This window comes from Streptomyces niveiscabiei (assembly GCF_033794345.1).
Classification (GTDB): domain Bacteria; phylum Actinomycetota; class Actinomycetes; order Streptomycetales; family Streptomycetaceae; genus Streptomyces; species Streptomyces niveiscabiei.
In genome coordinates this window covers 1-115,343 of the sequence record NZ_JARAYJ010000029.1, presented here as the reverse complement: position 1 = coordinate 115,343, position 115,343 = coordinate 1, and the positions used below count along the sequence as shown (strand labels likewise).

The following is a 115,343-nucleotide window of genomic DNA, read 5'->3' as shown; positions in this document are numbered from 1 at the left end:
CACCAGATGCTCATGTTCCAGCCTCCTGGTCGCGGCTCTGGTCGCGGCTCGACATACCGATACCTATTGCCCCCGGACGGCTGATGTAAGCGCGATTCGCGCGTGATCCCGCCCATGTGGCGGATGCGCGCGGGGCCGCGGCGGGTGTATGCGCACCTCAGCCGCCACTCGCGGACCTGCCGTCCGCCGCCGATGGAGCCAGTGCGATGATGAGCCCGCCATGACTGTCCCCCTCCGGCTGATACGGGCCGCGGTGTTCGCCGCGGTCTGCGTCGTGCTGGCCGCCGTCGGGCACGCGCTCGCGTCCTGCGCGACGATCCCGGTGTGGACGCTGGGGGCGGGGTTCCTGGTGATGTGCGCGCTGGTCGCCCCGCTGTGCGGGCGGGAACGCTCGCTGCCGGGGATCGTGGCGCTCCTCGCGGCCGGACAGACCGCGCTGCACATGGTGTTCGGGCTCGGCCAGCACACGTCCGGCGGCGCATCGACGGCAGGCACGGCGGGCACGGCGGGTATGCCGGCCATGCCGGGCATGGGCTCCACCGCCGACGCCCACCTCGTCGCCCAGGCCGCGCGCCTGCTGTGCGGTACGACGGTCGCCGCGATCAGCCCGGAACACGCGTACCGCGTCCTCACCGAGGCGCGGGTGTACGACGCCGCCGCGCACCCCGTGACCACCGGCGGACCCGGACTGCTGCCGTCCCTGCCGATGCTGCTCGGCCATGTCCTCGCGGCCGTCGCCGCCGGCTATCTCCTGCGGCGCGGGGACAGCGCGCTGCTGCGGCTGATCGACCTGTCCGTGCGCGGCGTCGCCGAGGGGGCGCTCGTCCGGTCCCTGCGCGGGGCGCTCACGCTGGTGCGCGCGCTGCTCGCGGGGCTGCCCGGCGTACCCGGCGTGCACGCCCCCCGCGCGGACCAGCTCACGCCGCCCCGGCTGAGGCATACGGAGCTTCAGCACACGGTCGTACGGCGAGGCCCGCCGGCGCGCGCCCGCCTCGCTCTCGCCGCCTGACACGACGGACCGCCTCCCAGGGGAGTGGCCGGCGTCGTGCGGCATACGCACGCTCGCGTGCGCCCTCACCCGACCTCACTCACCGTGGAGTGCCATGAACACCCGTCGTCTCCTCGCCGCTTCCGCCGTCGCCGGGACCGCCGTCCTCGCGCTGTCCTCCCCCGCCTTCGCGCACGTCACCGTCGTCCCGGAGGGCACCGCCGCCAAGGGCGGGTACGCGGTCGTCGACTTCCGTGTCCCCAACGAGCGCGACAACGCCTCGACGGTGAAGCTGGAGGTCGCCTTCCCGGCCGACCACCCGCTCGCGTCCGTGATGCCGCAGCCGGTGGAGGGCTGGAACGTCGCCGTCACCAAGGGCAAGCTCGCCAAGCCGCTGACCGTGCACGGCAAGCAGATCACCGAGGCCGTCACCAAGGTCACCTGGACGGCGTCCGGCAAGGGCATCGAGCCCGGCTTCATCCAGCAGTTCCCGGTGTCGGTGGGCGCGCTGCCCGAGGACGCCGACTCGCTGGTCTTCAAGGCGCTCCAGACGTACTCCAACAAGGAGGTCGTGCGCTGGATCGAGGTCCAGGCGGCCGGCGCCGAGGAGCCCGAGTTCCCGGCCCCGACCCTGGCCCTGGCCGCCGCGTCCGGCGACGGGCACCACGGCGGCGGCGCCACCGAGGCCGCCGCCGCGAACACGACGACCGCCGCCGCGTCGTCCTCCGACAAGGACAGCACCGACACGACGGCCCGCGTCCTCGGTGTCGTCGGCATCGTCGTCGGGATCGCCGGAGTGGCGTACGGCGTGCTCGCGGGACGTCGTCGTACCGCCGCGCCCGAAGCCTGATCCGCGCGGGCGCGCGCCGGTCCGGACCGGCGCGCGCCCTGCCTCCTTCTGAACATCTGGGACATTTCTCTATGCGCAAGAAGACGTACGCCACGGCCGCCCTGCTCGCCGCCGCCGTGCTCACCCTCTCCGCCTGCGGGAGCGGCGACGGCGACTCCGCCTCGGTCGCCTCGGTCGTCGACGAGGGCGGCAACACCAGCGAGCAGGCCGCGATCGTGCTGGACCAGCCCTTCGCCAAGCCGAACCTGGTGCTGACGGACGCGGCCGGCAAGAAGTACGACCTGCGGGCCGCGACCAAGGGCAAGCCGACGCTGCTGTACTTCGGGTACACGCACTGCCCCGACGTGTGCCCGCTGACCATGAACAACATCGCCGTCGCCAAGTCGAAGCTGCCGAAGGCGCAGCAGGACGAGCTGCGGGTCGTGTTCGTGACGACCGACCCCGAGCGGGACACCCCGGCCGCGCTCGCCTCCTGGCTCAAGGGCATCGACCCGCAGGTCATCGGCCTCACCGGCGATTTCACGACGATCCAGGCCGCCGCCCGCACGGTCGGCATCACCATCGAGCCGCCGCACAAGGACAAGAACGGCAAGATGGTCTCCACGCACGGCACGCAGGTCGTCGCGTTCTCGCCGAAGACCGACGGAGGGTACGTCCTCTACACGGAGTCGGCGACCGTCGACGACTACATCAAGGACCTGCCCAAGCTCATGCGGGGAGCCAAGCCGTGAGGCTCGCCGCCCTGGGGATCGGGGCGGTGCTGCTGCTCGCCGGGTGCGGATCCTCCGACGACAGCGCTCCCGCCCTGTCCGTCGGCGCCGCCTACATCCCGCAGCCCGTCTCCGAGATGGCCGCCGGGTTCCTGACCATCAGCAACAAGGGCGGTACGAAGGACGAGCTGACGTCCGTGACCAGCGACGCCGGGCCCGTCACCCTGCACGAGACCAGCGGCGGGTCGATGTCCGAGGTCACCTCCCTCGATGTGCCCGCACACGGTCAACTCGTGTTCAAGAGCGGCGGCAACCATCTGATGTTCGAGAAGCTGGGGCGACTGCCGAAGCAGGGCGAGAAAGTGACCGTGACCCTGCACTTCGCCGAGTCCAAGGCCATGAAGGTCGAGATTCCGGTGGAGTCGGCGACGTACGTCCCGAAGACCGGGAACTGAGGGAGGGAAACACATGCCGTCGGCCACCGCCTCGCGCGTGCGCACCTGGGTGCTGCTGTTCCTGGCCGTCACCGGAGCGCTCCTCGCCGGTGCCGCGCCCGCGTCCGCGCATGCCGCGCTCACCGGCAGCGATCCCACGCAGGGGTCGGTGGTCGCGCAGGCCCCCACGCAGGTGACGCTCACGTTCTCCGAGAAGATCGCCACCAACAAGGACTCCGTGCGCGTCCTGGACCCCAAGGGGAACCGGGTCGACGCGGGGGCCGCGAACAACACGGGCGGCACGACCTACGCCGTGCCGCTGCGCAGCGGGCTGCCCGACGGGACGTACACGGTCACGTACCAGATCGTCTCCGAGGACAGCCATCCCGTCGCCGGGGCGTACACGTTCTCCATCGGGGCGCCCTCCAAGACCAGCGTCTCGGCGTCCGTGCAGGCCGCCGGGGGCGGGGTCGTGGGGGCGCTCTACGACACCGGGCGGTACTTCTCGTACGCCGGGTTCATCGTCCTCGTCGGCGGCGCGGCCTTCGTGCTGGCCTGCTGGTCGCGGGGGAGTTCCGTACGGGCCGTGCAGCGGCTCGTCGTCGGGGGGTGGCTGACGCTCACCGCCTCGACGCTGTTCCTGCTGCTCGTGCGCGGGGCGTACACCGGGTCCGGGAAGGTCGGGGACATCTTCGACCTCTCGCTGCTGGGGGACGTCCTCCAGACGAAGGCGGGGGCCGCGCTGGTGTCGCGGCTGCTGCTGCTCGCCGCTGCCGCGCTGTTCATCGCCGTGCTGTTCGGGGCCTATGACAAGCGCGACGACGAGGAGAAGCGGGACCTGCGGTTCGGGCTGGCGGTCGGCGGGACGGTCGTCGCCGCCGGGCTGGCCGCCAGTTGGGCGCTCGCCGAGCACGCGTCCACCGGGTTGCAGGCCGGGATCGCGATGCCGGTCGACATCGTGCACCTGCTCGCGGTGGCGCTGTGGCTGGGCGGGCTCGTGACGCTGCTGGTCGCGCTGTACCGGGGGCCCGCCGAGCAGCCCGTGGACGCGGTCGCCGTACGGCGGTTCTCGCAGATCGCGTTCGGGAGCGTGCTGGCGCTGGTCGCCACCGGGATCTACCAGTCCTGGCGGCAGCTCGGTTCGTGGTCGGCGTTCACGGAGACGTCGTACGGGCAACTGCTGCTGGTGAAGATCGGGCTGGTGGTCGTGCTGGTGGGGATCGCGTCGGTCTCCCGGCGGTGGACGGGGCGGCTGGCGACCCCGGCTTCGACGAGTTCTGAGGAGACGACCACCACCGAAGCCGAGGAAGACGACGAGGCAGAGGTCAAAGAGACCGTCACCACGGCAAGCGCCTCGGCCGGAGACAGCAAGCGCGCCGCCCAACTCGCCCGGCAGCAGGCCGCCGTGGACACCGCCCGGCAGAAGAAGCTGCGGGACGGTGACGCCAACCGGTCCGGGCTCAGGCGTTCCGTCCTCGCCGAGGCCGGGGTCGCCGTCGTCCTCCTCGCCGTGACGACGATCCTCACCTCCACCGAGCCCGGACGTACCGAACTGGACGCCAAGGCCGCGAACTCCGTGTCGTCGAGCACCGCCTCGGACGGCACCGGGGGCGCGCTGACGCTGGACATGAGCTTCGACACCGGCGGGGCCAAGGGCAAGGGTGTCGTCAGCGTGGACATGGACCCCGCCGGGACCGGGGCCAACGAGCTGCACATCTACCTCACCGACGCGAACGGGCAGCCCTTCGACGTCCCCGAGCTGAAGGTCGCCTTCACGCTCGAATCCCAGAAGATCGGGCCCCTGCCCGTCACCCCCGACCACATCACCACCGGTCACTGGGCGGCGAACGGAGTACAGATCCCGGTGGCCGGCGAGTGGAAGATCGCCGTCACCGTCCGGACCTCCGACATCGACCAGACGACCGTCTCCAAGAACGCGCAGATCGGCTGAGAGCAGTGACCCTTTCGGAGCCCCGTACGACCTCGGAAACGCCTACGCAGGAGGGACTGTCACGCCGGGCGCTGCTCGGTACGGCCGGTGCGGCCGGGCTGGTGCTCGGCGCGGCGGGCGGCGCGGGGGTCGCGTACGCCGCCGCGCCGGACGAGGCGACGCCGCTCACGTCCGTGGGGGCGGGGGAGGTCGCGTTTCACGTGAAACATCAGCCGGGGATTCTTGAGGGGCTCCAGGCTCGTGGCCATGTCGTCGCGTTCGACCTCGCGGCCGGGGCGGGGCGGGCGCAGGCCGTCGCGTTGATGCGGCGGTGGTCACAGACCGCTGCGCGGCTGATGGCGGGGGAGGCTGCGGGGCAGGGGGACACCGGGATCGCTCTCGATGCCGGGCCCTCGTCGCTGACCATCACGTTCGGGTTCGGGCACAGCTTCTTCGTGAAGACCGGGCTGGAGAAGCAGCGGCCCGTGGCGCTCGACCCGTTGCCGAGTTTCTCCTCCGACCGGCTCGACAAGGCCCGCAGCGACGGGGATCTGTGGGTGCAGATCGGGGCCAACGACGCGCTCGTCGCCTTCCACGCCCTGCGCGCGATCCAGAAGGACGCGGGGAGCGCCGCGAAGGTCCGCTGGCAGATGAACGGGTTCAACCGGTCGCCGGGGGCCACCGCCCACCCCATGACCGCGCGGAATCTCATGGGGCAGATGGACGGGACGCGCAATCCGAAGCCGTCCGAGCCGGACTTCGATCAGCGGATCTTCGTACCGGCGCCCGGCTCGTCGTCCGGTTCGTCGTCGGAGCACCCGGCGTGGATGGCGAACGGGTCCTACGCCGTCGTCCGCCGCATCCGGATGCTCCTCGACGACTGGGAGAAGCTGACCGTCGCCGCGCAGGAGCAGGTCATCGGGCGGCGGAAGGCGGACGGCGCCGCGCTGTCCGGGGGGTCGGAGACGACCGCGATGGATCTGGAGAAGGTGGACGCGAAGGGGGATCTGGTGGTGCCGATCAACGCGCACGCGCGGATCTCCCGGCCGGACCAGAACGGGGGTGCGGCGATGCTGCGGCGGCCGTTCTCCTTCCACGACGGGATCGACCCGGACGGGACACCCGACGCGGGGCTCCTCTTCATCTGCTGGCAGGCCGATCCGCTGCGGGGGTTCGTGACGGTGCAGCGGAAGCTGGACCGGGGGGACGCGCTGTCGAAGTACATCCGGCACGAGTCGAGCGGGCTGTACGCGGTGCCGGGCGGGGCCGAGAGGGGCGGGTACGTGGGGCAGGCGCTGCTGGAAGGGTGAGGGCTGGAGGGGTGAGGGCCTGAGGGGTGAGGGCTGGAGGTCACGCAGGTTCACTCGACCGTGAGACGCGGGGGCCGGGCTCCGGCAAGGGCCATTAGGGTGATCCCATGCCTGCCAGCTATGCGTATCTCGGTCCCGAGGGCACCTTCACGGAGGTCGCTCTGCGGACGCTGCCCGAAACGGCCACCCGGCAATTGGTTCCGTACGTGTCCGTGCAGTCCGCGCTGGACGCGGTGCGGGTCGGCGAGGCCGAGGCCGCGTTCGTGCCGATCGAGAACTCCGTCGAGGGCGGGATCACCACCACCCTCGACGAGCTGGTCGCGGGCACCCCGCTGATGATCTACCGCGAGGTGCTGCTGTCGATCACCTTCGCGCTGCTGGTGCGGCCGGGTACGAAGCTCTCCGAGATCAAGACGGTCTCCGCGCACCCGGCGGCCCAGCCGCAGGTCCGCAACTGGCTGAAGAAGCACCTCCCGGACGCGCTCTGGGAGTCCGCCGCCTCGAACGCGGACGCCGCCCGCCTGGTCCAGGAGGGCCGGTACGACGCCGCCTTCGCCGGCGAGTTCGCCGCCGCGCGGTACGGCCTTGAGGCGCTGGAGACCGGCATCCACGACGCGGAGAACGCGCAGACCCGGTTCGTCCTCGTGGGGCGTCCGGCCCGGCCCGCCGCGCCGACCGGCGCCGACAAGACCTCCGTCGTGCTGTGGCAGAGCGACGACCACCCCGGCGGGCTGCGCGATCTGCTGGGCGAGTTCGCGACGCGGGGGATCAACCTCATGCTGCTCCAGTCCCGGCCGACCGGGGCGGGGATCGGCAACTACTGCTTCTGCGTCGACGCCGAGGGGCACATCAACGACCGGCGGGTCGCGGAGGCGCTGATGGGGCTGAAGCGGATCTGCCGCGAGGTGCGGTTCCTGGGCTCGTATCCGCGCGCGGACGTCGCCGGCGCGGGGGATGTGGCGGTGCCGTTCCCGGGGACGTCGGACGCGGAGTTCGTGGCGGCGTCGGAGTGGGTGGCGCGGTGCCAGGACGGGCGCTTCCAGTAGTACAGGCGTACCGCGTAGTTATCCACAGGAGTTATCCACAGGTGACCTTCTCGACCTGGGGATAAGTCGACTGCGCGGTGGCACCCAGTCGACAAATCGGCACGCCGGCCCTCAGGTTGTCCACCGATGGGTGGGTCACCCTTCGTCCACTTGTTTCCTGCGCGCAATCCTTTGGAGCGACGCGTTTCCACTCGAAAGTGGATACGAGGCGCGTTTAGGACAGAATTTCCTGGCCCGGGGCCGCGCGCGGGAAAGATCGTTCCCGATGTCCACAGATCTTTCGCACACCCTGTGGATAACTTTTCCCGGGGTGTGGATCACTGTGGACAACCGGTCCCCAAGTCCCTTTTTCCACAAGGCAGTCGGGTCAACTCCGGGCCTCGATGATGCCCCGTCCCAGGGAGTGGGACGGATTACCTTGACACGTTCGGCAATTCGCTCATAACGGGTCGTAACCGGCTTTTTGGAGTGGGGGGAATAGTCGGTCGTGGGCCCTCGGTCCACACCGGTAGCCTTGGGCCTGTGATTGACCTTCGCCTGCTCCGTGAGGACCCCGACCGTGTGCGCGCGTCGCAGCGCGCCCGTGGAGAGGACGTCGCGCTCGTCGACTCCCTCCTGTCCGCCGACGAGCGGCGCAGGTCGTCCGGCGTCCGCTTCGACGAACTCCGTGCCGAGCAGAAGCAGCTCGGCAAGCTGATCCCCAAGGCCGCCGGGGACGAGAAGGCGGAGCTGCTGAAGAAGGCTTCGCAGCTGGCGTCCGACGTCAAGGCAGCCGACGCCGAGCGCGACGCGGCGGACACCGAGACCCATGAGCTGCTGCTCCGGCTCGGCAACCTCGTCCACCCCGACGTACCCGTCGGCGGCGAGGAGGACTTCGTCACGCTGGAGACGCACGGGGAGATCCGCGACTTCTCCGCCGAGGGGTTCGAGCCCAAGGACCACCTGGAGCTGGGCCAGCTGCTCGGCGCGATCGACGTCGAGCGGGGGGCCAAGGTCTCCGGCTCGCGCTTCTACTTCCTCACCGGGGTCGGCGCGCTGCTGGAGCTGGCGCTCGTCAACGCGGCGATGGCGCAGGCCACGGCCGCCGGGTTCACGCCGATGCTGACGCCCGCGCTGGTGCGTCCGCAGTCGATGGCCGGGACCGGGTTCCTCGGACAGGCCGCGCAGGACGTCTACCACCTCGACAAGGACGACCTGTACCTCGTCGGCACGTCCGAGGTCGCGCTCGCCGCGTACCACATGGACGAGATCCTCGACGCGGAACGCCTGCCGCTGCGGTACGCCGGGTTCTCGCCCTGCTTCCGGCGCGAGGCCGGGTCGCACGGCAAGGACACGAAGGGCATCTTCCGGGTCCACCAGTTCGACAAGGTCGAGATGTTCTCCTACGTCGCGCCCGAGGACTCCGAGGCGGAGCACCGGCGGCTGCTGGAGTGGGAGAAGCAGTGGCTGACCTCGCTGGAGCTGCCGTTCCGGGTCATCGACGTCGCGACCGGTGACCTCGGGTCGTCCGCCGCGCGGAAGTTCGACTGCGAGGCGTGGATCCCGACGCAGGGCAAGTACCGCGAGCTGACGTCCACGTCCGACTGCACCGAGTTCCAGTCGCGGCGGCTGTCCATCCGGTACCGGGAGGGCAAGACGGTGCGTCCGCTGGCGACGCTGAACGGCACGCTGTGCGCGGTTCCCCGGACGATCGTCGCGATCCTGGAGAACCATCAGCAGGCGGACGGGTCGGTTCGGGTGCCGGAGGTGCTGCGGCCGTTCCTGGGCGGGCGCGAGGTGCTGGAGCCGACGGGTTCCTGAGCGGCTGAGGGTGATTTCGAGGGGACGTTCCTTCTGGGGGCGTCCCCTGTCCTATGGGTGAAAGTGAGGTTGTTGTGGACGAGGTCGTCGTCGAGGAGACCGCCGGTGACAGTGCGGGCGTATTTCCGTACAAGCTGATCGCGACCGACCTCGACGGAACGCTGCTGCGGTCCGACGAGTCCGTGTCCCCCCGTACCCGTGCCGCCCTCGCCGCCGCGACCTCCGCCGGGGCGGTCCACATCGTCGTCACCGGCCGTGCCGTCCCCTGGACCCGGCACATCCTCGACGCCCTCGGCTACACCGGGCTCGCCGTCTGCGGGCAGGGCGCGCAGGTGTACGACGCCGGCGCGCACCGGCTGCTGACGTCCGTGACGTTGGACCGGCAGCTCGCCGGGGTCGCGCTCGCGAAGATCGAGGCGGAGGTGGGGCCGCTGTACCTCGCGGCCAGCCGGGACGGGCTGGACGGGGAAGTGCTGGTCGGGCCGGGGTACGCCGCCATCGGGAACCTGCCGGCGACGCCGCTCACGGATGCCGCCGAGCTGTGGGCCGCGCCGCTGAACAAGATCTACATCCAGCATCCGACGCTGGGCGACGACGAGTTGGCGGAGGCGGCGCGGGTGGCCGCCGGTGGCTTCGTCACGGTCGCGATGGCCGGCGCGGGCATCGTCGAGCTGCTGCCGCTGGGCCTCTCCAAGGCCACGGGCCTCTCCCTCGCGGCCCGACGCCTCGGGCTCAAGTCGGCCCACACGATCGCCTTCGGCGACATGCCGAACGACCTGCCGATGTTCGCGTGGGCGGCGCGGGGGGTGGCCATGGCCAACGCTCACGAGGAGCTGAAGGCGGTGGCGGACGAGGTGACGGCGTCCAACGAGGAGGACGGGATCGCGGTGGTGGTGGAGCGGTTGCTGGGGTGAGGTGGGGGTGGGTGCTGGGTGGCTGGTCGCGCAGTTCCCCGCGCCCCTGAAAGGCCGGCACAGGTACGCACCCGCACTTGATATCTGGCCCGCACCCTGTTCTTTAGGGGCGCGGGGAACTGCGCGACCAGCCACAACGCAACCCGCACCCGACAACGGCGCAACTTCCAGCGGAGGATGCACGGATCGAACGTGCGCGGGCTGTTGACCCGACCGCGGCTTAGCAAGCCGGTGCCTTGACCACTCGGCCAATCCTCCGGGTGGGCGGCCCACGCGAGAGCGATCTCGCGTGCTCGAAGTGGCCGCCCCGGGCGGTTCCCTCACGCGGGCTCGGACGGAGTGAGCGACTACTCCGGAGCCCGCGGCGGACCGCCCTGACGGAAGCGGAACGTACTGCCGTGCATGGGCATCGCCCCGCTCCTCTCCCTGTACGTGACACCGGCAGAAAACCGGCGATGCGGACACAACTACTGTGCCCGCTCGACCAGTTGTTCGCCACCGATTAAAACGCCGGCCCCTATTTCCGCCGCCACCGCTTCCGCCGCGCCTTGCTGAAGAACCACCCCGCGGGCGGCTCGTCGGAGCGCCAGGGCTGCGGCTCGGGCGCCTCGCGGCTCCACTTCGCGGACAGCATCCGCGCCCGCGCGGACGGCTCACTCGCCTCCGCACCCCGCACGAAGTCCTCGTCGAGCACGAGCTCGTCCCACATCTCGTCCCGCCCGGAGCCGCCGGCGTCTCCGCGGCCGGCCTCCCGTGAACGTTCCTCCGCCATCCTTCCCTCCTGTCCCCGTCCCCTTTACGCCAGTGTGCCCGGACGGAGGTGAAACCTCCGTCAAGGCCGACCGGCACCGCACAGGCTCCTCCTGTCCCTCCCCGGCTCACTCCTCCCCGGCGAGCGTGAGGGTGCGCAGCTTCTGTCCGGCGTACCAGGTCGCGAGCCCGGTGACGGCGACGAGGAAGATCACCCCGGTGGTGAGCCCGACGTCGGAGGTGACGAGGTCGCCGCCGGTCACCTCGTGCGCGACGGCGAGGGACCACTGCTGGACGCTGAGCGTGCGCGCGCCCGGCACGAGGGACCCGAACAGCGCCTCCCAGACGAGCGCGTAGACGAGCCCGAAGACGACGGCATGCCGCGAGACGGTGCCGAGCAGCAGGAACACGGCCGCGTAGGCGATGGACGCGACGAGCGCGGCGACGGTGTACGCGACGGCGATCTGCTGCCCGTTGCCGTTGAGGATGAACCCGGCGACGAGGGTGGGCAGCGCCGAGAACACCATGGTCACGGCGATGGCGACGATGAGCTTCGTCGAGATGATCGTCGGCCGCTTGATCGGCTTGGACAGCAGGTACACCACGGACCCGTCGTCGATCTCGGGCCCGATCGCGCCGGTCCCGGCGATGACGCCGATGATCGGCACCATCGTCGCGAGCGCGAGCCCGCCGAGCAGGTCGACGGCGGTCTGGTCGTCGGCTCCCGCGAGGGCCCGCACGATGACGGCGATCACGATGAGCAGCATCGGCAGCGCGCCGAGGATGAGCGCCCGGCGCCGGCCGAGGAGGGCCCGGTAGGTGAGCCGGGCGACAGTGGGGTCGTACATCAGGGCCTCCTACGCCGCGACCAGGTACGAGAACACGGATTCGAGGGACTCGTCGGACGGCGAGACGGCGAGGAGCCGGATGCCGTGGTCCCGGGCCACCCGCGGCAGCAGGGCGGTGAAGCGGCCGAAGTCGACGGCCTGGATGAGCAGCGCGCCTTCCGCCTTGTCGACCTCGATGCCGGCGGTCGACGGGTCGGCGATGAGCGCGGCGGCGAGCGCCCGGTCGTCGCTGGAGCGCACGAGGTAGCGGTGCGGCCGGTCGGTCATGAGCCGGCGGATACGGCGGAAGTCGCCGCTCGCGGCGTGCCGTCCGGCGACGATGACCTCGATGTGCCGGGCGAGCTGTTCGACCTCTTCGAGGATGTGCGAGGAGAACAGGACGGTGCGGCCCTCGTCGCCCATGCGGCGCAGCAGATCCATGAGCTGCATGCGCTGGCGGGGGTCCATGCCGTTGAAGGGCTCGTCGAGCAGGAGCAGCGAGGGGTCGTGGACGAGGGCGCTGGCCATCTTGACGCGCTGGCGCATGCCCTTGGAGTAGGTCTGGATACGGCGGTCCTGCGCGTACTCCATCTCGACGGTGGCCAGTGCCCGCTGGGCGGCCTTGGCGCCGAGGCCGTGGAGTTCGGCGTTGGCGACGACGAACTCGCGGCCGGTGAGGAAGTCGTACATCGCCTCGCGCTCGGGGACGATGCCGATGTGCCGGTAGACGTCCTCGTTGCGCCAGACGGGGACGCCGTCGAGGGTGACCGTGCCGGTGGAGGGGGCGAGGAAGCCGCCCATCATGTTGATGAGGGTGGACTTGCCGGCGCCGTTGGGGCCGAGGAGGCCGGTGACGCCGGGGCCGATGGTCATGGTGATGTCGTTGACGGCGACCACGTTGCCGAACCAGCGGGAGACGTGGTCGAGGGAGAGCGTGGTCACAGGCCCACCTTCCGGTAGCGGCGGATCAGCAGGCCGTAGCAGGCGGCGATGAGTCCGAGGGTGACGAGGAGGTAGACCGCGCCTTCGGCGCTGGAGGGGCCCTGCCCGCCGGGGAAGGCGGAGCTCGCGCCGAGGAACGCGGTCTGGATCCCGTCGATCAGCGTGATCGGCGAGAACAGGCCGATCCAGGGGATGGAGCCGCCGCTGGACTGCTCGTGCGCGATGGCCTGGAGGGTGGAGACGGCGCCGTAGGTGATGGTCAGGACGGCGATGACGGCGGCGATGCCGAAGCCGCGCCGGGGGGTGACCGCGGCGATGACCAGGCCGACTCCGGCGAAGAGCAGCGAGAGCAGTGCCACGGAGACCAGTGCCTGTCCGAATCCCTTGGTCTGGTCGGCGAAGTCGAGCTTGGCGAGCAGCGCGCCCACGTACAGGACGAGGAGCGGCGCGGCGGTCAGCGCGAACAGGGCGGAGGCGAGCGCGGCGAACTTCGCGAGGACGTAGTCGGCGGTCTCGATGGGCCGTGAGAAGTACAGCGGGACCGTCTTGAAGCGCAGGTCGCGGGAGACCGACTGGGGGGCCTGGGAGGCGACGTACAGGCTGATGACGGCCTGCATGACGATCGCGTACCGCGTGTAGTCCAGGGGGAGTTCCTTGGCCTTCGTGGCGACCGCGACGGCGACCATGATGGCGGCCGGCACGAGCATCACGACGAACAGGAGCATCGGCAGGACCTTGGACTTCACCGAGCGGCCGAGGCCGTAGGCGCCGCGCAGGGACTGCGCGTACAGCGAGCGGCGGGCGTAGGCGCGGCCGAGGCGGGGGCCGTCGTAGCCGCGGTAGCCGATGTCGTGGATGCGGGAGGTCTCGCCCGCGGTGTGGTCAACCGCCATGGCGGACGGCCTCCTTGCTCTGCGCGCTCTGCTCGTCGGCGGTGGTGAAGACCTCGGAGATGTGGTGTCTGCGCTGTTCCATGCGGACCAGGCCGAGGCCGAGGTCGGCGACGACGTCGCGGACCAGGTCGTACGTCTCCTCGCCCTGCGCGGTCAGCAGCAGGAGGTGGCCGGCGCCGGGGAGGCCCGCGCCGCCGTCCTGGACGTCCGCCCCGCGGGTGAGGAGGGCCTCGCGCAGGGCGCGGGTGCCGTCCGGGTGTTCGTCGGTGTCGGTGACCTCGACGGCGAGGGTGGTGGTGGTCTGGGTGAAGTCGGTGGTGGAGCTGGAGCGCAGGAGCTTGCCGCCGTCGATGACGACGACGTGGTCGCAGGTGCGTTCCAGTTCGCCCAGGAGGTGGGAGGTGACCAGGACCGAGATGCCGAAGTCGGTGTGGATGCGGCGGATCAGGCCGAGCATCTCGTCGCGCCCGACGGGGTCGAGGCCGTTGGTCGGCTCGTCGAGGAAGACGAGGCGGGGGTCGTGGACGAGGGCCTGGGCGAGCTTGACGCGCTGCTTCATGCCGGTCGAGTAGCCGCCGATGGGGCGGTAGCGCTCCTCGTACAGCCCGACGTGCCGCAGCGTGTCCGCCGTGCGCTCGCGGGCCGCCGTCGGCGGGAGGCCGGACATGCGGGCCATGTGGACGACGAACTCGGTCGCCGAGACGTCCGGCGGGAGGCAGTCGTGCTCCGGCATGTAGCCCACGCGCTCGCGGATGGCGGCGCCCTTGGTCGCGACGTCGAGCCCGAGCACTTCGGCTCGGCCCTCGCTCGCGGGGGACAGACCCAGGAGGATCTTGATCAGGGTGGACTTGCCGGCGCCGTTGGCACCGACCAGTCCGGTCACACCGGCTCCGATGTCCACGGACAGCCGGTCGAGAGCGGTCACCCTCGGGAACCGCTTGCTCAGGCTTTCGGTCGCGATCACAGTCACGGTTCGAAGGTAGTGACTCCGCACACACTCGGTCGTCACTCCGTAGAGCCGTCTTCACCCCGTACCTGAGATGTAGGGGACGGCTAAGGGATCCCCTACCTGAGAGGTACGAGGTCTACGCGCGAGCCGTGCCATGCGGGAGCGCCCGCCCTATTGACGGTTTCTCTAACAAGTGCCAGATTCGGCGTGGTCAAGTTACGGACGCGTATCGCAACCGCACGGCGAGGTGCCATGGCAACGGCAGTGACCCCCGACTCCCGCGCCGACCTGCGGGGATTCCGCCAGGTCCAGCGGCTCGCCTACGCGTGCGCGCAGGACGTCGCGGCCCGGCTGACACCCGGCGTCACCGAACGCGAGGCCGCGCGCATGCAGCGCCGGTGGATGCGCGAGCGCGGGGTGACGGACTGGTTCCACCTGCCCTTCGCCTGGTTCGGCGACCGCACCGCGTTCACGGGCTTCCGCGTCCCCCTCCAGTTCTTCCCGACCAACCGCCGCCTGGAGCCCGGGATGCCGTTCATCCTGGACCTCGCGCCCGTGTACGAGGGCTACACCGCCGACATCGGCTACTCGGGGTCGCTCGGCGCCAACCCCGTACAGGAACGCCTGATGGCCGACCTGGAGGCGCACCGCGAGCTGATCCTGAGGGAGGTCCGCGAGCGCAGGTCGCTGCGGGAGATCTACCAGGACGTGGACCGCCTCATGGCTCTCCAGGGTTACGCCAACCGGCATCGCGCGTACCCCTTCGGTGTGATCGCCCACAAGGTCGACAGGGTGACGCGGCGCAGGTTCTCCCCGCACCTGTTCGGGTTCGGCGCCCAGTCGCTGAAGGGCCTCGCCTCGGACGCCCTGCACGGGCACCGCGACGGATGGTCGCCGCTGTGGTCGCCGTACCGCTTCTCCGACCATCCCCCGCAGCCGGGGCTGTGGGCGGTCGAACCGCATCTCGGATTCCGGGGCACCGGCGCGAAGTTCGAGGAGATCCTCGTCGTGACGGACTCCAAGGACCCGGCGGAGAGCGCATTTTGGCTGGACGACGACCTGCCGCACGTGCGGCGCTGGGCGGAGGGGAAGTGACCATGCTGGACGGGGCGCGCGAACGCCGGATCACCACCGGCGGGATCGAGCTGTGCGTGGCGGAACTCGGCGAGCTGGGGAACCCCGTCGTCGTCCTCGTGCACGGCTACCCGGACACGAAGGAGGTGTGGGCGCCGGTCGCGGCCCGCCTCGCGGAGCGGTTCCACGTGGTGCTGTACGACGTGCGCGGGCACGGGAGTTCGAGCGCGCCGAAGCCGCTGCGGGGCGGGTTCACGCTGGAGAAGCTGACGGACGACTTCCTCGCGGTGGTCGACGCGGTCAGCCCGGGGCGCCCGGTGCACCTGGTCGGGCACGACTGGGGGTCCGTGCAGGGCTGGGAGTTCGTGACCGTCGCGCGCACGGAGGGCCGTGTCGCGTCCTTCACGTCGATGTCGGGGCCGTCCCTCGACCACTTCGGCCACTGGATCAACCGCCGTCTGCGCAGGCCCACTCCGCGCCAGGCCGCCCAACTCCTCGGCCAGGGCGCCAAGTCGTGGTACGTGTACGCGCTGCACACCCCCGTGCTCCCCGAACTGGCCTGGCGCGGGCCGCTCGGCAAGCGCTGGCCGGCCCTGCTGCGCCGTGCGGAGAAGATCGGCGACACCTCGTACCCGACCGCGTCCCTGCCCTCCGACGCCGCCAACGGCGCCTGGCTGTACCGGGACAACGTCCGGGCCCGGCTCAGCCGGCCGCGCGCGGACGCCTACGCGCACACGCCCGTGCAGCTCATCACGCCGCTCGACGACGCGTTCCTGTCGCCGCGGCTGTACGACGAGCTGGAGACGTGGGCGCCGCGCCTGACCCGGCGCACGATCCCCGCCAAGCACTGGCTCCCGCGCACGCGGTCCGACCAAGTCGCCTCCTGGGTCGCCGAGTTCGTGACGTCCGTCGAGGCCGGGCAGGCGCGTTCGGCCACCCCGGCGGGCGTGCACGCCGAGCGGTTCGCCGACCAGCTCGTGCTGGTCACCGGCGCGGGCAGCGGCATCGGGCGGGCCACCGCGTTCGCCTTCGCCGAGGCGGGCGCGCGCGTGGTCGCCGTCGACCGCGACGCCGGGAGCGCCACGCGTACGGCCGAGTTGGCGCGGCTCGTGGGGGCGCGGGAGGCGTGGGCCGAGGCCGTGGACGTCTCCGACGAGAAGGCGATGGAGGAACTCGCCGACAAGGTACGGCAGTCGTACGGTGTGGTCGACGTGCTGGTCAACAACGCCGGCATCGGCATGTCCGGCTCGTTCTTCGACACGAGCACCGAGGACTGGCGGCGCGTCCTGGACGTCAACCTGTGGGGCGTCATTCACGGTTGCCGCCTTTTCGGGCGGGACATGGTCGAGCGCGGGCAGGGCGGCCACATCGTGAACATCGCGTCGGCCGCCGCGTACCAGCCCTCGCGCGTGCTGTCCGCGTACGGCACGTCCAAGGCGGCCGTCCTCATGCTGAGCGAGTCCCTGCGCGCGGAGTTGGCGGGCAAGGGGATCGGTGTCAGCGCGATCTGCCCCGGGCTGATCAACACGGGCATCACCTCGACCGCGACGTTCGTGGGCGTCGACGCGGACGAGCAGGAGCGGCGGCGGGAGAAGTCGTCGCGGATGTACGGGCGGCGCAACTACCCGCCGGAGAAGGTCGCCGACGCGGTCGTGCGCGCGGTCGTCCGCAACGACGCCGTCGTACCGGTGACGCCGGAGGCGAAGGGGTCGCGGCTGCTGTCGCGGCTGTCGCCAAGGGTGTTGAGGGCGTTCGCGCGCTACGAGCCGCGCGGGTGAGGGAGTTGGCCAAGTAGCCTGCGCACGGCTTGAGTTGCTCAAATGCCGCATTCCACCCGTCAGTTATCCACAGAATCCGCAACTCCCCTGTGGATAACTACGGTTGGTTGTGGATCAAACCTGGGGACGAAAATTGGGTGCGTGATCCACATCTCTCTCCGCACACTGAGGGGATGACCCCCGACCATCGCACCGTGAAGGTGTCCAAGTACCTCTCGAAACACCTGCGCCACCAGCCCGCCCGCATCGGCCTCCGCCTCGACCCGGCCGGCTGGACCGAGATCGACACCCTCCTCGCGGCCACCGCCGCGCACGGCTTCCCCATCACCCGCGAGGAACTCGACCACGTCGTCGCCACGAACGACAAGAAGCGCTTCGCGATCGAGGGCACCCGCATCCGCGCCAGCCAGGGCCACAGCGTCTCGGTGGACCTCGCCCTCCCGGCGACCGCCCCACCCGCCCTGCTCTTCCACGGCACCCACCCGCGCGCCCTCCCCCCGATCCGCACCGAGGGCCTGCGCCCCATGAACCGCCACGACGTCCACCTCTCCCAGGACCGCGAGACAGCCACCCGCGTCGGCGCGCGCCGCGGACGGCCGGTGGTCCTCACGGTCGATTCCGGCGCCATGCACCGGGACGGACACGTGTTCCAGCTGAGCGCGAACGGCGTGTGGCTGACGAAGGCGGTACCGGCGCGGTACATCCGGTTCACGGACGCCCGCTGAACCGTTCCGCCGCCAGTCCCGGGGGCCGACAGCGACCCGGGTGAGCCGTCCGCACGACGGGGCGAGGACGTCCGCCAGGGCGGAAAGCTCACCCGCCGGATCACGTCACTCACCGGGAACGGCACCGGCGTCGAGGCCGGTGCGCGGAGTGCTCCCGATGCCCGCAGCGGCCGGGCGGACCGCTCACGGGGGCGTCCCGCCAGGTGGCGCAGGGGATCAGGGCGCCGGAATCCGCAGGTCATCGTCGCATCGGCGCGGTTCGGGGCCGCGCATGGCGCTGCCGACAGGTCAGCCGCTGCACGGCTTGCCGGAACGCGTCAAGTAAGACCGCTCGCACCACGAGGCGGGACACGACCCGCTCACGCCGGTGGCCGACGGACGGCCGGAGAGTACCGTGGAACAGGGAAGCCGCCCGGTTTCCCCGCATCCCGCCAGGCAGGGAGGCGAGCGCGATGTCCGACTCCGGCTCCCCGCAGGTGACCAGACCGCTCCCGGACGCCCTCCACCGGGCCGTACGGCCGGGGACGGCCGTCGTACGGCTGGAGACGACACACGACCGGGAGGGAGTCCTCGACGGGGCGTGGTGGCCGCGCAGCCGCGACATCGCCGCCGAGCTTCCCGGCCTGATCACCGCACTGACCGAGTACCTCGGGCCCGTCACCCGGGTCGGCCTGGACACCGACGCCTGGGAAGGGCTGCCGACGCGGATCACCGTCGACGACCGCGTCGTCCGCATCGACCCCTCTCCGATCGGCGACGACACCATCCTCGTCACCCGGGGTGAGCGGGACCTCTTCTCCCTCCTCGTGATCCCGCCGCACGCCACACCCGACGCCGCGCGCGCCGCCATGGCCGAGGCCGTCCGCGCCGGCAGCGGGAAGCAGGCCGGACAGATCCTCATCGACACCGGCACCGGGCGGGCGGTGCCGGGGACCTGAACGGCGCGAGCGGGTTGCGATCCGCCGTCGGTCGTACGTCCGTTCGGGCGATCCGGGGAGTAGGGTTGACGTACCGAGGACACTTCGCGCACCGGCTTCCATGCCCGTGTCGTTCCCGGCGATCGAATATGCCGGGCCGGTCGCAGCCGGTCCGGGGCAGGGTCCCCCTCATGATCACGACCCGCTCCTCCTCACCGACACTCGCAGCCGACGACCGGCCCCCCGCGCCGCTCCGGCTCGCGCTGGCGCCGGCCGGCTCCGCGCCCGCTCTGCTGGACGGCGCCTGGTGGCCCCGCTCCCGCGACCTGACGTCGGAACTCCCCTCCCTGACGGACGTACTCGACCCCCTGTGGGGGCGGATCACCCGGGTCACGGTCAACCCCACCCTCTGGCCCGTCGTCCCGCGCAAGGTGCCCGTCGCCGGGCACGTGATGAAGGTCGGCTGGTTCCTCGCGGAGCAGGACCCGCACGAACTGCTGCTGCTCTCGTACCGGGCGGGCCGCTGGAACCTGCTGGTGATCCCCCCGGAGACCGAACCCGCCTCGGCCGCCTGGCTGATGGCCGCCGCCTGCGACCCGTCGCGCACGTCGACCGCGAGCCGGCTGATGGAGGAGGCCGCGGGCCTGCGGACGGTGTACGAGACCGACCGGGCCGGGGAAGCGGTCTGGAGTGCCGAAGGCGGACACGAGGCCCGTGATCCCGCCGGGCGCCCACGGATTCCGGCCGTGACCGCCGGACTGCCGCGACAGCCGACAGGGAGCTGAGAACCATGGAGACGTTCGTGACCGTGGCCGTGATCGTGGGGGTGCTCGTCCTCGCGGTGCTCCTCATCCGGCTGCTCGACGCACAGCACGGCGCCCGGATCTCCGCCTTCCACTACAGCCGCTCCGGGCTGCCCGTCCCCGGGCCCGCCTCGCCGGCGTCCCGGAAGGGAGCAGCCGGCCGACGCCGGTTCCACCTCCGCCGCCGTCCCCACAAGGGCGTCCCGACAGGCGGTGCGCGATGACCGAACCGGCCCCCCGGACCCCCGTCCACGCGTTACGCCTGCGCCGGCTGAACCGGTGGCAGGCGGAGACCCTGCGGGAGGAGCTGGCGGACCTGTACGTGGAGTCCACGCGCGCGCGAGCGGGCGAGGCGTACGAGGGCCGCGAGGCGTTCGCCCGACGGCTCGCCGGGTCCGTACGGCGGCTCGGCTTCTCCCTGCTGGTCGCGGAGGACACGGGCCTCGTCGGCTGCGCCTACGGCTTCCCCGTACCGCGCCAGGGGTCGTGGTGGAAGGGGTTCGACGGAACCCTCCCCCGCAACGTCGAACAGCTCACCGCGTCCGGACACGTCTTCGCCATCACCGAGATCATGGTGCACCCGCACAGCGACGGCCACGGCGTCGCCCGCAGGCTCCAGGAACAGCTGCTCGACTACCACCACGCCTCGCTCGGGGCGACGCTGATCGCGCAGACCGACACCCCGACCCGCGACGCTTTCCTGTCCTGGGGATGGCAGGACATCGGAGGGATCAGCCGGCCGTCCGACCCCATGGCCATCCGGCCGACGGACCCCGTGCCGCTGCGGGCCATGGTCCTTGCCACCGGCCCGGACGCCGCCACCCGCCGGGACGGCCTCGCCCACGAGAACCGCAACCAGCAACCGGACTGAGGGCGGCCCTGTACACCGCTCAGCCCAACTGCGCAGGCGCCTCCATCGCGATCTGCTCGAAGACCTTCCCGTCCGCCGCGAAAACCGAGTCCGCGATCGGCCAGTGGATCACGATCTCGGTGAAACCGAGCTCCCGGTGGCGCCCGGCGAAGTCGACGAAGGCGTCGAGGGACTCCAGCGGACGGCCGCGGTCCGGGGTGAAGCCGGTGAGCAGGATCTTGTCCAGCCCGTCCAGATCCCGGCCGAGCGCCGCGCAGGCGTCCCCGAGCCGGTCGACCTGGCCGCGCAGGGCCCGCAGGGACTGCTCCGGCGTCCCCTCCTCGTACAGCTTCGGGTCGCCGGTCGTCACCCACGCCTGCCCGTGGCTCGCGGCGAGCCGCAGGCCGCGCGGGCCGGTGGCGGCCACCGCGAAGGGCAACCGGGGCCGCTGGACACAGCCGGGGATGTTGCGGGCCTCGTGCGCCGAGTAGAAGTCGCCCTCGTAGGACACCGAGTCTTCCCGGAGCAGACGGTCCAGCAGCGGTACGAACTCGGCGAGCCGGTCGGCACGCTCGCGCGGGGTCCACGGCTCCTGACCGAGCGCGGTCGCGTCGAAGCCGGTACCACCCGCGCCGATCCCGAGGGTGATCCGGCCGCCGGAGATGTCGTCGAGGGAGATCAGCTCCTTGGCGAAGGGGACGGGGTGCCGGAAGTTCGGCGAGGTCACCAGCGTGCCGAGCCGCAGCCGCTCGGTCGCCGTCGCAGCCGCCGTCAGCGTCGGCACCGCCCCGAACCACGGGCCGTCCCGGAAGCTCCGCCACGACAGGTGGTCGTAGGTGTACGCGGCATGGAAGCCGAGATCCTCGGCCCGCCGCCAGATCTTCCGGCCCTCACTCCAGCGGTGGATGGGGAGGATCACCGTACTCAGTCGCATGTCGCCGACCTTACGTCGCGTTTCGGACGCGCACGAATACGGACCGGCGCCCCGCCGGACGAGATCCGACGGGGCGAAGAATCAGCGGAGCCCCGAGTTCTTCGACAGCGTCGCGGTGTGCCGGGGCCCTGCTCGTGTCTTTCTGCTACTGCCGGCCGGTCAGCACCCGATACAGGTACCGACATGCCTCGTCCTCGGTGGCGAAGCGGTGCTCCACCGACAACTGCCCGCGCTCCCAGCCACCGACGAACCAGCGCCCGTCGGGGTCGAGGTCGAGCACGGCACCGCCCTCGACCAGACGACCGCCGGGAGCCTTGCCCCGGATCGCGTACGTGATGCCGTCCACCCCCGCCTCAACGAGGGCGGCGGCCAGCTGCCGATGATCCATCAACGCAACTCCTTGAGGTAGCCGAGGTCGGCCAGATCCTGTACCGACTTAGCTGCTCGGCGCACTCCGCAGCCGTGGGTCGTACCGTGCGCCCGGGAACTCCCCGTACGGGACAATGCCCCCGTGACCTCACCGACCCGGCAGCCCGAGACCCCCGCCGCCATACGACCTCCCCGTCTGATCGCCACCGACCTCGACGGGACGCTGTTGCGGGACGACGGGCAGGTGTCGCCGAGGACGGTGGCCGCGCTGGCGGCGGCCGAGGACGCGGGCATCGAGGTGTTCTTCGTGACCGGCAGGCCCGCGCGGTGGATGGACGCGGTCAGCGATCACGTGCACGGACACGGGCTGGCGATCTGCGGGAACGGCGCGGCGGTCGTCGACCTGCACGGCGGCCCCGGCGCCCACCGCTTCGTGAAGGTCAGGGAGCTGGCCCGGGAGAACGCCCTCGACGCCGTACGCCTGCTGAGGGAGGCCGCGCCGGGGACGGTGTACGCGGTGGAGCAGACGTACGGGTTCCACCAGGAGTCCGAGTACCCCAAGATGCACATGGAGATCCCGGACTCCCTCGCCCCCGCCGAGGAACTGCTCGCGCCAGACGGCCCCGGCGCGCGGGAACCCGTCCTGAAGATCCTCGCCTACCACCCCACGCTGGACCCGGACGCGTTCCTCACGCTGGCCCGCGAGGCGATCGGGGAGCGCGCCGCGGTCACCCGGTCCAGCCCCAGCGCGCTCCTGGAGATCGCGGGCCCCGGCATCTCCAAGGCCAGCACCCTCGCCCTGTGCTGCGCGGAACGCGGCATCGCCCCCGAGGAGGTCGTCGCGTTCGGGGACATGCCGAACGACGTCGAGATGCTGACCTGGGCGGGCCGCTCGTACGCGATGGGCAACGCCCACCCCGACGTGATCGCGGCGGCGTCGGGACAGACGGCCGCGAACAACGAGGACGGCGTGGCCGTCGTCATCGAGAAGCTGGTGGCGGAGAGGGCTTAGCCCTTCACTCCAGCACCACCCCCCGGTCCGCCAGCCACGGCACCGGGTTCACCGCCGAGCCCATGTCCGGGGTCACCCGCACCTCGAAGTGCAGGTGCGGTCCCGTGGAGTTGCCGGTCGTGCCGGTCTGCCCGATCCACTGACCCGCGGTGACGCGCTCGCCGGGGTCGACGGCGACCGAGGCGAGGTGGGCGTACTGGGTGTGGTAGCCGCCGGGGTGGCTGATGACGAGCTGCACGCCGAAGCCGTCGCCGCAGGCCACGCGGACGACCCGGCCGGCGCCGACCGCGCGGACGGGCGTACCGATCGGGACGGCGAAGTCCTGCCCGGTGTGGCGGTGGGCCCAGCGCGCGCCGCCGCTGCCGAAGGAGGCGGAGAGGCGGTAGGACTCGACGGGGGCGACCCAGTCCGACGCGGCGGCCGGCGTCTGCGGGAGCCGGATCGCGCCGGGGCAGGAGCCCGCCGCGACGGACGCCGCCGCCTGCCCCTGGAGCCGCCACCGCGCCTCCTCCAGCTTGCGTTCGATGTCCCGCTTGAGCCCGGCGAGTTCGGCGGTCCGCCGCTCCAGCACCTGCCAGGCGTACACCGCCCGCGCCGCGTCCCCCGCGAGCCGCTCCTCGACGGCCTTGCGCCTGCCGAGCGCGCTCCCGACGGCCAGATTCGCCTGCGCGAGCACGTGCTGACCGCGCATCAGCCGGTCGGGGTCGCCGTTCAGCACGACCTGTACGGCCAGCGGCAGCCCGCCCCCGTCCCGGTACTGGGCCCGCGCGATCCGCCCGAGCTCCGTGCGCAGCCTGTCGAGTTCGCGCAGCTCCCCGGCGCGCAGCTCCTCGTACCGCTGGGCCTTGGCGCGCTGGGTCTCGGCCTCGCGGCGGCCGGCGTCGTACTCCTGGGACGCGGCGGCGGCCTCCTCGTACAGCTTCGCGACCTGCGCGCCGAGGCCGTCGCCGAAGCCGTTCTCGCCGTCGGCGCCCGCGGAGGTGGGGCGGGCCACGAGGACCGCCGCCGCGCACAGCAGGACCGGGACGAGCAGGGGGCGGCGGCGAGGTGAGCGCATGTCAGCGATCGTGTCCCAGGGGGCGGGTGGCGCGCCCGTTCACGTCATACGACCGGGGGACAGCGCGTCCGGATGGCCCAATGCCGGGTGACACGCCGTCACACCGGGTTGACCCCGGCCGGGTTCAGTACGGCGCCTCCCACACCACCGTCGTCCCGCCGCCGGGCCCCGGCTCGCACCGGCTGCCGCCGCCGAGGGACTCCGCGCGCCGCACGAGGTTCAGCAGGCCGCTGCGCCGACCGCCCTCGGTGATCCCGACCCCGTCGTCCGCGACGGTCAGCCGGACGCCGGGACGGCCGCCGGGGAGGGTCGCCGTGGCGTCGACCAGGACGTCGATACGAGAGGCGCGGGCGTGCCGGAACGCGTTCGAGAGGGCCTCGCGCAGAGCGGCGACGAGGTTCTTGCCGGTCTCCTCGCCGACCAGGCTGTCGACGTCCCCGGCGAACCGGCAGCCGGGCCGGAAGCCGAGCGGTACGGCGGCCATCGCGACCTCGCGCAGCACGCGGGTCCGCAGCCGGGCCGGCGTCCCGTCGGGGCCCTGGCGCAGGGCGAAGATGGCCGTGCGGATCTCCTGGATGGTGACGTCGAGTTCGTCGACGGCCCGCCCGACACCCTCGCGCACCTCGGGCGCGGTGGCCTCCCGCTGCGCGCTCTCCAGCGTCAGCCCCGTCGCGAACAGCCGCTGGACGACGAGGTCGTGCAGGTCACGGGCGATCCGGTCGCGCTCCTCGAACACCGCGAGCCGCTCCCGGTCGCGCTGCGCCTCGGCCGCGATCAGCGCGAGCGCGGCCTGCTCGGCGAACCGCCGGGCGAGTTCGCGCTCGGCGTCGGTGAACGTCCGCCGCCCCCGCGCGCGCGGCAGGCAGAGCGTGCCCAGGAAACGGCCGTCCCCGCGCAGCGGGAGCAGCAGGGCGGGGCCGTACTCGGCCGCGCGCGAGGTGACCGAGCGGGGGTCGGTGGCCGCGTCCTCGACGTACACCTCCTCGCCCGCCAGCAGCGCCCCGACCAGCTCGCTGTCCCCCGGGATCACCTCGCCGAGCATCCCCGACGGGCGGTCCGAGGCGAGAGCCGCGATCTCCAGGCCGCCCCCTTCGGCGGGCAGCAGGACGACCCCGGCGGCGGCCTCGGCGAGGGTGCGGGCCCACTCGGCGACCACCTGGAGCGCGTCGTCGGGGTCGTCGCCGGCCAGCAGCGCGGTCGTGACGGCCACCGAGCCGTCGATCCAGCGCTCCCGCTGCCGTGCCGCCTCGTACAGCCGCGCGTTGCCGATCGCGATCCCCGCTTCCCCGGCGAGGGCACGCGCGAGGTCGAGGTCGGCGCCGTCGAAGGGCCGCCCGTCCCGGCGCCCGGCGAGGCAGAGGCTGCCGTACGGCTCGCCGTGCGCGCGGATCGGGACGGCGAGCGCCCAGCCGGACCCGTCGCCGTCCACCTCGACGGCCGCGTCCTGGACGCCGAGGAGGGTCATGGCCGTCTCCGGGATGCGCTCCAGGTTTCCGCTCACGGACCGCAGGGCTTCGAGGAGGCGGGGGTCGACGGTCATGACGTCAGGGTAATTTGCCCCATTTGAGAATCGCGGTGTTTCACGTGAAACACTGTCTCCTCCCGCTCCACCATCCGCCGCAACGGCCCCTCCACCGCAGCCAACTCGGCGTAAGAACCCCGCTGCACCACCCGCCCCTCGTCCAGCACGACCACCTCGTCCACCGCCTCCAGCCCCGCCAGCCGGTGCGTGATCAGCAGCGTCGTCCGCCCCTCGGTGGCCGCCAGCAGATCCGCCGTGAGCGCGTCGGCGGTCGGCAGGTCGAGGTGCTCGGCGGGCTCGTCCAGGACCAGCACAGGGAAGTCCGCGAGGAGCGCGCGGGCCAGCGCGAGGCGCTGACGCTGGCCGCCCGACAGCTTCGCCCCGTGCTCGCCGACGAGCGTGTCGAGGCCGTCCGGCAGCGCGTCGGCCCACTCCAGGAGCCGCGCCCGCCGCAGCGCGTCCCGCAACTCCCCCTCGTCCGCGCCCTTCCGCGCGAGCAGCAGGTTCTCGCGGACGGTGGAGTCGAAGAGGTGCGCGTCCTGCGCGCAGAGCCCGACCAGGGCGCGTACGTCGTCCCCGTCGAGCCCGTACGCGTCGACGCCGCCCAGCGTGTACGTCCCGGACTCCGCGTCCAGGAACCGCAGCAGCGCCTGCGCGAGGGTCGTCTTCCCGGAGCCGGAAGGGCCGACGACGGCGACCCGGCGGCCCTCGGCGAGCGTCAGGTCGACCCCGGCGAGGGCGGCGCGCCCCTGTCCGTCGTACCGCGCGGTGAGCCCCTTGAGGGTCAGTGGGAACGGTGTGGCCGGCGCCTGCCGGGGCCGCTCCGGCTCGCGGACCGGCGCGGGGGAGTCCAGCACCTCGTACACCCGCTCCGCGCTACGGCGCACCCGCTGCCGGTACTGCACGGCGAGCGGCAGCCCGAGCACCGCCTCGAACGCGGCCAGCGGCGTGAGCACCACGACGGCCATCGACACGCCGTCCAGCCGCCCGGAGACGACCCCCTGAGCCCCCGCCAGCGCCGCCGCCGCGACGGTCAGCCCGGACACCAGCGCGGTCAGCCCGTCCCCGAGCGCGGTCGCCGCCGCCCCGCGCGAGGCGATCCGCGTCAGCACCCCGTCGGCCGCCCGCGCCTCGTCCGTACGGCGGTGCAGGGCGCCGGCGACGGTGAGTTCGGCGGTGCCGGTGAGCAGGTCGGCGACCCGGGTGGCCAGCACCCCGCGCGCGGGCGCGAGCCGGCGTTCGGCGCGCCGGGAGACGGCGCCGGTGACCAGCGGCACGCCCAGCCCGGCCAGCAGCAGCCCGGCGGCGAGGACCGCGCCCGCCTCGGGGAGCAGCCACGCGGTGAAGGCGACCGACCCGGCCGCCACGACGACGGCGGACCCGACCGGCAGCAGCCAGCGCAGCCAGTAGTCCTGGAGCGCGTCCACGTCGGCGACGAGCCGCGACAGCAGGTCCCCGCGCCGCGCCCTGCGCAGTCCGGCGGGCGCGAGCCGCTCCAGGCGCCGGTAGACGGCCACCCGCGTGTCGGCGAGCATCCGCAGCACGGCGTCGTGCGAGACGAGCCGCTCCGCGTACCGGAACACGGCCCGCCCGATCCCGAACGCCCGCGTCCCCGTGACGGCCACCATCAGGTACAGCACCGGAGGTTGCTGCGAGGCCCGCGAGATGAGCCACCCGGACGTCGCCATGAGCCCGACGGCGCTGCCGAGCGCGAGGCTCCCGAGAAGCGCCGCGAGCAGCAGCCGCCCCCGGCGCGGCCCGGCCATGGCCCGCACCCGCGCGAGCACACCACCGCGCGCGGCCCTGGTCACAGCCTCGCCGGGCACCCTCCCGACGGGCCCCTTGAGATCCCGAGCCGCCTCGGACCCCCTGACCGCCTCAGCCTCCCCCACCACGAAGAAGTCGGCCTGCGTGCCGCCGTGCTCCTCGAAGAAGCCCTCGCGCACGTCCGCCCCCGGCGCCCGCTCCGCACCCCCCTCACCACCCCGAGCCTCCGCGACCCGCACCACCCGGTCGGCAACTTCGAGCAGCGCGGGCCGATGCACCACGAGCAGCACGGTCCGCCCCTCCGCGAGCCGCCGGACCGCCGCCACGATCTCCGCCTCGGTCGCCCCGTCCAGCGCGGCCGTCGGCTCGTCGAGCAGCAGCACAGGCCGGTCCGCGAGGAACGCCCGCGCCAGGGCGAGCCGCTGCCGCTGCCCTGCGGAGAGCCCGGCACCGTCCTCGCCGAGCACGGTGTCCGGCCCGGCGGGCAGCGCGTCCACGAACTCCAGGGCGCCCGCGTCGGCGAGGGCCCGCCGGACGGCCGTGTCGTCGGCGTCGGGGCGGGCGAGCCGGACGTTCTCCGCGATCGTCGCGGCGTACAGGTGCGGTCGCTGGGGGACCCAGGCGATCCGGGAGCGCCACTCCTCCAGGTCGAGGCCGGTGAGGTCGGTGTCCCCGATCGTCACCCGACCCTCGGTGGGGCGGGTGAAGCCGAGCAGGACGTCGAGGAGCGTCGACTTGCCGGCGCCGCTCGGGCCGACCAGGGCGACGGTCTCGCCGGGTTCGACGGTGAACGAGGCGTTCTCCACGGCGGGTACGGCCCGGCCGGGGTAGCGGACGGTCACGCCGTCGACGGTGATCGCGCCCTGCGGGACGGCGGCCGTGCCGGACGCCGGGACCGGCTCCCCCAGCACCGCGAAGATCTCCTCGGCGGCGGCGAGGCCCTCGGCCGCCGCGTGGTACTGCGTGCCGACCTGCCGCAGCGGGAGGTACGCCTCCGGGGCCAGGATCAGGATGACCAGGCCGATGTAGAGGTCCATCTCGCCGTGCACGAGCCGCATCCCGACCGTCACCGCGACCAGCGCGACCGAGATCGTGGACAGCAGCTCCAGCGCGAAGGAGGAGAGGAAGGCGATCCGCAGCGTCTTCAGGGTCGCCTGGCGGTACTCGCCGGTGATCTTCCGGATCGACTCGGCCTGCGCCTTGGCCCGCCCGAACACCTTCAGCGTCGGCAGCCCGGCGACCACGTCCAGGAAGTGCCCCGACAGCCGCGACAGCAGCCGCCACTGACGGTCCATCCGGGACTGGGTGACCCACCCGATCAGCATCATGAAGACCGGGATCAACGGCAGCGTCCCGACGATGATCGCCGCCGACACCCAGTCCTCGGTCACGATCCGCGCGAGCACCGCGACGGGGACGACGACGGCGAGCCCCAACTGGGGGAGATAGCGCGAGAAGTAATCATCCAGGGCGTCCACGCCCCGGGTCGCGAGGGCGATCAGCGAGCCGGTCCGCTGCCCGCCGAGCCACCCCGGGCCGAGCGCTCCCGCCCGCTCCAGCAGCCGCCCCCGCAGCTCCGACTTCACGGCGGCGCTCGCGCGGTGGGCGGCGAGTTCGGTGAGCCAGGAGACCAGCGCGCGTCCGGCCGCGACGGCGACCAGCAGAAGCAGGGGGGTACGGAGGTCACCGACCGAGTGGCCGTGCTGGAAGGCGCCGACGACGATCTCGGCGATGAGCATGGCCTGGGCGATGACGAGAAGGGCGCCGACGACCCCCAGTCCGACGACCGCAGCCATGAAGAGCCGGGTGGCACCGGCGTACCGGAGCAGACGCGGATCGATTGGTTTCACGTGAAACACACCCTCTTCAAGGGGACTTCTGGAGGGCATGTTTCACGTGAAACGTCCGTGTTGTTTCACGTGAAACATGCCCGGCGACTGACTCAGTGCGCTTCAGCGATGTGCTGCGTACCGATCCGCTTGCGGAACACCCAGTACGTCCAGCCCTGATACAGCATCACGACCGGCGTGGCGATCACCGCGCACCACGTCATGATCTTCAGCGTGTACGGGCTCGACGAGGCGTTCGTGACGGTGAGGCTCCACTCCGGGTTCAGCGACGACGGCATGACGTTCGGGAAGAGCGTCAGGAAGAGCATCGCCACGGCGGCCACGATCGTGACGCCGGAGAGCGCGAACGACCAGCCCTCACGCCCGGCCTGGTTCGCGACGAGCGCGGCGACCAGGGCGGCGACGGCCACGACGAGGGCGACCAGGCTCGTGCCGTCACCGCTGTCGGCCTGCGTCCAGACCAGGAAGGCCAGCGCGAGGACGGCGGTGACGAGACCGACCTTGAGGGCCAGCGCCCGCGCCCGCTCCCGGATGTCGCCGACCGTCTTGAGCGCCGTGAACACCGTGCCGTGGAAGGTGAACAGGCTCAGCGTGACGAGCCCGCCGAGGATTGCGTACGGGTTGAGCAGCTCCCAGAAGCCGCCCACGTACTCGAAGTTCCGGTCGATCTTCACGCCGTGGACGATGTTGCCGAACGCGACGCCCCACAGGAACGCGGGGAGCAGGGAGCACCAGAAGATCGCCTGCTCCCAGTTGCGCTGCCAGTTCTCCTCGGGCCGCTTGGCGCGGTACTCGAAGGCGACGCCCCGGACGATGAGGCAGAGCAGGATGAGCAGCAACGGCAGATAGAAGCCGGAGAAGAGGGTGGCGTACCACTCGGGGAAGGCCGCGAAGGTCGCGCCGCCCGCGCTGAGCAGCCAGACCTCGTTGCCGTCCCAGACCGGGCCGATGGTGTTGATGAGGACGCGCTTCTCGGCCCGGTCACGGGCGAGGAGCTTGGTGAGGACGCCGACCCCGAAGTCGAAGCCCTCCAGGAAGAAGTAGCCGGTCCACAGGACGGCGATCAGGACGAACCAGACGTCGTGCAGTTCCATGACGGTGCAGCTCCCTCGGCCTAGTACGAGAAGGCCATCGGCTTGTCGGCGTCACGCGCCTCGCCGCCGATCTTCGTGGGCGGGTTGAGGTCGGCCTCGGTCAGCTCCGGCGGGCCCGCCTTCACGTACTTCGCGAGGAGCTTGACCTCGACGACGGCGAGGATCGCGTACAGCGTGGTGAAGGCGATCATCGAGGTGAGCACCTCGGCCTGGGAGACGCCGGGGGAGACCGCGTCGCGGGTCTGGAAGATGCCGTAGACGACCCAGGGCTGACGGCCCATCTCGGTGAAGATCCAGCCCCAGGAGTTGGCGATCAGCGGGAAGGCCAGGGTCCAGATCGCCAGGCGCCAGTACCAGGTGGTGAGCTGGGGGCCGAGCGCCTTCTTGCGGAAGAGGACCAGGTTCGGCACCTCGTCCTCACCGGTCCTCAGGTGCTCGGGGAGCATGAACTTCTTGCGGGTCAGCCACAGTCCGAGCATGCCGATCGCCAGCGAGGTCATGCCGAAGCCGATCATCCAGCGGAAGCCCCAGTAGGCGACCGGGATGTTGGGGCGGTAGTCGCCGGGGCCGAACTTCTCCTGCTCGGCCTTGTTGACGTCGTTGATGCCGGGGACGTGCGAGGTGAAGTCGTCGTTCGCGAGGAAGGACAGCAGGCCCGGGATCTCTATGGCCACCTTGTTGTGGCCCTTCTCGACGTCCCCGTAGGCGAAGACGGAGAACGGCGCGGGCGCCTCGCCGTCCCAGAGGGCCTCGGCGGCGGCCATCTTCATCGGCTGCTGCTTGAACATGACCTTGCCGAGGGTGTCGCCGCTGATCGCGGTGAGCAGGCCGGCGATGACGACGGTGATGAGGCCGAGCCTGAGCGTCGTCCTCATCTCGACGATGTGCCGCCTGCGGACCAGGTGGAAGGCGGAGATGCCGACCATGAACGCGCCGCCGGTGAGGAACGCGGCCGTCAGCGTGTGGAACGCCTGGGCGAGTGCGGTGTTCTGGGTCAGGACGAGCCAGAAGTCGGTGAGTTCGGCGCGGCCCTTGGCCTCGTTGATCTTGTACCCGACCGGGTGCTGCATCCAGGAGTTGGCGGCGAGGATGAAGTAGGCCGACAGGATCGTGCCGATCGAGACCATCCACATGCAGGCGACGTGGATCTTCTTCGGGAGCTTGTCCCAGCCGAAGATCCACAGGCCGATGAAGGTGGACTCGAAGAAGAAGGCGATCAGGGCCTCGAAGGCGAGGGGGGCGCCGAAGACGTCGCCGACGAAGCGCGAGTAGTCGGACCAGTTCATGCCGAACTGGAACTCCTGCACGATGCCGGTGACGACGCCCATCGCGATGTTGATCAGGAAGAGCTTGCCCCAGAACTTCGTCGCCCTGAGGTACTTCTCCTTGCCGGTCCGCACCCATGCGGTCTCCAGCCCGGCGGTGAGCGCCGCGAGCGAGATCGTCAGGGGGACGAAGAGGAAGTGGTAGACGGTCGTGATGCCGAACTGCCAGCGCGCCAGTGTCTCTGGCGCCAGGGCCATTTCCACGTCGTCAGTCTCCTTACGTGCCGTGATACTGCGGCAGTTTGCCCCTTATGTCACACACAACAGTGGAGCAACTGGGACACGCTTGTGAACGCGTTCACATTCACAAGCAATTATGGCGCATGGCTGTTCGAGACTGGACGGGAGGGGGGGTCTGATGGGTCACAGACCCCCCGGCGGGTACGGTCGCGCACCCCCGAAGGGGCTCAACGCTCCGTGCTGAAGCCTTCCTTGATGAACCCTTCCGTCACCTTCAGGAAGATGTCGTTCGCCTCGGTCTCCCCGATCGTGACCCGCGCCCCCTCCGGGAACGGCCGCACCACGACCCCGGCCCGCTCGCACGCGGCGGCGAACTCCGCCGTCCGCTCCCCCAGCCCGAGCCAGACGAAGTTGGCCTGGGAGTCGGGGACGGTCCAGCCCTGGGTGCGCAGCGCGGCGAGCACGCGGGCCCGCTCGGAGACCAGGGAGCCGACCCGGCCCAGGAGCGCGTCCTCCGCGCGCAGGGAGGCGACGGCGGCGTCCTGGGCGAGCTGCGTGACGCCGAAGGGCACCGCCGTCTTGCGCAGCGCGGCGGCGACGGGCTCGTGGGCGATGGCGAAACCGACGCGCAGCCCGGCGAGGCCGTACGCCTTGGAGAACGTGCGCAGCACGCAGACGTTGGGCCGGTCGCGGTACAGCTCGACGCCGTCGGGGACGTCGGCGTCGCGCACGAACTCGCGGTACGCCTCGTCCAGGACGACCAGGACGTCGCCCGGCACCCGGTCCAGGAACCGCTCCAGCTCGGCCCGCCGGACGGCCGTACCCGTGGGGTTGTTGGGGTTGCAGACGAAGATCAGGCGGGTGCGGCCGGTGATCGCCTCGTACATCGCGTCGAGGTCGTGGACGTCGCCGGGGGCGAGCGGGACCTGGACGGAGGTCGCGCCGCTGATCTGCGTGATGATCGGGTACGCCTCGAAGGAGCGCCAGGCGTAGACGACCTCGTCGCCGGGGCCCGAGGTCGCCTGGAGGAGCTGCTGGGCGACGCCGACCGAGCCGGTGCCGGTGGCGAGGTGGGAGACGGGGACGCCGAACCGGTCGGCCAGTTCGGCCGTCAGCGCCGTACACGCCATGTCCGGGTAGCGGTTGAACGACGAGGCGGCGGCCGTGACGGTCTCCAGGACGCCGGGGAGCGGCGGGTACGGGTTCTCGTTGGAGGACAGCTTGTAGGCCACCGGCCCGCCCTCGGCGGCCGGCCTGCCCGGCTTGTAGGTGGGGATCCCCTCCAGCTCGACCCGCAGCTTGGGGTTCGTCTCGCTCACCACAGTCCTCCTCGCGACCGGCGCCGGTACTCAATTCTCCTCACCTTATGAGGATTCGGCACGTGCACGTCAGCGGCCGTACGGACCTGGTTCGTCACACGCGCATCAGGGGCAACACCGTACGAAGGCCCCGAAACAGGGGGCGTGACGCACATATATCTATGCGCCGGTGGCACGCGCCGTGGCGCGCGTCCCTCGTGCAGGTGAGTTGAGACCTCTTCGAGACATCGGTGCCTCGCCAGGCTCATCAGCGCCGACGCCACAAGTAGTGCTGTCCGAACGGCCAACTGACTTTGTTTCTCAAGTAATTGGATACTTTTGACCTTGCAGAAACGTGCCTGTCAATGTGTGCATATGCGTCCGCCCTACCCCGCCTCATGAGCCCTACTATCGGCACGCCATGACAGCAGCAGGGAAGCACCAGGTGAGCCGCGCGGAAACCTCACGCCGAGGCAGCCGGCCGGGCCGAGCGGGCATCAGGGACGTGGCCGCCGCCGCCGGAGTGTCCATCACGACCGTCTCCGACGCCCTGAACGGCAAGGGCAGGCTCCCTGATGCCACCCGACGCCACGTCCGCGAGGTCGCCGACCGGCTGGGCTACCGCCCGTCGGCCGCGGCCCGCACGCTCCGTACGGGCAAGTCCGGACTGATCGGACTGACCGTCACCACGTACGGGGATGAACCTTTCACCTTCACCGAGTTCGCGTACTTCGCCGAGATGGCCAGAGCCGCCACCTCCGCCGCGCTCGCCCGCGGCTACGCCCTCGTCATCCTCCCGGCGACCTCGCGCCACGACGTGTGGTCGAACGTCGCCCTGGACGGCACGGTCGTCATCGACCCCTCCGACCAGGACCCGGTGGTCGGCGAGCTCGTCCGGCAGGGTTTACCCGTCGTCTCCGACGGCCGCCCCTCCGGTCCGCTGCCGGTCACCGCGTGGGTCGACAACGACCACGAGGCCGCCGTACTGGACATCCTCGACCACCTCGCCGACGCCGGGGCGCGCCGGATCGGGCTGCTCACGGGGACCACGACCGACACGTACACGCACCTGTCGACGACCGCGTACCTGCACTGGTGCGAGCGGGTCGGACAGGATCCGGTGTACGAGGCCTACCCGGCGCACGACCCCTGCGCGGGAGCCGTCGCCGCCGACCGGCTGCTCGCCCGCCCCGACCGGCCCGACGCCGTGTACGGCCTCTTCGACCCGAACGGCACGGACCTGCTCGCCGCCGCCCGCCGCTACGGCCTGCGGGTGCCGGAGGACCTGCTCCTGGTGTGCTGTAGCGAGTCCACGGTGTACGCGAGCACCGAACCCCCCATCACCACGCTCTCACTGAAACCGCGCCGGATCGGCACCGCGGTCGTCCAGCTCCTCATCGACGCGATCGAGGGCGTCGAATCGGACCAGCCGGTCGAGCAGGTGATACCGACGGAACTGTTCATCCGCACCTCCTCGCAGCGCCGCCCGCCGCGCACCACGGTGAGCCCGCCGCGTACGCCCGAGGGGAAGTAGCCGGCCGCCGTGCGGTGGGGAGGGGCACCCGTACGGCGGCCAAGCACGGGTCAATCGGGGCGAATGCCACGCCCCGGCGCGCGCCCGAACCGATTCACCACCCCTGGGTCATCACATGGCCCGATCCGCATTCCTATGATGGGCCCACGACACCGCGGGCCGCTGCGACCAGGCAGTCCGAAGCGGTGCAGACGCGGCGCGATGGTGGAGGGGTCTGATGACTCAGGGGGCCGGTCAGGGACCCGAAGCGGAACGGACGGCGACGTTGCGCGACTTCCGGGTGCCCGCGTACGTCCATGAGACCGGCCCGTACGACCACGCCGGGCATCCCGGCGACGCCGTACCGGCCGACGAGCAGGGCTACCCCGAGGGGTACACGCCGACCCAGCGCGACCTGCCGGTCGTCAACCGGGGCGACACGCTGCGGATGCCGACGGTCGAACCCATGGCTTCCGCCCCCGCCGACGGCCCCGGACCGCTGTTCGTCGTCGGCGACGTGCACGGCTACCTCGACGAACTGCACGCCGCGCTGCGGGAGAAGGGCCTCGTCGACGAGGCCGGACAGTGGTGCGCGGGCAACGCGCGGCTGTGGTTCCTCGGCGACTTCACCGACCGCGGGCCCGACGGCATCGGCGTGATCGACCTGGTCATGCGGCTGTCGGCGGAGGCGGCGGCGGCGGGCGGCTACTGCAAGGCCCTGATGGGCAACCACGAACTCCTCCTGCTGGGCGCCAAGCGGTTCGGCGACACCCCCGTCAACTCCGGGGCCGGCACCGCCACCTTCCAGGCGGCCTGGCTGCTCAACGGCGGCCAGAAGTCCGACATGGACCGCCTCCAGGACCACCACCTCCAGTGGATGGCGCGCCTCGACGCGATCGAGGAGGTCGACGGCCATCTGCTCGTCCACTCCGACACGACCGCCTATCTCGACTACGGCGACTCGATCGAGGCCGTCAACGACAACGTCCGCGAGGCGCTCACCCGCAACGACGCGGACGAGGTGTGGGATCTCTTCCGCAAGTTCACCAAGCGCTTCTCCTTCCGCGACGAGGGCGGCGCCGACGCCGTCCGCGCCCTCCTCGATACGTACGGGGGCACCCTGATCGTTCACGGGCACAGCCCGATTCCCTATCTGCTGGGCGAAGTCGGCTCCGAGGACCCCGACGACGACACCGGCCCGAACGTCAAGGGACCGCACGTCTACGCGGAGGGACTCGCCATCGCGATGGACGGCGGAGTGACCATGGCCGGAAAGCTGCTGGTCCAGCAGCTGCCCATGGATAATCGGACGTCCACCGGGCAGGCGACCGGCATGGAGGACTGATCGCCGGCGGCACGGGCGCGGGTCCAATTTCCGCAAACCCCCTGTCACCTTGAGCCGTCGCCGCTCTACCATCGGCTTATCCGTAGCAGGCTCCCCTCCGTTTCTGCCCGACGGCTCGTTGGCATGCGAGCCCCAAGCCCTACGGAGCATCGGGGGATGCACATGAACAGCGTTCCGCAGCACCTGCACAGTGAGGACCGCCAGGAGTACGAGCGGGTCCTCGACGAGGCGCTGCGCTCCGCCCCACACCACCCGGAACTGGCCGCTGTCGGCCGGCGCCTCAACCCGGAACAGCTGCGCACGATGGCGCTGGGCGCCACCGCGTTCATCACGGCCGCCGCGGCGACCGAGTACCAGCACTACGTGAAGGTCCGCGAGGAACTGCGCCACCCGGCGTCGTCCTCGTCGTCCTCGTCGGTGTCCTCGGCCCGCGAGTCCGGGGACGCGGCGAGCGGGGGTGCGGGGATCGCGGCCGGCCTGGGGGAGGTCGCCGTCGAGCCCGCCGGGGCGGGGGCCGTCGCCGTCGCCGCCGTCCTCACGCCGGTCCTCGCCGGGACCGCGGCGGTGATCTTCCTGCTCGTCGGCTACCTCCTCAAGGCGCTCGACCCGGCCCCGGCGTTCGCCGACGCGCTGGTCACGGCGGGCTGGGTGTTCGGGGTGGTCACGGCGCTGGCGATCCTCGTCGCCACCGTCGGGCTGCTGCTCACCGCGCTGCGCAACCGGCCCGCGCTGGAGGCGGGGCCGTACAACGAACAGGCGGAGGAGGTCGAGCGGGCCCGGGAGGCCTGGCGGACCGCCCTGCTGGAGCGCGGCTTCCTGCCGTACTTCCGCGAGGCACTCGCCGACCAAGGGCCGACGGCGACGACGGTCCCCCGCACCCCTCCGCCGAGCCGCCTCCCGAACCTCGGCTACGACCGCCCCGGCTTCACCAGCCCCGACGACGGCCCCGACCCCGGCCACCGCCCGCGCTTCTCCAGCCCGGACTACACAAGCCCGGACTTCGGCGGCCCGGACAACCAGCCGGACTAGCCCGCCGACCGCACCCCCCGATGGCTCCCGGTCCGCGTCCCCCTCGCAGGAGGCGCGGACCGGGAGTTCACAGCACCCTCAGTCCGCCAGGGGCAGGTACACCCGGTTCCCGGCCGCCGCGAACTCCTTCGGCTTCTGGGCCATGCCCTACGGAAGAGCGATGATCGCGATGCTCTCCGGCTGGGCCACAGCCAGGCGGGTGCCATCCGGGTGCAGGGCGGCAACGGGCGTCGGAATGTGCGTGACCCCATAGCTGCCGTCTCTCTGGGGCACCTTCACGGTGGGCCATTCCGCCACCACGGCACCCGTCGTGACGTCGATCAGCCGTGGGTGCCCGTACAGCGAGACGACCGAGTCGCCCCGCGCGATCAGGGTGCCGATGGGGAAATCGACCGTGTTGCGATGGATCCACCGCCCTGCGGAGAGCGACCACACACCCAACTGCCGTGGGCCCAGGGCAGGCGTCTCCTTGCCGTCGCGAAACTCCCCGCCGGTCGCCACGGCCAGGCGGTCGGCATCGAGCCAGCAGGCCGAGACGACCTCCGCTTCGATGCCCGGTTCCGAGGGCAGCACGCCACGGCCGTCGAGCACGGCAGGATCCGTCAGCGCACCGGACAGGTCGAAGACTTCGACGACCCCGTACGGATGCCAGTACCAGCCGGCCGACAGCAGATGTGTCCCGTCCGGGCTCACCTCCAGTCGAGAGTGGAAGACGTCCTTCGGCTGACGTTCGCCATCGGTGAGCCACTCTCCCGACTCCGCGTCCTCGATCTCAAGGACGTTGTACTCCTCCGGGCAGTGCACCAGAACCTCACGGCCGTCCGGCAACATCCCGAGGGCAACCGGATAGTCGAAGACTTCGGCCTGGTAGTAGCTGCGGTTCAGCTCACGGACGAACTGGTCACCATCGAGCAGCAGTGCCTTCGTACCCCGCTCGGCATAGACCACGGAGTAGCGACCGGACGGGGAGACGACGCTCCGGTCGAAGGAAAACCCATGGATGATCGGGGCAGGCCGCTCCACGCCGTCAGGACCCCATCGGCGACCGCCGCCCACCGCATCGACCAGATCATCGCCGTCCCACGCCAGCGACTCCGCCTCGGCCGTCACCTTCAGAACGATCACGAGTCCCCCGCCCCCCATCTCATCCCCGAACGCACGATGGCGCCGGCCCGAAGGCCCTCGGCCCCGGGCCAGCGCCAATCTACAGACCTCAGTCCGCCAGCGGCAGGTACACCCGGTTGCCGGCCGCCGCGAACTCCTTCGACTTCTGGGCCATGCCCTCCTCGATCTCCCGCTGGCTGCCGCCGTGTTCACGGCGGATGTCCTGCGAGATCTTCATCGAGCAGAACTTCGGTCCGCACATCGAGCAGAAGTGGGCCGTCTTGGCCGGCTCCGCCGGGAGCGTCTCGTCGTGGAAGGCGCGGGCCGTGTCGGGGTCGAGGGCCAGGTTGAACTGGTCCTCCCAGCGGAACTCGAAGCGCGCGTCGGAGAGGGCGTCGTCCCAGTCCTGCGCGCCGGGGTGGCCCTTGGCGAGGTCGGCGGCGTGGGCGGCGATCTTGTAGGTGATGACGCCGGTCTTGACGTCGTCGCGGTTGGGCAGGCCGAGGTGCTCCTTCGGCGTGACGTAGCAGAGCATCGCCGTCCCCCACCAGGCGATCATCGCGGCGCCGATCCCGGAGGTGATGTGGTCGTACGCGGGCGCGACGTCGGTGGTCAGCGGGCCGAGCGTGTAGAACGGCGCCTCCTCGCAGATCTCCTGCTGAAGGTCGATGTTCTCCTTGATCTTGTGCATCGGGACATGCCCCGGGCCCTCGATCATCGTCTGTACGTCGTGGCGCTTGGCGATCCGGTTGAGTTCCCCGAGCGTGCGCAGCTCCGCGAACTGCGCCTCGTCGTTGGCGTCCGCGATCGAGCCGGGCCGCAGCCCGTCGCCCAGCGAGTACGTGACGTCGTACGCGGCGAGGATCTCGCAGAGTTCCTCGAAGTTCTCGTACAGGAACGACTCCTTGTGGTGCGCGAGGCACCAGGCCGCCATGATCGAGCCGCCGCGCGAGACGATGCCGGTCTTGCGGTTCGCGGTGAGCGGGACGAACGGCAGCCGCACGCCCGCGTGGACCGTCATGTAGTCCACGCCCTGCTCGGCCTGTTCGATCACCGTGTCCTTGTAGATCTCCCAGGTCAGCTCCTCGGCCCGGCCGTCGACCTTCTCCAGGGCCTGGTAGAGCGGCACCGTGCCGATGGGGACGGGGGAGTTGCGCAGCACCCACTCCCGGGTGGTGTGGATGTTGCGGCCGGTCGAGAGGTCCATGACCGTGTCAGCGCCCCAGCGGGTCGCCCAGGTCATCTTCTCGACCTCCTCCTCGATGGAGGACGTCACCGCCGAGTTCCCGATGTTCGCGTTGACCTTCACCAGAAACCGCTTGCCGATGATCATCGGCTCGATCTCGGGGTGGTTGACGTTGGCCGGCAGGACGGCCCGCCCCGCCGCGATCTCCTCGCGGACGACCTCGGGGTCGACGTTCTCCCGGATGGCCACGTACTCCATCTCCGGCGTGACCTCGCCCCGGCGCGCGTACGCCAGTTGCGTCACCGCACGCCCGTCCCGGCTGCGGCGCGGCAGCCGCGGGCGGCCCGGGAAGACCGCGTCCAGGTTCCGCAGGCCGCCGCGCGGCGAGGTGTGCTTGATCCCGTCGTCCTCGGGGCGGACCGGACGGCCCGCGTACTCCTCGGTGTCGCCCCGGGCGACGATCCAGTTCTCCCGCAGGGGGGACAGGCCCCGGCGGACGTCCGTCTGCTCGGACGGGTCGGTGTACGGGCCCGAGGTGTCGTACAGGGTGACCGACTGCCCGTTGGTCAGGTGCACCTGACGGACCGGCACCCGCAGATCGGGGCGCGAGCCCTCGACGTACGCCTTGTGCCAGCCGATGGACTTCCCGGCCTCCTGGTCAGCCGCGTCCGTGCTGGTCGCGTTCTGCGTGGAGGCAGGCGTGCGTGCGTCCTTGATGGTCATGAGACCTACTCCCTACGCCGGCATTACCCGGTAACAGGTTCAGCGGTCGACGCAGCCGCTTCCGTCTGCCGGTGTTTCATGTGAAACATCACTCGAACCCGGTGACGTTTCACGTGAAACACCGCGAAGACGAAGGTCAGCGCCCTCTCAGCCCGGTGCTCCGAGCTCCCGCGTGTGCAAAGGTGCCTCCACGCTAGCGGTATTTGTGGCGCGGTGAACAGTGGGCCTCTGCCGTTCTTGCGATGATCGGTCGGTGACCACGACACCCCGCTCCCCGTTCCCCCCGCCTCCCGAGCCGTCCCGGGACGGGTACGGGGGTGAGGGCGCGGGTCCTGCCGACGGCTCCGCGTCGGGGCCGGGCCCCACGCAGGGACCCGGTCCCGCGCCGGGTGAGGGCGACGGCGTTCCCGGACGCGGCCCCGCGCCCTCCGGCAACCGCCCCGGCAACCGGCTCGGCTCACTCCAGCGCCGGGGCGCGGCCCCCAGGCCGCCGGACTTCCGGCGTACGGGGGAGCAGGGCCCCGGCACCAACCCGCCCGCCCCGCCCCAGGGTTACGGCTACGGCGTCGGCCCGAACCCGGTCCCCGAGGACACGGGGCCCACGCCGCAGGTGAGGCGCCCGGGGTACGAGAGCGGTCCGGTGCCGAGGGTGCCGACGCACGACAGCGGGCCCGTGCCGCAGGTGGGCGGGCCCGGTCCTCGTATGTCCCCGTACGACAGCGGGCCCCAGCCTCGGGTGGGCGGGCCCGGCCCTCATGCGGCCCCGCACGACAGCGGCCCTCTGCCCCAAGTGCCGCCGCACCACAGCGGGCCCGTGCCGCAGATGTCCGCGCACGACAGCGGGCCTGTCCCCCGCGTTCCCGGGCACGAGGGCCACGCCCACCAGGGCGGGCAGCACAGCACGGGGCCCGGCTCCGACGAGCACTCCCACGGCGGCCCTCCCGATGCCGGGCACGGCGGGGGGCACGGTGACACGCACGGCGGCGGGCACGGCGGGGGGCACTCGCACAGTCACAGCCATGGCCCCGCCGCCCCCGTCTCCCGGCACCTCCGCAAGGTCATCGGCGCGATCCTGATCCCCTTCGCGGCGGCCGTGGTCGTGGGGCTCGCGGTGCTGTGGCCCGGTGGCGCTCCGCCGCACGAGCGGACCGGGGTCGGGTTCGACCGGCAGACGCAGCAGGCGACGGTCACGAAGGTCGAGAAGCTGAGCTGCGCGTCGGTCAACGCGTCGGGGGTGCCGCCGACCGGTGACACCTCGACCGCCGAGGGGTCATCGGCGGTGCAGCAGGCGGGCGGGACCTGCAAGCGGGCGACGATCCGGGTGGACACGGGCAGCGACAAGGGCCGTACGTTCGCGGAGATCATCCAGCCCGACCAGTCGCGGCAGCTGAAGCAGGGTCAGAAGGTCGTCGTCGCGTACGAGCCGTCCGCGCCGAAGGACCTCCAGTACTCCGTCGCGGACATCAACCGGCGCTTCCCGATGGCGCTGCTCGCCGGGATCTTCGCCATCGCGGTCGTGGTCGTCGGACGGCTGCGGGGCGTCATGGCGCTGGTCGCGCTGGCGATCAGCTTCATGATCCTGAACCTCTTCATCCTGCCGGCGATCCTCCAGGGCTCGAACCCGCTGGTCGTGGCGGTGGTGGGGGCCAGCGCGATCATGCTGATCGCCCTCTATCTGTGCCACGGCCTCTCGGCACGGACCTCCGTCGCCGTGCTCGGCACGCTGATCTCGCTGCTGCTGATCGGCGTCCTCGGCTCGCTGTTCAACAGCTGGGCCGCGCTCACGGGCAACACGGACGACAACACCGGCCTCATCCACGGCCTGTACCCGTCGATCGACATGAGCGGCCTGCTCCTCGCGGGCATCATCATCGGCTCGCTGGGTGTCCTGGACGACGTGACGGTCACGCAGACGTCGGCGGTCTGGGAACTCCACGAGGCGAACCCCGCGATGGGCTGGCGCGGCCTGTACCGGGCGGGCATCCGCATCGGCCGCGACCACATCGCCTCGGTCGTCAACACCCTCGTCCTCGCGTACGCGGGCGCCGCCCTCCCCCTGCTGCTCCTCTTCTCCATCGCCGACAGCGGCGTCGGCACGGTGGCCAACAGCGAACTGGTGGCGGAGGAGATCGTCCGCACCCTGGTCGGCTCGATCGGCCTGGTCGCCTCGGTCCCGGTCACCACGGCCCTGGCGGCCCTGGTCGTCTCGGCGGACCGCCCGGACGCGAAGACGCCCGCGGCGGCGGCACCGCACAGCGCGTCTCCCGCACCGGCGAAGGGGGGCCGGCGCCGCCGCAAGCACTGACGGCGCTCTGCCGGGGGGCGGACGGGGGCGTCCACCGCTCGCTCCCCCTCAGCAGCAGAACCGTTCCTGCAACGCGGCCGGAAGCGCTGAAGCGTTTCCCCCACCCCTTCGCGCGGCCACCCTCACCCCGCGCTCTCCTCCGCCAGGATCCGCCCCAGCGCCTCGTCCAGATGCGCGTCGAAGTCCGCGAACGCCCCCTCCTGGCCCAGCGGGACCACCCGGTCCGTGCGGTCGAGGAAGGCGATCAGGGGGGCCGCCGAGGAGCGGAAGACGGCCTGGTCGGCGCCCACCTGGAGGCGGATGAGGACCTCGCCGGGGGACTCGGGGTCCGTGGGGGCGACCCGGACGTCGCCCTCGCCGCAGGGGCGCCCCACGCCGTCGACGAGGAGGTCGCGGCCGAACGTCCAGGTCACCGGCGCGTCCCCGGGGAGATGGAAGGTGAGCCGGACGGCGTACGGGTCGTCCGGCTCGTACGCCAGCTCCACCGGGATCCGGAAGGAGAGCTCCTCGGAGACGAGGAAACTCATCATGACCTCTGCCTGAACTGTCTGTACGGACTCGCGCATCGCCTTACCCCGTCTGTGCCGTCGACTGGCCGGGAATGTACCTATGACTCCAACGCATCTTGCTGAACGTGCACACGGCGTCACAAGCAGTAATTTTTCAGATGCTGATAGAGAGCGCGAGCGCCCCCACCGCACGCCCGACCTCACGCTCCAGCAGCCGCACGGCGGGCAGCAGCCGATCGGCCTGCCGCACCGGCAGAGACAGCGCGACGGTCGAGGCGGTCGCCCCCACGGTGATCGGCAGGGCCGCGCAGACCGTCCCCAGCAGATACTCCTGACGCTCGGTCACCGCCTCGCGCCGCGCCCCGGAGAGCCGGCGCAGCAGACTGTGGCTGTCGCGGACGGTGTACGGCGTGAGGGCGCTCGCGGGATACCGGTCGAGATGATCGCGCCTGGCCCCGTCGTCGAGCTGCGCCAGCAGGCACTTCCCGATCGCGTGCGCGTGCCCGGTCTCCCGGAAGTCGGCCCACTGCTCGACCGCGGGCGACTCCGGCGTGTCGGCGACGTACAGCGTCTCGATCTCGCCGTCGCGGTACACGGCGTAGTAGACGGGCGCCCCGACGGCGTCCCGCCACTGCGCGAGCGTGTCGACGACTGTGCTGCGACGTTTCTGCGCGGCCCCAGCGGAGGCCAGCCGCTCGGCCGCCTCGCCGAGGAAGAACAGGCCCTTGTCGCGCCGTAGATAGCCCTCGTGGACGAGGGTGCGCAGCAGGTGGTAGGCGGTGGGGAGGGCGAGGCCCGTCTCCCGGGCGAGCTGCTTGGCGGGAGCGCCGTACGCGTGTCCCGCGACGCTCTCCAGGAGGCGCATCGCGCGCTGGACCGAGCCGATGAGGGTGGCCGTGGAGTGCGGCTGGGCGGGGACGGCCGCGGGGGCGGCCCGTTGTCCCGGCGGGCGGGCGGGGGGTGCGCCCGGTTCCGCGGGGGAGGTGTCAGCCGTCGCCAAGGGGCACTCCCGGAGCGCGAGGGGTCGTCCGTGCGGGCTCGTCCCCGCGTCGGATTCCGGACTCTAACGGCCCGTACGGCCGCGCCGCCGCGCTGCGCGGGAAACTTCCCCCGCCCGAGGGAACCGGGGTCCCCTGTTACCGGTCTCCCGCGTCACCAGTCGGAGCGGGAGGAGGAGCCGGCCGTGAACTTCCGTACGACGTAGACCAGTCCGCCGACGAGCGCGACGAACACCAGCACCTTGAACAGCAGGCCGATCACGAAGCCGACGACGCTGGCTATCAGGCCGCCGAACACGACGATGGCGATGACCGGCACCGCCACCCACTTCACCCACCACGGCAGTCCCGCGAAGATCTCTCGCATCGCCCTTGTCCTCATCTGTGCGCCGGCCGGCGGCCCTTTCGGCCACCGGCCCTTCTCGGATGTCCTGCTTCGATGCTAGGTCCCCGCGGGGGCCGGGCGGGGGCTTCGCACCCCTTGTCCTCCCCTGACCCGTCCCCTAGGGGAGGGCGGGGTTCCGGCTCAGCCTTGCGGTGGGGTTCGGCGTTCCGGAGGCGTTCAGCGTTCCGGAGGAGAGAACACGACCAGCACCCTCAGGTCCTCGCTGATGTGGTGGAACTTGTGGGCGACCCCGGCGGGCACGTAGACGACGCTGCCGCGCGCCACCTCGGTCGTCTCCATGCCGACGGTGATCGACGCGCGCCCGCTGACCACGAAGTAGACCTCGTCCTGGTTGTGCGGGTTCTGTGGATCGTGGGTGCCCGCGTCGAGCGCGTACAGACCGACCGACATGTTCCGCTCGCGCAAGAACTGCAGGTAGGCGCCGTCGTTGGCGGCTCGTTCCGCCTCCAGTTCGTCCAGCCGGAATGCCTTCATCGCCCTCGTCCCGCTCATGGCCCGGTTAGGCCGTCGATCTCTCTGGAACGATCAGACACATGAAGATTTTCGTAGTCAAGACGATCGCCAACGCGGGCGCCCTGGCGGTCGCCGTCTGGCTGCTGGACAAGATCACCCTGACCGGTGACAGCAACGGCAAGAAGATCGGCACCCTGCTGCTCGTCGCCCTGCTGTTCGGGCTCGTGAACTTCCTGGTCAAGCCGGTCGTGAAGGTGCTGACCTTCCCGCTGTTCATCCTCACGCTCGGCCTGATCACGCTGGTCGTCAACGCGCTGATGCTGCTGCTGACGTCGTGGCTGGCCGACAAGCTCGACCTCAGCTTCCACGTGGAGGGCTTCTGGACGGCCGTCCTGGGCGGCCTGATCATCTCCGTCGTCTCCTGGGCGCTGAACCTCGCCCTGCCCGACGGGGACTGAGCGCCCATGGCCTACCGCGTCTGCTTCGTCTGCACCGGCAACATCTGCCGTTCCCCGATGGCCGAATCGGTGTTCCGCGCGCGCGTGGCGGACGCCGGTCTGGCGGGCCGCGTCGAGGTCGACAGCGCCGGTACGGACGCCTGGCACGAGGGCGAGCACGCCGACCCGCGCACGGTCGCGGTCCTGCGGGAGCACGGATACGGCACGGCCCACACGGCCCGCCGCTTCGAACGCGCCTGGTTCGCGAACCTCGACCTGGTGATCGCCCTCGACGCCGGCCACCTCAAGGCCCTGCGCCGCCTCGCGCCGACGCCGCAGGACGCCGCGAAGGTCCGCCTCCTGCGCTCGTACGACAGCGCCGCGACCGGGTCCGACCTCGACGTCCCCGACCCCTACTACGGGGGCCGTGCGGGCTTCGAGGCGTGCCTTGAGATGGTGGAGGCGGCGAGCGAAGGGCTGCTCGCCGCGGTGCGGGAGGACGTGGAGGGACGGACGACATGAGCGACACCGAGATGGGCGAGGGCACCCGTGCCGTGCGGGCCGGGCTGCCCGAACCCGTCAAGTACGAGCCCGCCCTGCCCGGGCCCGTCTTCGCCGCGCACTACCACCTCCCCGGTGAGCCGACGGGCCCGTACACCTACGGCCGGGACGAGAACCCCACCTGGACGCTCCTGGAGCGCGCCGTGGCCGAGCTGGAGGCGCCCGGGGAGGAGGACGGCGTGGAGACGCTGGCGTTCGCCTCCGGGATGGCGGCGATCTCAGCCGTCCTCTTCTCCCAGCTCCGCTCCGGCGACACGGTGGTCCTCCCGGACGACGGCTACCAGGCGCTGCCGCTGGTGCGTGCCCAGCTGGAGGCGTACGGCATCGAGGTGCGCACCGCGCCGACCGGCGAGGACGCGCAGCTCGCGGTGCTGGACGGCGCGAAGCTGCTGTGGATCGAGACGCCGTCCAACCCGGAGCTGGACGTGTGCGACGTCCGGAGGCTCGCCGATGCGGCGCACGCGCGCGGCGCCCTGGTCGCCGTCGACAACACGCTCGCCACCCCCCTCGGCCAGCGCCCGCTGGAGCTCGGCGCCGACTTCTCCGTCGCGAGCGGCACGAAACAGCTCAGCGGGCACGGTGACGTGCTCCTCGGGTACGTCACCGGCCGCGCCGGGGAGGCCATGGCGGCCGTACGGCGCTGGCGCAAGATCGTCGGCGCGATCCCGGGGCCGATGGAGGCGTGGCTCGGGCACCGCTCGCTCGCGACGCTGGCCCTGCGGGTGGACCGGCAGAGCGCGACCGCGCTGGCCGTGGCGCGGGCGCTGAAGGACCGGCCCGAGGTGGTCGCGGTGCGCTATCCGGGGCTGCCCGAGGACCCCTCGCACGAGGTCGCCGCCCGGCAGATGCGCCGCTACGGCTGCGTCGTGTCCTTCACCCTCGCCTCCCGCGCCCACGCGGAACGGTTCCTGGAGTCGCTGCGGCTCGTGGACGACGCGACGAGCTTCGGCGGGGTGCGCTCCACCGCCGAACGCCGTGGCCGCTGGGGCGGCGACGCGGTCCCGGACGGCTTCGTACGGCTCTCCGTCGGCACGGAGGACACGGAGGACCTGGTCGCGGACGTGCTGCGGGCGCTGGGGGAGTCGGAGGGCTGAGGGCCGCACGACGGCTGGGGGTCTGGGGGCCTGGGGGTCTGGAGAACCTCCCCGTCGTCGAGGTTCACGAGTCGCTGCCCCTGGTCTCCCGCTACTGGGCCTCCGTGTTCGACTCGCTTCCGGCCGCCTCCGGCACGGTGGTCGTCCCCGATCTGCGGGCGCACGAGCGGTTGCTGAGGGCGGCAGCGGCGTGGGACTGATGCGTCAAGCGTGGCGATGATGTTTCACGTGAAACCGAGCCCGACCCCGGGGTGCGATGTTTCACGTGGAACCAAGCGGGCCACATTCCTCCCATGACCGTCCGACCCGTGGTCAAACGCACCGCACGCGCCGTTCTGCTGGACGGTGACGACCTGATCCTGATCAAGCGCACCAAACCCGGCATCGACCCCTACTGGGTCACCCCCGGCGGGGGTGTCGAGCCCGAGGACGAGACCGTCGTGGACGCCCTGCACCGCGAGGTGTACGAGGAACTCGGCGCGAAGATCGCCGATGTGGTCCCCTGTTTCGTCGACACCGTCGAGCACATCGGCGAGGACGGCGGCGCGACCGGCGTGAAGGTGCAGCACTTCTTCGTCTGCCATCTGGAGTCGATGGACCCCGGTCTGCGGCACGGCCCCGAGGTCGACGAGCCGATCGGCGACTACGAGATCGTCCGGGTGCCCTTCACCCGCGTCGGGATCGCCTCCGTCCACCTCGTCCCGCTGTCGCTGCGGCACTATCTGGACGGCAACATCGAGGGCGTGCGCGCGATGCACGCCCCCGATCTCGGCTGACGGAACCCCTACCCGGCGGCGACCAGTTCCGCGACGGAGTCGTGCCGTATCCGTTCCTTCGGGATGCCCGCGCCGCGCAGTGCGTCCACGCCGCTGCGGATCATGCCGACCGGGCCCGAGAGGTAGGCGTCGTACTGGTCCCAGGGGCCGAACGTGCGGATGGCGTCGGGGAGTTGGAGCAGGCCGTGCTTGTCGACCACCGGGCGGACCTCCAGCCAGGAGTGGGACTGCTGGAGCCTGAGCATCGTGTCGATGTCGTAGAGGTCGTGGTCGGTGCGGGCGCCGTAGAAGACCTCCATCCGGCGCCGGGTGCCGTGTTCGGCGACGTCCTCGACGAGGGCCTTGATCGGGGCGATGCCGGTGCCGCCGCCGAGGCAGAGCAGGCCGCTGTCACGGGTGTGGTCGACCGTCATCGTCCCGGCGGGCGGGCCCAGCCGGATCACGTCGCCGGGCTGGGCGCGGTGCACGAGCGCGTTGGAGACCCAGCCGGCGGGGACCGCCTTCACGTGGAACGAGAGCAGGCCGTCGGAGCGGGGGGCCGAGGCGAAGGAGTAGTGCCGCCAGATCCTCGGCCACCAAGGGGTCTCCAGGCTCGCGTACTGGCCGGCCAGGAAGGGGTACGGCTGGTTGGGGCGGACCGTGATGACCGCGATGTCCTGCGTCCGCAGCTCGTGCGAGACGACCTCCGCCTGCCACCAGGCCGGGGCGCGGAGTTCGTCCACGGCCGCCGCGTCGATCATCACCTGGGAGATCGTCGTGTACGTCCGTACCCACGCCGCTTCCGTCTCCGGGTTCCACACGGACTCGGCGTACTTGGCGAGCGCCTCGATCAGGCACTCCCCGACCGCCGGGTAGTGCTCCGGCCGCGTCCCGTACTTCCGGTGTCCCCGGCCCAGGTTCTGGAGGTACTCCACTAGTACCGGCGTGTTGTCGACGTGCTCGGCCGCCGTCAGCAGCGCCTTGAGCAGCCGGTCCCGCTGCGCGTCCATCGCGGGCGGGAACAAGGACCGCAGGTCGGGGTGGCGGACGAAGAGAAGCGCGTAGAAGTACGAGGTCACCTTGTCGGAGACGTCCCCGATGGCGGCCATCGTCCGCCGGACCAGCACAGCATCGGGCGACCCCTCCGGGGCGGGTTCCACCGAGGCCAGGCTCTCGGGCCCGAACGCCCGGAACGGCTCCGGGGCCGCCTCGGGTGACTCGTCCTGAAGGGTGTCCGGATGAGAGGGCCGAGGAAAGTCGACGGCGGGCCGGAAGGCGTCCGGCACGTACGCCCCGGCGGGTTCGGCCCCGCCCTCGGACGCGTCCGGCGTATTCACCCGAAGCGACTCGGCCTCAGCCTGCGGCACGCCATGGGCCAACGCCCGGACGGACTCGGAGCCGGGCTCGGGCCGGGACGCTTCATCGCCGAACGACCGCGCAGCCTCGGGGCCGGGCTGAGTTCGAGACGCCTCGTGAGACGACACCCGGCCGGCCTCAGGGCCGGGGACGGAGCGGGTTGCTTCGCGGGGCAACGGCCCGGCAGCTTCAGGGCCGGGCTCGGGGTGCGGTGTCTCGTGAGGGAGTGGCTGGGCGGCTTCGGAGCCCGAAGCGGAGGCGGGCTCAGGGTGGGCGGCCTCGTAGGGGAACGACCGGGCGGCTTCGGGGCCTGGCTCGGGACGGGCGGCCTCGTGCGACAAGGGTCGGGAGTGCTCGGGGGCCGACTCGGCTTCGGAGTACGGCAGTTCCTGGATGAACGGCCGGAAGAACTCCGGGTCCGAGCCGAGGTCGGAGTCGGGCTCGGCCTCGGGCCGGTGCGCCTCTTCGGCGAACGACCGGAAGGACCCGGGCTCGGGGTGCGGCGCGGCCAATGGGTTCTCGGCCCGGCGCTGCTGCTCACCCCCGTACTGCTCGGCGCGGTGCTGTTCCGCGGCCCGGTGCTGTTCGACCTGGTGCTGTTCGGGCCGCTGCTGTTCCTCGGCCCAGAGCTGTTCGGCCCGCTGCTGCTCCTCAGCCCGGTGCTGTTCCTCGGGCGGTGCTGTCGGACGGGCGGCATCGGAGGGCCATGGTTCGCTCGGCGCCGTGCGCTGGGCCGGTACCTGGGGGGCCTCGGGGGCGGCGAACGTGTCGGTGGAGGGGCGGGACGCGGACACCAGCGGGGGTACCGCCGTCGCGGGCGCCGGTATGAGCTTGGGAAGCACGGTGGTCGCGGGATCGGCGGGGCCTGGAGCCGGGGGCGCGGTTATTCGGGCACCGAAGTCGGGCCGGCCGGTGTCGGGCCGGGCGGCATCGGGCCGGGCGGCATCGGAGCGAGGGTCACCAGAACGGCCCGCGCCAAGCGGCAGACCGTCACCAGAACCCGCCGCCCCAGGAACCCCCGCACCGAACGCCGCTCCCCCCGCAGCAGCCGTCCCCCTGCCCACCGGGCGGAGTCCGGCCAAGCGGCGGCCTTCCGTGGCCTGCGGTTCCGTGCCTCGTTGCTCGGGGCCCTGCGGGTCGGTGCCGGTACCCGCTGTCGGCTGCTTGCGCGGCTTGAACCAGCCGTCTCCGCCGCCGGACGTGCCGTTGTCGGCCGACGTGGTGGCCGGAGCGTCCATGGTGTGCCTCGCCTCGAACATCTTTCGGTCGGTCCGCACTCCCTGCCTCGGGAAGTGCCTGCTCCCCCTGCAAACGGCCTTGCCTACCTGTTCGGTTCCGCAGCCGCTTCGCCCACAGCGCAGCATCCCACCCCCACCCGGATGCCCTGTCCGTATCACCGCGAATGCGGGTCCTCGATCTCTCCGTCCCGTTAGGCTGCTGCGTCGCCTCATCTCAGTCGCAATCGGAGTCGACCATACCGGGCGCAGTGGACCACACAAGCCCCGCCTTCCCCTCACCAGGGTCTTACCCAGGGGCGATTCGCCGTTTCACTCAACTACCGGGCGCGGCCCGCCAATTCGTAGACATCCCCCAGATCCCTCCCTCCGCCTGCAACGCGATTCCGCCGACCTACGGCCCTTCACCCACCGATGTTTCACGTGAAACGTCCTCTTCGTTTGCTGGTTTCACGTGAAACATGAAGTCTCCCCCCTGATCGCCGGGCATGTTCCCCTGGCATGGCCAAAACCGCGTATGTCTCCACGGAAACAGGTGGACGCCGGACCCACCGGTCGGACAGCCTGACCTGCGTGTCGACTCCTTCCCCCACCGCTCTCCCCATCCGCCGTCTGACGCGCAGTGACCTCCTCGCGTGCGCGGACTTGTCCGAGGACCGGGGGTGGCCACGCGAGGAGCACAAGTGGGGCCTCCTCCTCACCGCCGGGAAGGGCTACGGCATCGACGACCCCGCCGGCGGCCTGATCACCGCGTGCGTAGTGACCGAGTACGGCCCCCAGGAGCGCCCCGATCTCGCGGCGATCGGCATGGTCCTGGTCGCCGAACGGCATGCCCGCCAGGGCGTGGGCCGCAGGCTGATGCGGCATGTGCTCGCGGAGCACGCCCCCACCCCGCTGACCCTGCACGCGACGCCGAACGGCCGCCCGCTGTACGAGGAACTGGGCTTCAAGGCGACCGGCCGGGCCGAGATGCTGGTCGGCCGTTTCACCCCGACGGGGCCGCCCCCCTCGGTGGCGACCAGGGCGGCGACGGCCGAGGACCTCGCGGAGATCCTGCGGCTGGACGAGGAGGTGTTCGGCGCGGACCGCACCCGCATGCTCGCCCGGCTGCCCGCGTTCGCCGATCAGTTGAGGGTCGCGGTGACCGACGGCCGGATCGTGGGGTACGCGGGCGCCTGGCCCAACATGGACACCCACGTCGTGGGCCCGCTCGTCGCCCGCGACACGGAGACCGCCAAGTCCCTCGTCGCCTCCCTCGCGGCCCACACGGACCGCCGGCTGCGCACGGACATCGACGTACGGCACGAGGAGCTGCTGGGCTGGCTGAAGGCGCAGGGCCTGGAGTCGGTCGCCTTCAACTCCGTGATGACGTACGGCATCCCGGGCCTCCCCGGCGACTGGACCAGGCGGTTCGCTCCGCTGACGGTGGCGGCGGGCTGACGGCAGCCGCGAGGTGATACGCCGATGCCGGTCCCTCTGACAACAGGGGGACCGGCATCGGTGGTTCAGCGCTGGACGACGGTCTCCTGACGCGCCGTGACCCCGGAGCCGGCGACCACCGCACTCGGGCTGCCCGCACGGCGTTCCAGCGCCGCCGACAGGACCGCGAGCAGGAGCGCGGACCCGGCGAGGGCGGCGCCGACCCAGTTCGGCGAGGTGTAGCCGTGGCCCGCGTCGATGACGAGGCCGCCGAGCCAGGCCGCGAGCGCGTTGCCGAGGTTGAAGGCGCCGATGTTGACGGCCGAGGCGAGCGTCGGGGCGCCGTGGGCCTGGTCCAGGACGCGCTTCTGGAGCGGCGGCACGGTCGCGAAGCCCAGGGCGCCGATCAGGGCGATCGTGACGGCCGCGAGCGCCTTGTGGTGGGCGGTGAGGGTGAAGAGGGCCAGGACGACCGCCAGGGCGCCCAGGGAGACGTACAGCATCGGCATGAGCGCGCGGTCGGCGTACCGGCCGCCGACGAGGTTGCCCGCGACCATGCCGAGGCCGAAGAGGACCAGGAGCCAGGTGACCGAGCTGTCGGCGAAGCCGGTGACGTGGGTGGCCATCGGGGCGACGTAGGTGATCGCCGCGAAGACGCCGCCGAAGCCGAGGACGGTCATCGCCATGGCCAGCAGGACCTGGGCGTTCCGGAACACGGCGAGTTCGTGCCGCAGCCGCACCCCCTGCGGCCTGGGCAGGTCGGGGACGAGCCGGGCGACCCCGGCGAGGCCGACCACGCCCAGCGCGGCGACGAGGGCGAAGGTGACGCGCCAGCTGACGTGCTGCCCGACGAGCGTGCCGAGGGGGACGCCGACGACGTTGGCGACGGTCAGGCCGGTGAACATCATCGCGATGGCGCCGGCCTTCTTGTCCGGGGCGACCAGGTCGGCCGCGACGACCGCGCCGATGCCGAAGAAGGCGCCGTGCGCGAGGGAGGCGACGACGCGGCCGATCAGCATCACGGAGAAGACGGGGGCCACGGCGGAGAGCACGTTGCCCGCGATGAACAGCCCCATCAGCAGCATCAGCATCCGCTTGCGCGAGATCTTCGTGCCGAGCGCGGTCATCAGCGGGGCGCCGATCATCACGCCGAGGGCGTAGCCGGTCACGAGGTAGCCCGCGGTGGGGATGGAGACCCCGTAGTCGGCGGCGACCTCGGGGAGCAGTCCCATGATCACGAACTCGGTCGTGCCGATGCCGAAGGCCCCGATCGCGAGAGCCAGGAGCGCCAGAGGCATGGAGGGTGACACCTTCCCGATCGATTGCAGAAGCGCTTTACCTCCATCGACATTAATTGCAGACGCGGGCTATATGCAAGCGCCGACTATCGCGGGGCTGGCCTATCCTGGTTCCCAGCCGCTCCCGGACGGAGGAGGACGCCCATGCCCGCGACGGACCCCGCGCTCACCGACCTCGCCCAGGGCTGGTGCGCCCTCTCGCTGCTGCACGGCAGGATCGAGGGCCACATCGAACGCGCCCTCCAGGCAGGGCACGACCTGAGCGTGCGCGAGTACTCCCTGCTGAACGTGCTCAGCCGCCAGCACGACGGCGACGGCGGCCACCTCCAGATGAAGCAGGTCGCCGACGCGGTCGTCCTCAGCCAGAGCGCCACGACCCGCCTCGTCACCCGCCTGGAGGACCGCGGCCTCCTGGAGCGCTACCTCTGCCCCACCGACCGCCGGGGCATCTACACGAACGTCACCGAGGCGGGCCGGAAACTGCTGGACGAGGCCCGGCCGACCAACGACCGGGCCCTGCGCGAGGCGCTCGACACGGCGGCCCTCGACCCGAAGCTGGCCCCGTTCGTCCAGGTCGTCGAGCGGGCGTCGGCCTCCGCGTGACCCGACGCGCTTAGGCTTCCGGCCATGGAAGATCTTGAGACGGCCGACCTGGCCATCCGCGGCGCCGAGCCCGACGACCTGTCCGCGATCGTCGCCCTCCTCGCGGACGATCCGCTGGGCGCGCAACGGGAATCGCCCGACGACCTCACGCCGTATCGCGCCGCCTTCGAACGGCTCGACAAGGACCCGAACCAGCGCCTCGTCGTCGCCGTACGCGGCGGCGAGGTCGTCGGGACGCTCCAGCTCACGATCGTTCCGGGGCTCTCCCGGAAGGGCAGCACGCGGTCGATCATCGAGGCGGTGCGGATACGGGCCGACGAGCGGGGCGGCGGGCTGGGGACGCGGTTCATCGAGTGGGCGGTGGAGGAGTCACGGCGGGCGGGCTGCCAGTTGGTGCAGCTGACGTCGGACGCGAGCCGGGTCGACGCGCACCGGTTCTACCAGCGGCTGGGGTTCGAGGCGTCGCATGTGGGGTTCAAGCGGGTGCTGTAGACGTTTCACGTGAAACACGCCGCCCTCCACGTTTCACGTGAAACACATCGCGCCTCACGTTTCACGTGAAACGCACCTCAGCGCATGTTTCACGTGAAACACGCCTCAGCCGATCCCCCTCCACCCCTCCGGGTCCACCCCGCCCGGCACCGCCGCGTCGTCGTCGTACGGCTGCCGTGTGAACACGAACGAGCCGAGGTCCAGGTGGCTCAGCGAGCCGTCCGGGTGGCGCACCGGGGTCAGGCGTTCACCGGCGTAGTAGCCCTCCAGGCCGGTCCAGGTGCCGTCGGCGGCGGGCTCGAAGCGGGAGTGCCGACCGGCGCGCCTCAGGGGCTCCAGAGACAGCAGGCCGTCCGCGGTCCAGCGCAGCCCGAACGCGTGGGTCCCCCAGTACCACTGGCCGACCAGCTCCAGCGTGCCCGGATCGACGGCCGTGAGGGGCTTCCAGGGCTCGGGGATACGGGGTTCGGCCTCGGCGACGATCCGGACGAGATCGGCGCCCAGAGAGGCCAGCAGGGGCCCTGAGGTGCAGTTGGCGAGGGCGACCGCGGCGACGTCGTCGGCCACGGCGATCGTCAGGTTGGCGAGGAACCCCGGCAGGGAGCCGGAGTGCCCCACGAGGGCGCGGCCGTCCTGGTGCTGGACCTGGAGCCCGAGCCCGTACCCGGCGCCGACGGCGAGGTCCTCGGCCTCGGACGGCGCGGCGGGGGCCCGCATCTCGCGTACCGTCGCGGCGCTCAGGACCCTGTCGTCGCCGTCCGTCAGGAACACGGCGAACCTCGCCAGGTCCCGTGTCGTCGACCAGAGCTGTCCCGCCGGGGCCATCCGGCCGAGGTCCTCCACGGGCTCGGGGAGCATCGCGTCGGCCCAGGGATGCACCGCCCAGCCACCGGCGTACGGCATCTCGGGGCGAGCGCCCGTGCGGGTGAGGTCCAGGGGTTCGAGCACTTCACGCCGGAGTACCTCCTCCCACGGGGCCCCGCGCACCTCCTCGACTAGGGCGCCGAGGAGGGTGTAGCCGGGGTTGGAGTAGTGGAAGCGGCGCCCGCCCGGGTGCGGGGTGGGCCGCTCGCCCAGCACGTCGGCGAGTTCGGGCCGCAGCGCCCCAGGCGTCCGCTCCCACCAGGGGCCCGGCGACTCCGCCGCGAGCCCGCCGGTGTGCGCGAGCAGTTCGGCGACGGTCACCTCCCCCACCCCGGTCCCGGCGAGGTGCTTCTCCAGCGGGTCCCCGAGGTCGATCAGCCCCTCGTCGCGCAGCCGCATCACGAGGACGGCCGTGAACGTCTTGGTGATCGACCCGATCCGGTACTGCACGTCCCCGTCCGGCCCGTGCCCGTCCACCGAGGTCCGGGACCCTTCCCACACGATCCGCCCGCCCCGCACCACGGCGGCGACGAGCGACGGCGCCCGCCCCTCCGCCTGGGCGACGGCGATCCGGTGCAGCAGCGCGCGGCGCGTACTCGGGAGCAGCTCTTCCTGAGGTGTCGTCATGCGCCCAGTCCACCCGCCCGCCGGGACCGCGTCGAATCCATTTCCCCGCCGGCTGTCACAGACCGGGAGGGTCCCCGGTCATAGCTGAGCCAGCACCTCACAGAGGAGAACACCATGAGCCGGACAGACACAGCACGCCCCGCCGCGCCGAAGTACGACGAGTTAGTCCCGTCGCGCTACGCGCTGAAGGTCGGCGACATCGACGTCCTGATGATCAGCGACGGCGTGCTGCCGATCTCCCCCGAGACGCTCGCCACCAACGCCACCGCCGCCGATCTGTCGGCCTGGCTCAGCGACATGTTCCTGTCCCCCGAGGTGATCGACTGGCCGCTGAACGTGGCCGTCGTGCGCAGCGGCGGCCGGACGATCCTCGTCGACTCCGGGCTCGGGACGGAGTTCCCGGGCTTCCCGCGCGCCGGCCAGCTGGCGACGCGCCTGGACGCCGCCGGCATCGACCCCGCGTCCGTGACCGACGTCGTCCTCACCCACCTGCACATGGACCACATCGGCGGACTCCTCGTCGAGGGCCTGCGCGGCCGGCTCCGTACGGACCTGCGGGTCCATCTCGCGTCCGCCGAGGCCGAGTTCTGGGCGGCGCCGGACTTCTCCCGCACGGTCATGCCGACCCCGGTCCCGGACGTGCTCCGCACGACCGCGTCGCGGTTCCTGGAGGTGTACCGGGGCCAGTTGCGGCCGTTCGAAACGGAGTACGAGGTGGCTCCGGGCGTCCTGATCCGCCGGACCGGCGGGCACACCCCCGGCCACAGCGTCGTGCGCCTGGAGTCCGGCGGCGAGCGGCTGACGTTCGCCGGGGACGCCGTGTTCCAGTGCGGGTTCGACAAACCGGACTGGCACAACGGCTTCGACCACGACCCCGAGCTCTCGGCCCGCGTCCGGACCGGCCTCCTGACCGAGCTGTCCGCGACCGGCGGCCAACTGGTCGCCTCCCACCTGCCGTTCCCGTCCGTCTGCCGCGTGGCGACCGCGGGGAACGCCTTCCGTTTCGTACCGGCCGTCTGGGACTACTGACCCCGGTCTCCAGCGGTGCGGGACCTCAGCGATGAGTTTCCCGCACCGCGCCGGTCCGTACGCGTGAGACCGACTCACGGGAGGCTTGCGCCATGCGGAAACTGATCTACGGCATGAACGTGTCCCTGGACGGCTACATCGCCGCGCCCGGCGACGACATCGGCTGGAGCGTGCCGAGCGACGAGCTGTTCCAGTTCTGGACCGAGCAGTTGCAGCAGACCGAGCTGACGCTGTACGGGCGCAAGCTGTGGCAGACGATGAGGCCCCACTGGCCGACCGCCGACCAGCACCCCGACGCCACCCCGGCGGAGATCGTGTACGCGCGCCGCTGGCGGGACATGGCGAAGGTGGTGTTCTCCTCGACCATCGACAAGGTCGACTGGAACACCCGCCTGGTCACCGGCGACGCGGTCGCCGAGATCACCCGGCTGCGGGCCGAGGACGGCGGCCCGATGGAGATCGGCGGCGCGACCCTCGCCGGCGCGGCCGTGCGGGCCGGGCTGGTCGACGAGTACGTCCTGGCCACCGCCCCGGTCCTGCTGGGCGGCGGCACCCCGTTCTTCACCGCCCTGGACGACTGGGTGAACCTGAACCTGGTGGAGACCCGGACGCTCCCCGGCGGCGTGATCCTGACGAGGTACGCGACGAGGCGCTAGGGCCCTTCTGATGGATCTCCGTGGGAGAAGGAGCGGCGTTCGGTGCGTGCTCTCGGGGTGCCGCGTGGAAGTCCTCGTAGCGGCGCTACGGGGGCTTTCGCGCGGTGCCGCGAGAGGGCGTGCCGGGCGTCGCGACGCCGCGGAGATCCATCAGAAGGGCCCTAGCGCCCGTCAGGTCTGGGCCATGTCCACGAAGCGGGAGTAGTGGCCCTGGAACGCGACCGTGATCGTGGCGGTCGGGCCGTTTCGGTGCTTGCCGACGATGATGTCGGCCTCGCCCGCGCGGGGGGACTCCTTCTCGTAGGCGTCCTCGCGGTGCAGCAGGATGACCATGTCGGCGTCCTGCTCGATGGAGCCGGATTCTCGCAGGTCGGAGACCATCGGCTTCTTGTCGGTGCGCTGTTCGGGGCCTCGGTTCAGCTGCGAGAGCGCGATGACCGGGACTTCCAGCTCCTTGGCGAGGAGCTTGAGGTTCCGGGACATGTCGGAGACCTCCTGCTGACGGCTCTCGGAGCGCCCCTTGCCGCCGGACTGCATCAGCTGGAGGTAGTCGATGATGACGAGCTTGATGTCGTTGCGCTGCTTGAGGCGACGGCACTTCGCGCGGATCTCCATCATCGAGAGGTTCGGCGAGTCGTCGATGTAGAGGGGCGCGGCGGAGACCTCGGGCATCCGGCGGGCGAGCCGCGTCCAGTCCTCGTCGGTCATCGTGCCGGAGCGCATGTGGTGCAGGGCGACCCGGGCCTCGGCGGACAGCAGGCGCATCGCGATCTCGTTGCGGCCCATTTCGAGGGAGAAGATGACGCTGGCGAGGTTGTTCTTGATCGACGCCGCGCGCGCGAAGTCCAGGGCGAGCGTCGACTTGCCCATGGCGGGGCGGGCCGCGATGACGATCATCTGACCGGGGTGCAGTCCGTTGGTGAGGGAGTCGAGGTCGGTGAACCCGGTCGGCACACCGGTCATCTCCCCGCTGCGCGACCCGATCGCCTCGATCTCGTCGAGCGCGCCCTCCATGATGTCGCCGAGCGGCAGGTAGTCCTCGCTGGTGCGCTGCTCGGTGACGGCGTAGATCTCGGCCTGCGCGCGGTTGACGATCTCGTCGACGTCGTCGTCGCCCGCGTACCCCATCTGCGTGATCCGCGTCCCCGCCTCGACCAGCCGGCGCAGCACCGCGCGCTCGTGCACGATCTCGGCGTAGTACTCGGCGTTCGCCGCGGTCGGGACGGTCTGGACGAGGGTGTGCAGGTACGAGGCCCCGCCCACCTTGTTGATCTCGCCGCGCTTGGTGAGCTCGGCGGCGATCGTGATGGGGTCGGCGGGCTCGCCCTTGGCGTAGACGTCGAGGATCGCCGAGTAGATCGTCTCGTGGGCCGGCTTGTAGAAGTCGTGGCCCTTGAGGATCTCGACGACGTCGGCGATGGCGTCCTTGGACAGGAGCATGCCGCCGAGGACGGACTGCTCGGCGTCGAGGTCCTGCGGCGGGACCCGCTCGAAGGCCGCGGCGCCGTCCCACTCGCCGTCCTCCCGGCCCCGGTCGTGCTGGTCGTCACGGCCCCGGCCGCCCCGGCCGCCTCCGCCGCCCTCGCCCCGGCGGCGCGTCGGGGGGAGACGATCGCTGGGGCCGCTGTCCGCCCACGGGTCGTCCAAGGGCTCGGAAATGCTCACCGAGCGACCTCCTCCCGTCCGCCGAGCGGACCTCGCCGTGCCCTCATTTCTACGGCACGGCACTGACAAATAAGAGGCCCGACTCCGGTTGTCGCGCGTCGGTTTTGCGGGGGTTTCCCCGGCCGACGGTCGGAGCGGGCGCCGGACCACGGTAGGCCCCTCAGCACCGTCAGCCAATCTGGTTATCCACAGGCCATGTGGACGACGGCCCCGATGCTGTGGACAACTCCCCGAAACCTGTGCACGAGTCGGTGGACAGTGCTGTGAACAAGCCCTCGACTTTTTCCACGCACCCCATCTGACCTGCACTTTCCCCGTCCACCGCCTGTGCAGAAGAAAAACTTCCCCAGTCGGCCCAAGATGACCTCGAACAGCGCACGAAAGGACACGGAGCGAGACGATCAGTAAGGACTCCACGCCGCTTGCGACACTTACCTGTGGACGATTAGATTGGTGTTCATGACATCGGCCCCCACGACCACCAAGGCCACCAGACGCCGGCACGACCGCGAGATCGTCGCACTGGCCGTGCCGGCCTTCGGCGCCCTCGTCGCCGAACCCCTCTTCGTCCTCGCCGACAGCGCGATCGTGGGCCACCTCGGCACGGCGCAGCTCGCCGGACTCGGCGTCGCCTCCGCCCTCCTGACGACGGCCGTCAGCATCTTCGTCTTCCTCGCCTACGCCACGACGGCCGCCGTCGCGCGCCGGGCGGGCGCCGGCGACCTGTCCGCCGCGATCCGCCAGGGCATGGACGGCATCTGGCTCGCGCTGCTCCTCGGCGCCGGCGTGATCATCGCCGTCCTGCCCTCCGCGCGAGCCCTCGTCGACCTCTTCGGCGCCTCCGCGACGGCCGCGCCGTACGCGACGACCTATCTGCGGATCTCCGCGCTCGGCATCCCGGCCATGCTGATCGTCCTCGCCGCGACCGGCGTCCTGCGCGGCCTCCAGGACACCCGGACCCCGCTGTACGTCGCGATCGCCGGGTTCGTCGCCAACGCGGGCCTCAACGCCGGGCTCGTGTACGGCGCCGGCCTCGGTATCGCCGGGTCCGCCTGGGGCACGGTCATCGCGCAGTGGGGCATGGCCGCGGCCTACCTCGTGGTCGTCGTGCGGGGCGCCCGGCGCCACGGCGCCTCCCTCCGTCCCGACGCCGCCGGCATCAGGGCCTCCGCGCAGGCGGGGGCGCCCCTGCTGGTCCGTACCCTCTCGCTGCGGGCCATGCTGATGATCGCGACCGCGGTCGCCGCGCGCCTCGGGGACGCGGACATCGCCGCCCACCAGATCGTGCTGTCCCTGTGGAGCCTGCTCGCCTTCGCGCTGGACGCCATCGCGATCGCCGGCCAGGCGATCATCGGCCGCTATCTGGGGGCCGGCGACGCGGAGGGCGCCCGGCAGGCCTGCCGGCGGATGGTGGAGTGGGGGATCGCCGTAGGGGTGGCCCTCGGCATCGTCGTCGTCCTGGCGCGCCCCCTGTTCCTCCCCCTGTTCACCAGCGACTCCGTCGTGAAGGACGCCGCCCTTCCCGCCCTCGTCCTGGTGGCCCTCTCCCAGCCGGTCAGCGGCATCGTCTTCGTCCTGGACGGCGTCCTGATGGGAGCGGGCGACGGCCCCTACCTGGCGGGCGCGATGCTGGTGACCCTCGCGGTCTTCGCCCCGATCGCCCTCCTGATCCCGACACTGGGCGGCGGCCTCACGGCCGTATGGGGAGCGATGACGCTGATGATGACGATCCGGATGCTGACGCTGTGGGGACGTACGCGTTCGGGCAGATGGATCGTGACGGGCGCTACGCGCTGAGCGTTTCACGTGAAACATCGCCTGGTTTCACGTGAAACGTCACCCACTGGAGACCACAAAAAGGGACCGCACCTCAAGAGGTACGGTCCCTTTCCTGTCTGCTCAAGCCGAGCGCAGCGTCAGGCTGCGACGACCTCGATGTTGACCTTCGCGGCAACCTCGGGGTGCAGGCGCACGGCGGCCTCGTGGGCGCCCAGCGTCTTGATGGGCGAGCCCAGCTCGACACGGCGCTTGTCGACCTTCGGACCACCGGCGGCCTCGATCGCGGACGCGACGTCGGCCTGGGTGACGGAACCGAAGAGACGGCCGGCGTCGCCGGAGCGAACGGCCAGACGGACCTTCACACCTTCGAGCTGGGCCTTGACGCTGTTGGCCTGCTCGATGGTCTGGATCTCGTGGATCTTGCGAGCGCGACGGATCTGCTCGACGTCCTTCTCGCCACCCTTGGTCCAGCGGATCGCGAAGTTCCGCGGGATCAGGTAGTTGCGGGCGTAGCCGTCCTTGACGTCGACGACATCGCCTGCGGCGCCGAGGCCGGAGACCTCGTGGGTGAGGATGATCTTCATGTTTCGGTCACCCTTCCTTTATCGCGCCTGGGCGGTGTACGGCAGCAGCGCCATCTCACGGCTGTTCTTGACGGCCGTGGCGACGTCACGCTGGTGCTGCGTGCAGTTGCCGGTCACGCGGCGGGCACGGATCTTGCCGCGGTCGGAAATGAACTTCCGCAGCATGTTCGTGTCCTTGTAGTCCACGTACTGGACCTTGTCCTTGCAGAACGCGCAGACCTTCTTCTTAGGCTTGCGCACAGGCGGCTTCGCCATGGTGCTTTCTCTCCTGTGTGATCAAGAAGTATGGGTGAGAGCCCGGCCCTAGAAGGGGGGCTCGTCCGAGTAGCCGCCGCCCTGGCCGCCGCCGGAGTTTCCACCCCAGCCGCCGCCACCGCCGCCGCCCTGGTTGCCACCGGCGGGTGCGCCGGTCGCCCACGGGTCGTCGGCGGGAGCGCCGCCGCCCTGCTGGCCGCCGCCGGAGCCACCGCCCCAGCCGCCGCCACCCTGGCCGCCGCCGTAACCGCCCTGGCCGCCCCGGGCACCGCCGCCGGCGCCACCGCTGGTCTTGGTGACCTTGGCCGTGGCGTTGCGCAGGCTGGGGCCGACTTCCTCGACGTCCAGCTCGTAGACCGTGCGCTTGACGCCCTCACGGTCCTCGTAGGACCGCTGCTTCAGCCGGCCCTGCACCATGACGCGCATGCCTCGCTGGAGCGACTCCGCGACGTTCTCCGCCGCCTGGCGCCAGACCGAGCAGGTCAGGAAGAGGCTCTCGCCGTCCTTCCACTCGTTGGTCTGGCGGTCGAAGGTGCGGGGAGTGGACGCGACACGGAACTTCGCGACCGCCGCACCGGAGGGGGTGAAGCGCAGCTCGGGGTCGTCGACAAGATTGCCGACGACCGTGATGACGGTCTCGCCTGCCATGGGGAACCTCTCGGCGGGTTTGCTGCTCTGGCTGCTTGTTGCTGCTACTCGAATCCCGGAACCAATGAGCCGGAGCTCAGTGGGTCTCGGGGCGGAGGACCTTGGTCCGGAGGACCGACTCGTTCAGGTTCATCTGGCGGTCGAGCTCCTTGACGACCGCAGGCTCGGCCTGAAGGTCGATGACCGAGTAGATGCCCTCGGGCTTCTTCTTGATCTCGTACGAGAGACGACGACGGCCCCAGGTGTCGACCTTCTCGACCTTGCCGTTGCCCTCACGGACGACGGAGAGGAAGTTCTCGATCAGGGGGGCGACAGCGCGCTCCTCCAGATCGGGGTCGAGGATGACCATCACCTCGTAGTGACGCATGTGGAACCCACCTCCTTTGGACTCAGCGGCCACGGTCGATCCGTGGCAGGAGGGTTGTGATGCGTGCGCAACGGCGTCCCTGACAGGCCAGGACAGACACCGGTGCAGACGGTACACACTACCCGCACCCCCGCTTGCGGTTGAAATCCGGCCGTCCGGACCGTCAATCTGTACACATCGGGTGTGTACGGCGCTACGATGCGCCGCCTTCCGCAGGAGGTGCCCCATGGCACAGGCATTGCGACCCAACACCGCCGGCTCCCTGTTCGCCACCGACGGCCGGGCCCACCCCCTCCAGGACACGCTGCTCGCGGTGACCCTGGTCCTCGGGGTGACGGCCTTCGTCACGGCGATGTTCCACAACCTGCATCTGCTGAGCTCCTGGACCGGTCTGGCGGGGATCCTCACCGGCGCCTACGGGCAGTGGGTCTCCGAGACCACCCGTGAGCGGTTCGGCCTGATCCTGGGCCTCGGCGCCGCCGCCGTCGGCTTCTTCCTCGGCATGGCCCACGGGGGCCTCTTCGGAGGCGTCATCGGGGGGTGACCCCCGGGGCGCAGCCGCCCCGCGCGGGCAACGCGTAGGGCGGCTACGCCACCTGACGGATCGCGTCGGCCGTACCCGGGCCCGAACTCAGGTTCCGTACGCCCAGTCGAGGCGCTCGCGGGGCGCAGTAGGCTTCGGCGCTAGAGCCGGAGCCCCTGTACCCATGGGGACACCCCAGCCCGAGGAGCGCCCCGAATGAGCCTGACCCTGAGGACGATCAGCCGCGAGCAGCATCTGGCGTACATCCAGAGCCTGCCGGCGGCGAGCCACATGCAGGTACCGGCATGGGCCGACGTCAAGGCGGAATGGCGTTCGGAGAGCCTCGGCTGGTTCGACCAGGCCGGTCAGCTGGTCGGCGCGGGCCTGGTGCTCTACCGGCAGCTCCCGAAGATCAAGCGCTACCTGGCCTACCTGCCCGAGGGCCCGGTGATCAACTGGTACGCGCCGAACCTGACCGAGTGGCTGGAGCCGATGCTCGCGCACCTGAAGCACCAGGGCGCGTTCTCGGTGAAGATGGGCCCGCCGGTGATCATCCGCCGCTGGGAGGCGGGCTCCATCAAGGCGGGCATCCAGAGCCCGGACGTGAAGCGGCTGCGGGACATCGAGGCCGACTTCATCGAGCCGCGCGCCTTCGAGGTGGCCGACAAGCTGCGCCGGATGGGCTGGCAGCAGGGCGAGGACGGCGGCGCGGGCTTCGGCGACGTCCAGCCCCGGTACGTCTACCAGGTGCCGCTGGCGAACCGGTCCCTTGAGGACGTCCACAAGAACTTCAACCAGCTGTGGCGCCGCAACATCAAGAAGGCCGAGAAGGCCGGCGTCGAGGTCGTCCAGGGCGGCTACCACGACCTGGAGGAGTGGCAGCGGCTGTACGAGATCACGGCCGTGCGCGACCACTTCCGGCCGCGTCCGCTGTCGTACTTCCAGCGCATGTGGTCGGCCCTCAACTCCGAGGACCCCAACCGCATGCGGCTGTACTTCGCCCGCCACAACGGGGTGAACCTCTCGGCGGCGACGATGCTGATCGTCGGGGGGCACGTCTGGTACTCGTACGGCGCCTCGGACAACATCGGCCGCGAGTTCCGGCCGTCGAACGCGATGCAGTGGCGGATGCTGCGGGACGCGTACGCGCTCGGCGCGACCGTGTACGACCTGCGCGGCATCTCGGACTCGCTGGACGAGACGGACCACCTCTTCGGCCTGATCCAGTTCAAGGTGGGTACGGGCGGCCAGGCGGCCGAGTACCTCGGCGAGTGGGACTTCCCGCTCAACAAGCTGCTCCACAAGGCCCTCGACATCTACATGTCGCGCCGCTGACGTCGCGTTCAGTGCTTCGATACTCCTGACACCTCCCCACTCCTGACACCTCCCCGAGAAAGGTCCCAGGTCCGGCCATGGCGCTCACCCTCTACGTCGACACCGCGCGCTGGCGGGCGCACCACAAGCACGTGCAGGACCAGTTCCCGGGTCTCGTCCCGGTCTGCAAGGGCAACGGCTACGGCTTCGGGCACGAGCGCCTCGCGGAGGAGGCGACCCGCCTCGGCTCGGACGTCCTGGCGGTCGGTACGACGTACGAGGCCGCGCGGATCAAGGACTTCTTCGGCGGTGACCTGCTGGTGCTGACGCCCTACCGGCGCGGCGAGGAGCCCGTCCCGCTGCCGGACCGGGTGATCCGCTCGGTCTCGTCGATCGACGGCGTGTACGGCCTGGTGGGCGCCCGGGTGGTCATCGAGGTGATGTCCTCGATGAAGCGGCACGGCATCAGCGAGCAGGACCTGCCGCAGCTGCACGCCGCGATCGAGAACGTCCGTCTGGAGGGCTTCGCGATCCACCTGCCGCTGGACCGCACGGACGGCTCGGACGCCGTCGAGGAGGTCATCGGCTGGATGGACCGGCTGCGCGCGGCCCGGCTGCCGCTGCACACGATGTTCGTCAGCCACCTGAAGGCCGAGGACCTGGGCCGGCTCCAGCAGCAGTTCCCGCAGACCCGTTTCCGCGCGCGGATCGGCACCCGGCTGTGGCTGGGGGACCACGACGCCACGGAGTACCACGGCTCGGTCCTGGACGTCACGCGCGTCGCGAAGGGCGACCGGTTCGGCTACCGCCAGCAGAAGGCGGCCTCGGACGGCTTCCTGGTGGTCGTGGCGGGCGGTACGTCGCACGGGGTGGGCCTGGAGGCGCCGAAGGCGCTGCACGGCGTCATGCCGCGCGCCAAGGGCGTCGCCCGCGCGGGCCTGGCCACGGTGAACCGCAACCTGTCGCCGTTCGTCTGGGGCGGCAAGCAGCGCTGGTTCGCCGAGCCGCCGCACATGCAGGTGTCGATCCTGTTCGTCCCCTCCGACGCCCCGGAACCGAAGGTCGGCGACGAGCTGGTGGCCCATCTGCGGCACACCACCACGCAGTTCGACCGCCTCGTCGACCGCTGACGAGCGCCCCCGCCGCACAAGACCGCACGAGAAAGGCCGTACGCGACACCTCGCGTACGGCCTTCTGCGTACCCCATCAGGGCTGTTCGCCCTGAGCGAACGGCCCGTCAGGTCTCCTTGCCCCAGCTGACCTGCGGTCCGTCGAGCGGCTCGTCCCCACGCAGCGCGGCCCCGACGGAGCTGAGGACGAAGCGGTCCTCGGCGCCGTCCAGCACCCCGCCGGACGGGTCGTCGTCCCCGGCCTGGCGCACGACGTCCCGCTCGGGCAGGAGGATGTCGCGGACGACCATGCCGCAGAAGTAGAGCGTGCCCAGCAGGTGGAAGGCGATGGCCCAGTGGTAGCCGTCCATCGACAGCCCCTTGTGGGAGTCACCGCTGGTCGTGTACGCGAGGTACATCCAGATCCCGAGGAAGTACGCCACCTCGCAGGCCTGCCAGACGAGGAAGTCCCGCCACTTGGGCCGGGCGAGCGCCGCGAGCGGCACCAGCCACAGGACGTACTGCGGCGAGTAGACCTTGTTGGTGACGATGAACGCGGCCACCACCAGGAACGCGAGCTGCGCGAAGCGCGGGCGGCGGGGGGCAGTGAGGGTGAGGATCGCGATGCCCAGGAAGCACAGCAGCACCAGCAGCGTGGCCAGCGTGTTGACGCTGTCGGTGGTGAGCGGGTCGGAGGAGTTCTGGGCCAGGATCAGCCAGAAGGAGCCGAAGTCGACGCCGCGCTCCTGGCTGAACGTGTAGAACTTCGACCAGCCGTCGAAGGCGAACAGCATCACCGGCAGGTTCACCACGAGCCAGGCGACCGCCGCGCCGCCGAGGCCCTTGCCGAAGTCCCGCCACTTGCCTGCCCGCCAGCACAGCAGGAACAGCGGCCCGAGCAGGAAGACGGGGTACAGCTTGGCGGCCGTGGCGAGCCCCAGGAGGACACCGAAGGCCAGTGAGCGGCCCCGCGCCCACATCAGCATCGCCGCGGCCGTCAGGGCGCCCGCCAGCAGGTCCCAGTTGATGGTGGCGGTCAGCACGAAGGCGGGCGCCAGGGCGACCAGCAGACCGTCCCAGGGGCGGCGGGCGTGCGTCCGGGAGACGCAGACCGCGATGACCGCGGCGCAGATCATCAGCATCCCCGCGTTGACCATCCAGTACCACTGCTCCTGGTGCTGGATGGTGCCGCTGTGCGGAGTGAGCCAGCTCGCGACCTGCATGAACACGCCGGTCAGCACCGGGTATTCGAGGTACTGCATATCGCCGGCGAACTGGTCGAAGTACGGCACGAGCCCGTCGGCGAAGCCGCGTCCCTGGTAGAGGTGCGGGATGTCCGAGTAGCAGGCGTGGGTGTACTGCGTGGAGGCGCCGAAAAACCAGCCGCCGTTGTAGCAGGGCGCCTTCTGGATCAGCCCGAGGGCGAACATCCCGATCGTCACGAGGGCGATGACCCGGACGGGGGTCCACCAGGACGTCCCGATCAGGGCGCGCCGGCCGATGGGTCCGCCGATCAGCTCACTGCCGGCCTCGGCGATCCGGTCTTCCTTGGTGGGCCGTACCGGGTCCGGCTCGTGCGCGGGCGTCGATTCTGCACTGGGCATGGCGCACATCCTGCCGTACCGGCCTGGGAAAAAACCGGGGGCCGCCGCACCTCGTCCGGTGCGACGGCCCTCACGCTCCGTTTCACGTGAAACATCGCGATGTTTCACGTGAAACACCCGAGTCGGGCAAGCGGTCCGTTATCCGGTGGAGGTGCCTCCCGAGTTCGCACCGCCGAAGAGGCCGCCCGAGCTGCCTCTGGACGTGTCTCCGGGGTCCTCGCTCGTCGACGGCGATGGACTGGAGCCGCCGGCACCGCCGTTGTCGCCGCCCTCCGTGGTGCCCGCGTCCTGGCCGCCGTTCTCGCACCCGAAGCCGAAGGCGCCGCAGGTGTCGGAGGGGCTCGGCGAGGGCGAGGGGCTGTTCTGGCTGGGCGACGGGCTCGGCGAGGAGCTCGGCTCGTCGCTCTCGGAGGCCGAGGGCGACGGGGTCGGCGACGGCTCGGGGTTGAGGACCTCGCCGATCGGCTCCGGCTCCGGGAACGACTTCGCCGGCTGGCCCTTGAGGGCCTCCTCCATGTAGTCGTGCCAGATCTCCGCCGGGAACGAGGCGCCGTGGATCTTCTTCTGGCCACCCGTGCCGAACATCTTCAGGAACTCACGGTTCTTGTTGGTCTCGTCGTCGTCGTACCGGAACATCGTGATCGCGGTCGACAGCTGCGGGGTGTACCCGACGAACCAGGCGGACCGGTTGCCGTCGGTGGTACCGGTCTTGCCCGCCACGTCACGGCCGGTGAGCTGGGCGGCCGTACCGGTGCCCTTGTCGACGACGGTCTTGAGGATGTCGGTGACGTTGTCGGCGACCTTCTTGGTGAAGGCGTCCTTGGTGACGGTCTCGTGCTTGAAGTTGACGTCCTTGCCCGTGGCCTCCGTGACGGAGAACGGCTCGCGCTGCTTGCCGCTGGCCGCGAAGGTGGCGTACGAGGACGCCATGCGGATCGCGCTGGGGTCGGAGATGCCGATGGAGAACGACGGGAAGGTCGTACCCGTCAGGCTGCCCGGCTTCAGGCCCGCGCTGACCGCGGCCTCCTTCACCTTGTCCAGGCCGACATCCATGCCGAGCTGCACGAAGGCGGAGTTCACGGACTCGCGCATCGCCTCACGCAGGTCGATCTTGTAGTCCGGCGGATCGCCGAGGGAGACGTCACCGTCGTTGGTCTGGAGCCACTCCCTGCCCTTGTCGTCCTTCCAGACGTTCCCGTCGTACTCCTTGATCTTGAGCTTGTTCTTGCCGCTGAACATGCTCTTGGGGGAGACGATGGTGCGCTCGTCCTGGGCCTGGGAGGTGCCGAGCTTCGGATCGCGCACGCCCCAGGTCATCGCGGCGGCGAGGACGAAGGGCTTGAAGGTCGAACCGACCTGGGCACCGGTCTGGTCGGCGTTGTTGGTGAAGTGCTTGGTCGAGTCCACACCGCCGTAGATCGCCTCGATGGCGCCCGAGTCCGGGTTGACCGAGGCGCCGCCGAACTGGACGTGGGTGTCGGTGTCCGGACGCTGCTCGGGCTTGATGTTGGCGTCCTGGACCGCCTTGACCGACTTCTCCAGCTCGTCGACCTTCTTCTTGTCGAAGGTCGTGTAGATGGAGAGGCCACCGCGCTGGAGCCGGTCCTGGCTGATCCCGGTCGTCTCCTCGTTCGTCACCAGGTAGGCGTTCGCGAGGTCGACCAGGTAGCCGGTCTGGCCCTTCAGGTTGGTGTTCGAGCGGGGGTTCTGCCACTTGGGGAGCGTGGTGTACTTCGCCCGGGTCGCCGCGTCGAGGTGGCCGTACTCGACCATCTTGTTCAGGGTGTCCTGCATCTGGCGCGTGGCCCGGATGGTGTTCTTCTCGGCCGAGGCGTTCGGGTCGACGGACGGCAGGCCCGCCGGGTCGTAGTACGTCGCGCCCTTCAGCATCGCCGCCAGGAAGGCGCACTCACCGGGGTTGAGGTCCCTGGCCTTCTTGTCGAAGTACGCGTGCGCGGCGGCCTCGATGCCGTAGGCGTTGCGCCCGTAGTAGGCCGAGTTCAGGTACCCGGCCATGATCTCGTCCTTGGAGACGTTGTTGCCGACCTTGATCGACACGAAGATCTCCTTGAGCTTGCGGGAGATCGTCTGCGACTGGTCGGCGAGCATGGCGTTCTTGACGTACTGCTGGGTGATGGTGGAGCCACCCTGGGTCTGGCCGCCCCGGGCCATGTTGAAGACGGCGCGGGCGATGCCCTTGGGGTCGATGCCGCTGTCCGTGTAGAAGGACTTGTTCTCCTGCGAGATGACCGCGTACTGCATCGCCTTGGGGATCTCGGGGAGATCGATGATCTGGCGGTTCGTCTCCCCCCCGGTGGCGACCATCTGGGTCTTGTCGCTCCAGTAGTAGACGTTGTTCTGCGCTGTGGCGGTCTCGTCGAGCTTCGGGATCCCCACGAAGGCGTACGCGACGCTCGCCGCGGCCATCATGCTGCCGAAGAAGCCGAGGCACAGCCCCGTGACGAGCTTCCATGACGGCATCCAGCGCTGCCAGCCGTACTTGTCCTGACGCGGGTAGTCGATCAGGCGCTTGCGGCCGGACGGCTGACGGGCCCGGCCCCGTCCGGGGCCTGGATCGGGTGCCTTGCGGCGGCCTCCTCCGGAAGGTCTCTGCGCGGCGCGCCGGGCGTCGGCCCGGCCGCCGTACGGTCGTTCCTCGGCTCCCGACTGGTACAGGCCGTCGGAAGGGGACCCGGTGTCGCCCCGCGGTGCCGCGCGGCGGCCGGAGGACGAGCCGGACTGGCCGCGCCGGGCCGCGGCACGTCCGCCTCCTTGCGGCTGCGACTGTTTGCGACGGTGCTCGCTCATCGAACGACTACTCCTCGGGCAGGCGCACCCGTGGGCGCCTGGAAACAACGGCGGCTTTTTTCCGGTCCCCCCGATGTACGGACGCGGCCGGTATCGCATTCATCCGTACGGCAGCGGGGGCGGTGGCGCCCTCCGGCGTCACATGGCTCCCGGTGGTCTGCATGGCGCACACACTACGCACCGCCAAAACCCGTCGAGCTCCGAAGTTCACCCCAAATCAGGCAAGTTGCTTCCAACGTTTCGGTGATGTGATCCCGTTCACCGATCTCCCTCTTGTCGGGTCCGGAAGGTCGTTCTATCGTCGTGATGTATCGAGTCGATACATCGGAGCGGCATAGACGTGGCGGGGAAGAAGGAGGAGTGATGAGCCGACGGTCCGGAATCCTCGAATTCGCCGTCCTCGGACTGCTCCGCGAGTCCCCGATGCACGGCTATGAGCTGCGCAAACGGCTCAACACCTCGCTGGGCGTGTTCCGGGCCTTCAGCTACGGCACGCTCTACCCCTGTCTCAAGACGCTGGTCGCGAACGGCTGGTTGATCGAAGAGGCGGGGAACACCCCCGAGGAAGCCCCGGCCGTCCCGCTCACGGGACGCCGCGCCAAGATCGTCTACAGGTTGACGGCGGAGGGCAAGGAACACTTCGAGGAACTCCTCTCACAGACCGGGCCCGACGCCTACGAGGACGAGCACTTCGCGGCTCGCTTCGCGTTCTTCGGGCAGACCTCCCGCGACGTGCGCATGCGCGTCCTGGAGGGCCGGCGCAGCCGTTTGGAGGAACGGCTGGAGAAGATGCGCGCCTCGCTCGCGCGCACCCGGGAGCGCCTCGACGACTACACGCTCGAACTCCAGCGCCACGGGATGGAGTCCGTGGAGCGCGAAGTGCGCTGGTTGAACGAGCTGATCGAGAGCGAGCGGGCGGGCCGGGATCTCAAGAGCCCCGCCCATGGAGAACCCGCTCGCGACACCACAGAGGGAGCGCCGGGCGTCCTGCCCCGGCCCGGGGAGCACCCCGGTCCGGATACGCCCGGCGACACCACCGCGTGAGGCCCCTGCCAGGGCCTCACTCAAACACACAGGGAGCAACCGGAATGGGTTCGGTTCGCGTAGCCGTCGTCGGTGTGGGCAACTGCGCCGCGTCGCTGGTGCAGGGAGTCGAGTACTACAAGGACGCCGACCCGGCGTCGAAGGTCCCCGGTCTGATGCATGTCCAGTTCGGTGACTACCACGTCAAGGACATCGAGTTCGTCGCCGCGTTCGACGTGGACGCCAAGAAGGTCGGCCTCGACCTGGCGGACGCCATCGGCGCCTCCGAGAACAACACCATCAAGATCTGCGACGTCCCGCGCACCGGTGTGAAGGTCCGGCGGGGCCACACCCTCGACGGTCTCGGCAAGTACTACCGCGAGACCATCGAGGAGTCCGACGCCGAGCCGGTCGACGTCGTCAAGATCCTCAAGAAGAAGCAGGTCGACGTCCTCGTCTGCTACCTGCCCGTCGGTTCCGAGGAAGCGGCGAAGTTCTACGCCCAGTGCGCCATCGACGCCAAGGTCGCCTTCGTCAACGCCCTCCCGGTCTTCATCGCCGGTACGAAGGAGTGGGCGGACAAGTTCACCGAGGCCGGTGTCCCGATCGTCGGTGACGACATCAAGTCGCAGGTCGGCGCGACCATCACGCACCGCGTCATGGCGAAGCTGTTCGAGGACCGGGGCGTGGTCCTGGACCGCACGATGCAGCTGAACGTCGGCGGCAACATGGACTTCAAGAACATGCTGGAGCGCGACCGGCTGGAGTCCAAGAAGATCTCCAAGACGCAGGCCGTCACCTCGCAGATCCCCGACCGGGACCTCGGCGAGAAGAACGTCCACATCGGCCCCTCCGACTACGTCGCCTGGCTCGACGACCGCAAGTGGGCGTACGTCCGCCTGGAGGGCCGCGCGTTCGGTGACGTCCCGCTGAACCTGGAGTACAAGCTGGAGGTCTGGGACTCCCCGAACTCCGCCGGCGTCATCATCGACGCGCTGCGCGCCGCGAAGATCGCCAAGGACCGCGGCATCGGCGGCCCGATCCTCTCCGCGTCCTCGTACTTCATGAAGTCCCCGCCGGTCCAGTACTTCGACGACGAGGCCCGCGAGAACGTCGAGAAGTTCATCCGCGGCGACGTCGAGCGCTAAGCACCACCCCGGCGAGCCATGTTTCACGTGAAACATCGCGTCTTCGTTTCACGTGAAACACGGTCCGCCACCCACCGAAATTCGCTCCTGCCAGGGCTCATCAGAAAGGTCCCCGGATCGACCGATCCGGGGACCTTTCCCCGTGTACGGCTGTGTGAGGCTGTCCCCATGTCCGTCGTCCGTGATCTGCGCGTCCTGCTGCGCCTGGGGAACTTCCGCCGCCTGCTCGCCGTACGGCTGCTCTCCCAGTGCGCGGACGGCGTCTACCAGGTCGCGCTGGCGACGTACGTCGTCTTCTCCCCGGAGAAGCAGACCTCGCCCGGCGCAATCGCCTCCGCGATGGCGGTCCTGCTGCTGCCGTACTCCCTCGTCGGCCCCTTCGCGGGCGTCCTGCTCGACCGCTGGCGGCGCCGGCAGGTTTTTCTGTACGGCAATCTCCTGCGCGCCGGGCTCGCCTCGGTCACCGCCGTGCTGATCCTGGCCGACGTCCCGGACTGGCTCTTCTACGCCTCCGCGCTCTGCGTCACCGCCGTCAACCGCTTCGTCCTCGCGGGACTGTCCGCCGCGCTGCCCAGGGTCGTCGACGCGGAACGCCTCGTCGTCGCCAACTCCCTCTCCCCGACGGCCGGAACGCTCGCGGCGACGGCGGGCGGCGGCCTCGCCTTCGGGGTCCGCATCCTGGTGTCCGACTCCGACGCGGCGGTGGTCCTGCTGGGGGCGGCGCTGTACCTGTGCTCGGCACTGGCGTCCCTGCGGCTGGCCGTCGAGCTGCTCGGCCCGGAACTCGGCGCGGTCCAGCCCCGGTTGGCGGACGCGCTGCGGGGTACGGCGCGCGGGCTGGCGACCGGGATTCAGCATCTCGCCGCGCCTCAGCGCCGGGCCGCTGCCTGGGCGCTCGGCTCGATGACCCTCATGCGGTTCTGCTACGGCGCCCTCACCGTCACCGTGCTGATGCTCTGCCGGTACACCTGGTCCTCGAACCCCGACGACGGTCTCGCCCTCCTCGGGCTGGCCGTCGGCATCTCCGGCGCGGGCTTCTTCGTGGCCGCGCTGGTGACTCCGTCGGCAGCGCGGCGGCTCGGCCCCGTCCGCTGGATCGTCGTCTGCGCCGCCACTGCCGCGCTCCTGGAACCGGCCCTCGGCCTGACCTTCGCCCAGCTTCCCGTCCTGGTGCTGGCCTTCCTCCTGGGCCTCGTCACCCAGGGCGCGAAGATCGCCACCGACACGATCGTCCAGTCCGCCGTGGACGACGCCTACCGCGGCCGGATTTTTTCGCTCTACGACGTCCTCTTCAACGTCGCGTTCGTCGGCGCGGCGGCAATAGCTGCTGCGATGCTGCCGCCGGATGGACGCTCGGCAATACTGGTCGCAACAGTGGCCATTATCTACGGGACAATTGTCGCCACTATGAACCGATTTGCCCGCAAAGACGCACCGCGCAGCTAAATCCGAAATACAGGATTAAGATTTCGCGAACATGAAAGATGTGAGCCACCGAGGCCCACATCTTTCAAAATCACCTGAACCGACGGGCGCTACCGCGATTCGCGGGTTCCGCTTACAAGGTAGTGCTGCCCCGCGCATTTGGCCTCCGAGACACCCAGGCCCACCGCATACCACCTGCCATACACCGGGTACTTCGTCCCATCCTGTCTACGACAGACGGAGATCGACCTAAATTCGCCATCACCAGCACCACAGGCAGACGATGTGTACATCGGATAGCTGTCACGATGCAACCGAACAAGGCAGTTGCTGGGTGAGGCGTGCGCTTGGACAGGTACGGCGAGCGCCGCTGCTGCCAGACCAATTACCACTGTCAGAGTTACTCGAACTCGCTTCATTTCGCCTCCAGAGATTGGAAAAAATCAGAAATAATCCAACCACACTTCGTCACCTCGCAAGAAGTACACTCCTCACCCAGTGATGCACGTCACGCGACCCACCCTCTAAAGGGTCTGCGCAGGTGTTGAACGCGAAGTGGGGCGATGTTTCACGTGAAACATCGCCCCACTTTCATGCCCTCACTCCTGCCCCGCCCACCACTCCTTGAGCGCCGCCACCGCCGCGTCATGCTCCATCGGCCCGTTCTCCAGCCGCAGCTCCAGCAGGAACTTGTACGCCTTCCCGATCGCCGGCCCCGGACCGACCCCCAGGATCTCCATGATCTGGTTGCCGTCGAGGTCGGGGCGGATCGCGTCGAGCTCCTCCTGCTTGCCGAGTTCGACGATCCGCTCCTCAAGGCCGTCGTAGGCACGGGAGAGGCTCACGGCCTTGCGGCGGTTGCGGGTCGTGCAGTCGGAGCGGGTCAGCTTGTGGAGCCGGGAGAGGAGGGGACCGGCGTCACGGACGTAGCGGCGGACCGCGGAGTCGGTCCACTCGCCGGCACCGTAGCCGTGGAAGCGCAGGTGGAGTTCGACGAGCCGGGAGACGTCCTTCACCAGCTCGTTGGAGTACTTGAGGGCCGTCATCCGCTTCGTGGTCATCTTCGCGCCGACCACCTCGTGGTGGTGGAAGGAGACCCGCCCGTCGCTCTCGAAGCGCCGAGTGCGCGGCTTGCCGATGTCGTGGAGGAGCGCGGCCAGCCGCAGGACGAGGTCGGGGCCGTCCTCCTCCAGGGCCATCGCCTGTTCGAGGACGATCAGCGTGTGCTCGTACACGTCCTTGTGCCGGTGGTGCTCGTCGCTCTCCAGCCGGAGCGCGGGGAGTTCGGGCAGGACGCGCTCGGCGAGGCCCGTGTCGACGAGGAGCGTGAGGCCCTCGCGGGGGTGCGCGGAGAGGATCAGCTTGTTCAGCTCGTCCCGGACGCGCTCGGCGGAGACGATGCCGATCCGCTCGGCCATGTCCGTCATCGCGGTGACGACCTCGGGGGCGACCTCGAAGTCGAGCTGAGCGGCGAAGCGCGCAGCCCGCATCATCCGCAGGGGGTCGTCCGAGAAGGAGTCCTCCGGGGTGCCGGGGGTGCGCAGGACGCGCGCGGCGAGGTCGTCGAGGCCGCCGTGCGGGTCGATGAACGTCCGCTCGGGGAGGGCGAGGGCCATCGCGTTGACGGTGAAGTCCCGGCGGACGAGGTCCTCCTCGATGGATTCGCCGTAGGACACCTCGGGTTTGCGGGAGGTCCGGTCGTACGCCTCGGAGCGGTAGGTGGTGACCTCGATCTGCCAGCCGTCCTTCTGCGCGCCGACCGTCCCGAAGGCGATCCCGACCTCCCACACCGCGTCCGCCCACGGCCGGACGATTTTGAGGACGGCCTCGGGGCGGGCGTCGGTCGTGAAGTCGAGGTCGTTGCCGAGCCGGCCCAGCAGCGCGTCCCGGACCGAGCCGCCGACCAGGGCGAGGGAGAACCCGGCCTCCTGGAAGCGGCGGGCGAGGTCGTCGGCGACGGGCGCGACGTCGAGGTTGTCTTTGTTGGCGTTCGGCACAACAGAAAAGGGTACGTGGCCCCGGGAGCGCCGGGCTCCCGGATTTCGGCTCGCGGGACACGGCGGAGGCGGTGAAGGAACCCCGCCCGATACCTGCACAGGATCCGCCCGCGCACCCGCGTGCGCCGCGACCGGGACCGCTCCCCTATATAAGGACCCCTTTACAAGGACACATTGGGGACGCCTCACCCCCACTTTCCGATCTTGTGGACCAGTCCGCGGCACTTACCTTCTGCGCGCCTCGTTACCATGCGTGGACGCACATTCCGACGACCACTGACGACGACGAGGGACGGCGAACGCGTGGCCGAGGCGGCAGACAACCCGGGGTCGACCCCCTCACCTGCCCGCCGCTGGCTGCGGCGCACCGGGGCACTGCTCGCGGGCGCGCCCCTGCTGGCCGGGCTGCTGCTGCCCGCTGCCACGACGGCGCAGGCGGCGCCCGAGGCCCTCAGGGAGGCGTCCGACGCGGGCACGGTGTCCGTCGCCGTCGACGCGCTCACCCCGACCGTGCCGAAGGACGGCGACACGCTGACCGTGTCCGGCACGGTGACCAACAACGGCAAGCAGGCGGTGACCGACGCGCACGTCGATCTGCGCGTCGGCTCCGTGCTGACGACCCGCTCGGCGATCGCGGACGCCGCCAAGCGCTCCGACTCCGTGTCCGGCGCGGACGGCAGCCCGGTGGGCGGGGCGTACACCGCGAAGTTCACGACGCTCACGCCGGGCGTGGCCCAGCCGTTCACGATCACCGTCCCGGTCGACAAGCTGGAGCTGGACGGCGACGGCATCTACCCGCTGGGCGTCACGCTCTCCGGCGAGACGGCCGCGCAGTCCTGGGACCAGGTCCTGGGCGCGCGGCGGACGTTCCTGCCGTGGCGGTCGGACGAACCGGACGCGCCGACGCGGACGACCGTCCTGTGGCCGCTGATCTCGACCGTGCACGTGACGGCGGAGACGGGCTCGAACCAGCAGCAGACCCCGGTCTTCCTCAACGACGACCTCGCGGCGGAGATCGCGCCCGGCGGCCGTCTGGAGCAGCTCGTGGCGCTGGGCAAGACCCTGGACGTCACCTGGGTGATCGACCCGGACCTGCTGGCGTCCGTGGACGCGATGAGCGGCGGCTACCGCGTCCAGGCCGGCGACGACACCACCGTCGCGGGCACCCACTCGGCCGTCGCGAAGCAGTTCCTCGACGAGCTCCAGGGCGCCGTGACCGGCAAGGAGGTCGTCGCGCTGCCGTTCGCCGACCCCGACCTGGCCGCCCTCGCGCACAACGGCACGAACGTCACGGGCACGCTGAGCCAGCTCAAGGCCGCCACGGACGTCGCCGCGACGACGGTGGAGACCGTCCTGCACGTCACGCCGTCCACGGACTTCGCGTGGCCGGTGAACGGCGCCGTCGACCCGTCGATCGTCAAGGTCGCGACCTCGGCGGGCGCCGACAAGGTGATCGCCCGCAGCGACAGCCTGGCGGACGACCTGTCGTACACGCCCTCCGCGGCCCGCCCGATCGGCGGCGGCACCACGGCGGTCGTCGCCGACTACCGGCTGTCGACGGCGTTCCAGGGCGACCTGACGAGCGCGGCGGCGGCCACCCTCGCCGTACAGAACTTCCTGGCGCAGAGCCTCGCGCTGAACCTCCAGAACGACAAGCAGCGCAGTGTCGTCGTCGCGCCGCAGCGGATGCCGACCGCCGGGCAGGCGCAGGCGCTCGCGAAGGCCGTGACCGCGTTGCAGGGCGGCTCCTGGTCCCAGGCGCAGGCCCTCACGGCGACCGCGGCGGTCAAGCCCGACCCGGGGGCCGCCACGACGGTGCCGGGCAGGTCGTCGTACCCGTCGTCCCTGCGCAAGCAGGAGATGTCGAAGACGGCGTTCCAGGACATCGCGAACACGCAGGGCAAGCTCGACAACTTCAAGGTGATCCTGACCGACGAGTCGCGGGTCGTGACCCCCTTCGGGCGGGCCATAAACCGGGAGATGTCGACGTCGTGGCGCGGGCGCGGCGCGGCGGCGGGCTCCTACCGGCAGGGCGTCGCCGCGCACCTGACGACGCTCACCGACCAGGTCCGGCTGATCGACAAGTCGGAGACCAAGCTGTCGGGGCGCAGCGCCACGATCCCGGTGACCGTGCAGAACAGCCTGGTGCAGGGCGTCGACCACCTGGTCCTGCGGATCACCTCGACGAACCCGACGCGTCTGGAGATCGCCGGCCACGACTGGGCCGAGCAGGACATCACGGTCTCCGGCGGACACAGCACGAGCGTGAAGTTCACCACGTCCGCCAACGCCAACGGCAAGACGACGGTCGTCGCGCAGCTCTTCACCCAGGACGGCCAGCCGTACGGCAAGGAAGTCGTCTTCGACGTGAAGGTCACCGAGATCACGGCCACGGTCATGCTGGTCATCGGCGGCGGCTTCCTGCTGCTCGTCCTGGCCGGCTTCCGGATGTACACCCACCGCAAGCGCGCCGCCGCCCGCGCGGCGCAGAGCGACGCCGGTGAGCCCACCGAGGAGTCCACCGCCCGGCCCGGGGAAGACGACCCGCAGCAGCCGAGTGACGAGTCACCGGACACCGCAGCGGAAAGCACGGACCCGTCCGGCACGGGTGAGAGAGTGGACCGTTGAGGATGTCGTGGCCGGTCGGCCCGGGACGATGAGGTGGGGTAACCATGAACGCGCCGTACGACGGTGACCGCGGCCAGGGCGTGGGCGGCTCGGGCCACCCCGAGGGCCCGCCGCCGCCCGAGCACGGCCAGGTGCCGCAGCAGCCCGCCGATCCGTACCTCCAGGACGCCTTCGCCCAGGACCCCTACCGCGCGCAGGACCTCACCGCCCAGGACCCGGTCACCGAGGCGCTGTACGACCGCGCCGCGCACCCCCCGCCGCCGCCCGGCACCTACCCCCCGCAGCCCCTCTACGGCCAGCCCCAGCCCTCGCCGTACGCCCCCGACCCGCAGGTCTGGGCCCAGCCCCCGGCGCCCGAGCCGGAGGGGCCGACGCAGTACCTGCCGTACGGCGACGACGCGCGCACCACGCAGTTCGTGGGCGTGGACGACCTGGTGACGCACTCCGCCGACGAGCAGCCGCAGCCGGACGCGTTCGCGCACCTCTTCCGCGACCAGGGGCACCAGGGACAGGGCGGCGGCGCCCCCCAGCCCGCTCAGCCCCCCCAGCCTCCTCGGCCCTCCCGCACGCCGCGCCCGCAGACCGACCGCCCGCACATGGAGAACCCGCAGGTCCCGGCCCCGCAGTACCCGCCCGCCGACGACCGGACGATGAACCTCACGGCGGCGGCCCCCGAGCCCCCCGAACCGGTCCCCGGCGCCGCGGCCACCGCCACCGCTCCGGCTCCCGTGAAGAAGGGCGGCAAGGCCGCCGGGCTGCTGAAGTCCAGCGCGGTGATGGCGGCCGGCACGATGGTCTCGCGCCTCACCGGCTTCGTCCGCTCCGCGATGATCGTCTCGGCGCTCGGCGTCGGCCTCCTCGGCGACACCTTCCAGGTCGCCTACCAGCTCCCGACGATGATCTACATCCTGACCGTCGGCGGCGGCCTCAACTCCGTCTTCGTGCCGCAGCTCGTGCGCGCGATGAAGGAGGACGACGACGGCGGCGAGGCGTTCGCCAACCGGCTGCTGACCCTCGTCATGGTCGCCCTCGGCGTCCTGACCGCCGCGTCGATCTTCGGCGCGCCGCTCCTGATCCGCCTGCTGTCGGACTCCGTCGCCAGCGACCCGGCCGCCAACAACGTCGGCGTCACCTTCGTCCAGTACTTCCTGCCGTCCATCTTCTTCATGGGCGTGCACGTCGTCATGGGCCAGATCCTCAACGCGCGCGGCAAGTTCGGCGCGATGATGTGGACGCCGGTCCTCAACAACATCGTCATCATCGTGACGCTGGGCATGTTCATCTGGGTCTACGGCACCGCCGCCGACTCCGGCATGAAGGTCACCAACATCCCGCCGGAGGGCCAGCGCCTGCTCGGCGTCGGCATCCTGCTCGGCCTCGTCGTCCAGGCCCTCGCGATGATCCCCTACCTGCGCGAGACCGGCTTCCGGATGCGGCTGCGCTTCGACTGGCGCGGCCACGGCCTCGGCAAGGCCGTCACCCTCGCGAAGTGGACGTTCCTGTTCGTCCTCGCCAACCAGGCGGGCGCCCTCGTCGTCTCCCAGCTGTCCACCATGGCCGGGAAGGACTCGCCGGTCGACGGCACCGGTTTCGCCGCCTACGCCAACGCGCAGCTGATCTGGGGCCTGCCGCAGGCCATCATCACCGTCTCGCTGATGGCCGCGCTGCTGCCGCGCCTGGCCCGCTCGGCCGCCGAGCACGACGCGGGGGCCGTCCGCGACGACATCTCGCAGGGCCTGCGCACCACGGCCGTCGCCATCGTCCCGATCGCCTTCGGCTTCCTCGCCCTCGGCGTCCCGATGTGCACCCTGATCTTCGGCTCCTCGGGCACCGGCTCGGCCACCAACATGGGCTTCATGCTGATGGCGTTCGGCCTCGGCCTGATCCCCTACTCCGTGCAGTACGTCGTCCTGCGCGCGTTCTACGCGTACGAAGACACCCGCACCCCCTTCTACAACACGGTCATCGTCGCCGCCGTCAACGCGGGCGCCTCGGCGCTGTGTTACTTCGTCCTGCCGGCCCGCTGGGCGGTGATCGGCATGGCCGGCGCGTACGGTCTGGCGTACGCGATCGGCGTCGGCGTCGCCTGGTCCCGGCTGCGCAAGCGGCTCGGCGGCGACCTCGACGGCGCGCGCGTGCTGCGGACGTACGCGCGGCTGTGCATCGCCTCGGTGCCGGCCGCGCTGCTGGCCGGCGCCGCCTGCTACGGCATCGCCCACACGCTCGGGCAGGGCGTGATCGGCTCGTTCGCCGCGCTGCTGGCGGGCGGCGCGGTCCTGCTCGGAGTCTTCTTCGTGGCCGCACGGCGGATGCGGATCGAGGAGCTCAACTCGCTCGTCGGTATGGTGCGCGGACGACTCGGTCGCTGACCGGGCCGCAGCGCACAACCATCGTCCGCCGCCGTGTGTCGTGCATAGCGGCGGACTGTGGGCACAATTGGTTCGGCGTCGAACGGCGTGCACGATCGCCGGCGACGCGCGATGACATGGGGAGGCAGGGAGCGACGGTGGCGGAACGGAGCACGGCTGCCGTCGACGTGGCAGCGAACGGCGGCGCCGAGCCGCCGACCGCACAGGCGGACGAGTCCACGGCCGACGGCGTGGCCCAGAACCGGGAGCGGGACACGGACAGCGACGAGGTACAGGGGAGTGACGGGACGGAGCGTCCCGGGAAGACCTCGGCACCGGAGCTGCACAGCGGCCACAAACTTGCCAGACGGTACCGTCTCGAAGAGTGCGTCACCCGTCTGGACGGGTTCAGCAGCTGGCGCGCGGTCGACGAGAAACTCCGCCGCGCGGTCGGCGTCCACGTCCTGCCGGCCGACCACGCGCGAGCGCGGTCCGTGCTGGCCGCGGCCCGCTCGGCGGCCCTCCTCGGCGACCCGCGGTTCGTGCAGGTGCTGGACGCCGTCGAGGAGAACGACCTCGTGTACGTCGTCCACGAGTGGCTGCCCGACGCGGTCGAGCTGACCACGCTGCTGGCCGCCGGGCCCCTGGAGCCGCACGACGCGTACCAGATGGTCAGTCAGCTCGCCGCGGCCATGGCCGCCGCCCACCGCGAGGGCCTGTCCCATCTGCGGCTCACGCCGGGCACCGTGCTGCGCACCTCCACCGGGCAGTGGCGCGTCCGCGGCCTCGCGGTGAACGCGGCGCTGCGCGGCATCGCCTCCGACACCCCGCAGCGCGCCGACACCGAGGCGATCGGCGCCCTGCTGTACGCGGCGCTCACCCAGCGCTGGCCGTACGAGAACGACGCGCACGGCCTCGCCGGGCTGCCCAAGGGCGTCGGCCTCATCGCCCCCGACCAGGTCCGCGCGCACGTCCACCGCGGCCTGTCCGAGCTGGCGATGCGGGCCCTCGTCAACGACGGCGCGACCGCCTCCCGGCACGAGGCCGCGTGCACGACGCCGGAGGAACTGGTCAAGGCGATCGGCGAGATGCCCCGCATCCGCCCCCCGGAGCCGGTCTTCACCGCGCCCCCGGACTACCAGCGCACCACCTACCAGCAGGGCACGTACGGCCGTCCGGCCCCCCACGTCACCCAGCCGGTCCCGGCCCCGCCGCCCCCGCTCCAGAGCCGCACCGGCAAGGCCCTGAAGTGGGCCGTCTCCGCCCTCCTCATCGCCGCCCTCGGCCTCGGCAGCTGGCAGCTCGCGGAGGCACTCCTCGGCCAGCGCGACTCCGACACCAACCAGACCCAGACGGACGACGACGGCGACAAGCCGAGCTCGGCACCGAAGCCGGTCAAGACGCTGCCGATCGAGGACGCCGCCGAGTACTACCCGGACGGCAAGCCGCAGCACGCCGACGACGTGGGGCTGACCTACGACAAGAAGGGCTCCACCTACTGGCGGACGTACACGTTCGTCGAAGGGCCCACCCTCGCTCCCTTCAAGCAGGGCGTCGGCATCGTCTACGACCTCGGGTCCGAGCAGGAGCTGTCGGGCGCCTCGATAGAGCTGCTCTACGGCGGTGACCACACCACCGGCACCCTGTACGCCACCGACTCGCTCTCCTCCTCCGCTCCGCTCGGCTCGATGACGAAGATCGCCGAGAAGGAGACCAAGAGCAACCAACTCACGTTCTCCGCCAAGACCGCGGTGAAGACGCGGTACGTTCTCGTATGGCTGACGGCTCTGCCGTACTCGGGGCAGGACGAGTACAACAACGCCGGGTACAAGCAGGCCATAACGAACGTGAAGTTCACGGGCTGACATCTCACCGGAGGGGGAGGAGGCCGATGGCGGAAGGCGCCGGGTTCGACGGTGTGAGCGATTCCGATCTGCTCGCCCGCCATGTGACAGGCGACCCCGACGCCTTCGGTGAGATCGTGCGGCGGCACCGTGACCGGCTGTGGGCCGTCGCGCTGCGGACGCTGGGGGACCGGGAGGAGGCCGCCGACGCCGTGCAGGACGCGCTGGTGTCGGCGTACCGGGCCGCCCACACCTTCCGGGGCCAGTCGGCGGTCACCACCTGGCTGCACCGCATCACCGTGAACGCCTGCCTCGACCGGGCCCGCAAGGCCGCCTCCCGCAAGACCTCGCCGGTCGACGACACCGAGCGGCTCGAACAGCTCCTGGAACCCCACGAGTCCGCCTCCGAGCCGGTCGAGCGCGGCGATGTGCACCGGCAGCTCATCGAGGCCCTGGGCACCCTGCCGCCGGACCAGCGCGCCGCCCTCGTCCTCGTCGACATGCAGGGCTATCCCGTCGCCGAGGCGGCCAAGGTGCTCGACGTCCCCACCGGCACCGTGAAGAGCCGCTGCGCCAGAGGGCGCGCGAGACTCCTCCCCCTGCTCACCCATCTCCGGCCGGAAAACAGCGGCGGCGAGAAGGAGTCGGGCACCGGACGGAACCAGGGAGCGGGGACATCCGTCCCACCGGCAGCGGATCCCTGCGAAAAGGGTCCGGACGGAGCCGGGACCGGCGATTCAGCTACCGCGAAGGGCGGAGGTGGGCGAGCGTGACATCGACGACGGACACGGCCGGGCACCCGGACGTCGCTGAGCTCTCCGACCTCACCGAGGGCCTCCCCACGCCGTCCCGGACCACAGAACTGCGCCGGCATCTGGACGGGTGCGAGGTCTGCGCCGACACGTACGCGTCGCTGGAGGAGATCCGCGAACTCCTCGGAACGCTGCCGGAGCCGGTGGCGATGCCGGAGGACGTCGTCCTGCGGATCGACGCGGCGCTGACGGCGGAGGCGGGGGCGATGGCCTCTGGGGCTGGGGCTGGGGTGGCTGAGGCCGGGGTGGCTGGGGCTGAGCTGGCTGCGGCTGAGGTGACTGAGGCTGAGGTACCTGAGGCCGAGGTGGCTGCCGAAGCTTCCGATGTTTCACGTGAAACATCGCCGCCCGACCGCACCTCCGACCGCCCTTCCGGTCACCCCCGCGCCACCACCGGCCCCGGCCGCAAGACCAAGGGACGCCCCCGCAGCCGCCGCCGCACAGCGGCCGTCCTCGGCGTGTTCACCGCCGCCGCCCTGGGCCTCGGCTCGGTCCTGCTCTCTTCTCTCGCCGGGGGCGACGGAGACAGCGGCGGTCCCACAGCGGCGGACACCTTCTCCCAGGGCACCCTCCAGGAATCCGTCGACGCCGCCCTCCAGACCCACCGGTCGTCGTCCCGCTCCCCGAAGGGCGACGTCGGGATCCAGGGCACGGTCGAGAGCCCCCAGGTGCTCCGCGCGCCGAGCATCCCGGCCTGCGTCCTGAAGGGCACGGCCCGCACGGACCAGGCGCTCGTCTCGAAGGAAGGCGTCTACGAGGGCAAGGACGTCCTCCTCGTCGTCTTCCGCAACGCCTCCGACCGCACCCACGTCGACGCCTACCTCGTCGACCGCGCCTGCGAACAGCACCCCGCCACCCAGGCTGACGTGCTGCTCAAGCGCTCGTACGCCCAGCCGTAGCCCCCGGCGCCCCGTCCACCGCGCCGATACCGCGTCGACCCCCGCGCCCGAGCCTCCGTGTGCCCGGACACACCGGGAATGCACGCCCCTTAGTATCCGTTGGGTGGGGTGAGAGCGCAGTGATGCTCCCACCGGTCGAACGACGCAGACCAGAGACGAGGAACCTAGCCGTGAGCGACGTCCGTAACGTGATCATCATCGGCTCCGGGCCCGCCGGCTACACGGCTGCCCTCTACACCGCGCGGGCGTCGCTGAAGCCGCTGGTGTTCGAAGGCGCCGTCACCGCGGGCGGTGCCCTGATGAACACCACCGAGGTGGAGAACTTCCCGGGCTTCCGCGACGGCATCATGGGCCCCGACCTCATGGACAACATGCGCGCCCAGGCGGAGCGCTTCGGCGCCGAGCTGATCCCGGACGACATCGTGTCCGTCGACCTCACCGGTGAGATCAAGACCGTCACGGACACCGCGGGCACGGTCCACAAGGCGAAGGCCGTCATCGTCACGACCGGCTCCCAGCACCGCAAGCTCGGCCTGCCGAACGAGGACGTCCTCTCCGGGCGCGGTGTCTCCTGGTGCGCCACCTGTGACGGGTTCTTCTTCAAGGACCAGGACATCGCCGTGATCGGCGGCGGCGACACCGCGATGGAGGAGGCGACGTTCCTCTCGCGCTTCGCCCGGTCCGTGACGATCGTCCACCGCCGGGACTCCCTGCGCGCCTCCAAGGCGATGCAGGAGCGCGCCTTCGCCGACCCGAAGATCAAGTTCGTCTGGGACAGCGAGGTCGCCGAGATCCAGGGTGAGCAGAAGCTCGCCGGGCTGAAGCTGCGCAACCTCAAGACCGGTGAGCTGTCCGACCTCCCGGTCACCGGCCTGTTCATCGCGATCGGCCACGACCCGCGCACCGAGCTCTTCAAGGGCCAGCTCGACCTGGACGGCGAGGGCTACCTGAAGGTCGAGGCGCCGTCGACCCGGACCAACCTGACCGGTGTCTTCGCCGCGGGCGACGTCGTCGACCACACCTACCGCCAGGCGATCACCGCAGCCGGTACGGGCTGCTCCTCCGCGCTCGACGCCGAGCGTTTCCTCGCGGCCCTCGCGGACGAGGAGCAGGCCGCCGAGAAGACCACCGTCTGACCCCCTCTCCCCCTGCACAGAAGCCCCCCTCGCAGAAGCCCCCCTCGCAGAAGAATTAAGGAGCCCCTGTGGCCGGCACCCTCAAGCATGTGACCGACGCCGACTTCGAAGAGGTCGTCCTCAAGAGCGACAAGCCCGTCCTGGTGGACTTCTGGGCCGAGTGGTGCGGCCCGTGCCGTCAGATCGCGCCCTCCCTCGAAGCGATTGCCGCCGAGTTCGGCGAGAAGATCGAGATCGTCAAGCTGAACATCGACGAGAACCAGGAGACGGCGCTCAAGTACGGCGTCATGTCCATCCCGACGCTCAACGTCTACCAGGGCGGCGAGGTCGCCAAGACGATCGTCGGCGCCAAGCCGAAGGCCGCGATCCTGCGCGACCTGGACGAGTTCATCGCCGAGTAAGGCTCAGCGCTGAGGCGATGTTTCACGTGAAACATCGAAGGGCCGACCCACCCGGGTCGGCCCTTTCGCATGCCGCGTCACAGCGGTCTGAGCGCCGGTTCCTTCTGCACCGCCCCCAGCAGCCGGTCCAACGCCAGCTCCACGTCCTCCTTCCAGGAGAGCGTGGTCCGCAGCTCCAGCCTCAGCCGAGGGTGGACCGGATGCGGCCGGACCGTCTTGAAGCCGACCGCCAGCAGATGCTCGGCGGGGAGCACACAGGACGGCCCGCTCCACCGCGCGTCCCCGAACGCCTCCACCGCCTTGAACCCCCGCCTCAGCAGATCCTTGGCGACCGTCTGGACCATCACCCGCCCGAGCCCCTGCCCCTGATACCCCGGCAGGATGAACCCGGTCATCAGCTGCACGGCGTCCGGCGAGACCGGGCTCGTGGGGAACGCCGTGGAGCGCGGGACATAGGCGGGCGGCGCGTACAGCACGAACCCGACAGGCGCCTCGTCGACGTAGACGACCCGTCCGCAGGACCCCCAGTCGAGCAGGACGGCGGAGATCCACGCCTCCTTCTCCAGCGCCGGGGTACCGGCCTTCACCGCTGCTTCGCCGCTGACCGGGTCGAGCTCCCAGAAGACACACGAGCGGCAGCGCTGGGGAAGGTCCTGGAGGTTGTCCAGCGTGAGCGGTACGAGCCGACGCCCCATGAAGCCTGTTCCTCGCTTCTCTCGCCCGCGGCGTCGCGAGCGGCTGCCAGAGCGCTCCGTTCTCTGAGCAGACTGCCGACGAACCCGCCGACCGCGCCCAGCCCGAGGCCCGCGCTCACCAGTCCGGTCCGGCTCATCGTTCGCATGGCCCCCGCCCTCCCCCTCAGAGGTGCTGCCCGGTGGATGCGCCATACCCGCCCGCATCGTATCCAGGAAGCGATGGCCTCGATACGCCGGAAAGGCAAAGAGCGGGCCGTGTTCCGGCACCCACCGGACACGACCCGCTCACCCTCCCGACAGGACGTCAGACTCCCCTGTCGACCAGAGGCTTACGCCTCCTCTTCCTCACCGCCGCCGCCCTCAAGGAGCCCCTTCTGAAGCGCCGGCCCCTCGCCGGGCGCCAGGGAGTCGAGGATGCGCTCCAGGTCCTCCATCGACGCGAACTCGACGGTGATCTTGCCCTTCTTCTGCCCGAGGTCGACCTTCACCCGCGTCTCGAAGCGGTCCGAGAGCCGCGTCGCGAGGTCGGACAGCGCCGGGGAGACCCGGGCACCGGCACGCGGCCCCTTGGCCCGCTGCGGCGTCTGCGGCCGGGACCCCATGAGGGTCACGATCTCCTCGACCGCCCGCACCGAGAGCCCCTCGGCGACGATGCGGTGGGCCAGCCGGTCCTGCTCCTCCGAGTCCTCCACGGAGAGCAGTGCGCGGGCGTGCCCGGCGGAGAGCACCCCGGCGGCGACCCGGCGCTGCACGGCGGGCGAGAGCTTCAGCAGCCGCAGGGTGTTGGAGACCTGAGGGCGGGACCGGCCGATGCGGTCCGCCAACTGGTCGTGTGTGCAGTTGAAGTCCTTCAGCAACTGGTCGTAGGCCGCGGCCTCTTCCAGCGGGTTGAGCTGCGCCCGGTGGAGGTTCTCCAGGAGCGCGTCCAGGAGGAGCTTCTCGTCGTCCGTGGCCCGCACGATCGCCGGGATGGCCTCCAGGCCCGCCTCGCGGCAGGCCCGCCAGCGCCGCTCGCCCATGATGAGCTCGTAGCGCGAGGGTCCCGTCTGACGGACGACGACCGGCTGGAGGAGGCCGACCTCTTGGATGGAGGTGATCAGCTCGTGCAGGGCGTCCTCGTCGAAGACGTCACGGGGCTGCCGGGGGTTGGGGGTGATGTCGTCGAGGGGGATCTCGGCGAAGTGGGCGCCGATGGGCGGCGCCGGCAGCTCCGGCTCGGCCGACTCCGTCGATGTTTCACGTGAAACAGGCGCCGGAAGCGTGGCCACCTTCGCCGCGGCCACCCCGCGGTCCCCGGCGAGCAGCGGGACCGACGCGGGGGACGTTGAGCCGCCTCCCAGCGCGGCCTGAGCCGGTGTCTTCTCGGTCGGGGCGGCTGGGATCAGTGCGCCCAGGCCACGGCCCAGGCCGATCTTCCGTCGGTCACTCACTGGATCCCCTCCACCATGTTCGGGTTGTTCTGGGCGCCGATATGGGCGTGGGGAGCCTCGTAGCTGAGACCGACACCCTTCAGCGCGAGCTCTCGTGCCGCCTCAAGATAGGAGAGGGCGCCGCTCGATCCGGGATCGTAGGTCAGCACCGTCTGCCCGTAGCTCGGCGCCTCGGAGATACGGACCGAGCGGGGAATGCTCGTCCGCAGCACCTCCTCGCCGAAGTGGGTGCGCACCTCTTCCGCGACCTGCGACGCGAGGCGCGTCCGGCCGTCGTACATGGTGAGCAGGATGGTCGACACGTGCAGGGTGGGGTTGAGGTGCCCCCGTACCAGGTCGACGTTGCGCAGGAGTTGGCCCAGGCCCTCCAGGGCGTAGTACTCGCACTGGATCGGGATGAGGACCTCCGCGCCGGCCACCAGCGCGTTGACCGTCAGGAGGCCCAGCGAGGGCGGGCAGTCGATGAGGACGTAGTCCAGCGGCTGCTCGTACGCCTGGATCGCGCGCTGGAGCCGGCTCTCGCGGGCCACCAGGGAGACCAGCTCGATCTCCGCGCCGGCGAGGTCGATCGTGGCCGGGGCGCAGAAGAGGCCCTCGACGTCCACGACGGGCTGGACGACCTCGGACAGCGGGCGGCTGTCGACCAACACGTCGTAGATGGACGGCACTTCGGCGTGGTGGTCGATCCCCAGGGCCGTCGAGGCGTTGCCCTGCGGGTCGAGGTCGACCACCAGGACCCGGCCACCGTGCAGAGCCAGGGACGCGGCCAGGTTGACGGTCGTCGTCGTCTTGCCCACGCCGCCCTTCTGGTTGGCGACCACGATGATGCGGGTCTGCTCGGGCCGTGGCAGGCCCTCACCTGCACGACCCAGTGCCTCTACCGCCAGTTGGGCAGCACGACCGATCGGGGTGTCGTCCATCGGGGGCGGTGTTTCACGTGAAACATCGTCCCCCAACGGTTCGGTACGGGGACCGGGGACCGGATCGGTCATCGGTCCCGCGATGTTGGCGTCGGACCGCAAGGATTCACTCTCCTCGACATCAGGCTCGCTATGCACAGAGCCTCCCATGCCTTCGGGGTCATGAACCAGTGAGGTCTGGTCTTCTGTGGAGAAATCCACCTCTGTGGACAACTCCGTTCCCTCATCGAGTGAACCGAGAGGCTTACGGTCGCGGGGTTCGGCCGCGGCGCGGCCACGGCTGATGATGCCGTGCAGCAGGGAGCGACGTTTCACGTGAAACACGATGCCCAGCACCGCCCGCCGAACGGCCGCGACACTCCGTCAGATATCCACCCAAACGCCGGAAAGCAACCGGCGCAGGCGGCTCCGCCTCCGGGGCGCGGCCCATAACCTGCGGCGCCGAGCCCGGTCCGCTACCTGCGGCGCCGAGCCCGCCCCGTCCGGGCCGCCTTGGCGCGCTTCGCCGCGAACCGCACCCCGCCGGGGCTCTCACCGACCTCGACGCGGACAACCGTGGAGAGCGGGTCCACGATGCCCTCGCCGACGTGGAGGATCGACGTCTCGACCGCGCCGAGCTTCGTCAGGGCGGTCGCCGCGCTCTTCAGCTCCTCCTCGGCGGCGTCCCCCTTCAGCGCGAGCATCTCGCCGTAGGGCCTCAGCAGGGGGATGCCCCAGGTGGCGAGGCGGTCGAGGGGGGCCACGGCGCGGGCGGTCACCACATGGACGGGCTGGAGCTTGCCCATGACCTCCTCGGCCCGGCCCCGCACGACGGTGACATGGTCGAGGCCGAGCAGCTCGACGACCTCGCCCAGGAAGTTGGTGCGGCGCAGCAGCGGCTCCAGCAGGGTGATCTTGAGGTCGTCCCGGACCAGCGCGAGCGGGATGCCGGGCAGCCCGGCGCCCGACCCGACGTCGCACACCGTCACGTCCTCGGGCACCGCCTCGGAGAGCACCGCGCAGTTGAGGATGTGCCGCTCCCAGAGCCGGGGCACCTCGCGGGGGCCGATGAGCCCACGCCGTACACCCGCCTCGGCCAGCAGCTCGGCGTACCGGACCGCGTCCGCGAAGCGATCTCCGAATACCTCACGAGCCTCCTCGGGCGCAGGGGGGAGTTCCGCTGCCTCCGTCACGGGGACCGTCCTTCCGTACCGCACCGGCGCACCGAGCGCCGGCCGAAACCACCGGGCTGACAAAAGATCCGGCCCCGTCTGCACGACTGGACAGACGGGGCCGGGAGAAACGCGTTGGCTGAACCGGAGTTCTACCGGATTCAGCTGGGGAGCACGACGACGAAGCGCTGGGGCTCCTCGCCCTCGGACTCGCTGCTCAGGCCCGCCGCCTTGACCGCGTCGTGCACGACCTTGCGCTCGAACGGCGTCATGGGCTTGAGGCGGACCGGCTCGCCGGAGTTCTTCGCGTCGGCCGCGGCCTTGGCGCCCAGCTCGGAGAGCTCGGTGCGCTTCTGGGCGCGGTAGCCCGCGATGTCCAGCATCAGCCGGCTGCGGTCACCGGTCTCCCGGTGCACGGCCAGCCGGGTCAGTTCCTGGAGCGCCTCCAGCACCTCGCCGTCGCGGCCGACGAGCTTCTGGAGGTCGCGGCCACTGTCGCTGATGATCGACACGGAGGCACGGTCGGCTTCGACGTCCATGTCGATGTCGCCGTCGAGATCGGCGATGTCCAGCAGACCCTCGAGGTAGTCCGCGGCGATCTCGCCCTCCTGCTCCAGGCGGGTCAGGGTGTCTGCACCCTCGGCGGCGGCGGAGGTGGTGCCTTCCGTCACGGGATGGGCTCCTTCTTACTTCTTGGACGGGGACTTGGGGCGCTGCGGGCCACCCTTGCGCTGCCCGGACTGGGCCTTGCTGCGGCCACCGCCGGTGCCCGGCTTGGGAGCGGCCGGCTTGGCGGCGGGCGGGGTGTCCTGCGGCTCGTCGGACTTGGTGAGCGACGTCGTCGGGGCGGACTCACCGGCCGGCTTCGCGGCGGCGGGACCGGACTGCCGCTGGGACTTCGACTGGCGCTTGGGCTGCTGGCGCTTGGGGGCGCCGGCGGGCGTCGTCGTACCGTCCTCGTTCTCGACGACCTGCACCTCGCTCTTGGCGACGCTGCCGTCGGCCTGCGCGGCGAGGCCCAGCTTGGTCAGGCCGTTGATGAACTTGCGCTCGGCCTCGTTGCGGTCGCGGCCCTTGGCGACGATCGCCTTGACGATGGCCTTCTCGCCCCGGCGGCGGATCCTGCCGTGGTGCGTGACGTGCTTGGTGAGCCGCTCCAGGTACGCGGCCTGCGCCTTCGAGCCCGGCGTCGGGTTGTTGCGGATGACGAACATCTGCTGGCCCATGGTCCACACGTTGGTGGTCAGCCAGTAGACGAGGACACCGACGGGGAAGTTGATGCCGAAGAAGGCGAACATGACCGGGAAGATGTACATGAGCATCTTCTGCTGCTGCATGTACGGCGTCTTGACCGTGGTGTCGACGTTCTTCGTCATCAGCTGGCGCTGCGTGAAGAACTGCGACGCCGACATCAGGACGATCATGATCGCGGTGACGACACGGACGTCCGTGAGGGAGGCGCCGAGCTTCTGGACCGTCGCCTCGCTGTCCATGAACTTCACGGCCAGCGGGGCGCCGAAGATGTGCGCCTGACGCGCGCTCGCGAGCAGGTCGTCGTTGATGACGCCGATGGTCTTGCCCGAGGCGATACCACTGAGGACGTGGTACAGGGCGAAGAAGAACGGCGACTGCGCGAGGATCGGAAGGCACGAGGACAGCGGGTTGGTACCCGTGTCCTTGTACAGCTTCATCATTTCCTCGGACTGGCGCTGCCGGTCGTTCTTGTAGCGCTCCTGGATCTTCTTCATCTCGGGCTGGAGCGTCTGCATGGCGCGGGTCGCCTTGATCTGCTTCACGAAGAGCGGGATCAGGCAGATCCGGATGAGGATCACCAGAGACACGATCGACAGGCCCCAGGCCCACCCGGTGTCGGGGCCGAAGATGGCCCCGTACACCTTGTGGAACTGGACGATGACCCAGGACACAGGTGTCGTGATGAAGCTGAACAGGCTGGCAATCGTGTCCACTAATCATGCTCCTTGGGCATGGGACGGGGGCTCTGCTGCCGACCCCGAAGAGCTGGTGCCTTCGGTGGCCGGTTCGGCGGCGGAGGTCCCGCCCGTGCGCGCACGCCAGGCGTCGCGCAGCATCTCGTGCCACCGCGGTCGTTTCCGCTGCGGCACGTGGTCCACACCGCCCAGGGACCACGGGTTGCATCGCAGGATGCGCCAGGCGGTGAGCGCCGTTCCCTTGACCGCGCCGTGCCGGTCGATGGCCGTGTATCCGTAGTGGGAGCACGACGGGTAGTACTTGCACACCGGCCCGAGCAGCGGACTGATCGTCCACTGGTACAGCTTGATCAGGGCCAGCAGCGGGTACTTCATCGCGTGCCCCCTCCCAACAGCCGTCGAAGGGCGGCATCGAGGTCCTGGGCCAGTTGAGCGTGGCCGGCGTCACCCGCTCCGGGCAGCGCTCGTACTACTACCAGGCTACCGGGGGGAAGCGAGTCGATCCGCTCGCGCATCAGGTGACGCAGCCGGCGCTTCACCGTGTTGCGCACGACCGCCTTCCCGACGGCCTTGCTCACGACGAAACCCGCACGCGTCGGGGGAGCGCTCTCCCCAGGCGCGTGCGGGTCCGTTGCATCACTGCGAAGGTGGACGACGAGAGTCGGGCGTCCGGCCCGACGGCCTCGCCGTACCGCGGTCGCGAAGTCCTCGCGCCGCCTCAGCCGGTTCTCGGTGGGCAGCACGACGGCATGACCTGACCGGGATCAGGCGGACAGGCGGGCGCGACCCTTGCTGCGGCGGGTCGCCAGGATCGCGCGACCGGCACGGGTACGCATCCGCAGGCGGAAGCCGTGGGTCTTGGCACGACGGCGGTTGTTCGGCTGGAAGGTGCGCTTGCTCACTCGGGGGCTCCAGAAATCAAATCGGGGGCGGCGGGTGCCGTCCTGGCTGTCACCGTGCGCCCACGAGTAGCTCTCGCTTACGCCCGAGTGCACCGCTTCCCGATCACCTGACGCGATCTGTGCCCATCGGAGGCAGGCGGCAGCAGCCATCGACAACTCGACCTGGTTACGGTACGCGGGGCTACGCCATCCGGTCAAACCAGGGGCCCGCGGGAGACACTGTCCACAGCCTGGGGACAACAACTTGAACCGTACCCCGCGCGCTGACTACCGTGACTGGACTCCGATTCGTTCCCATGTCCCCCACCCCACCCGATTTACATCCCGCACCGTCCCGAGATCACACGATCGTGGGACCTTCGAGAGAGCGTGCCCTGTGGCTGACGTACCTGCCGATCTTGCCGCAGTGTGGCCGCGAGTACTGGAGCAGCTCCTCGGCGAGGGCCGCGGCCAGGGGGTGGAGGTCAAGGACGAACGGTGGCTCAGGCGCACCCAGCCGCTCGCGCTGGTCGCGGACACGGCCCTGCTCGCCGTACCGAACGAGTTCGCGAAGAACGTCCTGGAGGGGCGGCTCGCGCCGATCGTCAGCGAGAGCCTGAGCCGGGAGTGCGGGCGGCCGATCCGGATCGCGATCACCGTCGACGAGTCCGCGGGCGAGCCCCCGGCCCCGCCCGCGCCCCAGCCCCGCTACGACGAACCCGAGCTGCCCCCGCCGGCGTACGAGAAGCCCTCCTACGACGCTCCGCCGCGCGGCGACTACGAGCAGCAGTACGACGATCCGTACGAAGGCGGCTACGGCCGGCACCGCCCCGAACCCTCCGCCGAACGCCCCCTGCCGACCGTCCGTCCCGCCTACCCCGGCGAGTACCAGCGCCCCGAGCCCGGCGCGTGGCCGCGCGGCGCGGAACGCCCCGAGCGGGCCGACGAACCCGGCGCGTGGCCGCGCGCGGAGCGGGCCGAGCGCGGGGAACGTGCCGACGAGCCCGGCGCCTGGCCGCGCGGCGGGGAACGGCCTGAGCGCGGGGAGCGTCCCGAGCGGGCCGAGCGCGCCGACGAGTACGGCGGATGGCAGCAGCAGCGGCTCGGCTTCCCCGAGCGGGATCCGTACGCGGGCGCGCCGCAGGAGTCGTACGGGGAGCAGGGGTACGCCTCCGCGCCCGAGCGGCGGCCCTCCCCCGAGGCGTACCGGCCCGCGCCCGCCGAGCGGCCCTCCTACGAGCCGCCCGCCCGGCCCGACTACGACCAGCGCGACCCCGTACGGCGTGAGCTGCCCGAGCCCGCGCACCGGCCCGGAGGAGCGCCCGCGCCGGGCTCCTCCTCCGGCGGGAGCGGGGCCGGGGCCGGGGGTGTCGTCGGGGCCGGGGGGCCCGGGGAGCCGACCGCCCGGCTCAATCCCAAGTACCTCTTCGACACGTTCGTCATCGGCGCGTCCAACCGGTTCGCGCACGCCGCCGCCGTCGCCGTCGCCGAGGCGCCCGCCAAGGCGTACAACCCGCTGTTCATCTACGGCGAGTCCGGGCTCGGCAAGACGCACCTCCTGCACGCCATCGGGCACTACGCGCGCAGCCTCTACCCCGGTACGCGCGTGCGGTACGTGTCCTCCGAGGAGTTCACCAACGAGTTCATCAACTCCATCCGGGACGGCAAGGGGGACAGCTTCCGCAAGCGGTACCGGGAGATGGACATCCTGCTCGTCGACGACATCCAGTTCCTCGCGGACAAGGAGTCGACGCAGGAGGAGTTCTTCCACACGTTCAACACGCTGCACAACGCGAACAAGCAGATCGTGCTGTCCTCCGACCGGCCGCCCAAGCAGCTCGTCACCCTTGAGGACCGGTTGCGGAACCGTTTCGAGTGGGGGCTCATCACGGACGTGCAGCCGCCCGAGCTGGAGACGCGGATCGCGATCCTGCGCAAGAAGGCCGTGCAGGAGCAGCTGAACGCGCCGCCGGAGGTCCTCGAGTTCATCGCCTCGCGCATCTCCCGCAACATCCGGGAGCTGGAGGGTGCGCTGATCCGGGTCACCGCGTTCGCGTCCCTCAACCGGCAGCCGGTCGATCTCGGGCTGACGGAGATCGTCCTCAAGGACCTCATCCCCGGTGGGGAGGACTCGGCTCCCGAGATCACCTCCACGGCGATCATGAGCGCCACCGCGGCGTACTTCGGGCTGACGGTCGAGGATCTGTGCGGGACCTCTCGTGGCCGGGCGCTGGTCACTGCGCGGCAGATCGCCATGTACCTCTGCCGCGAGCTGACCGACCTCTCCCTGCCCAAGATCGGCGCCCTCTTCGGTGGCCGGGACCACACGACCGTCATGCACGCGGACCGCAAGATCCGCAACCTCATGGCCGAACGCCGGTCCATCTACAACCAGGTGACGGAACTGACGAACCGGATCAAGAACGGCGGCTGATCCGGGTACGAGGACGAGGGCGCTCCCCGCCGTTCGGGGGCGCCCTTCCCTCTTGCCGGGCTCCCTCCACACCCTGTGGGTTGCTTCCTCGCCCCCGCCGCCCCGCCGTCTCACCGGCCTCACCGGCCTCACCGGCCCGCTGCCTCGCCGTCCTACCGCGCCACCGGCCCGCGGCCTCGTCGGCCCCGCTGCCCCGTTGGCCTCACCGCCTCCTCAGCCCAGCCCTCGCCCCCTCATCTGGGGGCCCTGGTCCGAGCCTCCGGGGCTTCGGTCGGGGTTGGCTTGGGCGGGGGGGCGCCGGGGGGTGTTCGATTTCTTGGGGGGTTACGGGGTTCGTCCACAGATTCGTTGGGTTTTTGGCTTCCACAGGCTGGGGACTGTGGAGTTGTCCAGACTGTGTCCACAGGGTGGGGGCGTGGGAGATCATCTGGGCAGGTGGGAGGGGTGTGGATTCGTGGATAAGTGTTTTCCACAGGGTGTGGAAAAGTTGGGCGTCCACAGGGTGGGGGAAAAGTTGTCCACCGGGTTTCCCCAGGTAGAGGGGTGTTTTCCCCAGGGAGGAGGGGGTTCTCCACAGCGTTGTCCACTGTTCGGCAACTCGACGCGCTTCCTCACCGGGTCGAGTGAAAGGCGTCACACGAAGGTGCCGGGTTGGCCTGTGGGAAACGTGGGTAAACCTGGGGACGCAGCTGGGGACAACCAGGCCCGGTCTGTGGACGGGGTGTGCAGAACTTTTCGTTCTCCACAGGTGGGGCGGGTTATCCACCGGTGCCGTCCACAGGGTCGGTGGATAAAATTCGGGGTCTGAGCTGCGGAAACGCGGTTATCCACCGTATCCACAGGGCCTACTACTAAGACCAACTAGAGAGAGCCCGGGAATCGTTTCGAAGCGGGGCCTGTGCACAACTCGCTCCGCGGCCTCCGGCTGCCCGTTGTCACGACTTGACCCCGAGGGGCACCAGGTGTCAGTGGGGTGCGTCAGACTGGTCCCCGGATGTCCTTCCCCTCGCCGAGGGCCGTGACACCCAGACAGACGACGAAGGCGAAGCAGGCCGAGAAGCGCCGGCAACAGCAGGAGGCGGCAAGAGTGAAGATCCGGGTGGAACGCGACGTACTCGCGGAGGCCGTGGCCTGGGCGGCGCGCAGCCTCCCGGCCCGCCCACCGGCGCCTGTCCTCGCCGGCCTCCTGCTGAAGGCCGAGGAAGGCCAGCTGAGCCTGTCGAGCTTCGACTACGAGGTCTCCGCGCGGGTCGGCGTCGAGGCCGAGGTCGACGAGGAGGGGACGGTGCTCGTCTCCGGCCGCCTGCTCGCGGACATCTGCCGGGCGCTGCCGAACCGCCCGGTGGAGATCTCCACAGACGGTGTACGGGCGACGGTGGTGTGCGGCTCCTCGCGGTTCACACTCCACACCCTGCCTGTGGAGGAGTACCCGGCGCTGCCGCAGATGCCGAACGCGACGGGCACCGTGCCGGGCGAGGTCTTCGCCTCCGCAGCCGCCCAGGTCGCCATCGCCGCCGGCCGTGACGACACGCTGCCGGTGCTGACGGGTGTGCGCATCGAGATCGAGGGCGACACGGTCACGCTCGCCTCCACCGACCGCTACCGCTTCGCCGTCCGCGAGTTCCTGTGGAAGCCGGAGAACCCCGAGGCGTCGGCCGTGGCCCTGGTGCCCGCGAAGACCCTGCTCGACACGGCCAAGGCGCTGACCAGCGGCGACAGCGTCATCCTGGCGCTCTCCGGCTCGGGCTCCGGCGAGGGGCTGATCGGTTTCGAGGGCGCCGGCCGCCGGACGACGACGCGTCTGCTGGAGGGCGACCTCCCGAAGTACCGCACGCTGTTCCCGACCGAGTTCAACTCCGTCGCCGTGATCGAGACCGCGCCGTTCGTCGAGGCGGTCAAGCGCGTGGCCCTCGTCGCCGAGCGGAACACCCCGGTGCGGCTGAGCTTCGAGCAGGGCGTGCTCATCCTGGAGGCCGGTTCCAGCGACGACGCACAGGCTGTGGAGCGCGTCGACGCGCAGCTCGAAGGCGACGACATCTCGATCGCCTTCAACCCGACGTTCCTGCTGGACGGCCTGAGCGCGATCGACTCCCCGGTGGCGCAGCTGTCGTTCACGACGTCCACGAAGCCCGCGCTGCTGAGCGGCAAGCCCGCGCTCGACGCCGAGGCGGACGAGGCGTACAAGTACCTGATCATGCCGGTGCGGCTGAGCGGCTGAACCCGCTGAGCTGAGGCGGGGCGAGAGAACATCTGAGCGGTTATGCCCACAACTGTGCGCTGACCTCCGGGTTTAGGGTCGTACGGGGTGCACACGCACCCCTCCCGCCCCACCGCAACCTAAGGAACCACTGATGGAGCTCGGTCTCGTCGGACTCGGCAAGATGGGTGGCAACATGCGCGAGCGGATTCGCCGCGCGGGCCACACCGTCATCGGGTACGACCGCAATCCGGACCTCGCGGACGTCCACAGCCTCAAGGAACTTGTGGACACGCTCCAGGCGCCGCGCGTGGTGTGGGTGATGGTCCCGGCGGGCGCGCCCACGCAGGCGACCGTCGACGAACTGGCCGAGCTGCTGGAGCCGGGCGACGTCGTCGTGGACGGCGGCAACTCCCGGTGGACGGACGACGAGAAGCACGCCGAGGAGCTCGCCGCCAAGGGCGTCGGGTTCGTGGACTGCGGCGTCTCCGGCGGCGTCTGGGGCCTCACCAACGGCTACGCGCTGATGTACGGCGGCGACGCCGAGCACATCGCGAAGGTCCAGCCGGTCTTCGACGCCCTGAAGCCCGAGGGCGACTTCGGCGCCGTCCACGCGGGCAAGGTCGGCGCCGGGCACTTCGCGAAGATGGTCCACAACGGCATCGAGTACGCCATGATGCAGGCGTACGCCGAGGGCTGGGAGCTGCTGGAGAAGGTCGACTCCGTGGAGAACGTCCGCGAGGTCTTCCGGTCCTGGCAGGAGGGCACCGTCATCCGCTCCTGGCTGCTCGACCTCGCGGTGAACGCCCTCGACGAGGACGAGCACCTGGACACGCTGCGCGGCTACGCGCAGGACTCCGGCGAGGGCCGCTGGACCGTCGAGGCCGCCATCGACCACGCCGTACCGCTTCCGGCGATCACGGCGTCGCTGTTCGCGCGGTTCTCGTCCCGGCAGGACGACTCGCCGCAGATGAAGATGATCTCGGCGCTGCGCAACCAGTTCGGCGGGCACGCCGTCGAGTCCAAGTAACACTCCAAGCACCACCCCGTCGGAGAGGTCGGCCATGCACGTCACGCATCTGTCGCTGGCCGACTTCCGTTCGTACGCCCGGGCCGAGGTCCCGCTCGACCCGGGCGTCACCGCGTTCGTGGGCCCCAACGGGCAGGGCAAGACGAACCTCGTCGAGGCCGTCGGCTATCTCGCGACCCTCGGCAGTCACCGCGTCGCCTCGGACGCGCCCCTGGTCCGGATGGGCGCCGAGCGGGCGATCGTCCGCGCGCAGGTCAGGCAGGGCGAGCGGCAGCAGCTGGTCGAGCTGGAGCTGAACCCCGGCAGGTCGAACCGCGCGCGGATCAACCGGTCGAGTCAGGTCCGCCCCCGGGACGTCCTCGGCATCCTGCGCACGGTGCTGTTCGCGCCGGAGGACCTCGCGCTCGTCAAAGGTGACCCCGGCGAGCGCCGCCGCTTCCTGGACGAGCTGGTCACGGCCCGCTCCCCGCGCATGGCCGGCGTCCGCTCCGACTACGAGCGCGTCCTGAAACAGCGCAACACGCTCCTCAAGTCGGCCGCCCTCGCGCGCCGGCACGGCGGCCGGACCATGGACCTCTCGACCCTGGACGTCTGGGACCAGCACCTGGCCCGCGCGGGCGCCGAGCTCCTCGCGCAGCGCCTCGACCTGGTCGCCACCCTCCAGCCGCTCGCGGACAAGGCGTACGAGCAGCTCGCCCCCGGCGGCGGCCCGGTCGCCCTGGAATACAAGCCGTCCGCGCCCGGCGAGGCGCACACCCGCGAGGAGCTGTACGAGCAGCTGATGGCGGCCCTCGCGGAGGCCCGCAAGCAGGAGATCGAACGGGGCGTCACCCTCGTCGGCCCCCACCGCGACGACCTTCTCCTCAAGCTCGGCCAGCTCCCCGCGAAGGGGTACGCCTCGCACGGCGAGTCCTGGTCGTACGCCCTCGCCCTGCGCCTGGCCTCCTACGACCTGCTGCGCGCCGAGGGCAACGAGCCGGTGCTCGTCCTCGACGACGTCTTCGCCGAACTGGACGCCCGGCGCCGCGAACGCCTCGCGGAGCTGGTGGCGCCCGGCGAGCAGGTGCTGGTGACGGCCGCGGTGGACGACGATGTGCCGGGCGTGCTCGTCGGGACGCGGTTCTCGGTGTCGGACGGTCAGGTGGAGCGGGTATGAGTTCCGACGAACGGGACGCGAGGGAAGTTCCCGTCACATCGCCCGCCCACAAAGAGCCGTCCGGCGTCGACCTCGCCCGCGTCGCCCTCAAGGCCGCCCGAGAGCAGGCCCGCGCGCGCGGGGACGCCGTCCAGCAGAAGAAGCAGGCCCGGCGCGGCGGCGGTCTGCGCTCCGGCGCGCGCGCGGACGGCCGCGACCCCATGGCGCTCGGCGCCGCGATCAACCGCCTGCTGAACGAGCGCGGCTGGGAGGCCCCGGCCGCCGTCGGCGGGGTGATGGGCCGCTGGCCGGAGATCGTCGGCGAGGACATCGGCAAGCACTGCGTCCCCGAGCGCTACGACGAGGACGCGCGCGAGCTGGTCGTGCGCTGCGACTCGACGGCCTGGGCGACGAACCTGCGGCTGCTGGCGCCGACCCTGGTGGCCCGCCTCAACCAGGACCTCGGGCACGGCGCCGTACGGCACATCAAGGTGCTGGGGCCCGGCGGCCCCGTGCGCCGGTACGGGCCCCTGCGCGCCCCCGGGAGCACCGGGCCCGGCGACACCTACGGGTGACATACCTCACGCTGCCTTTACACGGGACACCACGCCCCCGCGCCCGAGGCGCTAGCGGCGCGGCTCGCCGTACCGCTCCGGGGCCCCTTCCCGGCGTACCCAAAACGCTTGTCGTACAAGGCCGTAGGCGATGTATGCGGCGGTGAATCGCGACCTGACTCGCCGGTAGCCAAGGGTTGACAGCCGGAAGCGCTGAGTGCCGCTGTGAGCCTCTTGGGCCCCCCGCCCGTATATCGGGAGTCGTGAGAGGCGGGTTGAGGGCGGCACATGCGGACTCAGGTACCGGCAAACCCCCATCACTGTCGGTGCTACCGGTAGACTGGAAGCCAATCCCGCCCCAAACGTGGGGACCGCCCGGGACCCGCTGAGCAACGCTGATCAAGGCTTACCAACGCAACATGCCGCAGCCGCTCCGGCAACCTGCCGAGGAGTCTGGCTCGTGCTGTGCCAGAAAGGGCGCTTCGTGGCCGATTCCGGCAACCCCAACGAGAACATCCCGTCCACCGGCGCGGGCGCGAACGGCGAGGTCACCGCCTCGTACGACGCCAACGCCATCACCGTCCTCGAAGGGCTGGACGCGGTCCGCAAGCGGCCCGGTATGTACATCGGCTCGACCGGTGAGCGCGGTCTGCACCACCTCGTGTACGAGGTCGTGGACAACTCCGTCGACGAGGCCCTGGCCGGGCACGCGGACACCATCGACGTCACGATCCTGCCCGACGGCGGGGTCCGCGTCGTCGACAACGGCCGCGGCATCCCGGTCGGCATCGTGCCGTCCGAGGGCAAGCCGGCCGTCGAGGTCGTGCTGACGGTGCTGCACGCGGGCGGCAAGTTCGGCGGCGGCGGCTACGCGGTCTCCGGCGGTCTGCACGGCGTCGGCGTCTCGGTCGTGAACGCCCTGTCGTCGAAGGTCGCCGTCGAGATCCGCACGGACGGCCACCGCTGGACGCAGGACTACAAGCTCGGCGCGCCGACGGCCCCGCTGGCCAAGCACGAGGCCGTCGCGGAGACGGGCACCTCGGTCACGTTCTGGGCGGACCCGGACATCTTCGAGACGACCGTCTACTCCTTCGAGACGCTCTCGCGGCGCTTCCAGGAGATGGCGTTCCTCAACAAGGGCCTGACGATCAAGCTCACCGACGAGCGCGAGTCGGCGAAGGCGACGGCCGGGGCGGACGAGGCGGGTGCGGACGAGAAGGACGAGGTCAAGACCGTCACGTACCACTACGAGGGCGGCATCGTCGACTTCGTGAAGTACCTCAACTCCCGCAAGGGCGACGTGGTCCACCCCACGGTCATCGACCTGGAGGCGGAGGACAAGGAGAAGAGCCTCTCCCTCGAAGTCGCCATGCAGTGGAACAGCGGCTACAGCGAGGGCGTCTACTCCTTCGCCAACATCATCCACACGCACGAGGGCGGCACCCACGAGGAGGGCTTCCGCTCGGCGCTCACCAACCTGATCAACAAGTACGCGCGCGACAAGAAGCTGCTGCGCGAGAAGGACGACAACCTCACGGGCGACGACATCCGCGAGGGTCTGACGGCGATCATCTCGGTGAAGCTGAGCGAGCCGCAGTTCGAGGGCCAGACCAAGACCAAGCTGGGCAACACGGAGGCCAAGACCTTCGTGCAGAAGGCGGTCTACGAGCACCTCAACGACTGGCTGGACCGCAACCCGGTGGAGGCCGCGGACATCGTCCGCAAGGGCATCCAGGCGGCCACCGCGCGCGTCGCCGCCCGCAAGGCGCGCGACCTGACGCGCCGCAAGGGCCTGCTGGAGTCGGCGTCGCTGCCGGGCAAGCTCTCCGACTGCCAGTCGAACGACCCCACCAAGTGCGAGATCTTCATCGTCGAGGGTGACTCCGCCGGCGGCTCCGCGAAGTCGGGCCGCGACCCGCAGTACCAGGCGATCCTCCCGATCCGCGGCAAGATCCTGAACGTCGAGAAGGCGAGGATCGACAAGATCCTCCAGAACCAGGAGATCCAGGCGCTGATCTCCGCGTTCGGCACCGGCGTGCACGAGGACTTCGACATCGCGAAGCTCCGCTATCACAAGATCATCCTGATGGCGGACGCCGACGTCGACGGCCAGCACATCAACACCCTGCTGCTGACCTTCCTGTTCCGCTTCATGCGGCCCCTGGTCGAGGCCGGGCACGTCTTCCTGTCCCGCCCCCCGCTGTACAAGATCAAGTGGGGCCGCGAGGACATCGAGTACGCCTACTCCGACCGCGAGCGCGACGCCCTCCTGGAGATGGGCCGCCAGCGCGGCAAGCGCGTGCGCGAGGACTCGATCCAGCGCTTCAAGGGTCTCGGCGAGATGAACGCCGAGGAGCTGCGCGTCACGACCATGGACCAGGACCTGCGCGTCCTCGGCCAGGTCACCCTCGACGACGCCGCCCAGGCCGACGACCTCTTCTCGGTCCTCATGGGCGAGGACGTCGAGGCCCGCCGCGCGTTCATCCAGCGCAACGCCAAGGACGTCCGCTTCCTCGACATCTGAGTCGGTCTCAGCTGACCGCGACAGAAGGGATCTTCACCAGCAATGACCGACGAGAACACCCCTCAGACGCCTGAGGACGGCACCGTCCGCATCGAGCCCGTCGGGCTCGAGACGGAGATGCAGCGCTCCTACCTGGACTACGCGATGTCCGTCATCGTGTCCCGCGCGCTGCCCGACGTCCGTGACGGCCTCAAGCCCGTACACCGCCGCGTCCTGTACGCCATGTACGACGGCGGCTACCGGCCCGAGAAGGGCTTCTACAAGTGCGCCCGCGTCGTCGGCGACGTCATGGGCAACTACCACCCGCACGGCGACTCCTCGATCTACGACGCGCTGGTGCGCCTCGCGCAGCCGTGGTCGATGCGGATGCCGCTGGTCGACTCCAACGGCAACTTCGGTTCCCCGGGCAACGACCCGGCCGCCGCCATGCGGTACACCGAGTGCAAGATGATGCCGCTGTCCATGGAGATGGTCCGCGACATCGACGAGGAGACCGTCGACTTCACGGACAACTACGACGGCCGCTCCCAGGAGCCGACCGTCCTCCCCGCCCGCTTCCCGAACCTGCTGATCAACGGTTCGGCGGGCATCGCGGTCGGCATGGCCACCAACATCCCCTCGCACAACCTGCGCGAGGTCGCGGCCGGCGCCCAGTGGTGCCTGGAGCACCCGGACGCCTCGCACGAGGAGCTGCTGGACGCGCTGATCGAGCGCATCAAGGGCCCCGACTTCCCGACCGGCGCCCTCGTCGTCGGCCGCAAGGGCATCGAGGAGGCGTACCGCACCGGGCGCGGCTCCATCACGATGCGCGCGGTCGTCGAGGTCGAGGAGATCCAGAACCGCCAGTGCCTGGTCGTCACCGAGCTGCCCTACCAGGTCAACCCGGACAACCTCGCGCAGAAGATCGCCGACCTCGTCAAGGACGGCAGGATCGGCGGCATCGCGGACGTCCGTGACGAGTCGTCGTCGCGCACCGGCCGGCGCCTGGTCATCGTCCTCAAGCGGGACGCGGTCGCCAAGGTCGTCCTGAACAACCTCTACAAGCACACCGACCTCCAGACGAACTTCGGCGCGAACATGCTGGCGCTCGTCGACGGCGTGCCGCGCACCCTCTCGCTGGACGCGTTCATCCGGCACTGGGTGACCCACCAGATCGAGGTCATCGTCCGCCGGACGAACTTCCGGCTGCGCAAGGCCGAGGAGCGGGCGCACATCCTGCGCGGTCTGCTCAAGGCGCTCGACGCGATCGACGAGGTCATCGCGCTGATCCGGCGCAGCGAGACCGTCGACATCGCGCGCACGGGCCTGATGGACCTGCTCACGATCGACGAGATCCAGGCCAACGCGATCCTGGAGATGCAGCTGCGCCGCCTCGCGGCCCTGGAGCGGCAGAAGATCATCCAGGAGCACGACGAGCTCCAGGTGAAGATCACCGAGTACAACGAGATCCTCGCCTCGCCGACCCGCCAGCGCGGCATCGTCAGCGAGGAGCTGGCCGCGATCGTCGAGAAGTACGGCGACGACCGCAAGACCATGCTGGTGCCCTACGACGGCGACATGTCCATCGAGGACCTGATCGCCGAGGAGGACATCGTCGTCACCGTCTCCCGCAGCGGCTACGTCAAGCGGACCAAGACGGACGACTACCGGGCGCAGAAGCGCGGCGGCAAGGGCGTACGGGGCACGAAGCTCAAGGAAGACGACATCGTCGACCACTTCTTCGTCTCCACCACCCACCACTGGCTGCTGTTCTTCACGAACAAGGGCCGCGTGTACCGCGCCAAGGCGTACGAACTCCCCGACGCCGGCCGGGACGCGCGCGGGCAGCACGTCGCGAACCTCCTCGCCTTCCAGCCGGACGAGGCCATCGCCGAGATCCTCGCCATCCGCGACTACGAGGCCGCGCCGCACCTGGTGCTCGCCACGAAGGCGGGTCTGGTGAAGAAGACGCCTCTGAAGGATTACGATTCGCCGCGCTCCGGCGGGGTCATCGCGATCAACCTGCGCGAGCGGGAGGACGGTTCGGACGACGAACTGATCGGCGCGGAGCTGGTCTCCTCGGACGACGATCTGCTCCTGATCAGCAAGAAGGCGCAGTCGATCCGGTTCACCGCCACCGACGACACCCTGCGTCCCATGGGCCGCGCGACCTCGGGTGTGAAGGGCATGAGCTTCCGCGAGGGCGACGAGCTGCTCTCGATGAATGTCGTGCGACCCGGTACGTTCGTGTTCACCGCGACAGACGGTGGGTACGCGAAGCGAACCAATGTCGACGAATATCGCGTCCAAGGGCGTGGGGGCCTCGGAATCAAGGCCGCCAAGATCGTCGAGGACCGGGGTTCGCTCGTCGGTGCGCTGGTGGTCGAGGAGACCGACGAGATCCTCGCCATCACGCTCGGCGGCGGTGTGATTCGTACGCGAGTCAACGAGGTCAGGGAGACGGGCCGTGACACCATGGGCGTCCAACTGATCAACCTGGGCAAGCGCGATGCCGTCGTCGGCATCGCCCGTAACGCCGAGGCGGGGCGCGAGGCGGAGGAGGTCGAGGGCGACCTCGACGCCGAACCCACCGCAGCGGCCGGCACGGACGAGGGCGACGGGCCCTCGGCCGAGTAGCACCGAGGAGAGAGTCATCGTGAGCGGAGCCACGGGCGCCGGTACGTCCACCGGACCTGCCGGTACATCCGGTACTTCCGGGTCTTCCGGGTCTTCCAGGCCAGAGAAGGACGGCGGCGGTCGTGGCTCCGCCGCCGACTCCCCCGTAGCGGGGGGTGCGGCGGGGGGCAGTGACCCGCGTGACTCGCACACGACGCAGCTGAAGGCGATCAAGCCGGACACCGAGGCGCCGGGGACCGGGGAGTCCGGGGCCTCAGCGGCCGGTGCGCCGGCCGGGGGCGGCGCCTCCGCCAAGGGTGGTCGCGGCAAGGGCGCTCAGCGCGGCTCTGGCGGCTCCGCGGGCAACGGGCGGGGTGCGCAAGGGGGTTCGGGGTCCGCGGGGGCTCAGGCGGGCCTCGCGGGCGCCGGTGCCTCCGGGGGCCAGGGCGGTCAGCAGGGCCGGCGCGACGGCTCGGGCGGCCGGTCCGCCGGTGCTTCCGGGGGCGCCCAGGTCGGGCACCAGCAGACCTCCTCGCCGCTGCCCGGTGAGCGGCGCCAGGACCAGCAGGGTTCCGTGCCGTACCACCCGCCGCAGGCGTACGCCGCCGAGGAGACGGCGCCCGACGGTGTCGTCCGGCGGCCCCGGACCGGTGCGCGGACCGCGCCGCGGGTGCGCAAGGCGCGGCTGCGGGTCGCCAAGGCCGACCCCTGGTCCGTGATGAAGGTCAGCTTCCTGCTGTCCATCGCGCTCGGGGTGTGCACGATCGTCGCCTCGGCCGTGCTGTGGATGGTCATGGACGCGATGGGGGTCTTCTCCTCCGTCGGCTCCACGATCTCCGAGGCGACCGGGTCCAACGAGTCCAACGGGTTCGACCTCCAGTCCTTCCTGTCCCTCCCCCACGTCCTGATGTTCTCGACGGTCATCGCGGTCATCGACGTCGTCCTCGCCACGGCGCTGGCGACGCTCGCCGCGTTCATCTACAACCTCTCCGCCGGGTTCGTGGGCGGGGTCGAGCTGACGCTCGCCGAGGACGAGTGAGCCGGGAACGGCTCTGGTGACCTGCGGTGAAACCCCGTGGGCCGGGGCCGTCCCAACCGATTTTGGGACTGCCCCGGTCGTGCGCTAACCTTCAGGAGTCAGCGCGCGGGACACACACCGCAAGCGCGGCGGGGCTATAGCTCAGTTGGTTAGAGCGCATCCCTGATAAGGATGAGGCCACAGGTTCAAATCCTGTTAGCCCCACATCGTCGAGAAGGCGTCTCCCTCCGGGAGGCGCCTTTTTCGTGTTCGGTGGTTTTTTGGGCAGCAAAAAGACCCGGTCGCTGGCGACGGGGGATGCACCAGCGACCGGGCTATGGCCAAGGCTAACAAGGGTGTTGGGGGCGGTGGGGGGTGACTGCGCGGACGGAGTGGGGTTATGTGAGCGGGATCACTCTTGGGGTGTCAAGTCGGCGCCTTGCGCGCGGGCTTGGGCGGCGATCTGTTGGAGGGCTTCGAGGTGGGCCTCCAGGCGGGTGCGGCCCTCGGGGGTGAGGGAGAGCCAGGTGCGGGGGCGTTTGCCGACGAAGCCCTTGCGGGCCTTCACGTACTGGGCCGCCTCCAGTGCCGAGACCGTCTTGCTCAGCGCGGAGTCCGAGAGGGCCAGGGCGTCCCGGGTGGTCCTGAAGTCCGCCTCCAGGCAGCCGGAGAGGAACGCGGCCAGGGCGAGGCGGGTGGGGTGCTGGACGGTGGGGTCCAGGCGCGGGGGCTCGCCGGTGCTCATGCCGTCGGCCTCGTGCGCGCGCGGTCCCTCGGCTTTGTGCGCGCGCGGTGCAATTGGAGCCAGGTCAGGGCGCCCTGGGTGATGCCGAACACGGCGAGGGCGGCGGGGGTGTTGATGGCGAAGGCCGCCACGACGGCCGCGGCGGTGGAGAGCAGGGCCGGGGAGTGCCGGAGCCACCTCTCCCGCGCCGTCCCCGTGGGCCACAGGAGGACGCCGCCCGCCCGCGCGTTGGCGACGAACAGGGCGAGGAAGCCGAGGAGGCACGCCACGGACGCCAGCATCAGGGCGACGCTCGGGTGGTCCTGGGTCGTGAGGAGCGCGAGGCCCGTGAAGCCCGCGGCGTAGAGCAGGCCCGCGGCCGGGGGGTGCCAGGCGGGGACCCTGCGGGCGTCGACGGCCGCCGTGCGCGCGCTGCGGGCTGCGGCCAGGGCGGCTTCCGCTGCCGCCGGGGTGGGGAGGTCCGTCGTCATGCGATCAGCGTGGCAAGTACTTTCCTGCTTGGCAAGTACTTTCACTCGAAAGGGTCTCGGGCGGGCACGGCGAAGGCCCGGGGCTCGTGGGAGCCGCCGGGCCTGGCGTGCGGGGCGTACGCAAGTCCGCCGTCACTGCGGTGAGGGTGCGCGGGAGGGTCAGCGCTGGAGGGGGGTCTCCGTGTCCGCCGCGGGGCAGTCCGGGGCGGTCTCGGTGAGGGGCTCCGCGTCCGTGCGCGGGAGGCGGCGGCAGTTCGGGGACTTGCCGTGGGCCTCGGCGCGGATGCGCTGCTTCATCGTCGGGGGGAGGGAGCGGACGTGGGACCAGTCCCAGAGCGGGGGTTCCACCGTGGCCGTCGGCGCCGTCGCGGTCGTGTTGCGCGTCGGCTCGGTGTGGGCTACCGCGGGGGCGGCCGTCGTCGTGATGAGGCCGAGGGCCGTGAAGAGGGACAGGAGGGCGGTGACGATCGTCGTCCAGAGCTTGGTGACCTGCGTGCGGGCCATGGCCCCTCACTTTCGGGTTGGGCGGATTTGCGTACTTTCCTCATGATGTGTATGTCGGGCGTCGAATCACGGACCGACGCACGCGGCGTGGCGATGTTCAGATGAACACCACCCGGATGGGTGCATGAGGGACGGAAGGGGCGAAAAGTGACCGTCCGTGGGGGTGTGATCACCCTCCGATCGGACCGGGAGCGTGCGCCCGCGCGGGGCGTCTACTCGGCGGTACCGAGCGGTAGTTGGGCGCCCGGGGAGGTCACCGATCGGTCTCGGCCGGTGTGTATAGTCGGGCGCCAGAGGTCCCCTACGTCAAGAAAGACGAGGTCGCGCGGTGAAGAAGCTTCTCCTGGTCGCACTGGCCGCCATCGGCGGGCTCCTCGTGTACCGCCAGATCCAGGCGGATCGCGCCGAGCAGGATCTGTGGACGGAGGCGACCGACTCCGTGCCCACGGGTTCGTGACTGCCGATTCCCAGAACTCCAACAGACCCCGGCCGTGGACGCGGTCGGGGTCTTGCGTTGTCCGGCGGCCGGGCGTGAGGGTTTCGACCTACAGCGACTTTCGACCGACAGCGGCTTCGGTGCGGTGAGCGAGGGGGCGGGATGGGACCGGCGGGTTCGGCGGCGCGGCGGTGGGCGGTCGTGGGGTGGGTGACGGGGCTGGCGCTGGCCGCGCCGGGTGCGGTGGCCCGGGCCGCCGAGGCGCCGGCGTACGCGTACGACGCCGGGGCGCGCGTCGTCAACGCGGCGAGCGCGACCAGTGACGCCGTACGGCTGGAAGCGGGGGGTGTGTACCGGAGCGGGCTCGTGGGGCGGGGGAAGGCGTACTTCAAGGTCGAGCTGGACGCGCGGACGACGACGTACGTGTCCGTGACCGCCGTGCCGGGGGACGGGGAGGAGCTGTCGTTCAACGACGGGGTGAAGGTCGCGCTCCAGGACGCCAACGGGCTCACCTGCTCCAGTGATTCCGTGACGTTCGGGTCTGTCGTCGGGGCTCGGCCGATCACCGCTTGGGCGGTGCGGGAGGTTCGGGCGGGGCGGTCGGTGTGCCAGGACGCGGGGACCTATTACGTGGTGGTGGAGCGGGCTGGGGAGGGGGGTCGGGGGGCGGCTGGTCCTTCTGGGGAGGGTGAGGGTGAGGGAGGGGCGGGTGACGCGTTCGGGTCGTCTTCCGGGACGCCCTCCGGGGCTTCCGGGTCCTCTGAGTCGCCTTCGTCGCCGGGTTCCTCCTTGGCGGGGGATGGCGGGTCCTGGGGGCTGGAGGTGGCTGTCGTCGGGGAGCCGCCTGTGGGGCGGGGTGGTGCCACTGTGGCGCCCAAGGGGTGGAGTTCGGCCACGCCTTCTCCGCTGGAGGGGGAGCCGCGGAGGCTGCCCGGTGGGGCCGGGTTCGCCACCGCCACGGACCTGGAGCAAGGGGCCTGGCGGGACGACATCCTGCCGGGGCAGACCCTGTTCTACGCCGTTCCCGTCGAGTGGGGGCAGCAGGTGTACGTCGCCGCCGAGCTGGGGAGCGGCGGTGACGGGTCCGGGTACGTCGCCTCCGCGCTCGACGTCACCCTCTACAACCCCGTCCGCGCCAAGGTCGACGACCTGCGGTTCGGGTACGACGGGGAGCAGAAGGCGGGTTCGCTGCGGCCCCTCGCGCCCGTCGCGTACGCCAACCGGTACTCCGCGAACGAGGCCGTCAGCGGGATGCGGTTCGCCGGGGGGTACTACCTCGCCGTCCATCTCTCCGCGCAGGTCGGGGAGAAGTTCGGGGACTCGGCGTACGGGGTGACGCTGCGGGTCCGGGTCGAGGGGGCTGTGCGGGGCGGGCCCGGGTACCGGGGGGAGTCCGTGCCGGGTGGGCTGTTCGGGACCGGGAGCGGGGGTGCCGGTGGGGGTGCGCCTTCGAACTCCGGGGAGACCAGGGCCGCCGGGGCCGAGGAGGGTTCGGGCGGGGGCGTGGCCATGGTCGCCGTCGCCGCGGGCGGGTTCGGGGCGGGGACCCTCGTACTCGTCGTCCTCGGTGTGTGGACCTTCGTCGGGCGGCGGCGGGCCGGTCAGATGCGGGTCAGGGCCCAGAAGCCGATCGCGTAGCAGGTCAGGGCGAAGAGGAGGAGGGGGACCGCGATCCTGCGGGGCGGGCCGGAGCGGGGCGCCGCGCGGCTGTGGCGGGCGGTGGGGGGTGCGGGGGACGGGGTCGGGTGGGGGCGCGTCGTGTAGGTCGCCGTGGAGGCGGTGTCGGGGGTGCCGGGGGTGTGGGGGGTTCGGGGCAGGGCGTACGTGGTGGGGTCGTACGGGGGTGGTGGGGTGGTGTGGACGGGGGCGAAGGCGGGGTCGTGGGGCTGGTGGTGGGTGGTCAGTGGGGGTGGGAGGTGGAAGCTGCCCGTGTCCGACATCGTGGGGGTCGGTGTGGGGGTGTGCGGGTGCGGGGTTGCCTCGGGTGGGGTGGAGGCGGGGGGTGTCGCCGCTGGGCCCCAGCCGGCCTGGACCGAGGCCGTCGGGGTGGGGCCGGGCCAGGTGGGGTGGGGGGCCGTGCCGGGCCAGGTGGAGGTGGGCGGGGTGTCGGGGGGTGGGGGTGTGGGGTGGGTGGTCGGCTTCGGGGGGACGGGGGATGGGGTGGGGGCGGCGGCTTCGGCGGCGTACCCCTCGTACCCGTCGTATCCCTCGTACCGGGGTTCGCCGTACGACTGGCCGGTGTACGACGGGCCCGTGCCCGTTCCTGTCGTGTTCAGGGCTGTCGATGTGGGGCCCTCGGGGGTGAAGCCCTTGGGGAGGGGGCCCAGTTGGTCGAAGATCTCGATGGACTCGTCGTCCGGGGTGGGGGTGAGGAGTTCCGTGGCCGTCAGGAGGGCCTTGCGGGCGCCTGTGGCGGTGCGGAAGCGGGACGTGGGGTCCGGCTGGAGGAGCGAGGCTATGACCTGCCAGAGGGGCTCGGGGATGCCCTTGGGGGCGCCCGGGGTGCCGTGCTCGGCGAAGTGCTGGATGAGGGCCTTGGCGTCCGGCTTCGTACCCTCCAGGAGGTACAGGGCCACCAGTCCTACGGCGAACAGGTCGGCCGGGAAGTCCGGGTCGGCGCCCAGGAGTTGCTCGGGGGCGATGTAGCCCGGGGTGCCGACGACGAGGTTCGTGTCGGTGAGGCGCGGCTCGCCCAGGCGCATCGAGATGCCGAAGTCGGACAGGCGCAGGCGCGGGCGCGCCGTACCCGTCGCCTCCAGGAGGATGTTCGCCGGTTTGATGTCGCGGTGGACGACGCCCTCGGCGTGGACGGCGGCGAGGCCGGCCAGCAGCTGGTCGACCAGGACGCAGACGAACGGCGGCGGGAGGGGGCCGTAGTCGCCGATCAGGTGGACCAGGGAGCCGCCCGAGACCAGGTCCATCGTGAAGAGGACCTTGTCGTCGTCGGCGGCCCAGCTCGCCGGGGCGAGGACGTTCGGGTGGTCGATGCGGAGCGCCTGTTCGCGGACGAACCTCAGCAGGGAGTGGGCGTCGCTCTGCTGGAGGACCTTGGCGGCGACGTACCGTCTGCGGCGGTGGTCCCAGGCGCGCCAGACCGCGCCGACCCCGCCGCGGCCGATCGGGTCGACGAGTTCGTAGCGTCCGGCGAAGACCTCACCCATGCTGTGCACCCATGCTGTGTGGCGCTCCTCCCCCTGCGGTTGCCCCTGGGCGGGGCGATGTCGCGCTGTGCCGTTGTCCGGTCACTCCTTTTTACGTCGTGTCCGCGCCCCGCTCAGGGTTTCGCCCCGGGTTTTCTCCGGGTTGTGTCCCGCGGTGGTTCGGGTCCCCCGTGATTTGCTGCTGTTCGCCCTCGATGAGGGTGTTTCCCCCGTGGAACCGGCCGGGCCCGTTCGCCGAACCCCCTTCGGCGCGCGGGCCGTCGGTCAGTTCTGGTGGGACTGGTAGTGCGTCACCGCGTCCGACGTGCGGCCCGCGCCGTAGACCCGGAGGAACTCGGCGAGTTCCGGGTGGGTCGGGGCGAGGGTGTCCGCCGCGTCGATGATGTCGCCGGCGGCGGCGACCGAGCGCAGCAGGGACTGGATCTCCCGGACCACGCGCTTGACGGTGGGAGCACCTGAACTGCTCGTCGTCTGCGTGGTGTTGCTGAGCACGGAGCCTCCCTGCGAACGCTTGATCTCGTCCATCCGCTGGGTCGCCTCGGCGGCGCTGACGCTGCCGTCCGCGACCTGGGCGGCGAGATCTTGCAGCAGCTGTACGCGCTGCACGACCGCCGGGTTGCCGATCTTCGCGCGCTGTCCGCTCATCAGCTGGGACAGCATCGGGGCGGAGAGCCCCAACACCCCTGCGAGACGAGCCTGGTTGAGACCAAGATCGTCGATGAGCTTGCGGAAGAGCGCCCCCAGCGGCTCTCCGTACCAGTTCCGCTGGAGCTCCCGCGCTCTCGCGGTCGCTTCCTGTTGTGCGGCGTCCATTCGCGTCTCCCCATCGCTTCCCCAGAAAACCGCGGTTCGCTGTAGCGAACCACGTCCGAGCATCTTACGGAGAGTGGTCGGTCGCGGGGACCCCCAATCTTTTTGCGGGATCAGGGGGGTGACCCGGTAGTCTGGTCCTCGACGTCCCCCGGTGCGTGGTTGGTGGTGGGGGTGTCTTCGGGGCCTTAGCTCAGTTGGTAGAGCGCCGTCTTTGCATGGCGGATGTCAGGGGTTCGACTCCCCTAGGCTCCACATCTTTGGACCCCCTTTGACCTGCGGAAACGTGGGGCGGAGGGGGTCTCTTGTCGGTTCTGATGGGCACGGGGTGGGCACATGGGGCTGATCGCGGTCCTGGCGTCCTTTGCTGGGTCGGAGCCTCGTGGGTACGCGTGGGGAGTCCGCACGCTCGTGTGATTCCTTCCCGGTGTCTTACCTACCGTCCGGCCCATGGCGTACATCGAGACCAAGGCGAGGAAGGGCGAGGAGTCCAGCTACATCGTCCGCTGGCGGGCCGGAGGGGCACGGGCGGGCAAGCGGGAGTCGGAGTTCTTCGACGACAAGGACGCGGCCACCAAGTTCCGGGATCTCGTCAACGGGTTCGGGCAGCAGTGGCCGCCGGGGTGGATACGGGGGCAGGGGTTCGTCGCTGATGTGCGGTCGGCGGAGGAGATGTTCGAGCCGTTCGCCATGAAGCAGATCAGCTTGTTGACAGGGGTCCAGGGAGACACCCGGGCGAAGTACCGGCGGCTGGTCGAGCGGAACATGTCGCCGTGGTTCAAGAGCTACTCGGTGCGCGACGGGGAGGGCGGGATCAGCCGGGAGATGGTCCAGCAGTGGGTCAACGACCTCGCGGCGGGGAAGGCCGCGCCGCTCGATCCGGCGGACCACCGGCCCCGTACGAAGTACAAGCCGAAGACGATCGGCAACCAGCACGGGTTGCTCCACACGATCCTCCAGGCCGCGGTGGATGCCGAGCCGCAGCTCCGGGCGACCAACCCGTGTGCCTTCACGCGGCTTCCGCGTCTCGACGGGGAGCAGGTCGAGGAGGAGATGGTCTTCCTCGAACGGGAGGAGTACCGGTGGATCTACGAGTGCATGGCCGAGGACGCGAAGGATCTGGCCGACACGCTCGCGGAGACCGGTGTGCGGTGGGGTGAGGGGACCGCGCTTCAGCCGCGTGATCTGCGGCGGCGTAACGGGCGGCCGGCTGTGCGGGTGCAGCGGGCGTGGAAGCGGGACGAGGACGGGAAGCCGTATCTCGGGGCGCCGAAGACGAAGAGGAGCCGGCGCACGATCGTGATCACCTGGAAGCTCGACGCGATGCTGCGGCGGCGGGCGAAGGGGAAGGCGCCGGACGCTCTGCTGTTCACCGGGCCGGAGGGTGGGCGGTGGGACGCGGGGACGTTCCGGCGGCTGCGGTGGTTGCCCGCGATCGAGCTGGCGGCGGAGAAGCTCGGGCTGATCAAGCGGCCCCGGATTCATGACCTGCGCCACTCGCATGCGGCGTGGCTGATTGCGGCGAAGGTGCCGTTGCCCGCGATCCAGGCCCGGCTGGGGCATGAGTCCATCACCACCACCGTGGACCGGTACGGGCATCTCCTCGACGCTCTCGACGACGAGGTCATGGCCGCCGTCGCGTGGGCCATGGACCCTACCGCGCCGCTGCCGGGGTTCCATGCGCAGACCGGACTCGCCGGTACGGGGAGCTGGCTTCTTCCGCTGCCGCCGCGCGAAGGCGCTGTGCCGCCCGAAGCCTACTGGGAGGCCGACGACGAGGTTCCGTCGGTTCCGGACGGGCCTGTCTTCGTCGTCACGTTCGACGGCCGCGAGGTCCCCTTCGCCGACCGGGACCACGCGCAGCTGGTCGCCGACCGGTGGAACGACGACCACGCCGGGGAACTGGACGCGCTGCGCGCTGACGGGTGGCCGGAGGAGAAGGTCGTCCGGCGGGGAGCGGCCGGGCCTGAGGAACGGGCGCGGTGGAACGGTGGCGGGTCTGTCTGGACACGGGTTCCGGACCGGCAGTTCGTCCACTACGCCATGGCGTCGTACACCGGGGACGGCTCGCCGGCGTTCACGCCGTTTCCCGTGACGGGGCGGTGGACGTGGGAGTTCGAGGGCGACAGCTACACCGCGAAGGCGGCTGAGTACCGGATCGAGCGGCGGCCTCGCGGGACGATCGAGACGCAGGTTCGCGGAGTCAGTGAGGAAGCCGTCGCGGCGTCGTCTCTGGTGGCGCGGGCGGAGGTGCTCAAGATCTGCTCGCAGGGGCCGAGTGCCGAACCGGGTGGCTCCGGGAAGTGACAGACGAATGGCCCCTTCCGCTCGGGCGAGCGGAAGGGGCCATCTTCGTGTCCGGCGGCTCATGCGCGTGGGCGGAGCATCACGTTGCGGTCTCTGTGCCCATGTGGAAGAGGACCGCAGCGGCCTTGTGGAGGCTGTCCGCCAGGGTTCGGGCGTCGTTGCGTGCTTCGCCGAAGTGCTTCAGGGCCTCGGCGGTCGCGTTGCCCGGGGAGGTGGCGTCGTCCATGCGGATCAGGCCCTTGGCCAGGTGGTGGCGGATCGCGGTGGACAGGTGGTCGAGGGTTTGCGGGAGGCGGTCGATCACCTGTGTGAGGGGCTGGGCGACCTCGCTGACGTGTGGCGGGTAGCGGAGCGCCGTCGGGGTGGAGAGGGCGTGGTTGACGTTCCTCATCGCGGTTGCGGCGTCAGTGGCGAGTTTGGCCGCGGACCTCTCCGATGCGCTGACGTTGTCCAGGGCGGGGTCGTTGTCGTAGGTGATGGGGTGGCAGACGGTCTTCCACTGGTCCGGGAGGTCGCCCTCCGTCCAGCCGTTGACGGTGTCCGGCTTGAAGCGTTCGACGGGGTCTATGAGGTAGCCGGCTTCCACCAGGCGGTGACCGGCGGAGGCTGCGGGGAACGGGCGGTGCGCGGGGCCGAGTTCGCGGTGGGCGAGGGTGCGGAGGGGAGGCGGCTCTGTGTCGTAGGCGCTGTTCGTCCTGGCCGGGGACACGACCATGAGGAACCAGCGGTCGTCGAGGACGTAGGCCAGGGCGCGGTGTTCGGGCGTGGCGGTCATGGTGGGCTTCTCCGGGGAGACGTGAGTAGGGCGGGTCAGGGCGGTCACCAGAGGCTCAGTGGTTTGCCCGCCGTGGCCGCGATGTGGATGTGGCGGGCGATCTCCGCCGCGGGTTCCTTGAGGGCAAGACCGGTGCGGATCGCGGCGCCGATGGCGCGGGAACGGCCGGCCGGGCCGCGCAGGTCTGCCAGGGGGCTGGCGGGGTTGCGGCGGCGGGTCAGCCATTCGGTGCGGTTCTCCGCGGGGGTGCCGAGGCGGAGGTGGGTGGGCTGCTGGCAGGAGTGGTTGTCGCAGGTGTGGCAGACGGTGGGGGGGCCTTTCCCCTTGGGCGTGGACACCTTGGACACTGGACCTTGAGGGTCCAGAGGAAGAGATGTCACGCATGGTGATGAAGGTGTATTCGGCGGAGT

102 protein-coding genes, 3 tRNA genes and 2 pseudogenes (1 of these 107 running past the window's edge) are annotated in these 115,343 nt (G+C 70.7%); 58 read left to right on the top strand and 49 right to left on the bottom strand.

All coding sequences use genetic code 11. The annotated features are described in order from the left end of the window. Positions 1–14, bottom strand: the start of a protein-coding gene (locus tag PV682_RS31800) for an ATP-binding protein (protein WP_055718578.1). It extends 424 nt beyond the left edge of the window; only the first 14 of its 438 coding nucleotides appear in the window; the start codon lies at positions 12–14; its stop codon lies beyond the left edge, outside the window. A gap of 206 nt (positions 15–220) precedes the next feature. Between PV682_RS31800 and PV682_RS31795 the strand changes: the two genes are divergently transcribed. From PV682_RS31795 to PV682_RS31755, 9 genes are all read left to right on the top strand, one after another. Beyond that, a complete protein-coding gene (locus tag PV682_RS31795) occupies positions 221–1,009 on the top strand; it encodes a hypothetical protein (protein ID WP_319735213.1) in 789 nt (262 codons plus the stop codon). Between the two features lie 94 nt (positions 1,010–1,103). Next, positions 1,104–1,838, top strand: coding sequence for a YcnI family copper-binding membrane protein (locus PV682_RS31790; RefSeq protein ID WP_319735212.1), 735 nt, complete (start codon positions 1,104–1,106; stop codon positions 1,836–1,838). A gap of 71 nt (positions 1,839–1,909) precedes the next feature. Continuing rightward, entirely contained in the window at positions 1,910–2,569 is a 660-nt protein-coding gene (locus PV682_RS31785) for an SCO family protein (protein ID WP_319735211.1), read from the top strand. Beyond that, positions 2,566–3,003 (top strand): copper chaperone PCu(A)C, encoded by a 438-nt coding sequence (locus tag PV682_RS31780; RefSeq protein WP_055718582.1) that lies wholly within the window; start codon positions 2,566–2,568, stop codon positions 3,001–3,003. Before PV682_RS31785 ends, PV682_RS31780 begins: the two co-directional genes overlap by 4 nt. A gap of 13 nt (positions 3,004–3,016) precedes the next feature. Then, entirely contained in the window at positions 3,017–4,933 is a 1,917-nt protein-coding gene (locus tag PV682_RS31775) for a copper resistance CopC/CopD family protein (protein WP_319735210.1), read from the top strand. Continuing rightward, a complete protein-coding gene (gene efeB / locus PV682_RS31770; protein WP_407705775.1) occupies positions 4,930–6,222 on the top strand; it encodes an iron uptake transporter deferrochelatase/peroxidase subunit in 1,293 nt (430 codons plus the stop codon). The genes PV682_RS31775 and efeB overlap by 4 nt, the downstream gene beginning before the upstream one ends. Positions 6,223–6,329: 107 nt before the next feature. After that, the gene (pheA, locus tag PV682_RS31765; protein ID WP_319735208.1) at positions 6,330–7,268 is read left to right on the top strand and encodes a prephenate dehydratase; all 939 of its coding nucleotides are present in this window, start codon (positions 6,330–6,332) and stop codon (positions 7,266–7,268) included. Positions 7,269–7,790: 522 nt separating this feature from the next. Next, positions 7,791–9,068, top strand: coding sequence for a serine--tRNA ligase (gene serS / locus PV682_RS31760; protein ID WP_319735207.1), 1,278 nt, complete (start codon positions 7,791–7,793; stop codon positions 9,066–9,068). A 74-nt stretch (positions 9,069–9,142) separates the two neighbouring features. Continuing rightward, the gene (locus tag PV682_RS31755) at positions 9,143–9,982 is read left to right on the top strand and encodes an HAD family hydrolase (protein ID WP_319735206.1); all 840 of its coding nucleotides are present in this window, start codon (positions 9,143–9,145) and stop codon (positions 9,980–9,982) included. A 171-nt stretch (positions 9,983–10,153) separates the two neighbouring features. On the opposite strand, the gene PV682_RS31750 is transcribed toward PV682_RS31755, so the two are convergent. From PV682_RS31750 to PV682_RS31725, 6 genes are all read right to left on the bottom strand, one after another. Beyond that, a tRNA-Ser gene (locus tag PV682_RS31750) sits at positions 10,154–10,240 on the bottom strand. Positions 10,241–10,499: 259 nt separating this feature from the next. Further along, the gene (locus PV682_RS31745; RefSeq protein WP_055718588.1) at positions 10,500–10,754 is read right to left on the bottom strand and encodes an SGM_3592 family protein; all 255 of its coding nucleotides are present in this window, start codon (positions 10,752–10,754) and stop codon (positions 10,500–10,502) included. A 106-nt stretch (positions 10,755–10,860) separates the two neighbouring features. Then, positions 10,861–11,580, bottom strand: coding sequence for an ABC transporter permease (locus PV682_RS31740; protein ID WP_319735205.1), 720 nt, complete (start codon positions 11,578–11,580; stop codon positions 10,861–10,863). A gap of 9 nt (positions 11,581–11,589) precedes the next feature. After that, the gene (locus PV682_RS31735; RefSeq protein ID WP_319735204.1) at positions 11,590–12,501 is read right to left on the bottom strand and encodes an ABC transporter ATP-binding protein; all 912 of its coding nucleotides are present in this window, start codon (positions 12,499–12,501) and stop codon (positions 11,590–11,592) included. Next, positions 12,498–13,394, bottom strand: a complete 897-nt coding sequence (locus PV682_RS31730) for an ABC transporter permease (RefSeq protein WP_319735203.1) — start codon at positions 13,392–13,394, stop codon at positions 12,498–12,500. Before PV682_RS31730 ends, PV682_RS31735 begins: the two co-directional genes overlap by 4 nt. After that, a complete protein-coding gene (locus PV682_RS31725; protein ID WP_319735230.1) occupies positions 13,384–14,358 on the bottom strand; it encodes an ABC transporter ATP-binding protein in 975 nt (324 codons plus the stop codon). Before PV682_RS31725 ends, PV682_RS31730 begins: the two co-directional genes overlap by 11 nt. A gap of 237 nt (positions 14,359–14,595) precedes the next feature. Between PV682_RS31725 and PV682_RS31720 the strand changes: the two genes are divergently transcribed. The 7 genes from PV682_RS31720 (at position 14,596) to PV682_RS31690 (ending at position 20,511) form a co-directional block, all read left to right on the top strand. Continuing rightward, positions 14,596–15,438, top strand: coding sequence for a M24 family metallopeptidase (locus PV682_RS31720; protein WP_319735202.1), 843 nt, complete (start codon positions 14,596–14,598; stop codon positions 15,436–15,438). Then, positions 15,435–17,195: an SDR family oxidoreductase gene (locus PV682_RS31715; RefSeq protein ID WP_319735201.1), complete on the top strand. Its 1,761-nt coding sequence runs from the start codon at positions 15,435–15,437 to the stop codon at positions 17,193–17,195. Before PV682_RS31720 ends, PV682_RS31715 begins: the two co-directional genes overlap by 4 nt. Before the next feature lie 173 nt (positions 17,196–17,368). After that, complete coding sequence (locus PV682_RS31710) at positions 17,369–17,920, top strand: RNA 2'-phosphotransferase (RefSeq protein WP_319735200.1); 552 nt, start codon at positions 17,369–17,371, stop codon at positions 17,918–17,920. A 452-nt stretch (positions 17,921–18,372) separates the two neighbouring features. Then, a complete protein-coding gene (locus PV682_RS31705) occupies positions 18,373–18,858 on the top strand; it encodes a DUF5994 family protein (RefSeq protein ID WP_319735199.1) in 486 nt (161 codons plus the stop codon). 170 nt (positions 18,859–19,028) lie between these two features. After that, entirely contained in the window at positions 19,029–19,622 is a 594-nt protein-coding gene (locus PV682_RS31700; protein WP_319735198.1) for a DUF5994 family protein, read from the top strand. 5 nt (positions 19,623–19,627) lie between these two features. After that, a complete protein-coding gene (locus PV682_RS31695) occupies positions 19,628–19,864 on the top strand; it encodes a hypothetical protein (RefSeq protein WP_319735197.1) in 237 nt (78 codons plus the stop codon). Next, positions 19,861–20,511: a GNAT family N-acetyltransferase gene (locus PV682_RS31690; RefSeq protein WP_319735196.1), complete on the top strand. Its 651-nt coding sequence runs from the start codon at positions 19,861–19,863 to the stop codon at positions 20,509–20,511. The genes PV682_RS31695 and PV682_RS31690 overlap by 4 nt, the downstream gene beginning before the upstream one ends. A gap of 19 nt (positions 20,512–20,530) precedes the next feature. Here PV682_RS31690 and PV682_RS31685 read toward each other — a convergent pair whose 3' ends face one another. Continuing rightward, complete coding sequence (locus PV682_RS31685) at positions 20,531–21,424, bottom strand: LLM class flavin-dependent oxidoreductase (RefSeq protein WP_319735195.1); 894 nt, start codon at positions 21,422–21,424, stop codon at positions 20,531–20,533. A gap of 145 nt (positions 21,425–21,569) precedes the next feature. Further along, entirely contained in the window at positions 21,570–21,812 is a 243-nt protein-coding gene (locus PV682_RS31680) for a hypothetical protein (RefSeq protein WP_319735194.1), read from the bottom strand. A 123-nt stretch (positions 21,813–21,935) separates the two neighbouring features. Here PV682_RS31680 and PV682_RS31675 point away from each other — a divergent pair, with 123 nt between their 5' ends. After that, positions 21,936–22,805, top strand: a complete 870-nt coding sequence (locus PV682_RS31675) for a Cof-type HAD-IIB family hydrolase (protein WP_319735193.1) — start codon at positions 21,936–21,938, stop codon at positions 22,803–22,805. A 4-nt stretch (positions 22,806–22,809) separates the two neighbouring features. On the opposite strand, the gene PV682_RS31670 is transcribed toward PV682_RS31675, so the two are convergent. The 6 genes from PV682_RS31670 to hisC all read right to left on the bottom strand — a co-directional run bounded on the left by PV682_RS31670 (position 22,810) and on the right by hisC (position 32,919). Then, positions 22,810–23,862: a M23 family metallopeptidase gene (locus PV682_RS31670; RefSeq protein ID WP_319735192.1), complete on the bottom strand. Its 1,053-nt coding sequence runs from the start codon at positions 23,860–23,862 to the stop codon at positions 22,810–22,812. Between the two features lie 124 nt (positions 23,863–23,986). Beyond that, complete coding sequence (locus tag PV682_RS31665; protein ID WP_319735191.1) at positions 23,987–25,402, bottom strand: GAF domain-containing sensor histidine kinase; 1,416 nt, start codon at positions 25,400–25,402, stop codon at positions 23,987–23,989. Beyond that, on the bottom strand, positions 25,399–29,001 hold the full coding sequence (gene cydD, locus PV682_RS31660) for a thiol reductant ABC exporter subunit CydD (RefSeq protein ID WP_319735190.1): 3,603 nt from the start codon (positions 28,999–29,001) through the stop codon (positions 25,399–25,401). The genes PV682_RS31665 and cydD overlap by 4 nt, the downstream gene beginning before the upstream one ends. Before the next feature lie 92 nt (positions 29,002–29,093). After that, positions 29,094–30,095, bottom strand: coding sequence for a cytochrome d ubiquinol oxidase subunit II (gene cydB / locus PV682_RS31655; protein WP_319735189.1), 1,002 nt, complete (start codon positions 30,093–30,095; stop codon positions 29,094–29,096). A gap of 20 nt (positions 30,096–30,115) precedes the next feature. Further along, complete coding sequence (locus tag PV682_RS31650) at positions 30,116–31,624, bottom strand: cytochrome ubiquinol oxidase subunit I (protein WP_055720367.1); 1,509 nt, start codon at positions 31,622–31,624, stop codon at positions 30,116–30,118. A 203-nt stretch (positions 31,625–31,827) separates the two neighbouring features. Next, positions 31,828–32,919, bottom strand: coding sequence for a histidinol-phosphate transaminase (gene hisC, locus PV682_RS31645; protein ID WP_319735188.1), 1,092 nt, complete (start codon positions 32,917–32,919; stop codon positions 31,828–31,830). Between the two features lie 400 nt (positions 32,920–33,319). Between hisC and PV682_RS31640 the strand changes: the two genes are divergently transcribed. From PV682_RS31640 to PV682_RS31630, 3 genes are all read left to right on the top strand, one after another. Further along, positions 33,320–34,432 (top strand): LacI family DNA-binding transcriptional regulator, encoded by a 1,113-nt coding sequence (locus PV682_RS31640; protein WP_079056804.1) that lies wholly within the window; start codon positions 33,320–33,322, stop codon positions 34,430–34,432. Between the two features lie 217 nt (positions 34,433–34,649). Further along, on the top strand, positions 34,650–35,756 hold the full coding sequence (locus tag PV682_RS31635) for a metallophosphoesterase (RefSeq protein ID WP_319735187.1): 1,107 nt from the start codon (positions 34,650–34,652) through the stop codon (positions 35,754–35,756). A 156-nt stretch (positions 35,757–35,912) separates the two neighbouring features. Beyond that, a complete protein-coding gene (locus PV682_RS31630; protein ID WP_319735186.1) occupies positions 35,913–36,785 on the top strand; it encodes a hypothetical protein in 873 nt (290 codons plus the stop codon). 78 nt (positions 36,786–36,863) lie between these two features. On the opposite strand, the pseudogene PV682_RS44405 reads toward PV682_RS31630, so the two are convergent. From PV682_RS44405 to thiC, 3 genes and pseudogenes are all read right to left on the bottom strand, one after another. Further along, a pseudogene (locus tag PV682_RS44405) lies at positions 36,864–36,932 on the bottom strand (thiamine biosynthesis protein ThiC); the annotation flags it as partial. Further along, positions 36,933–37,910: a WD40 repeat domain-containing protein gene (locus tag PV682_RS31625; protein WP_319735185.1), complete on the bottom strand. Its 978-nt coding sequence runs from the start codon at positions 37,908–37,910 to the stop codon at positions 36,933–36,935. Between the two features lie 88 nt (positions 37,911–37,998). Beyond that, positions 37,999–39,798 (bottom strand): phosphomethylpyrimidine synthase ThiC, encoded by a 1,800-nt coding sequence (gene thiC / locus PV682_RS31620; protein WP_319735184.1) that lies wholly within the window; start codon positions 39,796–39,798, stop codon positions 37,999–38,001. Between the two features lie 823 nt (positions 39,799–40,621). Between thiC and PV682_RS31615 the strand changes: the two genes are divergently transcribed. Next, a complete protein-coding gene (locus tag PV682_RS31615; RefSeq protein WP_319735229.1) occupies positions 40,622–42,103 on the top strand; it encodes a YibE/F family protein in 1,482 nt (493 codons plus the stop codon). A 122-nt stretch (positions 42,104–42,225) separates the two neighbouring features. Here PV682_RS31615 and PV682_RS31610 read toward each other — a convergent pair whose 3' ends face one another. From PV682_RS31610 to PV682_RS31595, 4 genes are all read right to left on the bottom strand, one after another. Continuing rightward, the gene (locus PV682_RS31610) at positions 42,226–42,669 is read right to left on the bottom strand and encodes an SsgA family sporulation/cell division regulator (RefSeq protein ID WP_319735183.1); all 444 of its coding nucleotides are present in this window, start codon (positions 42,667–42,669) and stop codon (positions 42,226–42,228) included. A gap of 97 nt (positions 42,670–42,766) precedes the next feature. Further along, complete coding sequence (locus PV682_RS31605; protein WP_319735182.1) at positions 42,767–43,612, bottom strand: IclR family transcriptional regulator; 846 nt, start codon at positions 43,610–43,612, stop codon at positions 42,767–42,769. 152 nt (positions 43,613–43,764) lie between these two features. Then, positions 43,765–43,977: a DUF5326 family protein gene (locus PV682_RS31600; protein ID WP_055724578.1), complete on the bottom strand. Its 213-nt coding sequence runs from the start codon at positions 43,975–43,977 to the stop codon at positions 43,765–43,767. 195 nt (positions 43,978–44,172) lie between these two features. After that, complete coding sequence (locus PV682_RS31595) at positions 44,173–44,490, bottom strand: cupin domain-containing protein (protein ID WP_055724579.1); 318 nt, start codon at positions 44,488–44,490, stop codon at positions 44,173–44,175. Between the two features lie 59 nt (positions 44,491–44,549). Between PV682_RS31595 and PV682_RS31590 the strand changes: the two genes are divergently transcribed. The 5 genes and pseudogenes from PV682_RS31590 (at position 44,550) to PV682_RS31570 (ending at position 47,337) form a co-directional block, all read left to right on the top strand. Beyond that, on the top strand, positions 44,550–44,927 hold the full coding sequence (locus PV682_RS31590) for a phage holin family protein (RefSeq protein ID WP_055724580.1): 378 nt from the start codon (positions 44,550–44,552) through the stop codon (positions 44,925–44,927). Positions 44,928–44,933: 6 nt separating this feature from the next. Continuing rightward, positions 44,934–45,428 (top strand): low molecular weight protein-tyrosine-phosphatase, encoded by a 495-nt coding sequence (locus tag PV682_RS31585; protein ID WP_319735181.1) that lies wholly within the window; start codon positions 44,934–44,936, stop codon positions 45,426–45,428. Continuing rightward, positions 45,425–46,561 (top strand): cystathionine gamma-lyase, encoded by a 1,137-nt coding sequence (locus tag PV682_RS31580; RefSeq protein ID WP_319735180.1) that lies wholly within the window; start codon positions 45,425–45,427, stop codon positions 46,559–46,561. Before PV682_RS31585 ends, PV682_RS31580 begins: the two co-directional genes overlap by 4 nt. A gap of 32 nt (positions 46,562–46,593) precedes the next feature. Further along, positions 46,594–46,722 (top strand): annotated as a pseudogene (locus PV682_RS31575) (LysR family transcriptional regulator); the annotation flags it as partial. 132 nt (positions 46,723–46,854) lie between these two features. Next, positions 46,855–47,337: an NUDIX hydrolase gene (locus PV682_RS31570; protein WP_319735179.1), complete on the top strand. Its 483-nt coding sequence runs from the start codon at positions 46,855–46,857 to the stop codon at positions 47,335–47,337. Positions 47,338–47,345: 8 nt separating this feature from the next. On the opposite strand, the gene PV682_RS31565 is transcribed toward PV682_RS31570, so the two are convergent. Next, on the bottom strand, positions 47,346–49,931 hold the full coding sequence (locus PV682_RS31565; protein ID WP_407705773.1) for a globin domain-containing protein: 2,586 nt from the start codon (positions 49,929–49,931) through the stop codon (positions 47,346–47,348). Between the two features lie 549 nt (positions 49,932–50,480). Here PV682_RS31565 and PV682_RS31560 point away from each other — a divergent pair. Beyond that, positions 50,481–51,347 carry a GNAT family N-acetyltransferase gene (locus PV682_RS31560; RefSeq protein WP_319735177.1) on the top strand — a complete coding sequence of 289 codons (867 nt, stop codon included), beginning with the start codon at positions 50,481–50,483 and terminating at the stop codon, positions 51,345–51,347. Between the two features lie 65 nt (positions 51,348–51,412). Here the strand turns inward: PV682_RS31560 and PV682_RS31555 are convergent, their stop codons facing one another. After that, the gene (locus PV682_RS31555; RefSeq protein WP_319735176.1) at positions 51,413–52,624 is read right to left on the bottom strand and encodes an MFS transporter; all 1,212 of its coding nucleotides are present in this window, start codon (positions 52,622–52,624) and stop codon (positions 51,413–51,415) included. Between the two features lie 144 nt (positions 52,625–52,768). On the opposite strand from PV682_RS31555, the gene PV682_RS31550 reads away from it, so the two are divergent. Together PV682_RS31550 and PV682_RS31545 are read left to right on the top strand one after the other, a co-directional pair. Further along, positions 52,769–53,227, top strand: coding sequence for a MarR family winged helix-turn-helix transcriptional regulator (locus PV682_RS31550; protein ID WP_319735175.1), 459 nt, complete (start codon positions 52,769–52,771; stop codon positions 53,225–53,227). Between the two features lie 24 nt (positions 53,228–53,251). Then, positions 53,252–53,719, top strand: coding sequence for a GNAT family N-acetyltransferase (locus PV682_RS31545; RefSeq protein WP_319735174.1), 468 nt, complete (start codon positions 53,252–53,254; stop codon positions 53,717–53,719). 105 nt (positions 53,720–53,824) lie between these two features. Here PV682_RS31545 and PV682_RS31540 read toward each other — a convergent pair whose 3' ends face one another. Then, positions 53,825–55,210 carry a serine hydrolase domain-containing protein gene (locus PV682_RS31540; RefSeq protein WP_319735173.1) on the bottom strand — a complete coding sequence of 462 codons (1,386 nt, stop codon included), beginning with the start codon at positions 55,208–55,210 and terminating at the stop codon, positions 53,825–53,827. 114 nt (positions 55,211–55,324) lie between these two features. On the opposite strand from PV682_RS31540, the gene PV682_RS31535 reads away from it, so the two are divergent. After that, entirely contained in the window at positions 55,325–56,239 is a 915-nt protein-coding gene (locus PV682_RS31535) for an MBL fold metallo-hydrolase (protein ID WP_319735172.1), read from the top strand. 92 nt (positions 56,240–56,331) lie between these two features. Next, complete coding sequence (locus PV682_RS31530) at positions 56,332–56,895, top strand: dihydrofolate reductase family protein (RefSeq protein WP_319735171.1); 564 nt, start codon at positions 56,332–56,334, stop codon at positions 56,893–56,895. Between the two features lie 171 nt (positions 56,896–57,066). Here the strand turns inward: PV682_RS31530 and dnaB are convergent, their stop codons facing one another. Further along, positions 57,067–58,560, bottom strand: coding sequence for a replicative DNA helicase (dnaB, locus tag PV682_RS31525; RefSeq protein WP_319735170.1), 1,494 nt, complete (start codon positions 58,558–58,560; stop codon positions 57,067–57,069). Positions 58,561–59,019: 459 nt separating this feature from the next. Here dnaB and PV682_RS31520 point away from each other — a divergent pair, with 459 nt between their 5' ends. After that, positions 59,020–60,357, top strand: coding sequence for an MATE family efflux transporter (locus PV682_RS31520; protein WP_319735169.1), 1,338 nt, complete (start codon positions 59,020–59,022; stop codon positions 60,355–60,357). Between the two features lie 119 nt (positions 60,358–60,476). On the opposite strand, the gene rplI is transcribed toward PV682_RS31520, so the two are convergent. The 4 genes from rplI to rpsF all read right to left on the bottom strand — a co-directional run bounded on the left by rplI (position 60,477) and on the right by rpsF (position 62,193). Then, positions 60,477–60,923, bottom strand: a complete 447-nt coding sequence (gene rplI, locus PV682_RS31515) for a 50S ribosomal protein L9 (RefSeq protein WP_055719654.1) — start codon at positions 60,921–60,923, stop codon at positions 60,477–60,479. An 18-nt stretch (positions 60,924–60,941) separates the two neighbouring features. Next, a complete protein-coding gene (rpsR, locus tag PV682_RS31510) occupies positions 60,942–61,178 on the bottom strand; it encodes a 30S ribosomal protein S18 (protein ID WP_010354088.1) in 237 nt (78 codons plus the stop codon). A gap of 48 nt (positions 61,179–61,226) precedes the next feature. Next, positions 61,227–61,826, bottom strand: a complete 600-nt coding sequence (locus tag PV682_RS31505) for a single-stranded DNA-binding protein (RefSeq protein WP_055719655.1) — start codon at positions 61,824–61,826, stop codon at positions 61,227–61,229. 76 nt (positions 61,827–61,902) lie between these two features. Further along, positions 61,903–62,193, bottom strand: a complete 291-nt coding sequence (rpsF, locus tag PV682_RS31500) for a 30S ribosomal protein S6 (protein WP_005482942.1) — start codon at positions 62,191–62,193, stop codon at positions 61,903–61,905. Positions 62,194–62,419: 226 nt separating this feature from the next. Here rpsF and PV682_RS31495 point away from each other — a divergent pair, with 226 nt between their 5' ends. The 3 genes from PV682_RS31495 to PV682_RS31485 all read left to right on the top strand — a co-directional run bounded on the left by PV682_RS31495 (position 62,420) and on the right by PV682_RS31485 (position 65,160). Next, positions 62,420–62,737: a hypothetical protein gene (locus PV682_RS31495; protein WP_055719656.1), complete on the top strand. Its 318-nt coding sequence runs from the start codon at positions 62,420–62,422 to the stop codon at positions 62,735–62,737. A 195-nt stretch (positions 62,738–62,932) separates the two neighbouring features. Further along, positions 62,933–64,051: a lipid II:glycine glycyltransferase FemX gene (locus tag PV682_RS31490; protein ID WP_319735168.1), complete on the top strand. Its 1,119-nt coding sequence runs from the start codon at positions 62,933–62,935 to the stop codon at positions 64,049–64,051. Positions 64,052–64,128: 77 nt separating this feature from the next. Next, the gene (locus PV682_RS31485; RefSeq protein ID WP_055719658.1) at positions 64,129–65,160 is read left to right on the top strand and encodes an alanine racemase; all 1,032 of its coding nucleotides are present in this window, start codon (positions 64,129–64,131) and stop codon (positions 65,158–65,160) included. 107 nt (positions 65,161–65,267) lie between these two features. On the opposite strand, the gene PV682_RS31480 is transcribed toward PV682_RS31485, so the two are convergent. Beyond that, positions 65,268–66,743 (bottom strand): glycosyltransferase family 87 protein, encoded by a 1,476-nt coding sequence (locus PV682_RS31480; RefSeq protein ID WP_319735167.1) that lies wholly within the window; start codon positions 66,741–66,743, stop codon positions 65,268–65,270. Positions 66,744–66,881: 138 nt separating this feature from the next. Continuing rightward, the gene (locus PV682_RS31475; RefSeq protein WP_319735166.1) at positions 66,882–69,551 is read right to left on the bottom strand and encodes a transglycosylase domain-containing protein; all 2,670 of its coding nucleotides are present in this window, start codon (positions 69,549–69,551) and stop codon (positions 66,882–66,884) included. Between the two features lie 363 nt (positions 69,552–69,914). On the opposite strand from PV682_RS31475, the gene PV682_RS31470 reads away from it, so the two are divergent. The 3 genes from PV682_RS31470 to PV682_RS31460 all read left to right on the top strand — a co-directional run bounded on the left by PV682_RS31470 (position 69,915) and on the right by PV682_RS31460 (position 73,168). After that, complete coding sequence (locus PV682_RS31470) at positions 69,915–70,595, top strand: PadR family transcriptional regulator (RefSeq protein ID WP_055719660.1); 681 nt, start codon at positions 69,915–69,917, stop codon at positions 70,593–70,595. A gap of 44 nt (positions 70,596–70,639) precedes the next feature. Continuing rightward, complete coding sequence (locus tag PV682_RS31465) at positions 70,640–71,722, top strand: inositol-3-phosphate synthase (protein WP_319735165.1); 1,083 nt, start codon at positions 70,640–70,642, stop codon at positions 71,720–71,722. A 168-nt stretch (positions 71,723–71,890) separates the two neighbouring features. Further along, a complete protein-coding gene (locus PV682_RS31460; RefSeq protein ID WP_319735164.1) occupies positions 71,891–73,168 on the top strand; it encodes an MFS transporter in 1,278 nt (425 codons plus the stop codon). A 578-nt stretch (positions 73,169–73,746) separates the two neighbouring features. On the opposite strand, the gene PV682_RS31455 is transcribed toward PV682_RS31460, so the two are convergent. Next, positions 73,747–75,144, bottom strand: coding sequence for a CCA tRNA nucleotidyltransferase (locus PV682_RS31455; RefSeq protein WP_319735163.1), 1,398 nt, complete (start codon positions 75,142–75,144; stop codon positions 73,747–73,749). 303 nt (positions 75,145–75,447) lie between these two features. Between PV682_RS31455 and PV682_RS31450 the strand changes: the two genes are divergently transcribed. From PV682_RS31450 to trxA, 7 genes are all read left to right on the top strand, one after another. Next, positions 75,448–77,772, top strand: coding sequence for a DUF6049 family protein (locus PV682_RS31450; protein WP_319735162.1), 2,325 nt, complete (start codon positions 75,448–75,450; stop codon positions 77,770–77,772). Between the two features lie 44 nt (positions 77,773–77,816). Further along, positions 77,817–80,141: a murein biosynthesis integral membrane protein MurJ gene (murJ, locus tag PV682_RS31445; RefSeq protein WP_319735161.1), complete on the top strand. Its 2,325-nt coding sequence runs from the start codon at positions 77,817–77,819 to the stop codon at positions 80,139–80,141. Between the two features lie 137 nt (positions 80,142–80,278). Then, positions 80,279–81,985 (top strand): protein kinase family protein, encoded by a 1,707-nt coding sequence (locus tag PV682_RS31440; RefSeq protein WP_319735160.1) that lies wholly within the window; start codon positions 80,279–80,281, stop codon positions 81,983–81,985. 26 nt (positions 81,986–82,011) lie between these two features. Further along, on the top strand, positions 82,012–82,737 hold the full coding sequence (sigM, locus tag PV682_RS31435; RefSeq protein ID WP_319735159.1) for an RNA polymerase sigma factor SigM: 726 nt from the start codon (positions 82,012–82,014) through the stop codon (positions 82,735–82,737). Continuing rightward, a complete protein-coding gene (locus tag PV682_RS31430; RefSeq protein ID WP_319735158.1) occupies positions 82,734–83,675 on the top strand; it encodes an anti-sigma factor family protein in 942 nt (313 codons plus the stop codon). The genes sigM and PV682_RS31430 overlap by 4 nt, the downstream gene beginning before the upstream one ends. A gap of 170 nt (positions 83,676–83,845) precedes the next feature. Next, positions 83,846–84,811, top strand: a complete 966-nt coding sequence (gene trxB / locus PV682_RS31425; RefSeq protein WP_319735157.1) for a thioredoxin-disulfide reductase — start codon at positions 83,846–83,848, stop codon at positions 84,809–84,811. Positions 84,812–84,879: 68 nt separating this feature from the next. Beyond that, positions 84,880–85,212 (top strand): thioredoxin, encoded by a 333-nt coding sequence (trxA, locus tag PV682_RS31420; protein WP_010353465.1) that lies wholly within the window; start codon positions 84,880–84,882, stop codon positions 85,210–85,212. A 77-nt stretch (positions 85,213–85,289) separates the two neighbouring features. Here the strand turns inward: trxA and PV682_RS31415 are convergent, their stop codons facing one another. The 9 genes from PV682_RS31415 to rpmH all read right to left on the bottom strand — a co-directional run bounded on the left by PV682_RS31415 (position 85,290) and on the right by rpmH (position 92,259). Further along, positions 85,290–85,907, bottom strand: a complete 618-nt coding sequence (locus PV682_RS31415; protein WP_055724186.1) for a GNAT family N-acetyltransferase — start codon at positions 85,905–85,907, stop codon at positions 85,290–85,292. Between the two features lie 329 nt (positions 85,908–86,236). After that, complete coding sequence (locus PV682_RS31410; RefSeq protein WP_112472866.1) at positions 86,237–87,337, bottom strand: ParB/RepB/Spo0J family partition protein; 1,101 nt, start codon at positions 87,335–87,337, stop codon at positions 86,237–86,239. After that, positions 87,334–88,407, bottom strand: a complete 1,074-nt coding sequence (locus PV682_RS31405) for an AAA family ATPase (protein ID WP_079057171.1) — start codon at positions 88,405–88,407, stop codon at positions 87,334–87,336. Before PV682_RS31405 ends, PV682_RS31410 begins: the two co-directional genes overlap by 4 nt. Before the next feature lie 305 nt (positions 88,408–88,712). Then, the gene (gene rsmG / locus PV682_RS31400) at positions 88,713–89,429 is read right to left on the bottom strand and encodes a 16S rRNA (guanine(527)-N(7))-methyltransferase RsmG (RefSeq protein ID WP_055724189.1); all 717 of its coding nucleotides are present in this window, start codon (positions 89,427–89,429) and stop codon (positions 88,713–88,715) included. A gap of 140 nt (positions 89,430–89,569) precedes the next feature. Next, positions 89,570–90,079 (bottom strand): Jag family protein, encoded by a 510-nt coding sequence (locus PV682_RS31395; RefSeq protein WP_055724190.1) that lies wholly within the window; start codon positions 90,077–90,079, stop codon positions 89,570–89,572. 15 nt (positions 90,080–90,094) lie between these two features. Further along, the gene (gene yidC, locus PV682_RS31390) at positions 90,095–91,375 is read right to left on the bottom strand and encodes a membrane protein insertase YidC (RefSeq protein ID WP_319735156.1); all 1,281 of its coding nucleotides are present in this window, start codon (positions 91,373–91,375) and stop codon (positions 90,095–90,097) included. 3 nt (positions 91,376–91,378) lie between these two features. Further along, positions 91,379–91,732, bottom strand: a complete 354-nt coding sequence (yidD, locus tag PV682_RS31385) for a membrane protein insertion efficiency factor YidD (protein WP_055724192.1) — start codon at positions 91,730–91,732, stop codon at positions 91,379–91,381. Beyond that, positions 91,729–92,100 carry a ribonuclease P protein component gene (rnpA, locus tag PV682_RS31380; RefSeq protein WP_079057172.1) on the bottom strand — a complete coding sequence of 124 codons (372 nt, stop codon included), beginning with the start codon at positions 92,098–92,100 and terminating at the stop codon, positions 91,729–91,731. The genes yidD and rnpA overlap by 4 nt, the downstream gene beginning before the upstream one ends. Positions 92,101–92,121: 21 nt before the next feature. Then, the gene (gene rpmH / locus PV682_RS31375; RefSeq protein WP_003975051.1) at positions 92,122–92,259 is read right to left on the bottom strand and encodes a 50S ribosomal protein L34; all 138 of its coding nucleotides are present in this window, start codon (positions 92,257–92,259) and stop codon (positions 92,122–92,124) included. 376 nt (positions 92,260–92,635) lie between these two features. Here rpmH and dnaA point away from each other — a divergent pair, with 376 nt between their 5' ends. The 9 genes from dnaA (at position 92,636) to PV682_RS31330 (ending at position 105,950) form a co-directional block, all read left to right on the top strand. Beyond that, on the top strand, positions 92,636–94,672 hold the full coding sequence (gene dnaA, locus PV682_RS31370) for a chromosomal replication initiator protein DnaA (protein WP_319735155.1): 2,037 nt from the start codon (positions 92,636–92,638) through the stop codon (positions 94,670–94,672). A 1,087-nt stretch (positions 94,673–95,759) separates the two neighbouring features. After that, entirely contained in the window at positions 95,760–96,890 is a 1,131-nt protein-coding gene (dnaN, locus tag PV682_RS31365) for a DNA polymerase III subunit beta (protein WP_109361975.1), read from the top strand. 133 nt (positions 96,891–97,023) lie between these two features. Continuing rightward, entirely contained in the window at positions 97,024–97,899 is an 876-nt protein-coding gene (gene gnd / locus PV682_RS31360) for a phosphogluconate dehydrogenase (NAD(+)-dependent, decarboxylating) (RefSeq protein ID WP_319735154.1), read from the top strand. A 34-nt stretch (positions 97,900–97,933) separates the two neighbouring features. Continuing rightward, entirely contained in the window at positions 97,934–99,055 is a 1,122-nt protein-coding gene (gene recF, locus PV682_RS31355) for a DNA replication/repair protein RecF (RefSeq protein WP_319735153.1), read from the top strand. Next, complete coding sequence (locus PV682_RS31350) at positions 99,052–99,609, top strand: DUF721 domain-containing protein (RefSeq protein ID WP_319735152.1); 558 nt, start codon at positions 99,052–99,054, stop codon at positions 99,607–99,609. Before recF ends, PV682_RS31350 begins: the two co-directional genes overlap by 4 nt. Before the next feature lie 439 nt (positions 99,610–100,048). Then, a complete protein-coding gene (gene gyrB, locus PV682_RS31345) occupies positions 100,049–102,112 on the top strand; it encodes a DNA topoisomerase (ATP-hydrolyzing) subunit B (RefSeq protein ID WP_319735151.1) in 2,064 nt (687 codons plus the stop codon). Positions 102,113–102,154: 42 nt separating this feature from the next. Continuing rightward, a complete protein-coding gene (gene gyrA / locus PV682_RS31340; RefSeq protein WP_319735150.1) occupies positions 102,155–104,728 on the top strand; it encodes a DNA gyrase subunit A in 2,574 nt (857 codons plus the stop codon). Between the two features lie 19 nt (positions 104,729–104,747). Then, complete coding sequence (locus tag PV682_RS31335; RefSeq protein ID WP_407705772.1) at positions 104,748–105,746, top strand: DUF3566 domain-containing protein; 999 nt, start codon at positions 104,748–104,750, stop codon at positions 105,744–105,746. Between the two features lie 130 nt (positions 105,747–105,876). Then, positions 105,877–105,950: transfer RNA gene (locus PV682_RS31330), tRNA-Ile, on the top strand. A 187-nt stretch (positions 105,951–106,137) separates the two neighbouring features. Here the strand turns inward: PV682_RS31330 and PV682_RS31325 are convergent. From PV682_RS31325 to PV682_RS31315, 3 genes are all read right to left on the bottom strand, one after another. Next, on the bottom strand, positions 106,138–106,470 hold the full coding sequence (locus tag PV682_RS31325; RefSeq protein ID WP_319735149.1) for a winged helix-turn-helix domain-containing protein: 333 nt from the start codon (positions 106,468–106,470) through the stop codon (positions 106,138–106,140). Then, positions 106,467–106,940, bottom strand: coding sequence for a hypothetical protein (locus tag PV682_RS31320; RefSeq protein ID WP_319735148.1), 474 nt, complete (start codon positions 106,938–106,940; stop codon positions 106,467–106,469). The genes PV682_RS31325 and PV682_RS31320 overlap by 4 nt, the downstream gene beginning before the upstream one ends. A gap of 159 nt (positions 106,941–107,099) precedes the next feature. After that, positions 107,100–107,444, bottom strand: a complete 345-nt coding sequence (locus tag PV682_RS31315; RefSeq protein ID WP_319735146.1) for a DUF6344 domain-containing protein — start codon at positions 107,442–107,444, stop codon at positions 107,100–107,102. Positions 107,445–107,772: 328 nt separating this feature from the next. Here PV682_RS31315 and PV682_RS31310 point away from each other — a divergent pair, with 328 nt between their 5' ends. Continuing rightward, a complete protein-coding gene (locus PV682_RS31310) occupies positions 107,773–107,901 on the top strand; it encodes a DLW-39 family protein (protein WP_003999697.1) in 129 nt (42 codons plus the stop codon). Between the two features lie 141 nt (positions 107,902–108,042). Next, entirely contained in the window at positions 108,043–109,518 is a 1,476-nt protein-coding gene (locus PV682_RS31305; protein WP_319735145.1) for a hypothetical protein, read from the top strand. Here the strand turns inward: PV682_RS31305 and PV682_RS31300 are convergent. Together PV682_RS31300 and PV682_RS31295 are read right to left on the bottom strand one after the other, a co-directional pair. Continuing rightward, positions 109,482–111,041 (bottom strand): serine/threonine-protein kinase, encoded by a 1,560-nt coding sequence (locus PV682_RS31300; protein ID WP_319735143.1) that lies wholly within the window; start codon positions 111,039–111,041, stop codon positions 109,482–109,484. The two genes, PV682_RS31305 and PV682_RS31300, sit on opposite strands and share 37 nt — an antisense overlap. Positions 111,042–111,305: 264 nt before the next feature. Then, the gene (locus PV682_RS31295) at positions 111,306–111,854 is read right to left on the bottom strand and encodes a helix-turn-helix domain-containing protein (RefSeq protein WP_010353434.1); all 549 of its coding nucleotides are present in this window, start codon (positions 111,852–111,854) and stop codon (positions 111,306–111,308) included. A gap of 179 nt (positions 111,855–112,033) precedes the next feature. Here PV682_RS31295 and PV682_RS31290 point away from each other — a divergent pair. Next, positions 112,034–112,106, top strand: a tRNA-Ala gene (locus PV682_RS31290). Positions 112,107–112,301: 195 nt separating this feature from the next. After that, positions 112,302–114,158 carry a tyrosine-type recombinase/integrase gene (locus PV682_RS31285; RefSeq protein WP_319735142.1) on the top strand — a complete coding sequence of 619 codons (1,857 nt, stop codon included), beginning with the start codon at positions 112,302–112,304 and terminating at the stop codon, positions 114,156–114,158. A gap of 79 nt (positions 114,159–114,237) precedes the next feature. Here the strand turns inward: PV682_RS31285 and PV682_RS31280 are convergent, their stop codons facing one another. Next, a complete protein-coding gene (locus PV682_RS31280) occupies positions 114,238–114,933 on the bottom strand; it encodes a hypothetical protein (RefSeq protein ID WP_319735141.1) in 696 nt (231 codons plus the stop codon). Positions 114,934–114,977: 44 nt separating this feature from the next. After that, positions 114,978–115,271: a hypothetical protein gene (locus PV682_RS31275; RefSeq protein WP_319735140.1), complete on the bottom strand. Its 294-nt coding sequence runs from the start codon at positions 115,269–115,271 to the stop codon at positions 114,978–114,980. Positions 115,272–115,343 lie beyond the last annotated feature (72 nt).

Coding starts and splice junctions, on each gene's coding strand:
- PV682_RS31285 (WP_319735142.1), top strand. CDS start 112,302: ATGGCGTACATCGAGACCAAGGCGAGGAAGGGCGAGGAGTCCAGCTAC.
- PV682_RS31705 (WP_319735199.1), top strand. CDS start 18,373: ATGTCCGACTCCGGCTCCCCGCAGGTGACCAGACCGCTCCCGGACGCC.
- PV682_RS31585 (WP_319735181.1), top strand. CDS start 44,934: ATGGCCTACCGCGTCTGCTTCGTCTGCACCGGCAACATCTGCCGTTCC.
- PV682_RS31565 (WP_407705773.1), bottom strand. CDS start 49,931: ATGTTCGAGGCGAGGCACACCATGGACGCTCCGGCCACCACGTCGGCC.
- PV682_RS31405 (WP_079057171.1), bottom strand. CDS start 88,407: ATGGGAGGCTCTGTGCATAGCGAGCCTGATGTCGAGGAGAGTGAATCC.
- cydB (WP_319735189.1), bottom strand. CDS start 30,095: ATGGAACTGCACGACGTCTGGTTCGTCCTGATCGCCGTCCTGTGGACC.
- rpsF (WP_005482942.1), bottom strand. CDS start 62,193: ATGCGTCACTACGAGGTGATGGTCATCCTCGACCCCGATCTGGAGGAG.
- PV682_RS31505 (WP_055719655.1), bottom strand. CDS start 61,826: ATGGCAGGCGAGACCGTCATCACGGTCGTCGGCAATCTTGTCGACGAC.
- PV682_RS31550 (WP_319735175.1), top strand. CDS start 52,769: ATGCCCGCGACGGACCCCGCGCTCACCGACCTCGCCCAGGGCTGGTGC.
- PV682_RS31615 (WP_319735229.1), top strand. CDS start 40,622: ATGTCCGCGCACGACAGCGGGCCTGTCCCCCGCGTTCCCGGGCACGAG.
- thiC (WP_319735184.1), bottom strand. CDS start 39,798: ATGACCATCAAGGACGCACGCACGCCTGCCTCCACGCAGAACGCGACC.
- pheA (WP_319735208.1), top strand. CDS start 6,330: ATGCCTGCCAGCTATGCGTATCTCGGTCCCGAGGGCACCTTCACGGAG.
- PV682_RS31790 (WP_319735212.1), top strand. CDS start 1,104: ATGAACACCCGTCGTCTCCTCGCCGCTTCCGCCGTCGCCGGGACCGCC.
- PV682_RS31745 (WP_055718588.1), bottom strand. CDS start 10,754: ATGGCGGAGGAACGTTCACGGGAGGCCGGCCGCGGAGACGCCGGCGGC.
- PV682_RS31610 (WP_319735183.1), bottom strand. CDS start 42,669: ATGCGCGAGTCCGTACAGACAGTTCAGGCAGAGGTCATGATGAGTTTC.
- murJ (WP_319735161.1), top strand. CDS start 77,817: ATGAACGCGCCGTACGACGGTGACCGCGGCCAGGGCGTGGGCGGCTCG.
- PV682_RS31785 (WP_319735211.1), top strand. CDS start 1,910: ATGCGCAAGAAGACGTACGCCACGGCCGCCCTGCTCGCCGCCGCCGTG.
- PV682_RS31320 (WP_319735148.1), bottom strand. CDS start 106,940: ATGACGACGGACCTCCCCACCCCGGCGGCAGCGGAAGCCGCCCTGGCC.
- PV682_RS31545 (WP_319735174.1), top strand. CDS start 53,252: ATGGAAGATCTTGAGACGGCCGACCTGGCCATCCGCGGCGCCGAGCCC.
- PV682_RS31700 (WP_319735198.1), top strand. CDS start 19,029: ATGATCACGACCCGCTCCTCCTCACCGACACTCGCAGCCGACGACCGG.
- PV682_RS31600 (WP_055724578.1), bottom strand. CDS start 43,977: ATGCGAGAGATCTTCGCGGGACTGCCGTGGTGGGTGAAGTGGGTGGCG.
- PV682_RS31460 (WP_319735164.1), top strand. CDS start 71,891: ATGTCCGTCGTCCGTGATCTGCGCGTCCTGCTGCGCCTGGGGAACTTC.
- PV682_RS31350 (WP_319735152.1), top strand. CDS start 99,052: ATGAGTTCCGACGAACGGGACGCGAGGGAAGTTCCCGTCACATCGCCC.
- gnd (WP_319735154.1), top strand. CDS start 97,024: ATGGAGCTCGGTCTCGTCGGACTCGGCAAGATGGGTGGCAACATGCGC.
- PV682_RS31325 (WP_319735149.1), bottom strand. CDS start 106,470: ATGAGCACCGGCGAGCCCCCGCGCCTGGACCCCACCGTCCAGCACCCC.
- PV682_RS31665 (WP_319735191.1), bottom strand. CDS start 25,402: ATGACCGTCGACCCCCGCCTCCTCGAAGCCCTGCGGTCCGTGAGCGGA.
- PV682_RS31415 (WP_055724186.1), bottom strand. CDS start 85,907: ATGGGGCGTCGGCTCGTACCGCTCACGCTGGACAACCTCCAGGACCTT.
- yidD (WP_055724192.1), bottom strand. CDS start 91,732: ATGAAGTACCCGCTGCTGGCCCTGATCAAGCTGTACCAGTGGACGATC.
- PV682_RS31775 (WP_319735210.1), top strand. CDS start 3,017: ATGCCGTCGGCCACCGCCTCGCGCGTGCGCACCTGGGTGCTGCTGTTC.
- PV682_RS31740 (WP_319735205.1), bottom strand. CDS start 11,580: ATGTACGACCCCACTGTCGCCCGGCTCACCTACCGGGCCCTCCTCGGC.
- PV682_RS31730 (WP_319735203.1), bottom strand. CDS start 13,394: ATGGCGGTTGACCACACCGCGGGCGAGACCTCCCGCATCCACGACATC.
- PV682_RS31695 (WP_319735197.1), top strand. CDS start 19,628: ATGGAGACGTTCGTGACCGTGGCCGTGATCGTGGGGGTGCTCGTCCTC.
- PV682_RS31670 (WP_319735192.1), bottom strand. CDS start 23,862: ATGCGCTCACCTCGCCGCCGCCCCCTGCTCGTCCCGGTCCTGCTGTGC.
- PV682_RS31480 (WP_319735167.1), bottom strand. CDS start 66,743: ATGCCCAGTGCAGAATCGACGCCCGCGCACGAGCCGGACCCGGTACGG.
- PV682_RS31520 (WP_319735169.1), top strand. CDS start 59,020: ATGACATCGGCCCCCACGACCACCAAGGCCACCAGACGCCGGCACGAC.
- PV682_RS31710 (WP_319735200.1), top strand. CDS start 17,369: ATGACCCCCGACCATCGCACCGTGAAGGTGTCCAAGTACCTCTCGAAA.
- PV682_RS31475 (WP_319735166.1), bottom strand. CDS start 69,551: ATGAGCGAGCACCGTCGCAAACAGTCGCAGCCGCAAGGAGGCGGACGT.
- PV682_RS31280 (WP_319735141.1), bottom strand. CDS start 114,933: ATGACCGCCACGCCCGAACACCGCGCCCTGGCCTACGTCCTCGACGAC.
- rpsR (WP_010354088.1), bottom strand. CDS start 61,178: ATGGCGAAGCCGCCTGTGCGCAAGCCTAAGAAGAAGGTCTGCGCGTTC.
- PV682_RS31315 (WP_319735146.1), bottom strand. CDS start 107,444: ATGGCCCGCACGCAGGTCACCAAGCTCTGGACGACGATCGTCACCGCC.
- PV682_RS31530 (WP_319735171.1), top strand. CDS start 56,332: ATGCGGAAACTGATCTACGGCATGAACGTGTCCCTGGACGGCTACATC.
- PV682_RS31305 (WP_319735145.1), top strand. CDS start 108,043: ATGGGACCGGCGGGTTCGGCGGCGCGGCGGTGGGCGGTCGTGGGGTGG.
- PV682_RS31495 (WP_055719656.1), top strand. CDS start 62,420: ATGGCACAGGCATTGCGACCCAACACCGCCGGCTCCCTGTTCGCCACC.
- PV682_RS31630 (WP_319735186.1), top strand. CDS start 35,913: ATGCACATGAACAGCGTTCCGCAGCACCTGCACAGTGAGGACCGCCAG.
- PV682_RS31465 (WP_319735165.1), top strand. CDS start 70,640: ATGGGTTCGGTTCGCGTAGCCGTCGTCGGTGTGGGCAACTGCGCCGCG.
- PV682_RS31595 (WP_055724579.1), bottom strand. CDS start 44,490: ATGAAGGCATTCCGGCTGGACGAACTGGAGGCGGAACGAGCCGCCAAC.
- PV682_RS31720 (WP_319735202.1), top strand. CDS start 14,596: ATGGCAACGGCAGTGACCCCCGACTCCCGCGCCGACCTGCGGGGATTC.
- PV682_RS31640 (WP_079056804.1), top strand. CDS start 33,320: ATGACAGCAGCAGGGAAGCACCAGGTGAGCCGCGCGGAAACCTCACGC.
- PV682_RS31470 (WP_055719660.1), top strand. CDS start 69,915: ATGAGCCGACGGTCCGGAATCCTCGAATTCGCCGTCCTCGGACTGCTC.
- PV682_RS31635 (WP_319735187.1), top strand. CDS start 34,650: ATGACTCAGGGGGCCGGTCAGGGACCCGAAGCGGAACGGACGGCGACG.
- PV682_RS31680 (WP_319735194.1), bottom strand. CDS start 21,812: ATGGATCATCGGCAGCTGGCCGCCGCCCTCGTTGAGGCGGGGGTGGAC.
- PV682_RS31535 (WP_319735172.1), top strand. CDS start 55,325: ATGAGCCGGACAGACACAGCACGCCCCGCCGCGCCGAAGTACGACGAG.
- PV682_RS31300 (WP_319735143.1), bottom strand. CDS start 111,041: ATGGGTGAGGTCTTCGCCGGACGCTACGAACTCGTCGACCCGATCGGC.
- PV682_RS31485 (WP_055719658.1), top strand. CDS start 64,129: ATGGCGCTCACCCTCTACGTCGACACCGCGCGCTGGCGGGCGCACCAC.
- PV682_RS31690 (WP_319735196.1), top strand. CDS start 19,861: ATGACCGAACCGGCCCCCCGGACCCCCGTCCACGCGTTACGCCTGCGC.
- rplI (WP_055719654.1), bottom strand. CDS start 60,923: ATGAAGATCATCCTCACCCACGAGGTCTCCGGCCTCGGCGCCGCAGGC.
- PV682_RS31540 (WP_319735173.1), bottom strand. CDS start 55,210: ATGACGACACCTCAGGAAGAGCTGCTCCCGAGTACGCGCCGCGCGCTG.
- PV682_RS31555 (WP_319735176.1), bottom strand. CDS start 52,624: ATGCCTCTGGCGCTCCTGGCTCTCGCGATCGGGGCCTTCGGCATCGGC.
- PV682_RS31590 (WP_055724580.1), top strand. CDS start 44,550: ATGAAGATTTTCGTAGTCAAGACGATCGCCAACGCGGGCGCCCTGGCG.
- PV682_RS31795 (WP_319735213.1), top strand. CDS start 221: ATGACTGTCCCCCTCCGGCTGATACGGGCCGCGGTGTTCGCCGCGGTC.
- sigM (WP_319735159.1), top strand. CDS start 82,012: ATGGCGGAAGGCGCCGGGTTCGACGGTGTGAGCGATTCCGATCTGCTC.
- PV682_RS31685 (WP_319735195.1), bottom strand. CDS start 21,424: ATGCGACTGAGTACGGTGATCCTCCCCATCCACCGCTGGAGTGAGGGC.
- PV682_RS31570 (WP_319735179.1), top strand. CDS start 46,855: ATGACCGTCCGACCCGTGGTCAAACGCACCGCACGCGCCGTTCTGCTG.
- PV682_RS31580 (WP_319735180.1), top strand. CDS start 45,425: ATGAGCGACACCGAGATGGGCGAGGGCACCCGTGCCGTGCGGGCCGGG.
- gyrA (WP_319735150.1), top strand. CDS start 102,155: ATGACCGACGAGAACACCCCTCAGACGCCTGAGGACGGCACCGTCCGC.
- PV682_RS31490 (WP_319735168.1), top strand. CDS start 62,933: ATGAGCCTGACCCTGAGGACGATCAGCCGCGAGCAGCATCTGGCGTAC.
- recF (WP_319735153.1), top strand. CDS start 97,934: ATGCACGTCACGCATCTGTCGCTGGCCGACTTCCGTTCGTACGCCCGG.
- PV682_RS31295 (WP_010353434.1), bottom strand. CDS start 111,854: ATGGACGCCGCACAACAGGAAGCGACCGCGAGAGCGCGGGAGCTCCAG.